The sequence below is a fragment of the Thermococcus henrietii genome (genome assembly GCF_900198835.1).
GTDB classification, from domain to species: domain Archaea; phylum Methanobacteriota_B; class Thermococci; order Thermococcales; family Thermococcaceae; genus Thermococcus; species Thermococcus henrietii.
Genome location: NZ_LT900021.1, coordinates 273,661 through 383,884 on the forward strand (window position 1 = coordinate 273,661; position 110,224 = coordinate 383,884).

The window sequence follows — 110,224 nt, forward strand, 5'->3', positions numbered from 1 at the left end:
AGCTCAGGAAGGCTATACTCGGAGCGCTCAGGAAGGCAGACGAGCTGGGCGTCAAAAGCATAGCATTCCCAGCGATAAGCGCCGGAATTTACGGCTGTCCGCTTGAGGAAGTCGTTAGAACCTTCAAGGAAACCATTGAGGAGTTCTCGAGGGAAGCGAGAAGCGTGAAGAAGGTTTACCTGGTGCTGTACTCAGAGGATGCCTACCAAACCGCTCGAAAGGTTATTGACCTATTCTTCGACGACTGAAAACGATTTAATACGTTGGGCCCAACAATCAACGGTGATACCATGCGAATCGAGGACGTTTACGTCTGGGACATCAACGCCAAGTGGCTCGGGATAACCCCTTACCAGCTCATGGAGAACGCAGGAGCGGGAGTCGCGAGAACGATAGAGGAGCGCTTTGGAAAGGGCCTCAGGATTGCGGTCTTCTCCGGCACGGGAAACAACGGCGGGGACGGCTTCGTCGTTGCGAGGCATTTGAGCTTCGAGAACGATGTTACGGTTTTTTTGGTGGGCGACGAGGCCAAGATAAGGAGCGAGGAAGCTAAGCACAACTGGGAAATCCTGAAGGGCCTCGACTTCGTGAAAATCAAGGTTCTCAAAGATTCCACCTACATAAGGTCCCTCGACCTGAACGGTTACGACGTCATCGTCGATGCCCTCCTCGGAGCGGGCACGAGGGGCGAGCCGAGAGAGCCGGTACGCTCGGCCATCGAGAAAATCAACGAGTACGCCGGAAGGGCAAAGATAGTCAGCGTCGACCTGCCGAGCGGTTATCCATCTGAGGTTCGCGTTAAAGCCGACTTCGCGGTGACTTTCCAGTGGGACAAAGAGGAGTACGAAGGCTTTGAGAGGGTTATAGTTAAGATAGGTTATCCCCGGGAGCTTTACCACCTTGTCGGGCCAGGTGATGCAAAGTTCGCGCTCAGGAAGAGGGGCCAGCACAAGGGCCAGAACGGCAGGCTCTTGGTCATCGGTGGTAGCTCAAGCTATTACGGCGCACCGTACCTCGCCTCCAAGGGGGCGAGCTACATCGTTGACCTCGTTTACCTCGCGATGCCTGCCGAGCCTGCGAGGAGGATAAGCGACCCGGACCTGATTCTGAGGCCCTTCCCGGGCGAGAACTTCTCGACCGAGCACCTTGATGACCTGCTTGAGCTTGCCGAAAAGGCGGACGCCGTTGTCATCGGCCCCGGAATAGGTCTCGCTGAGGAAACTAAGGAGTTCGTGAGGGCCTTTGTGGCGCGCTGTGAGAAGCCGATGGTCATCGATGCTGATGGGTTGAAGGCGATAGCCGGAGATTTGGGCGTTCTCGAAGGCAGGACCTTCGTCCTGACGCCCCACGCAGGTGAGTTTAGCGTTCTCTTCGGAGTCAAGCCCCCCGGGGGATTGATTGAACGGGCCGGGCTGGTGAAGGAAAAGGCCCGGGAAATCGGCGGCGTAATCCTGCTGAAGGGCCCCTACGACGTCATCAGCGACGGAGAAACCTGGAAGTACAACAGAACCGGCAACAGGGGCATGACGACGGGCGGTACTGGAGACGTTCTTGCCGGTCTCGTCGGAGCCCTGCTCGCGCTCGGAAACTCCCCACTGAGGTCTGCTTCGGTCGGTGCCTTTCTCAACGGCCTCTCCGGCGACATGGTGAAAGAAGAGCTCGGAGAAAATTTCACGGCCCTTGAGCTCGCGAAGTGGATTCCGAAGGCAGTAAAATGGGTGGAGGAGTTCTGAGCCAGGGGTGCTGGCGTGGCAGGGTTTAACTGGCGTTCTCTCTTTTATCTTCTCTTCGGTTTTCTCCTTGCGTTCAGCCTGCCGACCGGGGCTTTGGCCATCTTAATTGGCCTCCTCTTCGTGAGAATTGAAACGCGTTATGGGTTATTCTTCTCCCTTGGAAGTTTTGTAATTGGAACCCTCGCAGGAACATTCGCTTGGGGAAAGTCTTGGATTTTTGAGGCCCTGGAGCAGGGCGTTTGGGGCTTTGTTGGAGGGCTTGTGGTTATCCTCGGACTGTCTCTCATCCTGGCACTGCTCCTCTCGCTCCTTAAAGGAAAAGGTGGTGGTGAGCCGTCTTAAGTTTTAAACCTCTATCAGCTTCTTCACTTCGTTTGCTTTTTCACAGAGCTCACAGCTCTGGAGGAAAACGAGCATGTTGAGGAAGTGGAGGAGCTCTATCTCTCCGAGCTCCACGTTTGCCTCGGAAATCTTCTTTATAATCGGCTGTGCGTTAATCTCGATTTCGTTGAGGATGTCCTTCACGAGTCCCCTCAGTCTTTCCCTATCTTTGATTTTTATCCCCGCTTTTTCAAGGACTTCAACGAGTCTCTCCGCCTCAACTTGGAGGTACATCTGGCGGAAGTTCTCAACGCTCTCATGGGGCTCGGCCTTTATGAGGAACAGCCTCGCGGTCCTGCCGTAGAGCTTTTCGTTGCCCTCACTGCCGAGTTCCTCGACAAGACCGGCCTTTTCAAGGGCCTTGATATGCCTGTAAATCGTCGTTCTGTCTTTGCCTATCTCCATGCTAAGCTCCCATACCGTCATTGGTCTCTGCCGGAGAAGTCGAAGGATTTTAAAGCGTGTTTCATCTGAAAGAACCCTTACCTTTTCGGGCTGGGTTATTATGATAACTTCCTTCACTCAATACTCCTCCAGCTTGTCCTGCGGGGTCTCCTCTTCCTCGACGATTCTTCTCCCTGCGGCGACCATATCGATGCTGTGCACCACGCCACCGAATTCCTCGATGGTTCTGACTATCTCGTCATAGTCGAGGTCATCGCCCATTATCGTTATCTTCACGTTCTCCGTCTCCTTGTCAATTTCAACGAGCGTGATGTTGACGCCCTCGACGCCCTCAAGCTCGCTCAGTCCAAGGGCCAGCTCCGTAACTATTGGCTGGTGGGGCTTGAGAACGTCCAGAACGAGGAGCCTTATTCCCTTCGCCATCTTCATCACTTCTTCAGCAACTCACCGAGCTTTTTGAGGAGCTCAATGCTCTCTTCATCCCGGCCCATTCTAGCCATCGCGAGCCAGTCAATGGCGTGGATTATATCCTCGTTTGAGAACTCCTTAAGCCTGTCCTCGTTGGCCTCAATCTCCTCCGAGATTTCCGTTTTAAACTCGTGTTCTTTCTTGAGTAGCTCATCCATGACGTTGAGGAGTTCCTCATCCTTGAAGTCGTAGCCGAGGGCCCTGAAGATGTCGAGCTTCGTCTTGAGCTTCGAGCGGGCGAAGTAGCGAAGCTCCTCGTCGCCGAGATAGAGGTTGATGTAGAACGCGTCGGCGGTTCTTCCGTAGTACTTCTCGACGAGGTTGCCCTTCATTTCGGTCCTCTTAACCTCGACGAGCCCGGCCTCCTTGAGCTTCTCGATGTGGTGATAGACGGTCTGTGGAGTTTTTCCGAGAATTTCGCTGAGCTGTGAAATAGTCATCTCTCTGTTCCTCAATAGAGCTAATATTTTTCTCCTCGTATCTTCAAGCATCAGCTTTATGACCTCTGGGTCTGTTATAACCTTCACCTTAGACATTATGACCACCCAATCTTAACGCTCCAACGTTTCTTTAAACGCTCAGGTGTTTTAACCTTTTCCCTCGGAAGGTTTATATATGTAAAGGGCAACTGCCTTTAAAAAGCTTCATGGATAAAACGTCCAACTTCGGAAGCCTTAAATAACCTCGGCCGAAAAAACTTCGGAGGTGGTCACATGGGGAGTCTTGACTTCCTGTTTTACCCCAAGAGCGTCGCTGTCATAGGAGCCTCCCACGTGCCCGGGAAGGTTGGAAACGCCATAATGCGCTCGATGACGCTCCGCTTTGACGGCAAGGTCTACGCGGTCAACGTCAAGGGCGGTGAAATTGAGGTTAATGGTAAGAAGTTCAAGGTTTATCGGAGCCTCAAGGAGATTCCCGACGAGGTCGACGTCGCTGTTATAGCGGTTCCAGCTAAGTTTGTGCCGGACGTTATAGACGAGTGCGGTGAGAAGGGCGTTAAGGGCGCGATAGTTATCTCCGCCGGCTTCAAAGAGGCCGGAAGGGCCGACCTTGAGGAGGAACTCGTGAAGCGCGCCAAGAAGTGGGGCATTCGTGTCGTCGGTCCGAACTGTCTCGGCGTTACGAACCTTGAGAACGGCTTCGACTGTAACTTCAACCCGCCAGAGAGGCAGGCCAGACCGCCCTTCGGAAAGGTCGCCTTCATGAGCCAGAGCGGGGCCTTCGGTGCCGCAATCCTTGACTGGGCGGCCAGAGAGAAAATCGGAATGAGCAAGTTCATCAGCCTCGGCAACATGGCCGACCTCGATGAGAGCGACTTCATGGACTACCTCGGCGACGACGAGAAGACGGGCGTTATAACCGGCTACCTGGAGGGCGTCAAGGACGGAAGGAAGTTCCTCGAGACCGCAAGAAGGGTTACCCTCAAGAAGCCCGTCGTGATTCTCAAGAGCGGAAGGACTGAAGCAGGGGCCAAAGCGGCCGCTTCTCACACCGGTTCCCTCGCGGGTTCATACGCAATTTACAGGGCGGCCTTTGAGCAGAGCGGTGTTCTGGAAGCGACCACGATGAGACAGCTCTTCAACTACGCGAAGGTCTTGGCAATGCAGAAGCCGGCCAAGGGTGACCGCGTCGCGATAGTCACCAACGGCGGTGGAGCAGGAGTCATGATGAGCGACGGCCTGCTCGAGCGCGGTTTGAAGATGGCGGAGCTTAGCGAGGAGACGCTTAAGAAGTTCGAGGAGGACATCAAGGCCGGAAAGCTCCCGGCTCACATGTCCTACAAGAACCCGATTGACGTCATAGGCGACGCCCCGTCGAGCAGGTACGAGAGGGCCATGCGCTACGCCCTCGAAGACCCGAACGTCGACGTCCTCGTCGTCATCGCGCTCTTCCAGAGCCCGGCCCTCGACGAGGGAATCATTGACGCGGTCGAGAGAATGAAGGCCTACGGCAAGCCGATTGTCTTCGTCGCCCCCGGTGGAGACTTCCCGCACAAGATGGCGAGGAACATCGAGGGGAAGGGCATTCCGGTCTACGAGACCACAGAGGACGCGGTCGATGCCGTCTACGCCCTCGTCAGGTACGGCGAGTGGCTCAGGGAGAACGGAAAGCTCTGAGCCGTTTTCTCTTTTCTCCTGCTAAACTTCAACCCACGTGAAGTCCCTCGCAACCTCGCCCGGAATCCCGGCTTCCCTGACCTTCTTCTCCAGAACTTCATGGGGGTAGTTGCTGTGGCTTATGTGGGCGAAGACAGTGTAGCCTGCCCCAACTTTCTTCGCCAGCTCTATCGCCTCCCTGACTCCAAGATGCGAGCCGGGAATGGCTTCCCTGTGGGTCATCTCGGCTATGAGCAGGTCGGCCCCTTCCATGAGCTTTATTGCTTTCTCGTCCTTCAGAATCTCCGGCCCGGTGTCGCCGGTTATCGCTATCCTCTTCCCCTTCACCTCGATGACGAAGCCACCAGCCGTTATCGTGTGGGTGACGGGAAAGTGAACTACCCTCATCTTCCCGATTCTCGTCTCCTTCCAGAACTCAAGCTCGTGGTAGGTCCACTCATGGCCTTCAGGACTTTCCGAGCCGAAGGCCAGCCTCGCCAAGCTTTTCGCGACTTCGAGTGCCTCATTGTGGGAGTAGAATTCAAGGCGCTTGAAGACCTGAAGGTCCGGTAAGCCGAAGACGTGGTCGAAGTGGCCGTGGGTGATGAGAACCCGCTCCACCTTCCTGTTCAGCCTCTCCAGGTGGTAGTGCAGGTCTGGACTCGGGTCGACGAGCGTTTTATCAAAGTAAAGCGAGAACCGCGTTCTCCTTAAGGCAGGGTTGATTCTGGCCCGCGAGCAGTTCTCGCAGGTGCAGAGGGGCTTCGGCGTCCCGCTGTATGAACCCGAGCCGAGAATCACGACCTTCATTCCCTCACCCCGCTCTCCTCTCTGCTCACCGTTAGGGTTCCAAGGGTTATTAAGGCTAAGCCCGCGAGGTGGTAGGCCGTTGCCCTCTCGCCGAGGAGCGCAATCGAGACGAGAACAGTTAAAGCGGGCGCGGGCGTTAAAATGGCCGTCGCCTTCGAGAGGTTAATCCGCGCTATCGCCAAGTACCAGAGGCTCTGGGTGAGCGCTATTATCAGTCCCTCCGCCAGTGCGAGCTTCGTGAAGGCGAAGCCGGTAATAAAGGCTGGAACGAGGAGGAGAAGCCCGCCGAAGGTGTTCCTCAATGTCGCTATCGTCACCGGGCTGTAATCGGTTCTCTTGGCTATTGCGTGCCCGAGCTGCCAGAAGAGGGGAGTTAAGAGGAGCAGGACGTCGCCCTTCAGGAGCTCCGGCCTCTTTCCCTGCGCAACCACGAGGAAGACGCCAGCGATTAGGGCCAATGCCGAAACTACCGCCCTTCCGGTTATCCTCTCCCTCAGGAGGAGCCACGAGATGAGGAACGAGTAGAAGACCTCGAAGCGCGTGAGTATCGCCGAGTTTACAGCAGTGCTCAGCCTCGTTCCGTAGGAGAAGAGTGAGTAAGCTATTGCCGTCGCGAAAAGGCCCGTTAGAAAGGCCTTCCTCAGCTCGGTCGGTCTTTCCTGGATTTCTTTCACCTGATCGCTGAGCAGTATAACCGGCCAGAGGATTAGCGAGGCTATTAAAGCGGACAGCGAGGCGAAGGCGAATGGATTAATCGGGTTGGCCTTGATTACGGCCGGTTCGAGGCCGAGCAGGACCAGCACGGTGAAGGCTAACAGCGTCCCCTCTGTTTCGCGGTCCATGAATGGATGTGGACGGTAGGGTTTTTATGGGCTTCTCTACCCATCGCGTTCAATCTCCTCGCTTATCTTGTCGATTTCTCTCTTACTCATCATAATATAATGTTATAATGTTCTCTAGTCAGCTCTCGCCCATTGATGCTCAAGCTATCCTTATTTCTCAGCTGTTTCGCTTGTGTTTTCGGTAAAGACCTCATCAAAATCCCTCAGGTCGAAGGCCAGCCCGAGGTTTTCCTTCCCCTCGATTCTCTTTGCGATTAGTCCATAGTGCTTCTCGTAGTCCTCCAATCCAATGAGCTCGGCTTTCTTTTCGAGCTGTCTCAGGACTTTCCCCGCATTTCCCGCCGTCAGGTTGCTCTATTGGGATTTTGGACTCACCCAGTATGTTGGCAAATTCTCTAAGCATGATTATATAAGCGCGATTAGAGTTTTTATCTGGGAACGTTGATTTGGGTATATTTGGGTCCTTCTCCGTAGTACAGCACGGTGGTAAGCTTGGAGAATGTTAAGGGCGAAACCCTCGGGCTCGTACTGGCCGAGCTCCGCAGGATAAGGCGCGAACTCCAGAGGCTTGAGGACCTTTTGATGGAAGAGAGTTCCGAACTGAGCGAAGACGAAATTGACATTCTCCTAAAGGAAGCCAGAGACGAGTCCATTGAGTGGCTCAAACTTGAAGGCCTACCGAAGCAGGTCAAAAGTTAGGGTTCTCCGACTTGAGCAAAAGGGGCTCGGCTTATAAATGAATTTCCTCACTTTCCAAAAACTTTAAATTCTCCTCTCCCCTTTCTCTTCCCATGCTCGGTGGTCGTTTTTGGCTTTGGTGAAGTTCCTCTCTTCTGCACCGCCTTAGCCACGAGTTTCGTTTCCACTGGAAATGGAGGTGCTTTGAATGGACGAGTTTAAGGTTACCCCCTGGGACGTTGAAGGTTTAGTCGACTACGACAAGCTGATAGAGCAGTTCGGAACCAGCCCGCTGACTGACGAGCTGCTTGAGAAGACGGCAATGCTCACGAAGAGCGAACTGCCAATTTACTTCCGCAGGCGCTTCTTCTTCTCCCACAGGGACTACGATAAAATCTTGGCCGACTACGAGAGCGGAAGGGGCTTCTTCCTGTACACGGGAAGGGGCCCGAGCGGACCGATGCACATAGGCCACATAATCCCCTTCTACGCCACCAAGTGGCTCCAGGAGAAGTTTGGCGTCAACCTCTACATACAGATAACCGACGACGAGAAGTTCCTCTTCAAGAACCTCACCCTGGATGAAACCAAGCGCTGGGCCTACGAGAACATACTCGACATCATAGCGGTTGGCTTCGACCCCGACAAGACCTTCATCTTCCAGGACAGCGAGTTCACAAAGATTTACGAGATGGCCCTTCCGATAGCGAAGAAGATAAACTACTCGATGGCCAAAGCGGTCTTCGGCTTCAACGAGCAGAGCAAGATTGGAATGATTTTCTACCCCGCCATACAGGCCGCACCGACCTTCTTCGAGAAGAAGCGCTGTTTAATTCCGGCAGCAATTGACCAGGACCCCTACTGGAGGCTCCAGAGGGACTTCGCCGAGAGCCTCGGCTACTACAAGACCGCCGCTTTGCACTCGAAGTTCGTTCCGCCGCTGACGGGCCTTGAGGGCAAGATGAGCGCCAGCAAACCTGAAACCGCCGTCTATCTCACCGACGACCCCGAGGAGGCTGGAAAGAAAATCTGGAAGTTCGCCTTGACGGGCGGTCAGCCGACGCTCAAAGAGCAGAGGGAGAAGGGCGGAAACCCGGAGAAGTGTGTCGTCTTCAAGTGGCTGGAGATTTTCTTCGAAGAGGACGACAAGAAGCTCATGGAGCGCTATCACGCGTGTAAAGCGGGAGAGCTGACCTGCGGTGAGTGCAAGCGCTACCTAATCAAGAAGGTTCAGGAGTTCCTGAAGGAGCACCAGAAGAAGAGGAAGGAGGCCGAGAAGAAGGTGGAGAAGTTCAAGTACACCGGCGAGCTGGCAAGGGAGCAGTGGGAGAAGGCGATTCCGGAGCCACTCCGCTAGTTCCAGAACCCCCACCCCTCCTCGAACTCACTCCTTTCCCTCTTTTCCACCTTCCTTTCCTTCTTCAGCTCGACTCGAAATTCGGCCCTCTCAACGACGTCCCTCGCGAGCGGAACATCTAAAACCGCCTTGAGCTCAAAGGCCCCGTGGCCGAGAATTGTTGAGTCCTTCCAGAGGGCCTTGACGAGCGACATGGGACTTACGGTCTTGTAGTTGGTGAAGATTACAGTTTTCTCCTCGGGGAGGGGCGAAAACGAGAAGTCAAAGCTCTGCCCTTCGGCTATCCTTTTCCACACCTTCCCGGAGCCGACTTCGATTCTCACCTTCCTCGCCTTCGACAGCTCGGCCTGCACGCTCCCCCTAAGCTCCCTTCCCTCTCCCCGGAACGTCACCGTCGCAACGTCGCCCCCGCTACTCATGGTAAGGCTTCCCGAGCCGGTAACCTCCCCCTCGTCCGTGAGGAAAATTAGAAGGACGTCTTTGTAGGGCCCGCTGAGGATTCTTACTGCTGGAGCCTCTACTCTACCAGTCCCATCGCGGAGCACTTGAACCCTGAAGGGCTCGTTCGGGAACTCCACAAACGCCCCTGTTTTTCTCTCCCGGGCCTCAAAGCTTCTCCTGACGTGGTAGCTCCTGCTCCGCCCGGTGCTCGTCCAGTAGCCCTCAAGGGAAACCCTGCCGGTCTCGTATTCGAGCTCCTCCGGAAGAGTGACCCCGCTCTCCGACACCTCGGAATTTTCGAAGAGGGCCGAGGCCTTTTTATTCCCGGTGAAGATGCTCGTTCCCTTCGCAAGGGCGAGGAGTATGAACAGAACAGGCATGGCTAAAAAGAGGAGTGCGAACCATGTCGGCGCGAAGCTCAGCATTCCGATGGCAATCCAGATGAAAACGACCGCAAACACCACAACCGCGAAGACCGCGAGCGTTCCGCTCTCCCTCACGAGGACCTTTCGCAACACCACCACCGCTCAATCTTTGGCGGTTCCCCTTATTACTTTTGCCTATCGTATGGCAAGGTTTAATTCGCCTCTCGGAAACTCGGAACGGTGATGGCATGGTTCGGTTGCCTTACATGGACGGCTTCTACGAGTTGCGCCCGAGCAAAATAATAGCCCTCGCCAAGAACTACGCCGAGCACGCGAGGGAGATGGAGAGCGACGTTCCCGAGAAGCCGGTCTTCTTCCTCAAGCCCCCGAGTGCGCTCATCGGGCCCGGCGAGCCGATAATTCTGCCCAGGATGAGCAGGCGCGTTGACCACGAGGTCGAGCTGGCGGTGATAATCGGGAAGCGCGCGAAGAGAGTTCCCGCTGAGAAAGCCTTTGATTACGTCCTCGGCTACACGATACTGCTCGACATTACGGCGAGAGACCTCCAGGCCGAGGCGAGGGAAAAGGGCCTTCCTTGGACGATTGCCAAGGGCTTCGACACCTTCGCTCCCGTCGGCCCGAGGGTCGTGGACAAGCGCGAGCTGAAGATAGACGACCTCGAAATCGGCCTGAAGGTGAACGGCGAACTCAGACAGCTCGGAAGAACCAGCGAGATGGTCTTCAAAGTTCCCGAGTTGATAGAGTACATAAGCTCCGTTATGACGCTCGAACCGGGGGACATAATAGCGACCGGAACACCGGCAGGAATCGGCCCGCTGAGGCACGGTGATAAAATTGAAGCGTGGATTGAGGGCATCGGAAAGGTCGAGTTCGATGTTTTAAGCGAGGACTCGATTTTGTGCTGATTTCACTTTTTATCCACCAGCTTAACGGAAATCCACTGCATCCCATTCTCCTCGTTCTTGATGACAAGGAGATAATCCCCATCCGGAATCCTGACGTCGTTGAGCTCGACCGCCTTCACGTGCTCCCAGGCTCTGTAATAGCGGAAGGGCTCGCCCTCTTTGAGCCTCTTGAAGTCCTCTTTCGTCAGGATGTAAACGCTTACCTCACGGTCGGCCTTAATGTAGCCGTTCAGCGTCGAGTCCCCGATGAGCCGGTACTCCCGATAATCATTGAGGTTGGTCTTCCACTCGTAGTTGAAGCTGTAGTGGTTGAAGGAGTAGTATACCACCCCCGCGAGGGCCACCATAAGGACCACGAGGCCAAAAACGAGTGACCTGGCCTTCATCTGACCACCTGAAAAAGTAGGAAAAATCCGCTTAAAAGTTTTACTCAATCACGTAGGTGTGCACCATCAGCCCGCCGTGGCCTATGAGGCGGTAGTGTTTGATTTGGAAGCCGCTCTCCTCTATTGCCCTCTCTATCGCCCTCTTCTCCGTCGTTATGAAGACTCCCCTCTTCTCCAAAACCTTTGCAAGCTCCCCGAAAAAGTCCATGTAGAGCTTCGGAATGGCGCTCTTTCTTCCGATTTTGAGGCCGTAGGGAAGGTTGCTTACCGCAAAGTCCACGCTCTCAACGTGCTCGCTCAGCCTTGTCGCATCGCCGAGTATGAACTCTATCCTATCCAGCACTCCGGCGGAGAGGGCGTTCATCTTAGCTCCGTTCAGGTGCTTCCTGAACTTCTCGAGGCCGATTATCTCTCCTTCGTAACCCCTTAAAGCAAGCTCTATCGGGATCGTACCGCTCCCGCAGAAGGGGTCTATGAACGACCCGCCGTCCGGTTCGGCCAGCTCAACCAGCGCGTTCGCTATGCTGGCCTTCAGGTGAGCCGGGTGGTCGTAAACCCTCCACGGCCTCTTGTGGAGCGAGCTGTCTCCTGTCGTATCAATCCCAAGGAAGAAAACATCACCGATCAGCTCTGCTCTGAAGATTACCGCCGGGTGGTCGAGGTTAACCCTTGGCGTTCCGAAGCGCTCCAAACGCTCGAATATCGCCTTTCCAACGGTTTTCGCGATATCAACGCTCGTAATCTTGTGCTCGCCTTTGCGGAAACTCCTCACCGCGAAGCTCTCGCTGACCTTAACATACCTTTCCACTGGAAGCGAAGCTACAAATTTTTCAATCCTCTTCAAAGCCCTCTCCGGCTCCTCGTCAGTTATTCCCTCGAAGCGCTCGCTCGCTATCTCGACTATAACCCTGTGGAGAAGCCTCGAACGTTCGTTCAGGTAAGTCGAAACGCTCAGCTCTCTCTTCCGTTCCTTCTCGTCGGTGTAAAACGCTTTGTCGACCTCAGCCAGGACCCTCCCCTCGACGCCGAGGGGCTTCTCTTCCACCCGAAACGGAACTCCAAGGTCGGAGAGAAGCCTCTCAACCTCGGCCCTCGCGAAGTCCTCTATTCCCCGAGATGTCGTCAGGATTAGTCTCATGGTTCTGGCTTCCCCCCGGGGTTTAAATGACCTTCGAAACAAAGCTTTTAACCCGTTTCATCTAACTCGCGCTTGTAAGGTGATGACGCGTGATTGAGGTTCGCAACGTTTCCAAGCACTACGACTTCGGAAACGTCACGGCTTTGAAGGGGATAAACCTCACCTTCGAGGACGGGAGGTTCTACGTCATAGCCGGCGCCTCCGGAAGCGGGAAGACGACTCTCTTAAACATTCTGAGCGGAATCGACAGACCGACCGAGGGCGAGGTCATCGTCGATGGGGTTAACGTTCACTCTCTCAAGGAGAAGGAGCTGAGGCGCTACCGCCTCGAGAACTTCGGGATAGTCTTCCAGTTCTTCTACCTCGTGCCCTACCTGACCGGCCTCGAGAACGTTCTCCTTCCAATGAGGTACTCGAAGAAGGTTGAAAACCCCGAGGAGAGGGCGCGGGAGCTTTTGAAACTCGTAAACGCGGAGCATCTGGCGGACAAACTGCCGGAGCACATGAGCGGCGGTGAGATGCAGAGGATAGCGATAGCGAGGGCTTTAGCGAACAGGCCCAGATACCTCTTCGCGGACGAGCCGACTGCAAACCTCGACTGGGAGAACAAGCTTCGAGTCTGGGAGCTTCTGAGGAAGGTGAACCGTGAGGAGGGAGTTACCGTCATAGCGGCAACCCACGAGAGGGAGTTTTTCGAGTTCGCCGACGTCCTGATAGTCCTCAGGGACGGTGAGGTTCATGAGGTTAAGGCTCGCCCTGAATAAACTTAAGCGCGAGAAAAGAAGGGCTGTGACTGTTTTCGTAATCTTCGCCTTCCTCAGCCTCGGGATAAACTTCACGCTCGGCGGAATCGGGAGCTTCATCGGGACGATAAACGACTTCTCTCACATCGGCAACGTCGAGTTCGTCGTTCAGGGCGTGAGCGTTGAGAACCTCACCAGGTTTGGCGAGGTCGTGAACTACCTCTACTTCGACGAGGGCAAAGTGGTCCTCAACGGGAAAACCTATAACGCTCTAATCGGCTACGGCAGGTTCGAGGTTCCTAAAGTCCAGAGCACGCCGAAGGGCGTTTACGTCCTGGCATTCCCCGAGGCGAAGAAGGGCGATAAGCTTGAGGTGAACGGGAAGACCTACACCGTCCTCGGCTCCTACTACTATCAGATGGGGGAGCCAATAGTCCTTACGATGGATAAAGGCGAGAACCTCTACGTTTTCATGCGTTGCAACGACACTAAGGCCCTCTCGGAGTTCCTGATGGCGCACGCTAAAGTTCGCTACTTCATGGTTTACGGGAACGGCCACGTTCCCTACGAGGACGAGCTTAACAACGTCAAGACCTTCGTCATGAGCTTCTTCTACCTAATGCTCGGCGCGGTGCTTCTCGTCAAGGTTCTCGTGACGGTCGCCCACATCAGGGGGAGCATCAGGGAGGTCGGCGTTCTCAAGGCCCTCGGTCTCCCGGACTCGTTCGCATTCACCCTCTTCGTTGGGGACTACCTCATCGCTTCTCTCCTAGGCTACACCGCAGGAATCGTCCCCGGAATCCTGCTCGGGAGTAGGTCGAGCCTCTTCAGCGTCTCGGTCCCACTGAGACCGAACTACACTTACCCGCTCAAGTTCGACGCGGTGATAATACTGGCGATAGTCCTTTTGGTTTCCCTTCCCTACCTCTACGTCTCGAGAATCCGGACGATTGAGGCCCTGCGCTTCGTCCCGAAGAGGAGCTCCCTCCTTAAGTTCCTCACGGTCTTCTTCGTCGTCTTCCTTGCGTCGGGCTCGGCCTACTTCGCTCTGGCCGGCATAGAGAAGCTCGCCAACTTCAGCGCGCCCTTCAACGTCTGGGTCATGGGAAGTCCTGAGAAAATAGCGAAGCTCCCCGGCGAGAAGGCAGGCTATCTGCCCGGTCAGAGCGTCAACGAAATAACCACTGAAGTTTATTTCTTCAACTACACGAGTATCTTCGAGAAGACGCTTTTGGCCGGCAGGTGGTTCCAAAGGCCCGACGAAGCGGTGGTTGAGGTGGGTCTCGCGAGAAAGCTCGGCCTGAAGGTCGGCGACACGATACGGGTGAACCTGCTCGGCGTCGAGAGGACCTACCGCGTTGTCGGGATAAGCGACGCCTCCTTCTACAACTACCGCGCCCTCTTCCTGCCGATGCAGGGCTTTGTTGAGCCCAAGATGGACTTCATGAAGGTGAGAGACCCTGAGGCGGTCAAGGAAAGGCTCGAGGCCCAGGGCCTGAAGGTCTACACGCTCGAAGACCTGAGGAGAATGACAGAGCAAAACCTCGTCCTCTTCAAAACGCCGGTTTACACGGTCATGCTCGTTACGTTCCTCGTCAGTGTCTTCGCGGTATTCACCCTGATTTACCTGGAAATCGGGGGCAACGAGAAGGTCTACGCAACCCTCAAGGCCATCGGAATACCCGACAGCCATGTTGAAAGGGAGTTCCTGCGGAAAACCGTTCCCTCAGCAGTCATCGGCTCGCTCCTAGCGATTCCGCCGGCGCTCAAGGTCGGCTACTACATCGGCAACATCCTTTTGCCCGTAAACATTTCGCTCGACGATGCGTTTAGAGTTCTCCCCTTCTTGCTGGCCCTCTATGTTACCTACGCCCTGCTGACGGTTCTGATTGTCAGGAGGGTGATGGGAAAGCTGGAGGTGGTCAAAGCGCTGAGGGCTTAGTCGAGAATCGCCACCACGCCTTTCCACTTCTTCCCGAAGCACTCGCTCGCGATGGCGCTCTTTCCCGTTAATTCTTCGAGGAACTTCAAAGCCGAGTCGCACTTCTTGAAGCCCGTTGCTATGCCCACCGTTACCCCCTCGATTTCCCTAATTCCGGCCCTCTTCTGGTTGTCGAGCTTTTCCCTCAGCTCATCCCCATAGCGCCAGAGGATTCTCCTCGGGTCGAGGAGGAGTTCCCTCTCAACGCCGTCGAGGACATCTTTGAAGTCCCAGACGAAGTCTCGGCTCTTCTCTTCCTCGCTCGCGAACAGCGTAAACCTTCCCGTCTGCCACTCACGGAGGAGCCACCTCGCCGTTTCTTCCAAATCAACCTCTCCGCCGGCCTTTATGAGGCCCCGCTTTTCCCCTATCTGCCTGAGGATTTCCTCCTCGCTTTCGGCTTCGATGCCGAACTTCTCAGTTATGGCTTCCCTCCTCGTCTCAAGGATTCTGGAGATTAGCTTTAAGGCCGGCCTGACTGGTTCTTCAATCTTGTCCGCCGGGAATCCTCCTTTAATGACCAGCTCGTCGAAGTCGTCTATCGGAACAACTCCAGGGCTGTCGAGGAGCCAGAGCTTCTTGCTGAGCCTTATCAGTTGCTTTCCCTTGGTGTAGCCCGGTATCGGGGCGGTTCCGACGGCCCTTTTTCCCTTCAGGGTGTTGATTATCGTGCTCTTACCGACGTTAGGGTAGCCTATGAGGGCAACCTTAACTTTCTCCTTCTCGTCAAGGAGGGGCTTCGCGAGCTTTTTGAGTTCCCTCCTCAGTATTCCGGTCCCCTTCCTCTCTCTCGCGGATATGAAGACCACCGGTATCTCGCTCTTCCGCTTGTACTCCTCGGCCCACTCCTTCGGCACCAAATCGGCCTTGTTCATCACTATGAGGAGAGGTTTACCAGCTTCCTGAACTAATCTCTCGAGCTTTCTGTTGCGCGTTCCTATGGGGTCCCTTGCATCGACTACCTCGACTATCACGTCGGCCTCGTCTATGACTTCCCTAACGACCTTCCAAGCTTTCCTCTGCTTCATCTCTAACCACCGTTATCTCGAAGATTACAGTTCCACCGTCCGTGTAGGGTGGTCCCGGGTCGAGGCACTGGACGTAGGCTTTCTCTCCCCTTCCGAGGCCTAGCTCGCTCGGTTTAATACCCTTTCGCAGGGCCACTATGTAGGGAAGCAGTGAGGCGAAGGCGTGGGTACATATGGCGTCAGTTTCGTCCAGTTTTACCATTGGGCCTTCTACAACGATTCTATCGCCAACGTTGAATACAGGGCACCTTCCCTTAATCTCCTTGACAACTATTTCCAACCGTTCCACGTTCTCACCGAAACTTAAATAAGGATTAATGCTCAAAAACTATTCGAGACATTAATAACTTAGCGATAACTCTGATGGTGGTGCTTAAAGTGGCAGAGGATATTGAGGCGAAAATTCGTCGTTTGAGGGAGCTCGGGAAGGTAACGGCAGAACCCGAGACTCCCCCCGTTAAACCGCCGACGGCTTCACCAAAGAAGCCACCTCGTAGACCCCGCTCAATCAGTAGTATTCGCGAGAGGGAGAGACGCAAGAGGATTTTAATCGGAGCATCGATTTTAATCATCGTAATCCTGATAATCTCCATAGGTGCCTATTCGTACCTCCAGAGCAGAAGTGCCAACGAACTCAAAAACCTGCGCTCGAAGAAGATTGGTGAGGTGAACTACTACTTCTCGCATTACAACTTCTCAAACAAGGAATGTGCCCAGAAGGCTTTTCAGGTCAGAAGCCTCGTCCTCAGCAAGATTGAGTCTGCCAAAACCGTGGACCAGTTGCGCTCTATAGATGTAAAAATATATTTTGATAAGGCGGTTCAGGTGTACAAGGCATGTGTCGAGGAGCAGCAGAAGGTCGCGTATGAGACACAACTGAACCAGACTAAACAGCAGAAGATTCAGTCAATAGAGATTGCGTTCCAGCCACTCCTGTCAATGCCTCTTCCGGACAGTATCAGGGCAAAGGTCATATCTGCTATGAAGACACTTGAGCAGCAAGTTAAAAGCGCCAAGACAATCGAGGAAGTCAATTCGATAAGCCCTGACTCGTACCTCCTCTCTCTCTGGAGGGACTACTACTTCTGGAAGATTGACAACATTCCGACCAACGACGTCATCCTCGAGAAGAACGGGGTCAAGCAACTCGTCTCCAAGTCTGAGGCGAAGTCAATTCTAAGCGCCGTTACCAGCTACACCGAGTTGCTCCAGTACAAAGTTTACAAGGTCCAGTACGTTGAGATTGCACTCGTTCTGCCCAGGGATAGGATTGCCGGCGGTTTCATTAAGCCCGGGGACGTTGTCATGTTCTTCGCCAAGAACGGTACAAAGGGCCAGTACAAAGAGATAGTTAACCAGGGTTACGTTGAGCTCGTTCTGTTACCAACGAACGTCGGCCAGATTTCGGTCAGTGAGTCGCAGAGCCAGAGCAGTTCAACGAGCTCGTCAACCTCAACGACTTACAACGAGAACCAGGCTTCCACGTACAATCCGGGAGATACTCAGTTCTCGAACGGAACCTCTGTCACCGACACGTACTCCAACTCAGAGAGTGCCAGCCAGAGTTCCTCTGCCAGCTACTCGTACAACGTCAACCTCGCCGAAATACTGAAGGCCATAGCGGCTGGGAAGATACAGGCGAGTGAACAAGTTAAGGAGGAGCTTCAGAACTACGGGTGGAAGGTCATAACCCTCGAGCAGACATCTGACATGCTCGTGCTACCACCGAACACGGAGTTCCTTATAATCGTCAAGGTTCCCTCAATATTCGTGCCCGACATACTCCAAAACCAGCAGTACCTGTACGTAGCGAGAGTAACCACGTGAGGTGATGCCCGTGAGGAAGGTCCTCTCACTTCTTTTCGTTTTCATCCTAACCTTATCCCTTCCTAGCTTCGTAGTTGCGGATGACTACACCCTCCCCGGTTCAATCTCGGGGGGCCTGACCTACAATAACATTGGTCTGCTCGGTGAAATAATGGTGAACCTCAACGTTACCCTTGTCAACACCGCTCCATATCCGAAGTTCATAGTTGTTAATCCAAGGTATGATTTCAAGGTTCTCCGGGGTAACGGCACCGAGTACCTCTACAACAATAGGACACCAAATGGTGACATCGTTGGACACGTCTCCTGGGGGGCCCTCTACCGGTCCGTGAACTACCTCATAGGCTTCTGGATAGCCCCATATGAAACCGTTGTCGTTAACTTCAGAATAAATTCAAACGCGTCCTACGTTGTTCCATTGCTCGATTACAAGGACTCTTGCGGTGGCCTTGGTCGCATAACCCAGCTGACTTACAACGACGGCAACCTGACGAGCATGGTCATCAACAACAAGGGCAACTTACAGGACCTTGTCTGTGGCTCGGTCTATCCTCAGCTCATAAACAGGCCGATTTTCCTCAGCCTCAGAACAATGTTCCCTCTCCTCGACAAGGACATTGAAATTCTCGGATATCGGGGTAAGGTGACTTTTAGGATAACTAACGTCCCCAACCACTACAACAGGGACAAGGTCTTCCATGTGTTCTTTGCCGTGGCGCAACCGGTTATCTTCTTAGGTGCTAAAACCTACGACTACTATCCAAATTACACGATGACGTATCACCAATACATCTCGGAGTTCATATGGAAGTACAGGGGCCTTCAGCCTCCAAAGAGGGAGAACGTTAGTGTCAGCCTTCCCCAAAATGACCTCTTCAAGCTGACGAACTCGCTTTTATCTGGAGTCAAGGTGGGGGCCACACCTAAGGTTGAGAGAAAACCCTATAAAGGTCCGGACTTCCCTGTGTGGATAATATTTATGGGTGACCAGGTCAATCTAACGTACAGTGTGAGCTGGAATAACAACTCCGGACGGTGAGAGTTCGTGTTCGGTGAGAAAAAGAAGAAGGGGGAGGGGTTTTCCTGGATAGACGAGATACTCTCCGGTGGTGAGGACCCCCTTGAGAAGGTACTTAAGAAGAAGGAGGAAGAGCCACCCCTCCCGTTTGCATCTTCTGGGGGTAGCCTTGAAGACATCCTAAGTGGTGCATCCGGAGGAAAATCAGAAGAACCCAAAAAAGCACCGGAACCTTCAAACGAAACTGGCGCTGACTTTTTAAGTTCGATACTCGGTAAGGGGGAAAAACCATCCCCTGCAACGAAATCAGAGCCCTCGGGAGGAGCAGAGACTGGTGCTGACCTCTTGAGCTCCCTTTTGGGGAGTTCTTCGGCGTCTCAACCTTCTAAACCAAAACCTAGTTTTAAATCCGCTGAATCAAAGCCCTCTCGCTCGGTTCCGGCTTCAGAGGATAGGGGCGGTGAGACAGGTGCTGATTTCCTCAGCGAGATTTTGGCCAAGCCCGCGTCTTCCTCTACCACACCTCCAGTAGGAACCCCTTCCGCTCCACCGAAGAGGCCGTCTCCCAACCTTCGGGACATCCTTGGCGCCTCAACTTCCGAGGAAGTCTCTTTTGCCGGCAGGGGGGAGGTCCTCGATGCCTACGGCAACGTCCGTATACTCAAAGTAAAGGGAGAGCCAGTACCAATCTACGAGGTTCGCTTTCCAAAGCTCAGTAGTGATGAGCTGAGACTCTTCAAGCGCATTAAGGAAAGGGCCATCACTGAAATTCAGATAGACCCCACCGCGATACCCAATCCAGAAGAGCGCAGAAAAGTTTTCCTTAACGCGGTAAAGAAGATGATTAAGGAGGAAGCTCCCCAATACTCCGAGGGCAGGATTGAGGTCTTGGCCGACATGATAGTCCAGCAGATGATAGGCTACGGCAAGCTCGACCCGCTCGTCAGGGACGACAACCTTGAGGAAATTATGGTCATAGGGACGGGAAAGCCGGTCTACGTCTGGCACAGGCGCTTCAACATGTGTAAAACCAACATAACGTTTCCCGAGGAGAAGGAGATACTCAACATCATCGAGAGGATAGCGAGGGAAGTCGGCAGGAGAATTGACCAGCAGAGCCCGCTCCTCGACGCCCGTCTCCCGGACGGAAGCCGTGTTAACGCGACGATTCCGCCGATAAGCCTCGACGGTCCGACGATAACCATCCGTAAGTTCAAGAAGGACCCGCTCACCATAATTGACCTCATCAAGTATGGGACTATAAACTCCGAGATAGCAGCCCTGCTCTGGGTCTTCGTCGATGGCCTCGGCGTCAAGCCGGCCAACGTTCTCGTTGCCGGTGGAACGGGTTCCGGAAAGACGACGACCCTCAACTCCCTTGGAATGTTCATCCCACCGAGCGAGCGCGTCATAAGCATAGAGGATACGGCCGAGCTCCAGCTTCCGGTGGAGCACTGGATAAGGCTTGAGACGAGGCCGCCAAACCTCGAGGGCAAGGGAGAGGTCACGATGGACGACCTCGTCAAGAACACCCTCCGTATGCGTCCTGATAGAATCATCGTCGGTGAGGTTCGTGGTCCAGAGGCAAGGACGATGTTCACTGCCATGAACACGGGCCACGATGGCTGTATGGGCACGATTCACGCCAACAGTGCCCGTGAGACGATAGTCAGGCTGGAGAGCCCGCCGATGAACGTTCCGAGGATTATGATTCCTGCCCTCGATATAATCATCATGCAGGTCCGCTTCCACAGCAGAAAGAAGGGAACCATAAGGCGCGTCACGGAGATAGCGGAGGTTTCAGGAATAGAGGGGGAGAGCATACAGCTCAACAAGCTCTACAAGTACGACCCTGCTAAAGATGAGCTCGTTCCGACTGGCGTTCCGAGCAGGACCCTTAACACCCTCGCTCACCATACCGGAATGAGCATGAGGGAGATAGAGCTTGAAATCGAGAAGCGCAAGATAATCCTTGAATGGATGATTGAGAACGGAATCAGAAGCATAGACAAGGTCGGCTATTACATCAGACAGTTCTACATTGATGAGGAGGGCCTCATGAAAAAGATAGCCTCCGAGAGTAGCATGGAAACCAGCAAACAGATTCAAAGAATGATGTGAGGTGTTGACATGGGGTTCATAGAGTTCCTTGAGAGGTTGGGTGGGAAGACGATAGAGATTACCGAAAAGCCAATGCGTCGTGTTCCTAAGGGCAAGTCGATTCAGGAGAGACTCCGCGCTCTCAAGGAGCTTCAAAAGGAGATAGAAGAGGAGAAACGAGAGAGTGAGCAGGAAAAACTCGTTGAGGAGGTCATTGAGTGGCGTAAGGAGGAAATAAGCCAGCCTTTCTCAGAGAGACTCGCCGAGGTGGTACTTAAGTACTTTAAGGGACCCGTTGAAGCGCTGACTAACTCCATTAAGGGGCTTGACAGGGACCTTTACAGGGCCAACATATTCATGCCAAAGGAGAAGTACGTCGCCTACATGCTCGGGGTTGCCATGATGGCAGCGTTCTTTGGTTTCCTTTTTGCTTATCTTCTCTACATGCCCCTGAGTACGTCTCTCCTCATAGGACTCCTCGGGTTCTTTGGTGGATTCTTCTACATGAGACAGTACCCCAAGATGGTGTGGCGCAAGCGCGTGGCAGAAGTTGAGAGAACAATGCCCTATGCCCTAAGGCACATGGCATCCCTCCTCAGTGCCGGCGTTGGTATAGCCGAGGCCATACTCTCAGTTGCCAAAGCTGATTACGGCGTTCTCTCGGAGGAGTTCGAGTTAATCCTTAGGGACATGAGAACTGGTTCATCCTTTGAGGATGCCCTGACCAAGTTCGAGGAGAAAATGGCATCTGAGAACATAAGCAGAGTTACCAAGCAGATTCTGAGGGCCGTTAAATTCGGCGGAAACCTAGCGGAGATACTCTACAAGCTCGCTGAGGACTTCTCCTTTGAGTACAGGATGAAGCTCGTGGAATACGTTCAGAAGGTCAACGGTATAGCTTTTATCTACATGTTCATGACCATAGTCATGCCGACTATGTTCGTCGTTGGTGTCTTGGCAGGTTCTGTTATGGCCCAGCAGCTCATCTTCAACGTTCAAACCCTGGCGGTTATACTAATCCTTGCATTCCCCGCGATGTCGCTGATTATCATCAACATGATTAAGAAGGCTGAGCCGAGGTGAAACCATGGCGAGAAGGGGTGTCACATCACTCTTGGTGTCCCTTGTTGAGAGACTGATACCTGAGAGGCATTTAAAACGCTACGAACTCTACATCTACTCCGCCGGAATCAACTTTCTCGCAACGGAGTACCTGGTGATTTCATTCCTCATGGGTGTCATAGTCGGATTGCTCGTTGCTTTGCTGACTACGGGTCTCTATGGCCTCGTTGCATTCATTGGCGGTTTCATCGGTATGGCTTTTGTGTACCCCTACTGGAGGATATCCAAGAGGATTGAGGACATGGAGAAGAACCTTCCAGACGCGTTCTTCTACCTTGCCAGCTCCCTCAGGGCGGGCATATCCTTTTCAGAAGCTCTCGAAGAGCTAACGACTGCTAAATTCGGGGCCCTCACCGAGGAGTTTAAGAAGACGGTTGCTGAGATAAAGAAGGGTCGTCCCACAGTTGACGCCCTCAGGGCTTTTGCCATAAGGAACAGGAAATCTCAGGTCATCTACCGTTCTATGATGATTATCATTGAGGCCCTCGAAAGGGGGGCCCCGATGAGCGACGTCTTGGTCTTCGTGGGAAACGATGTGCGTGAAATCCTGAGGATAAAGCAGGAGAGAAGGGCATCAACGGGAATGCAGGCGATGTTCTTTATAGTGACGAGCGGGTTCGTCGGTCCGATGATTCTCGGGATAGTCACGAAAGTCATGGCGTCGATGAGCGGCCCGGGTACGGGGGTTCACCTTCCCGTGGCAACAATGACTAATATCCTTTTTGTCTTCATAATAGCTCAAGCGCTTGTCTCGGGCCTTGGAATCGGGGTAATAAGAGAAGGGAGCTACAGCGCCGGCCTAAAGTATGCGGCACTGCTCGTCGCGATGGGTTCAGCTATCTTCAAGGGCGCCGCCCTGCTCAACATCGGCTTCTGACTTCTTTACCTCTATTACCTCAACCTCAAAAACCAGGGTCTTTCCCGCAAGCGGATGGTTGAAGTCGAGGGAAACGAGGTTCTCCTCTATTTTTAGTATCTTGGCTATTCCTGAATCGGTCATGACGTAGAGCCCTTCCTGAGGCTCGAGGCCTGCCTTGGTGAACTCTTCAATGGGGACCTTAATGATTAACTCCGGGTTGGGCATACCATAGGCTTTCTCCGGTGGAACCGTAACTGTTTTCTTCTCCCCCGGCTCCATGCCTACGATGGCCTCGTCGAGGCCCGGAATAATCTCGCCAACCCCGATTCTCGCCCACATTGGGCCGTACTCCCTGTCCTCAACGTAAACCCCGTGTTCCTTTGCGAGCTCCTCTATGCTCGTGTCAAAAACCTCGCCGTTCTCAAACCTTCCAACGTAGTTGAACAGAACGTAATCGCCAGCTTCAACCTTCATTTCCTTCAACTCCAAAATTGCTTCAGTGGGACTTACTTCGGTCCCTTATAACCCTTTTGGTCTCCGTCTTTCCCGTGCGGTAGGTATATAAGGAACCTTGCCCAGTGTTATAATGGTGATTGATATGGGATACCTTTCTGACGTCCTCCGGAACGAGTATGGTAACCTCGAGGTTCGTGAGGTCTACACTTCGAAGCTCGGGGAAACGGACGTGGAGATAGTCGAGGTGAGCTCTGGCGGTGAGAAGTTCATAGCGATGTTCCAGAGTGTCCCAGTTAAGGATGGCCTCTACAAGTGGTCGTTAATCATAACCAGCGCCCACAACACTCGCACAATCAAGGGGATGGACAGACTCGATGCTATAAACCTAGCGCTGAGGTCAAGCATTGACGCGATGATAAAGGGGATAGAGGGCGAGTGATTACTCCTCTGGGAGGATGTAGTAGACGTAGTGCGGTCTGTTCGTTATCTCGTCAATGAAGACCACGGTGCCATTCCTCGGGGGCTTTAAGTAGTGAACCTCTCCCTTTCTCGTTGTTACAGCCGCGAATGCATCGCCCGTTCTAACCCTGTTCCCGACGTTCGCTATCAGCGTTTTGGTGAAGCCTTCAACGGGGAGAAGCATCAGCTCGTCGCCCTTCCTGAGGTAAATCCTCGTTCTGCCGTCTGGAAGGACCAGAACCGCGTCGGCGTTCATCCTGCTGGTGGTTCTGTCCACGTAGAGGTAAAAGCGGTCGTAGACCTCCTTGATTAGGAACTTTGCATTCTTCCCTATGAACTCCGGAACGGTGTCCCCCCTCTTAAGCCATACCTCAACGTTGCCGTCGATTATCACACAGTCCTTTGTGGCCTTTCCTTTCTCAATGCACTCCCCTTCCCTACCCTCGACGTAGAGCTTTGGAACCCTCTCCATACTCCCACCTAAATTTTACTGGCCCGTAAACCTTTTAAACCTCTCCCCTTACTTTGTTCCGTGGCGCAAAATGTCCACTAAGGTCAAGTTCGTTGCGTTGCTGACAATAACGGTCGTTCTCCTTGCTTTTGTGATGAACAGTCATGCGTTTTCAGCCCCCCATCGCAGGTCCACCTCAGAGCTCCCCCTGGATTTTCTAACGGTTGTCGTCCTCGTTGGCATCTCCGCTGGTCTCGTGTTCATAATCATGATGGCCTTCTATTTTCGGGAGTTTAAAGGCTTCAAGATGCGCGTTGATATGGAGGATGGAGCTTCCTCATTGTTGAACTCCATCGTCTCGGCAATCCTCTCCCTGATTTTCATAGCATCCCTCAAGTTGGTCGGGAGACCGGGTCCCCGCCCGTCTCCCATCAACTGCACTCTCCTGAACAACGTTAGTTACACGAGCTCCTTCTCCAAGTGTCCGGTTGTGATGGCGTCTAACCTGTCTAACTCTACTCCAAGTCTTTCGGTGAACTTCTCTGGGATTGGCTCCATCCTGGGGAGCCTAAACACCGGCTTCCGCTGCCCAATCACTAACGTTACTCCTCTCGCCAGCTCTTATGGTACGTCGACGGCGAGGTTCTCAAAGAGTGCGGTGACGTCTCACCTCTGGGTTGTTTTCATGCTCCCGGTGCTCTTCAGCTTCGCTTATGCGGGTTATCACTACTACCGGCTCGGGCGGGAGGAGGTTAAGAGAAAGAAAAAGCTCCAGAAGGCCATTGAGTTCGATGAGAAGCTTGATGAGTTCGGCCTCGAGAGGTTCTCCGACCCCAAGGAAGCAATCGTGGAGATTTACAAGAACGCAGTGCTGTGGCTTGAGGGCCTTGGAATTCCGTACAGGGAGAGCTGGACCCACTGGGAGCACGCGGAGCACGTCAAGTACATGCACGAGGCCTTCGTGAAGCTTGCGAGGCTCTTCGAGAAGGCGAAGTACGCCCCGGAGAGGCTTGAGTGGAAAGACGCTGAAAAGGCCCTTGAGATTTACAACGAGCTGAGGGGGAGGGCCCGTGAGCTTGCGGAGCTTGAGTGAGAAGTTCAAAGGCAGGGTTGTCCTCCTGGGTGTTCTCTTGTTCTTCTCAATCGTACCCGGAGAATACTACATCCGGTGGATTGCCTCGGTGGCCCTGGCGGCGACCCTCGCGCTCATCTTGGTTGGCTACGACGTTAGGATTCCCTACCGCAAGGAGGCGTCCGAAGAGTTTAAGCGTCCTCTGAAGCCCGAGTTTGAGAGGGCCCTTACAATCGTTGAGAGGTCTAAGAAAGGGGGTTCGAGGAAGCTGGTTGAAGAGGACCTGTTGGAGATACTTTACATCCTCTACGATGGGAAGTTCAACTATCAGGAGCTCCGCTCCAATCCGCCCCCGGCTTTGAAGGCGTTCTACTCATCCCCCAATCCTTATGAGGGCCTTAAGGAGGCCCTAAAAATACTGGAGGCTGAGCTGAATGAAGATAGAGGAAGTTCACGAGAAGTCTAACCTCGTCCTGAGGGAAGTTGAAAAGGCGATAGTTGGCAAGGAAAACGTGCTGAAGATGATACTCACGACGATTTTAGCGGATGGCCACATCCTAATAGAGGACCTCCCGGGACTCGCGAAAACGCTGATGGCTAAGAGCTTTGCGAGCGCTCTCGGCCTGCAGTTCAAGCGCGTTCAGTTCACCTCCGACCTCCTTCCGAGCGACATACTCGGCGTCTCGGTCTTCAACCAGAAGACCCTTGAGTTCGAGTTCAGGAAGGGGCCAATTTTCACAAACATCCTCCTCGCGGACGAGATAAACCGCTCGCCGCCGAAGACGCAGAGTGCTCTGCTCGAAGCGATGCAGGAGAGGCAGGTGACGATAGAGGGCAACACCTACGAGCTTCCAAAGCCCTTCATCGTCATAGCGACGCAGAACCCCATAGAGCAGGAGGGAACGTACCCCCTCCCAGAGGCCCAGCTCGACCGCTTCCTCGTCCGCCTCCGTGTTGGATATCCCACCAGGGAGGAGGAGAAGGAAATCCTCAAGAGGAGAATGGAGCGCAAGAAGGAGGAAGTGGACATAACGCCAGTTGTCACGCCGGAGGAAGTCCTTGAGATGCAGAGGGCCATCGAGGACGTCTACATAAGCGAGCCGATAATCGACTACATCGTTGCCGTCGTTGAGGCAACCCGGAGGGACAAGAGGAGCGTTGAGATTGGCGCCTCTCCAAGGGGGAGCCTGGCCCTGATGAAGCTTTCGAGGGCCTATGCCGCAATAGAAGGCAGGGATTACGTAATTCCCGACGACGTTAAGGCCGTTGCCGTCCCAGCCCTGAGCCACAGGCTAATCCTAAAGCGCGAACTCTGGTACACGAAGGTCTCGCAGGAGAGCGTCATGGAGAAGCTCCTCGAGAAGGTTCCCGTTCCCAAGTTCGAGTGAGGGGTCAGCATGTTAGGCTTCGAGGGAATTCCATATCAGCCTTCGGTTATTCCCCTCGAGGAGGAAGGTGAGGAGACAGAAGTTTCTCCGACCTCAAAGCTTGCCCTCTACCTGATTTCGCTCTGGGTCATTCCCCTTGTCTCGTTCCTTCTCCTCAGGTGGGAGATGGTCTACTTGGTGCTACCGTATCTGACGCTCCTTTCAGTCTCGTACCTCTTCTTCAAGCCAACCGGAAACGTTGAGGTTTGGCGCGTCGTTTCCCACAACCGCTTTTTGGAGGGTCAGGAGGCTGAAATCGAGGTTCACGTCAAAACGGACTTCCGCGTTGATTACTTTCGGGTCAGGGACCTCGTTCCCGACCTTGAGGTCGTTGGGAAACCTGAGAAGGTCTTCTCCCTTGGACCCGGAGAGGAGGGCGTTCTTAGGTACCGGGTCAAGGTGAAGCGCGGCATCTACCGGTTTGAGGGCGTTCGGGTCTCCTACCGCGACCCTTTCGGCTTTTTCTCCTCAGACCGCATCGTGGACCACTTCACCGAGATAGTTGGGGTTCCAATCCTTTACGAGGTTCAGACACCCTACTCGACCAAGGGAACTAAGATAACGATAGGTCCGCTCCCATCTCCCCTCATTGGAGGCGGCCTCGAGTTCCACGCGATTAGGGAGTATCAGCCCGGCGACCCGCTCAAGGTCATCAACTGGAAGGCCACCGCGAGAACCGGAAGGATAATGGCCAACGAGTTTGAGAGCGAGAGGAAAGTTGACGTCGTCTTCGTTATCGATGCCTCCAGAATGAACGAGCCGGTCTTTGACTACCTAATCCGCGCCGCTGCATCGCTCATGCTCAACGCCCTGAACGACGGCACGAGCTTCGGCCTCCTCATGGCGGAGAGGATACCCCTGTGGGTCCGCGTTGACTACGGCAAGAGGCACTTCTTCAAGTGCATCGATTTCCTCAGCACCGCGAGGCCCGACGAGAACAACTTCATCGCCTACCAGGTCGAGCACCTCGTCAAAACATCTCTTCCACCCCGGGCCCAGATTATTTATTTCTCACCGCTCGTAACCGAGGAGAGCAGGAAAGCACTGAAAATACTCGCCGAATTTGGCTACAAGGTCGTTGTTATAAGCCCGAACCCGAACAGCCTATACGAACCGAAAACCGAGGATGAGGAGCTCGCGATGAAGCTCGTCCAGCTCAAGAGAAAGGCCATCCTCAACAGCCTCGCGGGCTATGGACTCATAATAGACTGGGACGTCAGAAAACCCCTTAAAGCGGCAATCGCGGAGGTGCTTGGAGTATGATTAGGAAACTCGTTTCACTGGGTACTCTCGCACTTACTTCTCTATTCGTCTACCTTGCCTTTGGGCCGGGACTTGAGGCCCTCGTCGTGCTCGTCCCGGCGCTCCTTACCTTCCTCTGGGAACCCGCGGGTTACCTGTCCCTCTCCGCCCTGGGAATCCTGCTGGTTTACCGCTCCGTTGGCGGTTTCTGGGGGTTAATAACGCTTGTATTCGCAATCGAGTACGTTGAGTCGGTTTACCTTACAAAGAGGAACGCTCCGGCGGAGCACTACTACGTCCTCTTCGCCGGAACGATGCTCGCCGTCCCCATCTACTACCTCGCTTACTTCCTCTCGTTCTACGTTCCGAGCCTCGTGAACACCGTCGTTGCAGCCCTCTTCGCCGTTTTCCTCTACGTTCTGTTCTACATCGTCGTTAAACGCTGATGCTCCAGCTCCCCCTTTTCTTTAGGACTTCCCTCGCTCGCTCAAGGCCCATCCTCACGCACTCATCTAGCTTTTTACCCTTCACGAGTCCGGCAAGAAAGCCACCCGCGAAGGCATCACCCGCTCCAGTTGGGTCTGTCTCCCCCTCAACGGGAAGCGCCGGAAACTCGTGGGAGTCGCCGTCGTAAATCAGGACTCCCCTCTCTCCCCTCGTTATCACAACAAGCTCTGCTCCCCAGGAGTACAGCTCCTCTGCGGATTTTCTAACGTCATCGAGGCCGGTGATTAGTTTCGCCTCCCTCTCATTTGGAAAAACTGCGTAACTCATAGATACGAGCTCCCTCACGAGGTCGGGCTTTCTCCCGTAGTCCTCGTAGTAGGTCGGGTTAAAGTCGAGGCTCACTCTCCTCCTTTCAAGCCTATTGAGGACCTTCACCTGCTCCTCGGGCGGAATCGGAGCTATATGAAAGATTTTTGCCTTGAGATAATCCTCAGGAATCGGCGTCTCGCCCATTCTCTCCGCAACGCCCATCTCAACCGGTGACTCAACGCTTCCGTCGGGTTTGTAGATAACCCAGATGTGAATAGTCTTCCCGGGGAGGATTTGAACTCCCCCAATGTCAACGTATTGAGCCAGTTTTTCAAGCCACTCCCGCGGAAAATCCTCGCCGACTTTCGTGACGAGACCGACCTTAGCGCCGGCCAGAGCGGCTGAAGTCGCCACGGCCGCCGCGGCACCGCCGGGCATCTCGATTTTCCTCCCGTCCGGGAAAACTATCGTGTCTATCGAGACGTGACCGAGGACAACGAGCTCGACCATTCTACCACCCCTGACCTTGATTGGAGTCGTTACGTCGCCTTGGGTTTTAAGCCAAACGGTGGAATTGGATACGTGGTAAGCGGTTACTACCCAATTAAATGGACAAAATATAAAACGTATTGAGTTGTCTATTGGGGTTTAGTGTAACCAAAAGCTTTTTAGGAGCTTTGATTATTTTGTCAATGGCTTGTGTGAAATCCGAGGAGCCACGTGAGATTCGGTGAGGGGCATGTCAAAAGTTATTCCCAACGTGGTCTTGGTAATCTCTGTGCTCTCACTGCTTTTTCTCCCGGCCGTCTCAGCCGATTGCTCGCCGTACAAAATTTATTCCGTGGATTCAATCAGCATTATCGACGGCTGGCTTCTCCTTGGAATCGGAGAGAACACGTACACCTGCGAGATGATAGCTGGGGAGTGGACGCCCGTGCTGATAGGTGTACCAAATGAATATTACCTCCTCACCGACGGGAGCAAGGCCGTCTTTCTTGGGGGCACTGACATCGGCCGGGAAACCTTCCTCGGTTTTGTGAACGGAACGCTCTACGTTCTAACCGTCAACAGGGCTCACGTCCCGTACAAAAACGTGACAATCACAATTGAAGGTGTGTCCCACAACTTCACGCTCCTCAAGAACGTGACCGTGAAAGCGCTCTACCGGTTCACTGGAACATGTTTGGAAAACGTTTCAACGTGTAGAATAGTCTCGTATCCCAATGGGACGAAGATAGACACCTGCAATGGGTCCGTCTGGAACGTCTCCAACTACAAAATCCCCGGCGGTTCCTTAACCGGCGTCCCCGTGAGGATTGAGAATGGAACGGTTCACTTCAGATTGGGAAGAAGTTACTCCCTTGCGCTCCTGGAAGGGGTCAATACTTCGGTTCTGAAGCTGGAAGCGTTTAAGGCAAAGCACGGGGTCATCTTGGTTAACATGGGGGTAATCAAAGTCCTCGCAGGGGAAGGTGTTGAGGACATCCCCGTACTTTTTGTTGCAGATAACAAAACCGTCCGTTCACCTAAATTCATGGATTTGGAAAAGTTTGTCTGCGCCAAAGGTAGTGCGAATACTACCAATTCAACTGCTAACTCCGTGGTTGAGAATAGGGGCAAAAAGAGCATCTGTGGGCCTGCTTTCCTTGTCCTACTTGGGACAACTGCTCTCTTTGCAGAAAAAACAGTGAGGAGAGTGAGAAAATGTCCCGAATAATGATTGGTTTCCTTATTTTCATCCTTTCAATGTCAATAGTTCCATTTCACGGTGTCTCTGCCTCCAGCACTCAAACCTTCCAGGCCTATCAAATCACCATCGAGGGACTTGAACCCCACAGTATTGGAATTTTGCCATACTTCATTATCATGGTGAAACCCTACTGGCAGGTGAACGGCTCTTCCCCCGGCGAGTACCGCCTTCTTTACACCGCGTACCCATCGTTCAATAACATTACCAACTGGACCTTCCAGTACGTGAACCTCACGAACCTCCCCGGAGTAACTCACAGGCTCGGAAACGTAACGCTCCCATGGCCAACGAACAACTTTACCCTCTTCTCTTACGACGGCGCTCCAATCATTCACTGGCAGGCGGAGAACGGCACAACCTACGACTACCTCTGGGTGGGTAAATACGCAGTGCCTGCAGTTATTCACTATAAAGCTCCGAGCTTCCAATTTGCGGGGCAATTGGAGGGAGATTACATAACCTTCAAAGACTTGAACATGACAATTAAACTATCAACAGGAGAACTTCTAAGCTACTATCCAAGACAACTTTTGGGCTACTTGGGAGGGTTGTTGTATTCTGGCAGGATTTACATCTGGAACTCAACGACGGCCTCATACATGGTAATTCACAGAAAAGCCTTCCTAATTTATCCCTTGCGTTTGAGCTACTGGAAAGCCAATGGAAAAGTTTACGTAGGCGTTAACTTCTCGAAGGGCGTCGAGTTAAAGGCCAATCAGTCTATCCCAATCCTCATCTACTCGAAGGGAAAGCTAAAACCCCTCGTGGACGTTTTGAGGCTAATTACTCCCCAGGGAGACCCACTGAGAAACCTGAAAAACCCAGTCATCTCAATGACGCCCCAAAGGTGGATAACACCCATATTAGCACAGGAGTTTTTTGAAAACTTCACCCAGTACTACAAACTCCATTTCTCCATTGTATCAAACGGCACTTCCGCAGTACTTACAATCGAAAGGAACGATACTTTTCTCACGGAGGGCGGGGCGCTTATGGAATTTCCCCCGGCGCCTCATCCTTATCTTGTCGTGAACAGTATTCCAAGGTTTTTCAATCTCTCACCAACCGTTGAGCAGTTCAACCTCTCGGACTGGTGGCTTTACGAGTTCAAGTTCAGCGTCTGGAAGAACCACTACGAGCTCCTCTGGGAGAATTCCCCTCCAGTTATAAACTCCTCAATCGCTTATTATCTCAACGGAACATGCTGGAAGTTAATTAACAACTTCCACAACTCCCCCGGCCTTGTCACCAACGGAACCGTTGAAGGGAACTACATGGTTTTTCACTTTAACAGAACAACCCTAAAAATTCCCCTCACTGAGCTGGCGAAGTATTACCCGCCAAAGGTTTGGGAGTGGAAGCTTGCCGCGGCAAAGGATGGAAAGGGTTATTTAATAATCCCCACCGCAGGATTCGACTACGGTGGACGTTTTACTTTTGGAGGAGTAATCCTTGGTCGGAGTGATGTTCTTCTGCCTGTTGACGATTCCTCCGGTGTTTACGCACTGTATTACGTGAACGGGACTTTAAAGCCGGCTTTTGACCTGCTCAGGCTTATGAGTCTGAAGGGGGATTTGGTTAGGGGCTTACCGAATCCCTTCAATTCGAGCGTGACTTTTGGGTTGTGCAGTGCTGAAACACAAACGCAAGCCAAGCATACTAAAACCCAGGCCGAGACAACTGCCACTTCAAAGTCAAATGAAACCATGACCCAAACGACCGTTCACACAGAGAGCATCGAGAAAACCGCAACTACACTCCCACCATCACCCGCCACAAAAGAAAAAAGCATCTGCGGGCCTGGGCTGATAATGGTTATTGCATTGAGCGCCGCGCTTCTCGCAAGAAGGAGGTGCCATCGAGAATCGGCCAAAGGTTAACGTTAAAAGCCACCCCTCTCTTCTATTTCCGGTGGAAAGAATGCCGATGAGATGCAAGTTCTGTGAGAAACCTGCCTTCATCAAGCTCCACTATCCGAGGATGTACCTCTGCCCGGAGCACTTTAAGGAGTACTTCGAGAGAAAGGTCAGGCGGACGATAGAGCGCTACAAGATGCTCAAACCGGACGAGAGGGTTTTGGTCGTCGTCAGCGGTGGAAAGGACTCGGCCGTTACCGCTTACATCCTCAAGAAGCTCGGCTACAACATCGAGTGCCTCCACATAAACCTTGGCATCGGCGAGTACAGCGAGAAGAGCGAGAGCTACGCTAAAAAGCAGTGCGAGGCCTTAGATGTTCCGCTTCACATCGTCCGCGTTAGGGAACTCCTCGGGAAGGGAATCGGCGAGGTCAGGACGAGAAGGCCGACGTGCTCCTACTGTGGGCTCACCAAGAGGTACATATTCAACAAGTTCGCCTACGACAACGGCTTCGACGCCGTCGCTACCGGCCACAACCTCGACGACGAGGCGAGCTTCATCTTCTCGAACATGATGCACTGGAACACGCAGTACTTGGCGAAGCAGGGGCCGGTGACGCTGAGCCAGTTCAACGGCAAGCTCGTGAAGAAGGTCAAACCGCTGTACGAGGTCACCGAGAGGGAGGTTGTTGCATACGCCCTCGCCAACGGCATCGATTACATGATGGAGGAGTGCCCGCACGCCGTTGGAGCGACGACGATTGAATACAAGGAGATACTCAACGAGATGGAAGAGAAGAGGCCCGGGACGAAAATCAACTTCGTCAAGGGCTTTCTAAGAAAGAGGCACCTCTTCGAGGCAGAGCTCCAGGAAGCGGAGCTGAGGGAGTGCAGAGTCTGCGGAATGCCGTCGAGCGGTGATGTCTGTTCGTTCTGCAGGTTCTGGAGGCTTGAGAAGCCGATAGACTTCAGGGTGAGGCAATGAGAACCGTTGCAACCTTCCCAAAGCTAAGGAGAACCTTCATCACAGTCATGAAAGCGTACACTATCTTCCTCTGGCTGTGTTCAGCTGTCTCTGCGGTGATAACGGGAGTGAAGACTGCGGATGGCCAGTTGGCCCCTGCCCTAATATATCTCACCTCATGGGCTTTCTTTACAACCTCAGCGCTCATGTACTCGGATTTAAAGGGAGAGCTTGGGAAGATGCGATTCACGGCGTACTGGCGGTTCTTCAGTCGTTACTCCCCTCCCCTTGGTGGCTACGCAATGCTCCATATTCTCACGGGGCTGGTCTTCATAACCGCCGACGTCTTAGGGGGAGGCTACGCGTTCCTCGCGGTCATGCTCATCCTGAAGGGCATTTTCGAGCACGCACTTCAGGGATTTGTGGACAACCTGAAGGCGGCCTCATTTCTCTACTCTGAAGTCCTGAACGGAGAGCTCGACAAGCTCGCACTCAAGGACCCCTTCAAGTGAAGCGCCTCGTCTTCTCCCAGTGAAGCCTACCAGCGAGGAGTCTCAACAGGCCGCGCATCGTGTATACAACGCCCGCGATGACAAAGAGGAGGAAGTATAGAGGGTAGGCAACCACAAACCACCACTGGACACCAAAACCCGTTCTCCTCCACTCAAGCCAGTTGGCATAAGCGACGGAGAACCAGAAGACAAGGAACGCGAGAATCGAAACAGAGAGGAAAAGCCGAGGCCTAGCAAGGGTCAGCGGGACGCCTCCGGAGAGGACGAGGTAGCCATTGAGGACAACGGACAGGAACCAGAAAACCGGAACGAGGTAGCTCATCATGTAGAAGTGCTCTATGAAGGCCTCCACAAGGCCAGAACAACTCCTCAGAACCGGCCAGTAGTAGTCGAGCATGACTTGAAGGTGCCCCTGGGCCCAGCGGGAGCGCTGTCTAACGTAGTCCCTGAGCGTTTCGACGGCCTCCTCCCAGCCGACGACGCCGTGGTAGTACCAGAAGCGGTAGCCCTCGATGAGCGCCCTCGCCCAGAGGTCCGTGTCTTCAGTGACGGAGTCCTCGCGGAACTTGCCGAGGCGCAGAAGGTGTGAGAAGCGGAGCAACGCCACAGTTCCTCCGTATTTGCCGTTCTCGTTGAGCTTCATGTCCCCCTCGATGGCCACGTTGAAACCCACCAGCCTCTCGAGGGTTATAAAGCGCGTGATGAAGTTCCTGTTCCAGTTCCTCGGCCTGACGTTGCCCTGAACGCCGATGACGTAGTTCGGTGCTCCCTCCATGATACCGACGAGGGTTCTCAAAGCGCTCGGTCCAATGAGGTAGTCTGCATCGAGAAGAAAAACGTAGTCTGGCCGTTTAAATGCCTTCTCAATGAGTTCGAGAGCGTAGTTAATGGCCCTCGGCTTGCTCCTGCCCCTGTGGGGAGGGACGTTGATGACGAAAACCTTTCCACGCCATGAGGATTCAATCTTTCTCATGACCTCCAGCGTTCCATCGGTGGAGTTGTCGTTTATCAGGAAAACCTTGAAGTTCGAGTAGTCCTGGTTGAGCACGGAGCGGGCCGTTCTCTCTATGACGGCCTCCTCGTTGTGAGCGGGAATAAGCACGTAAACTGTCGGTTCAAAGAAGCCTCGGGGGACGGGTTTTGACTTCATTGGATAACCCCTGCGGGTGGCCAGAACCAGGAGGGTGTAAAAGATAAGGCCGGACGAGACCATCAAAAAGAGGAACAGGAGAACGGCCTCAAGTATGTAGGGAACCGGAACTAACACGGAAAACCCCGCGAGCAGGAGGATGTATAGGTAAAGCACGGATTGGAATTTGAGGGAGGGCTTCATCATAAGAGTTTTAGGTAGGGGTATATAAATAACCACTGGTTAAAATGGCCGGGATAAAAATCGTGGGAGCATCCCACCCGGGCAGGTTCACAAGGGAACTTGCTGGAGAGGGAGCGGTCGAGGGAGAAAGCACGGAGAGGTACTCCGCAGAGTTCACAATAGGGAAGCACAGGTGCAGGGTCGTCCACAACTACTCAACGGGAGAGGTCCTCGTCTGGTTCGAGGATGAGGCGACCGTGGACGTTCTGAGGAGGATTCTAAAGCTCACAAGGTACCTCGGAAGGGCACTCGCCGTTGGCGTTCTGCCTGGGCGAGAGATAAAGGGAGAGGCGTTCATAGAGGTCCCGGGCGGGAGAATAGGGGTGGTCCACGCTGGAGAGGGACTATGGATTGGCTGGGACGGAACAAACTGGTTCTTCTCCGCGACGGTGCAGGGAATAGCTGAGCTCATCGAAATCCTGGGGGCGGAACCGTGAGGAGAGCATACGTCCTGCTCCTACTGACGGTCTCGGTACTTGAGTTCCTACCCCTGTTCCTAGCCCCTGCCCAGCCGGCCCTGAGGGGGGACAACCTCGGGCACCTCTTCAAGGTCCACGAGCTCATGGATGTCGGCTGGAAACCTTGGATAGAGGAGTGGTACGCGGGCTTCCCCTTCCTCAGGTTTTATCCTCCCGCATCTTACCTGACCGCGGCGTTCTTTGGGAAACTTCTCGGGAGCGCCCTCAGGGGCTATGCGGTTACACTGATGCTGAGCGCGTTCCTCGGGGCGCTCGCCCTCCACTTCTACCTCAAGAGGCTCAAGAGAGAACCGTACATGGCACCTCTCGTTTTCCTTCTCTTCCCCTGGCACCTCGGAGTTGCGTACATCGAGGGCAACTTCCCGAGGGCGAACGCCATAAACCTCTCCCCGCTCTTTCTCCTTGGAGTTCTCCTCCTGTCGGAGCACAGGGAGAGGTACCTCATCCTTTCGGCACTCTCCATTTCACTCGTCCTCCTAACGCACCATTCAATTGTGATTCCGCTCCTGATTCTCGCGCTCGCACTTCACTGGGAGAGTCTCGGAGAGCTCCGCGTCATAGGAAACTCCCTGAGGGTCGCCGGCGCGGTGATTTTTCTAACGGCGTTCTGGTACATCCCGTTCTTCTACGACAGAAAATGGGCCGACTTCTGGAGGATGGACATGAGCCCGTGGCTGTTTAAGCACTACAGCCTCAGCCCAAGTTACCTCACGAGGCCAGAAATGGCCATGCCACTCGTCCTAACAATCCTTCTCTGGGGGATGGCTCGGAAGTTAGGGAGGGGCGACATTAGGAAGATGGTCCTCCTTGCAGCCGCCGTTTACCTCAGCCTCGGCTATTACTCCCCAACCCCCTGGCTGTACTCACTCCCGATTGTTTCCCTGATTCCCCCGTACAGGTGGCTCGATGTCACGAACGTCCTCGTTCCCCTCATAGTAGCCGACGCGCTAAGTGGGCTGGAAGTTAGGAAAGCAACGGCCGCGGGGCTAATCACCCTCGTCGTGTTGCTCGTGCCGTTCACAGGGGAGATTCCTTCTATTGGTAGCATTCCCCAAGACACGCTTCAACTTGCGGGATACCTCGCGGAACAACCTGGGAGTAGTTGGCGCTTTCTTGTGAACAACCCCGGGGCGGTTTACAGCTATCTGCCGGCCCTCTCAGGAAAGGACACGCTCAACGGCTGGTACCATGAGGGCAATCCAGCCGACAGGGAGATAGACAGGCTCTGGTACCTGATTGCAACCAATGGTAACGCGAGCCCCTACCTGAAGGCCTACGACGTGAGGTACCTAATCAACGCTAAGGAGCCGGGCTACGTGAAGGTGGCCACGATTGGGAGGTATGGGGTCTATGAAGCCAACGTCAGCTTCGTCCAGCCGGTGTCAGCCTTGATGGTTGGTCATTTCTACGACCTGCCCCTCGACTACGCTTATACGAAGAGACTCCCCCTCAACATCTCGGGGGTGAACGTTATAATATACTCCGGCAACCCAGACAACGAAACGGCGAAGAGACTCCTCAAATTCCTGAAAGGAGGTGGAACCCTCGTATGGGTTCCAAATAAGACCGGTGTGCTCTTTGGGGTCAACGCATCTGTGAGGACGATAAACTCCTCAGAGTTATCATCGGCAGTTTACAACGTCTCACGCTTCGCACAGTTCAGGTATGAAAACTCCCCATGGTACGGACCGGTGTTCACGAACGTCACACCGATAGTGAGGATGGGCAACTGGACGCTCATCGGCGTTAAAAGGGTTGGTAGGGGAACTCTCTACGCCCTCGGCGGCAACTTCCTCTACCACATAGCCTACACGGGCTCGAAGTACGAGCTGGAAATCCTGAGGGACTTAATCCCCCACGAAAAAATCAAGATAGCGAGACTCACCCGCGGTGAGGGTAGCTACTCCTTCGAGGTCACCACCGAAAGGCCGGCTCTCCTCCGCGTTTCGGAGGCGTACTTTCCATACTGGAGGGTCTATGTGAACGGACGTGAAGTTAAGGTCACCCGGGATGACAGAACGGGACTGACGTTAATAAACGTTGGGAAGGGAGCTTCAGAGGTAAGTGCTGTTTTTAAGGACCCTCTTGAGCGACTCCGCTACTATTCAGCACTCGCTTGGGCAATACTGGCTCTCTACGCTCTGATGAAGTTCGCGCCGATGAGGAGACTTTCGGGCCCTGAGCGATGATGAGGGCCACCCTATCCGAGGCCTGACCTCCTCTCCGCTCTAGAGGGGCGAGGCTTTCAAAAGAAAAATGTAAGGGCTTGCAAACGGATTTTCTTTTTTATTTTAGCCCCTTCGGTGGTATTTCGAATCGTTTATATACCCCACTAACATAAAATAACCCAAAGTAACCAAAGGTGACGCCCATGCTGGATGACATCATCTCCGGGCTATGGGAATCCCTCAAGAGGGGAGAGGTCGTCATACTGGAACGCTCCGACGTCAAGGACCAGTACCGGGGGCTGTATCAGCTCATAACGTGGGGACTCTCCAAGGGCTACTCGATACTCGTTGTTGATGTCGTTGATTCCCTCCACCTCCTCAAGGCCAAGGCAAAACTGGCCGGCTTTGACGGGGAGACCTTCGAGAAAGTCAGCGTCATAAAGATAGGAGGAAAAACCAAGGTTGGAAACGTCGTTGCGTGGATAAGCGACCTAAGCGAGCCCGTAATAGTGGCTGGGAAGTTTAGAGAAGCCTACGAGAAGTTCGTCGAGGAGAATGCACCGGTTCTCACGATAGCGCTCGGAGTCGAGAAGCTGTTCGTCGCCTCGGAGGTGCTACCAAAGAACGTTCACCTCGTTCTGAGTCTCGTTTCAAGGTACGTTGGAGATGACAGGAGACTCGCTGTTCACTTCGTAAAGACGGGCCTCCTCGATGAGAGCAGGCGGTTCCTGCTGAACCTCCTGGAAGACATAGCCACGACAGTAATCAGGGTTTCCTCAAACGGCAAGATGACCGAGTTTAAAGTTGTGAAGTCAATAAAGAAGGACATGGAAGGGGTTTCCATAAGAATATAAAACTCAAAGCTCCGAAAAGCGGAGTCCGAACTTCAGCTCCCCGTCGAGCGGGAACAGGAAGGTGTAGCTGACACCCTGCTGAATGAAGTCCCACCCGCTTTCGCTCTTGCTCAGCGTTTTTACCGGGAACTTCCATATTCTCGCTTTTCTATCGAGCTCAACGGTGAACCTCCCGACGGCGTATCTGTCGTTCACCTCAATCCTCAAGCCTTCCAGCTCCCCCGGCGCCTCCATCACGCTGTGGACTGCAACGTTAAGCTCGACCGCGAAGGTCCCCCTTCCCGAGACGGTGTAGTCAACAGTGAAGCCCTTCTCATCCGGCCTGAAGACCTTGACGACCGAGAAGTCCCCCTCATTCCTCCAGAGCCTCAGCCCGTTTCCATCGAGCGAATACCAGTAGGGCTTTCCAGCGAAGTCAGTTAAAGGTTCGTAGCGGTTCAGCCTGAAGTCGTCGAGGGTCGTTTCAGGCTTCAGGAACCGGTCCTGGAGGAGCGCCCTCCTGACTGAATCATAGGCGACCTCTTTCCTAATCTCCTCCGGAACCTCGCCCGAAAGCTCGTGAATGCTCTCGACACCGTCGCCCTCTTCCTCCGGGACGGCGCTTCCGGTGGAGTGGTAGTGCTCGTAGCGCCTTGCCAGGACGTCGGCGTAGTTAACTGCCCGTTCTTTCGAGCTCAGCTCGACGAGAGAACCGCCGAGGCCGGGCTTGAAGGAGTAGTAAAAGTTCTCTCCCTCGATGAAGACCTCCTCGAGGCCGTCGAAGTCAATGTCGCGAACGAACGTTCCAGTGGAAACGTAGCTGTTCGCCCTTATGATGTTCTCCCAGATGGCCCTGCGGAGGTGCGGGAGGTAGATTCCGCCGAAGACGCCGTGCCAGTAGGCGTCGTTGCACTGGGCCTTCAGAAGGAACCGCCTCGCCTCAGGGTTGTTCCTCACGAGTTTACTGACCATCAGCATCCTCTTGTGGGTGTAGTTGCCCTCGGGGTACTTGAAGAAGAAGTTCTTCCAGATTCCGCCCCTTACGAAGACGCGGTAGCGGTCAAAAATCCCCTCGGCCTTCAGCAGGTTCACGAACTCGACGAAGAGCCTCGCCTGCTCCGCCGGTAGGGACCACTCGCTCATCTCGAAGTAGGAAGCTATCGGCAGGTAGACGAGGCCCCTCGGCCTGAATTGCCTCAGGTACTCGGAGTAGAGGAGAACCTCTATCCTCTCGTCGCTCGAAATCCTGTCAAAGAACTCCCTGAGCCAGCCCTTCTCGTGAACCCACTCGTAGGTTCCGGGCCAGACGCCGAACTTCTCGCCGTCGTCGTGGAAGACCGCTACCTTGCTCTCGTCGCCGTCGTCGAGGGAGTGGAGGTAGTCAATCGTCTTCTCCACCGGGCGGAAGGGGATGAGGTACCTGAGCTTCTCGTCAATCGGGAAGACCACCACAGTTTCACCGCCGTCCTCCGTGTAGTAGGGCCAGTAGAGGCTTTCCTTCGGCAGGCCGGCGCTCATGAAGTGGTAGTCGTCAACGACAACGTATTCTATCCCCGCCTTCCGCAAGGTTTTCACGAGTTCGGGCTCCCAGACCCTCTCGGTCAGCCAGAGCCCCCTGGCATCGTAGCCGAGCTTTCCGGCGAATTCCTTGAGGAGGTTAATCTGCTCGACCCGGTCTTCCTCTGGAATTGATGCCAGAACCGGCTCGTAGAAGCCGGCAACGATAATCTCGACCTGACCCCTCCTCACGAGGCTTTTAAGAAGGTCGAGGTGCTCCGGTCTGTTGCCGGCTATCCACTCCAGGAGTGGGCCGGAGTAGTGGACGGCAACCTTCATGTTTGGATACTCTTCGAGCGTCTCAAGGAACGGTTTGTAGGCCCTCTCGTAGGCGCTCTCGAAAACCCAGCCGAAGTTGCCGAGGGGCTGGTGGTTGTGGATTCCGAATATCAGCTTCATGCTCCCACCACACATAATATCACTTTAAGTGATATAATCCTTTCCCCGTCAAAGGAACGAGGCAACGTAGAGCGCGAGCGCAACGGCGAGCTGGTTGGAGAAGTTGTCGTCCGGTGGGAGATTGTAGAACTCCGCTATCATCCCTGCGAGAGAACCCACGAAGGCCGGAACCGGACCCACGAGGGGAGTCAGTAGCACCATTCCGGTAATGAAGTAGGCGAGGCTACCCTCCAAGCTCTTGCCGTTGGAGAAGCGGTGTTTGCCAAAGGTCTTCCCGATTATCGCTGCGAGCGCGTCGCCGAGGGTGGCGAGCCCTATCGCACCTATGGCTATCCTCTTGGGGAAGAAGTAAACGACGATGAAGGAAGCCGCCGCGAAGTAGATGTGTGCCGCGACACGGTTCCTCTCGTGGGAGCGGGTGATGTCGTCTATGTGGTTTTCAATCTGCTCTATCCTGCTCATGACCTCTGGGGGAGCATAGACACCGAGACGCCGCTTTATGGAGTCGCGCCACTCCTCAATTACTCGGAAGGGTTCGAGAACGACGAACGTGAGGAACGATACGCCGATGAAGGATATAGTGAAGTCCCTGCCCAGGAGGAGGTAGAAGGCCGGGATTAGAAGTCCAGTGAGGTGAAGGGCCTTACGCTTGAGCTCTCGCTTGATGCTCACGTTTAATCACCTCCAGGGCTTCAAGAAGGTTCCTCACAATGTAGTCGGCGTTCCTGACCCTCTTCCCGCTGAAGTAACCCCGCCTCACGAGTATACCCACCGCTCCTATGGCCCGTGCACCCGCCATATCGGTCTCGTCGCGGTCGCCAACGACGTATACCTCTTTGTCCGGAAACCTTTCTAGGGCGAGGCGGAAGTTGTGGCTCTCGAACTTGCTGTGGCCGGTTTCACCGCTTATGATTACGTCGTCAAAGTAATCCATTATCCCCAGGACCTCAAGCTTCTTCCTCTGCCAGTTTGTTGAGGAATCGGTTATAAGGACAACCCTCGCACCGAGCTCCTTAATGCCCTCCAAGAAGGGAACGGCATCATCGTAGAGCCTTAGATGCCTGAAAAAATGATTTTCAACGAAGGTGGACAGCTCAACAAGCTCCCTCTCCGTGATTTCAGGGTATATCCTCCCAAAGAGCTCCTCAACGAGCTCGTGAAGGTCAAGGGTATGGAGTCTTTCAGAGTCCTCCAGACCCCGGTACTTAGCTACCAAGAGGTAAAGGAGGGCCCTGAACTTGCCCCGACGAACGAGAAAAGGAACCGCTCGGAGTATTGTCCTTTTTCCAGCTTCCCACGTGTTGCAAAGGGTATCGTCAAGGTCCACGAGCACGAGCATGTTAAAAGTTGGGTTTTGCGCTTTAAACCCTTCCGGTGGGAAAGTTTAAAAAAAGAAGGATTAACTTCACGGCGATGAAGGGAGAGGTATTGATAGGGGCCGGCATCGTGCTGATACTCATAGGCTTTCTGTTGGTCTTCGTGGGAACTCTCGTCTCGGCGTTTGGGAGTGGGGGAGACGTTGAGGGAGGAGGAGTGATAATGATTGGCCCCATCCCGATAGTCTTCGGCACGAACAGAAACGCGGTAACGGTGGCCTCAATAATCGCGCTCGTTCTCATGCTCCTCTGGATAGTCGGTGTTCTCCTCGTCAGGAGGGGATGAAGTGTACCTCGGCTACCTCGCCCTTCTCCTGGTCGTTGCCAAGAGCCTCGAGTGGGCGTTTGAGAGAATTGAAATACACCCCATAATAGCCCACGTCGTCACGGGCATAGTCTTGGGTCCGTTCATCCTCGGAATCGTTCAACCGGGAGAGGAGCTCAAAGTTTTAGCGGAGTTCGGGCTCATAATGATGATGCTCTACATGGGTCTAACCAGCAACTTCTCGGCGATAGCCCAGAACACAGGGAAGGCCGTGCTCGTGGCGTCCCTCGGCGTTGCGTTTTCGTTCCTCTTCGGGTTCATGACGGTCTATTCGTTTGGAAAGGGAACTGCCGCGGCAATCTTCATAGGCGCTGTTCTTGGAAACACGGCCATAGAGGTTACAAGTGGCGTCCTTGTCAGAGAGCGGGTGAAGCGGGAAGTTTCCTCGATTCTAATGGGTGCGGCCTTCGTTGACGACATAATAGCGGTTTACCTCATAGGAATAATCACCGGAATGACCAAGGGAAGCCTCAGCGCGCCCTTCCTCGGCGTTTTAACCGTCAAGATATTCGCCTTCATAGTCTCAGCCCTGCTCGTTTCTGAACTGGTCTTTAAGAGGTCCAAGTGGTTCTACTCCATAGTCAAAAACCTCAACGTTTTTTTCACATTCACCCTCATCCTCACGTTCACTCTGGCCATAATAGCGGAATGGGTTGGCTTAAACCAGATAATCGGGGCCTACCTGGCGGGACTCACCATAAGCAGGCTCCGCGAGAGGAAGGACCCGCTCGTCGTCACGAGGATTAAGCTCAACGAGCTTATTGAGGACCTTCAGGTCGTCCTCACTGAGTTCTTCATACCCCTGTTCTTCATCTACGTTGGCCTCGTCTTCAACCCGCCGGTAAATGCCCTCAGCCCCGCCCTCATAGGCCTCCTCTACGTCTCGGCTGTTCTCGGAAAGCTTATCGGGTGCGGTCTCGGCGCAAAGCTCTCGGGCCTCGATTGGAACGATTCCATCACCGTCGGCATAGGAATGGGCGGAAGGGGAAGCCTTGAGCTCGCGATACTCACTTTCGGCCTCAACGCGGGCATAATCGACCAAGCCCTCTTCGCAAGCGTCGTAACGGTCTCGATGCTGACGGCGCTGACGACACCAATATTCTTTAAGAAGTATATCGAAAAGGTAAAAGCTTAAATTCAACGAACCCTACCGCCCCCAGGTGAGAGCATGTTTCCAGAGAGGGGAGCGGACGAGGATGAAGTGCTCGACGAGCTACGGCTGAAGACTGCCGAAGACCTGACCTTCGACTCCGGGAAGATTCTCGGCTCGATGTGCACGTATCCACATCCCTTCGCGGTTAGAATCATCACGGAGTTCATAGACAGGAACCTCGGCGACCCCGGCCTGCACACGGGGAGCCGTAAAGTCGAGGAAGAGGCCGTCGAGATGCTCTCAAACCTACTCGGCCTCGAAAGGGGCTACGGACACATAGTTTCCGGCGGAACAGAGGCCAACATCCTGGCTGTGAGGGCCTTCCGCAACCTAGCGGAGGTGGAAAAGCCGGAGCTGATTCTTCCGAAAAGCGCCCACTTCTCCTTCATCAAGGCCGGCGAGATGCTCGGAGTTAAACTCGTCTGGGCGGAGCTGAACGATGATTACACCGTCAACGTGAGGGACGTAGAGGAGAAGATTACGGACAACACGATTGGAATCGTCGGAATAGCGGGAACGACGGGCCTCGGGGTGGTTGACGACATACCCGCTTTGAGCGATTTGGCCCTCGACTACGGGCTTCCACTCCACGTCGATGCGGCGTTTGGCGGTTTCGTCATTCCCTTCGCGAAGGCCCTCGGCTACGATATCCCGGACTTTGACTTCCGGCTTAAAGGCGTGAAGAGCGTAACCATAGACCCCCACAAGATGGGCATGGTGCCGATTCCAGCGGGCGGGATAATCTTCCGCGAGAAGAAGTATATAGACACGATAAGCGTTTTGGCCCCTTACTTAGCAGGAGGAAGGATATGGCAGGCCACTATAACGGGAACGAGGCCCGGGGCAAACGCATTAGCGGTCTGGGCGATGATTAAGCACCTCGGCTTCGAGGGCTACAAGGAAATCGTGAGGAAGGCCATGGAGCTGAGCCGGTGGTTCGCGGGGGAGCTGAAGAAGATTCCGGGCGTTTACCTCATCCGCGAGCCGGTTCTCAACATCGTCTCCTTCGGCACTGAGAACCTTGAGTGGGTCGAGGAGGAGCTGAAGAGGAGGGGCTGGGGAATCAGCGCGCACAGGGGCTACATCAGAATTGTCCTGATGCCCCACGTGAGGCGGGAGCATCTGGAGGAGTTTTTGAGGGATTTGGGGGAGGTTGTAAGGGGTAAATGAAAAAGCCACTTCACAGCCTCTCAGCGGAATACCGATACAGAGGGTCGGATATACGGTACACTCCAACCTCGTCCTTTGATACAATAAAAAGCTCGTTCATTAAGGCATCCAAAAGTCTGCTCAGGGTCTCCTTCGACATCGCTGTTTTTCTAAGCAACTCTCCCCAAGTTGCACCGTAGGAGAGCATTTTAAGGGCAGTGCGAGCTTTTGGGGTTCTGCCCGCAATGAAGTTCTCAAGCTCCCTGCGGGCGTCCTTTATCCCCATAGAGAAGACTGAGCCGAGGGCTTCTTCATGCAAATCCCCCAAGCACCTCCTGAGTCCATAAAGGTTCAGCCAGCCGGGAAGGGTTCCGAGTTTCCAGAGAACCATTCCGAGCTCGTTATTCGTGTACCCCACCCCGCATTCCGTCAAACCCTTTCTCAGAAAGTCCAGCGCCGTAAACTCGGGCCACGGGGAAACAGTAATCTGAATTGGAGGTCGCCCATAGGGTTCATCGCGGGGCGAGGTTTCAAAGAGCTTCCTGAGAACGCCAGCGTACGAACCCGTGAAAACCACGAGCAGGGTGTCGTTTTCATTAAAGGCCGTTGCAAGGGCACGCATAAACGGCACAACTCCCTGCACGATGTTCTGGATTCCATCGAGTATCAGGATAGTTCTATCAAGTTCAAAGAGTGCATCTTCAAGGGCGCGGGAAGCTGAAGCGTGCTGTCTCAGTCGTATCGAGCCGGAAAGACCACCAGCTCCCAGGCTAACACCCGAGAGATACTTGGCAACCCTGTTGATAATGGATTCAGGCAGGCGAGAGAGTATCCTTTCCGTAGCCTGACGAGAGGTTGTTGAATTTCTCAAATCGACGAACACAACGTTGTATCCGTTGTTCTTCGAAAACATGTGAGAACTCGCAATTGCGAGACTCGTTTTCCCTGCCAAAGAGCGCTTTCGGGGTCTTTTCTGGGCCTCTAGTCAAAGAATTTGACTCCCCTCACCAATACCCCCCAAACCAGTTTGGGGGGTCCATAAATAAACTTTGCGCTACTTCGTAACCCCCTTTATGTCAACGTGGACAAAGACCCTCTCGACCTCGGGAATCTCCTCTATCCTCTTCTTCACCTCTTCGCTGACGTCGTGGGCTTCTTTCAGGGACAGCCCCGGCGGAACTTCTATGTGGAGCTCAACGTGGAGCTTGTTTCCAACGTAGTGGGCCCTTAAATCGTGGATTCCAAGGACGTTGGGAACATTCAGCGCACGCCTCTTGATTTCCTCACAGATTTCGAAGGATGGAGCTCTTCCGGTCAGGTAGCCCACGTTCTCGAGGATTATCTCAAAGGACACCTTCACGAGGAAGACCGCGACGACGAGACCAGCTAAAGCGTCGCCGTACTGGAAGCCGAACTTCTGGAGGCCGAGACCTACTAAGACGGCAACACTGCTCAAAACGTCGCTCCTGTGGTGGTAGGCGTCGGCAATCAGAATTTGGCTGTTGAGCTTCCTGCCCACGTAGACGGAATAGCGGAACATCAGTTCCTTCGCGAGGATTGACACTACAGTAACTCCGAGCATTATCGAGTTCACAGTTATGTGCTCCCCATGGAGGAGCCTCTCGACCGAGTCCCTGCCGATTTCGTAAGCCACCACTAGCAGGGCCTCACCAATTAGTAGGGCCACGAGGGGCTCAAAGCGGGAGTGACCGAAGGGGTGGTCCTTATCCGGCGGTTTTGACGCCACCTTTATGCCGAAGTAGCCGGCGACGCTCGTGACGACGTCGCTGAGGGAGTGGACGCCGTCGGAGATGAGGGCTATGCTCGAGTAGATGAATCCCACACTGAGCTTCATGATAGCGAGGAGGACGTTGCCGATTATGCTGACCCATATGGGCTTGTAAATCTCCTCCATCGTATCACCTTTTTGTGCATATGCACACAATATTTAAACTTTTCTAATTCCCTTCAGCTTTCTAAGATTATTAGGTTTTCGAATTCAATTAGGCTAATTTAAAAAAAGTGGCGGTCAGTCCGTCACTCCCTCGTCACAGCTCGGACAAGGCTGAACTCATCATCCCGAAAAAAGTTGGAACGGGCGCTTAAAAAGTTAATCAAAGGGAACAAAAACGTTATTTATTCACAATGCAAAACTCCATCGGTGAGAGAATGGGAAAGATAACCGTTGAGCTTAACGTCCCCGATGATGTTCTGAGGAGCATTGACCTCAACAGAATAAGGCGAATGGTGGAGAGGGAGATAGAGATTGAGTACGTGACGAAGAAGCTTCACGGAAAGTTCCAGAGCATGGACCTGAGAAAGCTCCTCAAAGAGGTAGAGGAAGAATGGACAGTTTAGGGGTATTCGTTGACACAAACGTGATTATAGAACATCTGGCAGGCAATATAGACCTCCTGGAAATACGAGAAAAGTTTAACATTTTATACACAAACAGCATCGTTTTCAGCGAGGCCCTCATGGTTTACCTAAGGGCACTGACGGGGAAAGGACGTACACACTCAAGCACAATCCGGAACTCATCAAAGGCCATGAATCCGAACTCAGGGAATTTTTGACGTTCTTCGGGCTTTTCAGGGAGCTTGAGATAAACAGGAGCATTGAAACGCTCGCCGTTGAATACATGGCCAAATACGGGATTCTTCCCAACGATGCGATAATACTGGCCACCTGCAAGTTCTACGGGATTAAGTATCTAATCTCCTTCGACAGCGATTTTGAAGAGGCATACGAAGGAGAGAGGATTGAACTGTTGAAATCCCCTGAGGAAATCCCAAATGCCCTCGAAGAAGGAAAATGAGTGCTCAGCGATCACCTTTCCTTCCTCACCCTTCGGTTCGCCCATCACTCATCATCGCGGAGAACAATAAGAGAAGGGCCTTAAAAAGGTTTCAAAAGCAAAAAGTGAAGGAGGCAGTGGAGTCAGAGGCCCAGTTTGAACTCATTATCGTGCTCGACGACGACCCTCAGGATTCCGTCCTCAAAGCTCTCGTCCACGATTCTGCCCTCAACCGCCTTGACCCGCTCAACGCCCCGCAAAGCGACCTCGCTGGAACCGCTCAAGTGGTTCCTGAAGCGGAGTGTTTTTCCGTCCCCGCCAAGGAGTGTAGCCGTCGCGTAGACCACCTCAACGTCTCCGACCCTAACGCCGAAGGGCAGGAAGAGGGCACCGCGCTTCCCCATCTCGATGCCGTCGAGGAGCTGGGGAACCTCGATTCCCCTGTACCGTACTTTTCCGAAGACCCTGTGGCCGCGCGGATTGAGCAGGACAAGGTAGTTGCCGCGCGGAATCACTATCATGTCCCTGTCCGTGACATCGAAGTCCCTCTTCACGTTCTGCATCTCCAGCAGTTTGTCAACGAACTTCCTGTGGAGGTCATGGTAGCTGTTGTAGTACTGGAGCCTGAAGCCGAGGACGACGGCGCTCCCCTTTTCCCTCCTGACGAGCGTTCCGACGGGCCTGCCGTAGTGGAAGACGAACGGCTCACCGCCTTTAACCTCTCTGATGGTGTTCCTGACGAGCATTCTGTCAATCCCGTCGCTCTCGACGCTCGTGAACTGAATCAGTCTCGGATTGTCCCTCGCCTCGGCCCTCTCAACCTCGACGCCGAGGAACTCGGCGAGGGCGGAGTAGGGCTTCATGTTCTCGTCGAGATATGGAAGCATCGGCAGGATTACGAGGTTTCCGCCCCTCGCAACGAACTCCACGAGCTTGTCCTGGACCTCCCGGGACATGAAGTCGAGGCTGTACACCCAGAGCTGGCCGTAGGAGAGCATCTCCTCAACGCTCGCCTCCTCAAGGTCGAGGACGTCGAAGGGAACGTTGCTCATGGCGAGAAGCGTTAAGAGACCCCTCTCGCCGAGGAGGTATTCGTTGAGGTTCACGCTCTCGGTCAGGCCCTTCCTCAGGCCGAAGGTGGCTATAGCCTCGTAGGGCTCGTAGGTTCCGAAGGCCACCTTCGGCCTCAGCTCGGCGTCGGCGAAGGCAGGGTTGTTGAGCAGGAACTCGCCGAGCCACTTTATCGGCTCAATGTGGGGCCTCTCGCTCCCGTCGAGGCCTATCGGCGAGTAGACATCCCAGGTCACGCCGTTGTGGGACTCGTAGCCCCTCGGGTTCTCACCGCCGACGTAGAGGTAGTAGTTGATGTTGTGAAGTCCGAGCGAGGCTATGAGGGAGTAGAGGTGCTCCGCTTCATCGGGCTCAATGGTGTGGGCCAGGGAAACCTGCGTCTCTATGCTGAGCGGGGGAGTTCCGAGCCTCCTCTGGTAGAAGCGGTAGACCCCGGTCTTGTAGTAGATGTGGCCGAGCCTGTCTTCCTTCAGGTCGAAGGAGCGGTAGAAGGAGTACCAGAACTCTGTCCAGAGGTGGATGTCAAGGTTTCTCTCCTTAACGTAGCGGTAGAAGTGCCTCCAGGCCGCGAGGAGCAGGTAGGGGTCGAGGATGCTTATCGGGACGTCGATGTAGCGCCTGAGGTGGTCGTAGAGGATTTCCACGTAGCGGTTGGTCATCCATATCTTGAAGTGGTGCCAGTCGAGTATCTTTGGCAACGGCTCGTTCTCGCTCGCCGGCGCGTAGACCTCGGAGTAATCACTTATCGGCGTTCCGTAGCGCTCGCTCAGCTCGTCGAGGGAGTAGTTGGAGCGAAGCCACTCCTCCCACAGGCCGTCCGGACGAGTGATGACCTCGTTGTAGTCGGTGAGGAAGGGCTGGAAGATGGTCTCCCAGTAAGACGGCTCGTCGTCTATGGAGACGCTTATTATCGGCCCGCCGTTGGTGTAGAGGTAGTCCCTGATTATCGGGAGAACTTCATCGTACCACTCAGAGACGGCCTTGAGGTATGTAGGGTGGAGGTAGGTAATCGGGGGGTAGTAGATGTCCCTCGGCAGGGGTCCGTTGGGGCCTTTCGCAAGGATTTCCGGGTGTTCCCTTATGAGCCACTCAGGTATTCCGCCGTTCCTCCACTCGCCGCAGATGTAGGGGCCGGGCCTTATGATGACCTTCAGGCCGACTTTATCTGCCAGCTCAAGGAAGCCTATTAAGTCTCTCTGGGGGTGCGTCTCGCCGATGAAGTCGAACTTTCCCTTCTCGGGCTCGTGCCAGTTCCAGGCAACGTAGGTATCTACCGTGTTGAGGCCGTGCCTCTTCATCCTCTCCAGCCTTTCCTTCCAGCTCTCCCTTGGGACTCTGAAGAACTGGAGCGTTCCCCCGTAGACCTGGAAGCGCTCCCCATCCAGTAGGTAAGTCTTACCATCGTGGCCAACTTTCATCACCATCACCACTTGACCACCTTGCTGAGGAACCTCGGGTTGTCCGGATTCAAACCGCGCGACACGGCCTTGTAGTAGGCGAGGAACTGAATTATCGGGAGGTAGAGGACGGGACTTGCAAGCTCGTCCAGTTCTGGGATTTCAATGAAGTAGTCCGCCCCGGTGTCGTGCCTTCCGACGGTGAGAACCCTCGCCCCCTGGCTCTGGAACTCCCCCGTCAGCTTCTCGTGCCAGTCGAAGGGCTCGTTCACGAGGAGGACGACGAGCGTTCCCTCGTCCGCTATGGACTTGAAGCCGTGCCTTACCTCGAACGTGGGATAAGCCTCGCTCCAGAAGAGGGCCATCTCCTTCATCTTGAGCATGGCCTCCAGGGCTATTGGATAGAGTATCCCAGAGCCAAGGAAGATGACGTTCCGGAAGTCGAAGCCCTCCACAATCTCCCTCACGTGGTTCTCGTTCTTGAGCACGTCATCGGTGAGGGAAGATACGTGCCCGGCGTCCAAGGTTTCCCTCCCGTACGAGTGGAGGAGCAGCTGGAGGTAGGCGAAGTAGAAGGCCGGGAAAGAGTGAGTCATTACGACGCTCTCCTCGTGGGCGGGAACGATTAGCGCATAGTCCGCTTCCCTCGAAAGGGTGCTCTCGTAGGCCGTGAGAGCGAACCTGGGGACGTCAAGGGCTTTTAGGGCTTTAATAGCTTCAGTCGTTTCCCCGGAGCGCGAGATTGCCACCAGAAACTCGGGGTTTCCTATGCTGTACCATTCGCGCGAATAAAGAAGTTCGGAGCAGGGGAGGGCCACTCCCCTGCCCCCGAGGCGGGTGGTTGCCATGGCCAGCGGCTGCGACAGGAAGTGTGAACTGCCACAGCCAGTGTAAACTATCTCTCTCGGTAACCGGAAGTCGTGATTTGTCGTGAAATCTTCAAAGGCCTTTTGGGCCTTCATTATTCCCTCCGGAGTCTTCCTAATCTCCCTAATCGTCGAGTGCATCTCACTCACCTCCGTAAAGATGGCAGGCAACCCAGTGATTCTTCTCAACCTCGTGGAGAGCTGGGCGAACCTTGAAGCACTCCTCCTTGGCCTTGGGACATCTCGGGGCGTAGCGACAGCCCTCGATGGAGTAAACGGTCCCCTCCTCCTTTTCGGGCTCGATTCCCTTGAACTCCCACTTGACGTTCAAATCGGGGACGCTCTCAAGGAGCATCTGGGTGTAGGGGTGGAGCGGGTTGTGGAAGACCTTCTCAGTGTCCCCCATCTCCACTATCGTCCCGCGGTACATGATGATGGTCGTGTCGCTGATGTAGTAGCCCAGAGCCAAATCGTGGGTAACGAAGAGAACCGAGGTTCCGTACTTGTCCCTGAAGTCGCCGAGTAGGTTTAGGACGTCAATCCTCGTCGAGGCGTCGAGCATCGAAACCGCCTCGTCCGCTATGAGAAGCTTCGGCTTCAGCAGTAAGGCCCTCGCTATGAGGATTCTCTGGAGCTGGCCGCCGCTGAGCTGGTGCGGGAACTTTCCGCGAATCTGGTCCGGGTTGAGGCCGACCTGGATGAGGGCCTTGTCAATCATCTCATCGCGCTCGCCCTTGCTGACGTCGGGGAGGTAGGAGTCGAATATCAGGTCGAAGGCCCTGTCAATCGGGTGGAGCGGGTTGAAGCTCGCAAAGGGGTCCTGGAAGACGGCTTGAACCTGGCGGTAGTAGTTCTTCTTGAGCTCGTTCTTGCTCATCTTGATTACGTCCTTACCCTCGAAGAGTATCTTTCCGCTGGTTGGCTGGATGAGGCGGAGGATGAGCTTTCCTGTTGTCGTCTTTCCGCTACCGCTCTCCCCAACCAAAGACACGATTTCACCGGTCCTCATGGTGAAGCTGACGTCATCAACCGCCCTAATCTCAAAGCCGCCGATGAGACCGGACGTGAATATCTTTGTGAGGTGTTCAACCCTGAGAAGTTCGCTCATTGGCTTTCACCCCCGAGGAGATGACAGGCCGCGTAGTGCTCTTCGCCGACCTTCACGAGCCTTGGTTCAACGTGCTGGCACTTATCGAGGGCATACGGACAGCGCGTGTAGAAGCGGCAGCCCTTCGGCGGGTTGAGTAAACTAATTGGGTAGCCTGGAATTCCCTTGAGCTTCTGCTTCTTGTACTGCACTCCCATTCTCGGCAGGGAGTTGAGGAGAAGCTGGGTGTAGGGATGGCTCGGTTCGTTGATGACTTCCTCGGTGGGACCAATCTCGGCCACCTTGCCAGCGTACATTATCATTATCCTGTCGGCTATCTTGTCGAGCAGGGCCAAATCGTGGGTGACGAAGATGATTGACTTGACGATTCCCTCCTTCATGAAGTGGTGGAGGAGTTCGATGACGACGCGCTGGGTCGTGACGTCGAGGGCAGAGGTGACCTCGTCCGCGATGAGCAGGTCAGGGTTAAGGAGGGTAGAGACGACCATCGTCGCGCGCTGGCGCATTCCACCGCTCAGCTCGACGGGATACATGTCGGCAACCTTGGGCGAGAGCTTTACCATCTCGAGCCTCTCACGTAGGAGTTTCTCTATCTCCTCCCTGTCGGTGTAGCCGTGCTCTCTAGCCAAGTCCCAGACGATGTCCTTGATTTTCTTCGTTGGGTTGAGGGCGTTCATGGCGTACTGGGGAATAATCGAGAGCTCCGTGTAGCGGATTTTTCTGGATTCCTCCGGCCCCATCGTCATGAGGTCCTTGCCCTTGAAGAGAGCTTTGCCGCCCATGTGCACCATCGGAGGTTTCCTAAGGATTAAGGAGTGGACGAGCGTTGACTTCCCGCAACCGCTCTCACCGGCCACACCGAAGACCTCGCCCTCCCTAACCTCAAAGGAAACCCCGTCAACGGCCTTTACGTGGCCGAGTGGGGTTGAGTAGTAGATTTTAAGGTTTTCAACGGTGAGCATTGCCATCTCACTCCCTCCTGAGGCGCGGGTTGAAGACTTCCTCCATGCCTATGTTGATGAAGAACAACGCCGTGATGATGAGGGTGATAATCAGCCCTGGCGGGATGAACCACCACCACCAGCCGAACTGGAGGGCGTTGTAGGCTATCGCCCTCTGGAGGATGTTTCCAAGGGAAACCATGGTCGTCGGTCCGAGACCGATGAAGTCGAGGGTTGCAGAGGCGAGTATTGCACCGCTGAACTGCAGGATCCCTGCCATGAAGATGTAGGAAATCATGTTGGGCATTACCTCGGTGAAGATAATCTTGAAGTCGCTCAGCCCCGCGAGCTTCGCGAGGTGGACGAACTCCCTGTTCTTGAGCGAGAGGGTCTGACTCCTCACGGCCCTCGCGACCCAAGGCCAGCCGGTGAGACCTATGATGAGCGCCTGGATTCCCGGTGTTCTGGCGGAGAGATAAGCCGCAACGAGCACCAGGAGTACTATGGACGGAATCACCAGCATTATGTTCGTGAACATCATCAGTATCTCATCGACCCAGCCACCCTTGTATCCTGCAACGAGGCCTATGGTTATGCCCAGCGCCGTTCCGAGCAGGGCCGCAAGGAGGGCTATCCACAGGCTGGTCCTGAGACCGTAAACGAGCCTCGCGTAGAGGTCCTGACCATTGATGTTCGTTCCGAGGATGTGGAGGACCTTGACCTGTTTGCCCGTGTAGGTCGTTATGACCTCGTGGCTCATCGGGGGAAGCGTCTTCGTTCCGTAGGAGGCTATTTTAACTCCCCCGACTTTCTCGTAGTAGAGGCCGTCCCACGCGAAGGGCGTGAAGAGCGGGCCGATTAGGGCAAAGATTACAAAGAACATGAGGAGGCCGAAGCCGAACTGGAACTTCCTGTTCTTGAAGGCGATTCTAACCATCTCGAACTTGCTTCTCCTCGCCATCTTCAACCCTCCGTGTAGCTCGCCCTGACGCGCGGGTCAATGAAGGCGTAGATTATGTCAATCAGGAAGTTTGCCGCGAGAACTGAGACGACGACGATGAGGAACGCTCCCTGGAGGAGGAAGTAGTCTTGGCTGAGTGCCGCGTTCATTATGAGAACGCCTATCCCCGGGTAGTTGAAGACTATCTCCGTTGCAATGGCCCCGGCAACCATCATTCCCAGCTGCAGGGCCAGACCCGTTACCTGGGGCAGGATGGCGTTCCTGTAGGCGTGTTTGGTCATGAGCTTCTCGCTGGCTCCGAGGGCCTCAAGGTAGCGGACGTAGTCTGCCTCGAGCTCGTAGATTATCATGTTGCGCATTCCTATCGCCCAGCTACCAATCATGACTATGAACAGGCTCAGGAAAGGCAGAATCCAGTGTGAGAGGAAGCTCTTGATAAAAGCCCAAGAAAGGCTTGGGACGAGGTTCTCGGCGTAGGCCCCCGAGTATGGAAGCCACCCAAGCTTAACCCCCACAACGTAGACGAGAATCATCGCGAACCAGAAGTAGGGCATGCTCGCGAGGAAGTAGAATACCGGCATCGTGTACTTATCATACTTCTTGTTTTTACCCGCGATTGCACCGAGCCAGTTACCAACGAGCCAGCTGAGGACTATCGCGGGGAGGAGGATGGCTATATCATACGGAAGGGCGTGCTTGATTATACTCGAAACGGGGGCGTGGTAAAGCATGCTGTAACCGAGGTTGCCATGGAAGAGGTTAACCCAGAAGTTGAGAAACTGCTTCCACATGGGCTGGTTTAAGCCGTAGAGTTGCTCGTAGAACTTTACGAGCTGAGCGCTGGCAGCACTGCCGCTCCTCGACATCATGGCCTCTATCGGATTGCCAGGCATGAGTCTGGGCAACAGCCAGTTAAGGGTCACGGCAAATATGAACGTAATTCCATACACGAAGATTTTGCGTGCAAGGTACTTCTTGAACCCCATTGCCTACCCTCCGCCGCTTTGGTTTTCAACAAAGTTGAGAGAAAGGAAAGGAGGCATCACCTTCTACGGCGCCTCAACAACAGCGGGACAACGGCAAGGCCAACTATTGCGGCCGGACCGCAGATGCCCTTGCTGCTCTTCGAAGTAGTAGTGCTGCTCGTCGGAGCCTGAGTGCTGGTGGCAGTGTTGGTGCTGGTCTGGCTGCTGGTGTGGGTCACGGTCGCGCTACCTCCGGTCGGCTTGACACCGAGCAACGCTAGAGCCGTTCCCCAGGTTCCGTACTTGGCCCAGAATATTGGGACGCCGTAGGGATTCTTCTCGTTGGGCCAGTTGGTCCAGTACTTGGTGTTGGCCTCGTAGAAGAGCGTTGCCATGTAAACCGGAACGGCCGGAACGTCCTTGAGCCATATCTCACTGAGCTCCTTTATGTACTGGGCCTCCTTGTTCGGGTCGGTGGTCTTGGCGAACTCGTCGAGAATCTGCTGGGCCTTCGGGTTGGTGTAGTTGCCGAAGTTGGCAACACCATCCTTGGCGAGGAGGGCGTTGTAAACCGCGTAGGCGGTCGGCTGGAAGGTTCCAGCCCAGTGGAGGCCAAGGTCGAAGTCACCGTTGTGGTACTTGCTCATCATGGTACCCCAGTTGTACTTGTCGATGACGACCTTGATGCCAAGGGCCCTGAGCTGGTTCTGGATTATCTGAGCGGTTGAAATCCAGTCGGAACAGCCGGCACAGGTGACGAGGTGGAGGACTATCTCCTTACCGTTGTAGGTCCTCCAGCCGTTGGAGTCCTTCTTCATGCCGAGCTGGTCGAGTATCTTGTTGGCCTCGGCGATGTTGCCGTACTGCCAGCCGTACTCCTTGATGAGACTGTCGAGGTCTATCTTGTTGGCCCACTTCTTGAGGAGACCCGTTCCAAATGGTATCTCAGAAGGCATTCCACCTATCGGCCCGTTGGTGATTATCTGCTTCGGGTTGATTGCCATCGCAATAGCGCGCCTGAACTGCGGGTTGTTCATCGGGGGCTTCTTGGTGTTGAAGTAGAGCAGAACAGGGGCAACGGGCGGGAAGTAGGGCGGCTTGTCAAGCCAGCTGACGAGGTACGGGTTCTGCTTCTTAGCCTGGACGATGTCAATGTAGTAGGTTCCAACGTCAAGGTCGCCCTTGATGAAGGCGTTGGCGGCCTGGGCGTTGTCCTTTATGTAAAGCTGGATGATGTACTTCGGGGCGGGCTTGCCGAAGACCTTGTTGCCCCACCAGTCGTCATTCCTTATGAGAATGGCCTTCTGGCCCTGGACGACCTTGTAGAGCTTGTACGGGCCGGAGCCGACGAGGTACTTCATCTCGTCACCGAGGAAGGTCATCTTAGCGACCTTCTTGGGGTCGAGGTTCTTGAAGATGTGCTCGGGAATTATGAGGGCACCCTGTCCCCAGCCGTAGAAGAGCTGGAGCTGCCAGAGCTGGTAGTTCGGAGTTCCTGAGAATATGAAGTCCACGGTCCTGTTGTCAACGACCTTTATCTCCTTGAGACCAAGCTTGGTCCAGTTCCTGAGACCCATCTCCTGATAATACTCGTAGGAGAACTTAACGTCCTCGGCTGTCAACGGCTTGCCGTCCTGCCACTTGAGTCCGGGCCTGAGTTTAACCTCAAAAACGTTTGGTTTGACCCACTTCCAGCTCTCGGCAAGCCAGGGCTTAAGTTGGCCTGTCATGAAGTTCAGCATTGCAAGGGGTTCAAATATAAGACCGTCGAGACCAATGATGTTGCCGCCCGAGAAGGGGTTGGCGTTGGTCGGCGGAGCGCTGTTCGCTGTGTACAGCGTTTCGTTCCTCGGGTACGTCGAAGCGGCGCTAACCGAGGCAAAACCAAAAAGACTCCCGAGCATTATGGCCACAACGGCCACGGCCAGGTACCGTTTCATAGTTCGTCACCTCATTATAAAGGATGTCAATTTTATAACATTCGAGGATTCTATATAAGCTTTTTGGTGGACGCTACTGTCCCCGGATGTATAAACTGTGCGCAAATTACAAGTCTGTGCGGGGGAGCACCTCAAAAACTATAAAAACCATGAAAACCACAAATCAATACAAAGTTATAAAGCAGGGGAGCGGTGAACAGGCATGTCCAATTTCATCTGGGGAGTTGTGCAGTCCGCCTTTCAGTTCGAGATGGGTGACCCCCTCAGGCGGAACATTGACGCGAGGAGCGACTGGTGGCACTGGGTTCGCGACCCCTTCAACATCAAGAATGACCTCGTGAGCGGGGATTTGCCAGAGGAAGGCATAAACAACTACGAGCTCTACGAGATAGACCACCGCCTGGCCAAAGACCTCGGCCTGAACGCCTACCAGCTCACCATCGAGTGGAGCAGAATCTTTCCCTGCCCGACTTGGGGCGTAGAAGTGAAGGTTGAGAGGGACTCCTACGGGCTGATAAAGCGCGTGAAGGTTCCGAAGGAAGCGCTTGAGGAACTCGACAGGCTGGCGAACAGGAGGGAGGTTCTCCACTACCTGGCAGTCCTTAAAAACCTGAAGAAGCTCGGCTTCACGACCTTTGTAACGCTGAACCACCAGACGTTGCCGGTATGGGTTCACGACCCGCTCTGGACGAGGAGCGACTTCGAGGGGAGCAGAGCGAGAGGCTGGGTTGACGAGAGGAACATAATCGAGTTCGTCAAGTTCTCAGCATACTCCGCCTGGAAGTTCGGCGAGCTGGTTGATTTCTGGGCCACCTTCGACGAGCCGATGGTTACGGTTGAGCTCGGTTATCTGGCGCCCTACGTCGGCTGGCCCCCGGGAATCCTTAACCCGAAGGCGGCCAAGAAGGTCATCATCAACCAGATGGTGGCCCACGCGAGGGCCTACGACGCTATAAAGGAGTACACGAAGGCCCCGGTGGGAATAATCCTCAATATAATCCCCGCCTATCCGCTCAACCCCCACGACGCGAGGGACGTTAAGGCAGCCGAGAACTACGACTACTTCCACAACAGGCTCTTCCTTGAGGCCCTGAACAGGGGAAGGGTCGACCTGGAGCTCGACTGGAACCCTGTGAAGATTCCCCACCTTGAGAGGAACGACTGGGTCGGCAACAACTACTACACGAGGGAAGTTGTGAAGTGGACCGAGCCACGCTTCGAGGAGCTTCCAATGGTTACTTTCGTCGGCGTCGAGGGGTACGGCTACTCCGGAAACCCGAACGGCGTTTCCCCGGACAACAACCCGACGAGCGACTTCGGCTGGGAGGTCTATCCGAAAGGTTTATACGACTCCACCGCCGAGGGAGCGGAATACGGGAGGCCGGTTTACATAACCGAGAACGGCGTGGCCGATTCCAAGGACATACTCCGCCCGAGGTACATAATCGAGCACGTGGAGGAAGTGAAGAGACTGCTCGAAAACGGTGTAGACGTCAGGGGCTACTTCCACTGGGCTCTAACGGACAACTACGAGTGGGCGATGGGCTTCAAGATTCGCTTCGGCCTTTACGAGGTCGATATGATAACCAAGGAGCGCATACCGAGGAGGAACAGCGTTGAAACCTACCGTAAGGTTGTGAGGGAGGGAGTGGAATGAAGACGATAGCCGTTGACGAGACCACCTGGAAGAAGATTAAGATGCTCAAGGACAAGTTAGAGGCCCGCTCCTACGACGAAGTCCTCCAGAAGCTCATAGAGACGTGGCACCTCGTCGAGCTCGACAAGAAGGTCGACAACGTCGTCGTTGACGAGGAAGAAGCTGAAACGCTGATTAGCATACTCGAAAAGAAGAAGGGGAGTTAGCCATGCCACTGCCACCGGACATAACCTTCGACAGCATAACGCTCCTCAAGATGCATACCGCCAAGAGGAAGAGACAGCTTGAGATAACCCTCGCCAAGTTCAACGTCTCCCTGTCAATCATCACCGTCTACCGCTACCTCTCGGCCAAGGCCTACCTCAAGAGGAGCGTCGAGAGGGAACTCGAAATCCTCAAGGACATCTACAACATAGTCCCCCTCGATGACAGGATAATAGCGAAGGGGGCCCAGATTGAGGGCCAGCTCCTCCAGAGGGGCGTCATGCTCGACCTTGAGGACGTGCTTACGGCCTCGACGGCGATAGTGACGAACAGCCTACTAATAACAGACAACCCGAAGCGCTACGAGCCGATGAGGCAGTTCGGCCTCGACACGATGCCCCTCGAGAAGTTCCTCGGCGAACTCGAAAGGATAGTGAAGAAAGAACTCAAATGAGCTCTGCGAAGGGAGTTATGTGCAGGAACAGGCCGGGCATGAAGCGTAAGCCTTCCGCATACTTCGTTCCCGCTTTTTTCCCGTAGTAGAGCGCCACCGTCCTGAGGAAGGGCTCCCACTGCTCCCAGATATCGTCGGTGAACTGGCTCTTATGAGCCCTCACGGCCTTCAGTTTGAGCTCCATGACATCGGTAATGTCAACGAAGTAGTTGGGCTTGGCGGTGTAGTAGAAGCCGAAGACCTCGACCTGATATGGTTTTATGCCGAGCTGGACGTCGCTCGGAATAACGTTTGGCAACGGGGAGAACGATACCGCCTCGAGGGCGAGCCTTCCAGCGGTCACGTGGTCGGGGTGGGCTTCATAGGGCAACCAGGGGTCCGGAGCCAGAACGGCGTCCGGTTTCTCCCGCCGGATGACCTTGATTATCTGGTTCCTCGCCTCGACGGTGTAGGGAAGCTCCGTGTCCCTGTAGCCGAGCCAAATGATTTTGTTCACGCCGAGCATTCCCGCGCTATCTTCCTCCTCGCGCTTCCGGATTAACGCCAGCTCGTGGGCGCTCACGTTCTCGTCGGTTGTTCCCATCGAGCCGTCTGTGAGGCAGAGGTAGACCACCTCCTTGCCAGCCTCGGTCAGCTTCCTTATCGTTCCGCCCATTCCTATAACGCAGTCGTCTGGATGAGGCTCGATGCAGAGGATTTTATCCACCTCATCGAAGGGGTTGCTCAGGTCGAACTCGAGAACCTCGTCGAGGAGCCTCCTGAAAGCCGTCTCAAAGTCGTTCACGTCCTCAAACATGTACACCACCTCAATTATAATCATCGCTGGATTTATAATCAATGGTTAGAATATAAAAAGGTTTCAGTCCAAAAAAGCAAAGGGTTTAAAGTCAACGCCCTTAAGGATAGCGGTGGTGCCGATGGAGGAGTTCGTCGAGGTCAAGATTCCGAAGAGCCTCTACGACAGGATAAAGGAGCGCGTCGAGGAAGCCGGGTTCGACAGCGTGGACGAGTACGTTACCTACGTCCTCAGGGAGGTCCTGGCAAGCCTTGAGGAGGAAGAGGAGGAAGTCTTCAGCGAGGAGGAAGAAGAGAAAGTCAAGGAGCGCCTCAGGGCCCTCGGCTACCTTGACTGATTCTCACCATTTTTCAACCCGCAACTGAGGTGATAAAATGGTTTCAAAGCCCCACGGCGGAAAGCTCGTCAGGCGTATCGTCGCCGAGAGAACACGTGAGAGGATTTTGAGCGAGCAGAGTGAATACCCCCGCGTTCAGATTGAGCACGGCCGCGCCATAGACATCGAGAACATCGCCCACGGCGTTTACTCGCCCCTGAAGGGCTTCCTCACGAGCGACGACTTCCAGAGCGTTCTCGACAACATGCGCCTGAGCAACGATTTACCCTGGACGATTCCGATTGTCCTCGATGTTAAGAAGAGGAACTTCGACGAGGGAGATGCAATCCTTCTCTACTACGAGGACCTCCCGGTAGCGAGGATGCACGTCGAGGAAATCTACACCTATGACAAGAAGGAGTTCTCTGTGAAGGTCTTCAAGACCGACGACCCTGCTCACCCCGGCGTTGCAAGGGTCATGAACATGGGCGATTACCTGGTCGGCGGTGAGATTGAGCTCCTCAACGAGCTACCGAATCCGTTCGCGAAGTACACCCTAAGGCCCGTTGAAACGAGGGTTCTCTTCAAGGAGCTCGGCTGGAAGACGATAGTAGCCTTCCAGACGAGGAACGTCCCGCACCTCGGCCACGAGTACGTGCAGAAAGCGGCGTTAACCTTCGTGGACGGCCTGTTCATCAACCCGGTCCTCGGGAGGAAGAAGAAAGGTGATTACAAGGACGAGGTCATAATAAAGGCCTACGAGGCCCTGTTCAAGCACTACTATCCGAAGGACAGCGCAACCCTCGCGACCGTCCGCTACGAGATGCGCTACGCTGGGCCGAGAGAAGCTATACACCATGCCATAATGAGGAAGAACATGGGGGCAACGCACTTCATCGTCGGTCGCGACCACGCGGGCGTTGGCGACTACTACGGCCCCTATGAGGCCTGGGATATGTTCGACAACTTCCCCGACCTCGGAATAACCCCGATGTTCATCAGGGAAGCATTCTACTGCAAGAAGTGTGGCGGAATGGTCAACGCCAAGATATGCCCGCACAGCGAGGAATTCCACGTCCACATAAGCGGAACCAAGCTCAGGAAGATGATAATGGCCGGCGAGCAACCTCCGGAGTATATGATGCGTCCGGAAGTTTACGAGGTCGTCAGGAGCTTCGAGAACCCCTTTGTGGAATGAGGTGAAACGTTATTACCCTTCTCATCCATCTTTTATCGGTGGGACTGATGGAGGAAGTCGAGGTAGTTTATGAGAACGGCGTCTTCAAGCCGTTGAAGAAGGTGAACCTCAAGGAGGGAACTCACGGTAAGGTAATCGTCGAGCTTGGATTGGCGGACATCATTGAGAAATTCAGCGAGAAAGTTGAGAAAGACGCCCTCAAGGAGTTCCTGGAGGAGCGGAGATGATAGTGGTAGATACCTCCGTTTTCATAGACGCCATTTTCGAGTACAACAAGGAAAGAACGACCATTGCACGGGAGCTTTTCAGGAATATCCAGAACACAAAAACCCAAGTTATAGAGCCGGACATTTTCAAAATAGAACTGATAGGCCAACTGGTCAGGCGAATGGACGCTCGAAAGGCTATGAATCTGTATGAACTACTCATTGAAAGACTAGAGATTGTTGATACATCAAAATTAAAGGAAGTAGCATTTGAAATCGCGCTGAAGACCGGGTGCAGGGCAATTGATTCGCTTTACATAAGTGTCGCCCACTCCAGAAACGCTGTTCTCATCTCGAACGATAGATTTCAGGTTGATAGCGCTCTGAAATTTGGAATCAAGGCATTTTACCTGCTCGAGGAATGGCAAGAGTTAAATAAGCTCTTTGAAAAATCAGGGAAGGTGAGTTAGGTGAACCTAATCGTCCACCACTGGGACACGGACGGAATCACTTCAACGGCACTTCTCGTGAAGGCGCTGAACCTTGAGGACTTTACCAACATGACCTCGGAGATAGGCGAGTTCCGCTTCGACGAGAGAATCTGGAGAGCAATCGAGAGGGCCGAGAGGCTCTACGTTCTGGACTTCAACGTTCCGGGCGAGGTCGAGAGGGTTAAAGTCCCCACGCTCTTCATCGACCACCACAGCCAGCCGAGAATAAAAAACCCGCTCGTTGAGCAGGTGAACCCGTCGCTCGAAGGGAGCTATTATCTCTCGTGCTCCCTCGTGGTCTCGGAGCGCTTCAACCTCTTCAACGCGTGGACCGCCCTCGGGGCAATCGGCGACATCGGCGAGAGGGCGTTCGGGCTTGAGTGGGTCGGAAGGCTCCTGGAGGGAGAAGGGCTCTCGAAAGAGGAAGCCCTCAGGCTCGTGGAGCTTATGGATTCGAACTACATAGCCATGGACAGGGAGGGCGTTGAGGAAGCCGTGAAAGTTCTCCTGAACAATCCGCTCAAGGAACTCCTCGACTACGAGCCTTGGGTTAAAAAGGCAGAGGCGATAAGGGAGTCAATCGAGGAAGCCCTTTCCAGCGTTGAGGAGAGAAACGGTTTCGCCTTCGTCCGCTTTGAGAGTCCCTACAACATCATCTCCAAAGTCGCCAGAAGGCTCGTGTGGGAGAGGGGTTACAGGGGAGCAGTTGTCATCAACCGGAACTTCCACGGAAAGGCCCAGCTCTACTTCCGCGTCTCGCCAGAAACGGCCGAAAAGATTGACATGAAGGCCCTGATAGAGCGGGTCAAGGAAACCGGCGCGAACGCGGGAGGAAAGCGGGAAGTTCTCGGTTGCGTCTGCGAGAGGGGAAAGGTTGATGAGGTTTTGAAGCTGATAGAGGAGCAACTGGGGTGGTGAGATGTTCGAGGAGAAGGTTAAGGAGGGTATGGAAAAAGCTAAGAAGCTCTTCGTCATCGGTCTCGACTCGGCTCCGCCTGAGCTACTATTCGGGAAGTTCTACGACGAACTGCCGAACCTGAGGAAGCTCATAGAGCGCTCGATTCACGGGCCGATGAAGACGGGCATTCCGGCGATAACGATTCCTATGTGGATGGTGATGGTCACCGGCAAAACGCCAGGAGAGCTAGGCCTCTACGGCTTCAGGCACAGGAAGGGCCACAGCTACACCGAGTACTGGATTGCCCACAGCAAGAAGGTAAAAGAGCCGACGCTCTGGGACTACCTCGGGGCGAGGGGAAAGAAGTCGATAATCGTCGGAGTCCCGCCAACTTACCCACCGAAGCCGATAAACGGCCACCTCGTCAGCTGTTTCATAACCCCAGATGCGAGCGTGGACTACACCTACCCGAAGGAGCTCAAGGGCGAGATTGAGCGCCTCGTCGGCGAGTACATCTTCGACGTCCCCTTCAGGAAGGAAGCCAAAGACGAGGTCAAGGAAGGCCTCTGGGAGATGACTGAAAAGAGGTTCGAGGTAATCCGCTATCTTTTGAGCGAGAAGGAGTGGGACTACTTCCACTTCGTCGAGATTGGCCTCGACAGGGTTCACCACGCCTTCTGGCGCTACTTCGACCCTAACCATCACCTCTATCCCGGAAAGGGCAACGAGTACGAGAACGTCATTCCCGACTACTGGAAGCTCTTGGATAAGGAAATCGGGAAGACGCTTGAGCTCATAGACCTCGACGAGACGGCCGTGATGATAGTTTCCGACCACGGCATAAAGGCGATGCACGGCAACTTCGCGGTCAACCAGTGGCTGGCAGAGGAGGGCCTCCTCAAGGTCAGAAACCCGGAGGTCCTCCACGACGGGAAAATCAAGCGCTTCGAGCAGATTAAGGTTGACTGGAAGGAAACGGTAGCGTGGGGCTGGGGAGGCTACTACTCGCGCGTTTTCCTCAACGTGAAGGGCAGGGAACTTTTCGGTAAAGTCCCGAAGAGCAGGTTCGACGAGGTCAGGGAAGAAGTGGCCGAGCTTATACGCTCCATACGCGGTCCGAACGGCGAGAAGTGGGACAACCGCGTCTACTTCCCGGAGGACATCTACCCGGTCGCGAGGGGCAACAAGCCCGACATAATGGTCTACTTCGACAACCTCAACTGGCGCGCGGCAGGAACCGTTGGACACCCGAGCAACTACCTGCCAGAGAACGACACCGGGCCGGACGACGCGAACCACTCGGAAATCGGCGTGTTCTCGCTCTACCTTCCGGGCTTCGACGAGGCAAAGCAGACCCAGCTGACAATCTACGACGTGGCCCCAACGGTGCTTACACTCTTCGGCCTGAGGGAGGAAGCCGAGAAGCTCAGGGGAGAGAGCATTCTCCCGTGAGTCCCTTAATTTTTTGAGAGGGTCGGTCAATGGAAATCAGATTCATCCCTCATGCGCTTCAGAGACTCGAGGAGAGGGGGATTCCCAGAGAACTCGTTGAAGAGGCCGTCAAAAATTCCGACGAGGTTAGAGACGGCTACTGCGGGAGGAAGGTTGCCCAGAAGAGACTGAACGGTAGGTTGATAAGGGTCATCTTCGAGGAAGAGGAAGGAGACGTCGTCGTAATAACTGCCTACGTGACGTCCAAGGTTAGGAAATACGGGGGTGAAAGGGCTTGAAGATATCGTACGACCCGAAACACGACGTCATGTATATAAAGTTCTCCGACGGGCGGATAGTCGAGAGCGTTGAGGTTGAGGAGGGCGTGATTATCGACTACGGCGAGAACGGCGAGATTATAGGCATCGAGATTATCAACGCATCCGCGAGAACCCACACTCACCCTCTTAACGAGATAACCGTCAAGATAGAAAGCGCCACAACGTGAGGAGGGAAGGACGTGACCGTTAAGAACCTCGAGAAGGGCTTTACAATCTGGCTCACCGGACCGAGCGGTGCCGGGAAGACGACTTTAGCGGTAAAGCTCGCGAGAAAGCTCAGGGAGATGGGCTACCGCGTTGAGATACTCGATGGAGATACCATAAGGAAAACGCTCTACCCTGAGCTGGGGTTCTCGAAGGAAGCGAGGGAGATGCACAACAGGGTTGTAATCCACATGGCGAAGCTCCTCAGCAGGAACGGGGTCATTGCGATTGTCTCGCTCATCTCGCCGTACAGAGCTGTCAGGGAGTACGCGAGGAAGGAGATTGGCAATTTTATCGAGGTCTACGTCTACGCTCCCCTCGAGGTCAGGATTCAGCGCGACCCGAAGGGTCTCTACGCCAAAGCCCTGAGGGGCGAGATAAAGGGCCTCACCGGCTACGACGGCGTCTACGAGGAGCCTGAAAACCCCGAGGTGAAGGTGGACAGCTCCAAGATGACGCCGGAGGAAGAGGTGGAGGTAGTAATAGCGAAGGCCAGGGAGCTGGGCTACCTTCCGTGAGGTGATTCCATGAACCCCGCCTTCGTCGGTCTCGGCTTCGTTGTGGGATTTCTCATAGGGCTGACCGGCGTGGGTGGGGGTTCGCTCATGACACCCTCTCTGATTTTTCTCGGTGTCGAGCCTTTAACGGCAGTGGGGACCGATTTGCTCTACGCGACCGTGACGAGGGTCTTTGGAGTTCTCTTCCACGGGAAGAGGGGCCACGTGAGGAAGGACATAGCGCTCCGCCTCTTAGCTGGAAGCGTTCCAGCGGTTTTGATTGGCGGTTACGTCGTGAGGCACATCCCCAAGGACGTCCTGAACCAGTACCTGACCCTCGTCCTCGGCGTCATTCTGGTCGTTACTGCCGTTTTGAGCCTGCTCAAGGGCGAGATAAGGCTTCCCCTACGGCCGAGGTGGGCCTACGTCTACTTGCTCGGCTTCATCGTCGGGCTAACGGTCCAGTTTACCTCGGTTGGGGCGGGTGTTATTATCAGCTTCACGCTCATGAACGTCGCCCGGATTAACCCGCGCGAAGTGGTAGGAACGACGATACTCTACGGGCTGGTCCTTTCGGCGATGAGCTTCTTGAGCTACGCCGAGATGGGAAGCGTCGATTACGCGCTGGCCGGAACGCTCATAGCCGGAACCATTCCCGGCGTTTACCTCGGGACGAGCGTGAACGCCAAGGTTGATAAGAAGAGGCTCAAGAGGGTTATCAACGTCATAATCCTGCTAATTGGCATAGTGATACTGATGAAACGTTTGGGAGCAGGGTGAACGGAATGAACATCGAGGGAGTTGTGGCAAGGGTTGGGCCGTTGAAGAGGATGCTCTATCCGATGTACAAGCGAAGAAAGGAGAGCGACTACGAGGCTGCGTTCAAAAAACGCCTCAAAGAACTCGAGTCCCTCAACATTGAGATACGCGACCGCCTTAACGTCCTCGTGGTGGTCGCAGACTGTCTCCGCTTCAAGAACACCAGTTTGAGCGGATACGAGAGGGACACGACCCCGTTTCTCTCATCGCTGAGAAACTCTGGAAAGGCAGCGGCCACGGCGCCCTGGACACATCCCTCGGTTGCATCCATTATGACGGGACTGTACCCTCACAACCACGGTGCGTACATTCACTCAAAAGTCAGAGACTTCAACAACCCTAGGAATATCAAGGGCATACGCCGGAAGCTTTTAACCCTTCCAGAGATAGCGGGTGCGAACGGGTACGGGGTTTACTTTGCAACGTCCATAGACGTTGCGACGTTCCCCATGAGGGGTCGAACTCCGGTCAGGGTTTATCCCGCCGAAACAAGGGGGGATAAGATAATAAACGACTTCCTGAAATGGCTCGAGAGGCTGAGGGAAAGAAACTTCTTCGCGTACCTTCACCTAGGGGACACCCACGAGCCCCTCAATCCACCAAGGGAGTTCAGGGACTACTTTGGGAGGGTAAAGAGAATCAGAAACATTGACAGATGGTCCTTTCAGAGACCGGAGGAGCAGAAGGGAAAGAAATTCGAAGAGTTCAAACGAAACAAGCTTCTCCTGTACGACAACACGATTAGGTACGTCGACTGGCTTTTTGAAAGGCTGTACAGGGAACTCGAACGCCGCGGACTTCTTGAAAGTACGCTTTTGGTATTCACCGCTGACCATGGGGAGGAGTTCTGGGAGCACGCAGAGCTCGAGGCCGGAAACTTCTACGACCCCCGCGGGGTATACGGGGTTGGACACGGGCACAACGTGTTCAACGAGATACTGGAAGTCCCGCTAGCTGTTGAGGGACCTGTGAAGGGCCTGAGGATGGAGAACCGCTCCCTCGTGGATTTAGCGCCGACGATTCTCGAGGCGTGGGGAGTCGAACCACCCTACGAACTTGATGGGCGCTCCCTGAGCAGAAAACCCCGGAAATTCCTCCTCAGTGAGGCCACCGGATACGGCTACGAAAAGAAGGCCCTAACCGTTGGCGGTGTGAAGTTACTGTACGCACCTGAGGACAGCGTTGAGTGGGTGTTCCTGCTGGAGAGGGACCCCGGCGAGACCAAACCGATAACCGACAGGGAGCTCGTTGAAGTTATGAGGAAAAAACTCCTATCAATACTGGCCAGGGACGAGATTAAGCTGAAAAACAGCGCGCGGTGAGAGCATGGCGGATGAGGTCGTGGGAGAGCTCGGACGGGCCGCGAGGGGTGGGGTAATAGCCCTGGTCGGCCTCATGGTCTCTGCTGTCTTTGGTTTTCTCGTGAGAGCCCTCGTGGGAAGGATATACGGACCAAGCCAATACGGAACGTACAACCTCGCGTTCACGGTCTTCAACATCACGCTGATCGTGGTGATGCTCGGATTTCCTATGGGCATTCAGAGGCAGATTTCATACTTTCTCACAAAGAGACCCAAGGACACCGGGATTCTCGTCTCAACAGCGCTCGCGATAATTCTGGGCACGTCCCTGACCGGGCTCATCCTCCTCGAAGCCACGAGAGGCATCATACCTAGGTACATCGGGGGCGGCCCCAGCACCGACAGGCTCCTGCTCTCCCAACTCATAGGGATACTCGCACTCAGTCTACCCCTATCGGCTTCGTTCAACGTTCTAATCTCGGTGAGTCAAGGGTTCAAACGCGTTAGGGAGTACGTGTTCTATGGAAAAATGCTCGTGCCGGTCCTGTACTTCATCTCAGCTGGTCTTGTAGCGGTTGTGTTTAGGGCAGGGATTTCAGAAGTGGTCACTGCGTACGTGCTGGTACAGCTCACGGGACTAATTTTAATCTCTCGTGACCTCCTGAAGGCAGGAATACTGCCCAAACAGCCCGCGTTCTCGGCAAAGATTGGGAGGATTCTAGTCACCTTTTCGGCACCCCTCGTGCTCTCAAACATCGTGTGGTTCATCATGACGTGGACCGACACCCTCATGCTCGGCCACTACTACGGGAGCACCGTGGTCGGGATATACAACGCGGCGTCCCCCCTGGCGAGGTTCATACCCGTGTTCCTTGTAGCATTTACTGTGATATACAGTCCAATAGCAACGATGTTATATGCTCAGGGAAAAAAAGATGAGATCAACAAATTATACTTATCAATAACAAAATGGGTATTTCTGCTAACATTTCCATTGTTTATTTTATTGTTCGCATATCCAGTAGCAGTATTGAGGGAATTATTTGGATTAAAATATGTAGAAGCTCAAGTTTCATTGATAATCTTGTCCGTAGGGTTTATGTTTCATTCATTACTCGGTCCAAACGGATTAACCCTCGTAGCAATAGGCTATCCAAAAAAAGAAATGATAGGAAATATAATAGGAGCATTATTAAATGTAGCTTTAAATATTATTTTAATTCCACAATATGGTATGACAGGGGCATCTATTGCAACCGCGGTATCATATATAATCTCGAGCATGTATAAACAAGTCGTGTTATTTAACATGAATATTAAGCCATTCAACAAGGAATATTACAAAGTAATATGCATCGGTATTGGATTCACAATATTGGGGTTGCTATTCCCAACAGATGATATATTAAAAGCTATTATATACACAATAGGGGTCACAGTAGGATTTTATATAATGTTAATAATCTTTGGCACATTCACTGAAGAGGACATTAGATTATTAAATAGTCTAACAAAAAAAGCAGGAATAGATCTAGAAAGATTAATAGAAATTATCGAAATATTCTCAAAGAAATTAATTAACAAATAAGGGGGATGCCCAATGAAAGTCATTCATTTAATGCTCAATTCGTTAACTCCTTACTTGCCTCATAAAGATCCACTCTACTATGATGGAGATTGGCACGTCAAAGTTGCAAAACAAATAAGGGCAAGGACCAAGAGATATACAATTGAATGCTGGAGAATAGATCAAAAAGAAAGAGTACCCAGAGAGACCGAAAGAGACAACATAAAATATAGGGTCTTTCCTTCGACTCGAATTGCAATTGGTGCTACTATTGAGATATCAAGAGAACTAACCAAAGAACTCATCAAAGAAACAAGACAAAACGATATTCTACTGCATATCCATGGGTTATACAATCCCAACGTGGACCAGTTACTAGTACAATTAAAAAAATATACGAAAAACGTCCCAATAATAATCCAAGCACATGGAAGAACATTTCCATTAGTTCAGTATAAAGAGATAGGTAAGCCCATTGAGTATCCATACTATATATTAAATTATATAATCGAATTTTGGGATTCTTTAAAAAATATAGACAAGTTTTTTGTTCTAAGGGATACTGACAAAGAAATTCTATCAAAACTATTCGGAGAAGATAACGTTAAGATCATGCCAATGGGAATCGACATGAATCTATTCAAACCTACCAACATGAAAAAAGCCCGAGACGCTGTTGGATTTAATAGGTCCAACCAATACATTCTTTATGTCGGAAGGTTTGAAAAAAGAAAAGGCATACATTTATTAGTGTCCATGTTTCGTATTGTACATAAAATTCTTGGAAATGTCAAGTTAGTTCTAGTGGGGGAGGGGCCATATAAACCGATACTTCAAAATATCAGCAGACATGAAAAAGATATAATACTCCTTCCGTGGAAATCCCAAAAAGAACTACCCCTATATTACAACGCTACGGATTTGTTTACTTTCCCTAGCCTCTATGAAAACTGGCCAATCGCACCACTAGAAGCACTAGCGTGTAAAACCCCTGTACTAGCTAGCCCTGTTGGCGCCATACCCAGATGGTACTACAAAGAAAAAATTAAGGGAATCTTCATCAAAAACCCAACAAAACCAGAAGAGTTTGCTTATAAAGCATTAGACATATTGAATGACTCGCGGAGAATAAAAAAGGAAATTCCTCGAAATCAACTCAAAAGATATTCTTGGGAAGTTATTGCAAAAAAAACCATAGATACATATAGAGAGCTGGAAGATAAATATTATTAAAGGAGGAAATGTTATGGTCAAACCACGTAGAGTAACTGTGGTAATCCTCAACTGGAACAACTGGAGGGCCACAGTCGAGGCCGTTGAATCAGTTTACAGGTCCAAGTTTGATAACTATGATGTAATCGTGGTGGACAACAACTCAACAGATGAGTCCATCGAGATGATTAAAAGGTACGCCCTGGGAGAAGTTAAGGTTAGTTCAGAGTACATCAAGGACAACCCCCTCACTAAACCTTTGGTCATCTTCCACCTATCGGAGAGAGAAGCCCTAAGAGGGCGCTTCAACAGGCCATTGTACGAGAAGATAGACCCTGATAGAAGGCTGATTCTGATTGAGAACACGAGAAACTATGGATTTGGTGGCGGCAACAACGTTGGAATAAAATTTGCGCTCACGGTTCTGGATGCCGATTACATCCTTCTCCTTAACAATGATGCCATTGTGATGCCCGAAACTATTCCCAAACTCGTTGAGACTGCGGAAGCATTAAACTCCGGAGCCGTTGCCCCCAAAATCCTGTGGGCAAGAAACCCAGAACTCATCGATAGTGCAGGGGGGGAGTACTCAAAAAATGGATACAGTTTTGACAGGGGAAAATTTCAACCGTTCACTAAGTTCCCAAATCGAGATGAAGTCTCCACCCTCTGCGCTGCCTGTGCCCTGTATTCTTCAAGGGCACTACTTGAAGCCGGTTTATTCAACGGGGACCTGTTTTTCCTCTACTACGAAGACACTGACCTTGCGTCGAGAATTCGATGGGCAGGATTTAAGTTAATCTATGAGCCCTCGGCAAAGGCATACCACTACGGTGGAAAGAGCACTGGTGGCCTTGAGATAAGCGACCTTGCAATTTCACACTCCCTAAAAGGACACCTCGTCTGTGCAGTTCTGAACCTTCCCCTTAAGTACGCCCCACTGTATACCCTCGGAAACTTACTCTACGCAATGTACAATGTGGTTCTCAGGAGAAAAATTAAGTCAGTTGCAAAGGGATACATAATGCTACTTCGTACCCTTCCAATGGTTTTTCGAGAAAGAAGGCGGATAAAGAGACATATCACTGAAAGAGAGTTTTCACAACTCTTAACCCTAAAATGGAAAGTTTCCTAAGAACCTTTTTCTCAAAATAAAATCCGTTAAGGGTAGCGGGGAACCCTCTAGAGGATGCACTTACGCACCGCCCCTTAACTTCCCCGGGTATCTCGGCATCGTCAAAAACGATAACTGGCTTCCCTCTGGCGAGGGCCTCAACAATCGGCAGGCCCCAGCCCTCGTACTTTGATGCATGAACGTAGACGTCGAGCGAGTCGTAGAACTCAACCAGCTCCTCATCGGGTATAAAACCGAGGAGCTTTATCCTCTCGTCACCTTCGGCCAGCTTTTTAACGCGCTCGAACTCCTCCCCGGTTCCAGCCAAGAGGAGCCTCGCGTTCGGGTTGTCCCACTGCTTAAACAGTTCAACGAGGAGGGCATGCCTCTTATGGTAGTCCATCCTCGAGATGTAGCCCACCATGAACTTCCCCTTTTCCCTGAACTTTCCGGCGCGGGGCGGCTCGAGGAGGAAGCGCTCGTCTATCGGCTGGTGAACGACGGTTATCCTATCCTCCGGGATTCCCGCGAAGCGAACCAAGTCAACCTTTGTCAGGTGTGAGACTGCGTAGACCACGTCGCATTTCCTCGCCGAGAACAAGCCGAGGCGGATGAAGAGGCGCTCGAAGATGCCCTTGAACCCCCTCCTCGGGTGCTTTAAGGGGATTAAATCGTGTATCGTGACCCGCTTTTCCGCCTTTGGCTTGAAGAAAAGGAGCGTTATGGCTTCTATAATGCCAACGGCGTGGTAGGCGTCGCATTTCGAACGGACGAGCCAGAGGGGAACCTTGAAGAACTGCCAGAGGAAGTACGAAAACCTCTCGCCGGGCGACAGCTCGACCTCGTGCCCCTCACGCTCGAGGGTCCTGATTAAGTTCCTTGTGTAGACCGCTATTCCCCCAGCTTTGGTGCTCAAACGCCGGACGATTAGGCAGACCTTCATTCAACCACCCCGTAGACCGTGAGAAGCTCCCTAACAATCTCGCCCCAGTCGTAGCGCTCGGCCTTTCTCCCCGCGATTCTCCCCATCCTTGCAGAGTCCTCATGGGCGAGCATCAGCGCCCGGGCGAAGAATTCCTCGCTCAGCGGGACGACGAAGCCGGTTCTGCCGTTCTCGACGAGGTGCATCGAGGCGTTCATCGGGTGCTCAACGGTGACGACCGGAACGCCGGAAGCCATGGCCTCGACGACGACCATGCCGAAGCCCTCCCTCCTGGATGGAAACGCGAAGACCCTCGACGCTTTCATGAGGGCGATGACATCTCTGTAATCCTTCAGAAAGCCCGTGAAGGTGACGTTATCGCCGATTCCAAGTTCCCGCGCGAGGAGCTCAAGCTTTCTCCGCTCGGGGCCGTCGCCGGCTATAATAGCTTTGAAGTCGGGGAACTCTTCCCTCAGCAGAGCAAGTGCACGGAGGAGAAAGTCAACCCCTTTCTCGGGAATCAGCCTGCCGACGAAGAGAAAATCAAATTCCAGCGGCGATGGCTTCACCGAGCGAATAAGAGCAATATCTATGCCGTTGGGGACGAGGTAGACGGACTTTCTGAGGCCAGCGTTTAAGAGGTCAAGCCTCGTCTTCTGGGAGACGGAAACGTGCCTCTCGAAGGAGAACAGGCCCCGCTCAAGGGTTTTCCCTGCCAGACCTGCCCATCCGAGGTAGTCGAGCCAATAATCACCCCAGAACTCGTGCCAAGTTATGAAAACCTCCTCTCCCTTGAGAACCCTGAGCGAATAAGCTGGGAGGTAAGGGCTCGCCTGGCAGTCTACGACGTCGAAGCGCTCGCCCTTAAGAATGGGGACAAGCGAGATGGAATGGAGCAGAGGAGGGAGAATTGAACGCCTCCCGCCGGAGTACAGATTGCCAGTGCGAACGGTTCCGTGATAGTGAATCCCATCGCGCTCGATGTCCTTCGGCCCTCTCCAGTGTTTGTAGCCGTAGACGTGAACCTCATGTTTTCGAGCTAACCTTCTAGCCAGCTCGTAAATCCGCTTCTCGACCCCGCCTTTGACCCATGGGTAGACCACATCGTAGACGAAGGCTATCCTGAGGCTTTCCATCGCCACATGGTTGTCCGCTAACGTTTATAAGACCATCTAATGAAGTTAGCCCAGCGGAAAAAGGGTGTTGAACCATGGCAAGTACTCTCGTCACGGTACTCATTGGCATCACGGCGTTCTGGCTGGTCCTCTACACCCTCTTCGGAAAGAAGGAGGTAGACCCCGAAACAGGAGAGCCCATAGAGAAGGAAGAGGGGCTGAGCGTTGACTTCCTCGTGGCAATGTGGAGAACAAAGAGACTCCTCGGGTTCATAGACCGGCTTTCCGGGGTCAACAGACGTTTTTGGAAGGTGTACAGCGATATTGGAATCGCCCTCGGCTACCTGGGAATGGCCTACGTCTTCTATGCCCTTCTAAAAACTGCCATGGAAACGCTCAGAACCAAGAGCGCTCCGAGCGGAGTCCAGCTCGTCATTCCGGGTGTGACGATTCCCCTGTGGTACGGACTCATCGGTCTCGCCGTCGTCATGATTGTGCATGAGCTCAGTCACGGAGTGGTCGCAAGGGCTGAGGGGCTCCCCCTGAAGTCAGTCGGTCTGGTTCTCCTCGCGGTGATTCCAGGTGCTTTCGTCGAGCCCGACGAGGAGAAGCTTTCGAAGGCACCCCTCCGCTCTAGGCTCCGCGTCTACGGTGCCGGTTCGATGGCAAACGTAACCACCGCGATAATCACCGCCCTAATCCTGAGCTATGCCGTAACCCCCCTTTTAGTTCCCAGCGGGATACAGGTTGGGGATGTCATAAAAGGAGCCCCCGCCGACGGGGTCCTCCACAAGGGGGACGTCATAATCGCGATAAACGGGCAGAGCGTAAAGACCATGGACGAGTTCATAAAGGCTATGAACAAAACAAAGCCGGGAGAAACGATAACGCTCACCGTCCTCAGAAACGGGAAGGAGATGAACCTCAAGCTAACCCTGGGAGAGAACCCGGATAAACCCGGAAAGGGCTTTATAGGAATCCATCCCACCCAGTACGTAAAGTCCAGGGTAGGACACGAGGGACTAATCCTGCCGCTGTTCTTCTCGCTCTACTGGATTTACCTCCTCAACATAGGGATAGGCCTCATGAACCTCTTCCCATTGGTTCCCCTCGATGGAGGAAGGATGCTCGACGACGTGATAAAGGAGTACCTGCCTGAGAGAATCGCAAGACCCATAAGGTATGCAACGATAGGAATCGGTCTGTTCCTCCTGGCCCTAAACGTTCTGCCCGCGGTTCTCAACCTCGCTAAGTAAACGTATTCCCACTCTTCCTTTTTTGAATTTAAAGATTCCAGTCGAAGGCTCGAACTCAGGAAGGAGGGACTTAAGCACAACAAGGTTTTCAACGCCGGGCCTTTCAGTTGGCCTGAACTCGACTATGTGCTCCGCGTACTGGGAAAGCCACGAGAGAAACCTCGAAGAAACCCTATCCCTGTTTATGAGGAAGACGTTGAGGACCTCATCCACATTGGAGCGGGGGTAACTTTCCTTTAGGGCTATGTTCTTCTTTAGAATCCTCATGCCCGCGTCCTCACCAAAGATTTCAACAAAACCGTCCATTGTAACGGTAAGGCCTATCCTCTTAGGTTTGCCAAGGATGAGGCGCTTGTAAAGTGTAAGGATTTTGGGAAGAAACGTGCTTCCATCAACGTAGCCGAGGGAGTAAACGTAAGGCTCCCTGGGTTGTACCCCGTTCACGGAGCCGAAGACATCAATCACGGCAAGGCGACCTTCGGTTCCGAACGTATGAAACCCAAAGCGAACGGCAGTGGAATACTTCATGAGCAACCTATACGGAAGCGAGTAGCTCGTGATGACACCGTACCATCCTCGTTCAATGAACTTTTTAAAAACTTCAACACCAAGGGCCCAACCATAGGAACCCGTGTTGTATACTATTAGAAGGATTCCATCCTCAATTATGCCCCCACCAAGCATCTTGTCAAGGGCATCAATACCCGTCCTAAACACCTTGTACCCCATTTTCATCAACAGAGAGGGTAACACCCAACCTTTTTAAAAGCCTTTTCTTAGGGCAACCCATGCCCGCCACCTGCTCCAAATGTAGTCGTCCAGCGGTCTACCACGCGCGCTACACCGGTCGCTACTACTGCCACAAGCACTTCAATGAGATGGTCGAGAAGAAGTTCAAGGAGACCGTGAAGAAGTACCGCCTCATAGAGAAGGGCGAGCGAATAGCGGTAGGCGTTAGCGGAGGAAAGGACAGCGTCGTTCTCATGCACCTTCTGGCCAAGCTCCGGGAGAGGTTCCCCTTCGAGCTCGTCGCGATAACGATTGACGAGGGCATAGCCGGTTACCGACCTCCAAGCGTTGAGATAGCGAAGAGGAACGCGAAGAAGCTCGGAATAGAGCACCGCGTTTATTCCTTCAAGGAATACATCGGCTTCACCCTCGACGAGACGGTTGAGATAATGGGGAGCTTCGAGAAGAAGGAAAGGGTAGGTGCCTGCTCCTACTGCGGCGTCTGGAGGCGCTGGCTCCTCAACTACGCTTCCAAAGACGTCGGCGCCGACAAGCTGGCCGTAGGCCACAACCTCGACGACGAGGTGCAGATGTTCATAATGAACATTCTGAGGGGAGATATAGCCCGTTTAGGGAGAACGGGCCCCTACTACCAGGAAATCCACCCGGAGCTCGTCCCGAGGATAAAGCCCCTCCGAGAGATTCCCGAGAAGGAGATAGTCCTCTACGCGGTTCTGAACAACATTGAAGTTGACCTGAGCGAGTGCCCCTACGCGGTCGAGGCTTTCCGTGCCGAAATCCGAGACTGGCTCAACGAGATGGAGGAGAGGCACCCGGGAACGAAGTACCAGATTCTCAGGAGCTACGACAAGCTCTTCCCTCTGATAGCGAAGACCTACACGAAGAAAACCAGCGAGCTGAACCGCTGCAAGATATGTGGCCAGCCGACGACGGGCGAGATATGCAAGGCCTGCCAGTTCCGCCTCCAGGTCGAGAGGAAGGCGAGGGAAAGGGGACTGACGTTCAGGGTTGAGTAGCAAGGGTTAAATACAATTGTAGTTAGTTTGTATTGGTGATGGCATGGCCGAGAGGGTGGAGTATCCGATTTCCGTTAGACTGCCGGGTTACGTTGTTCGGAAGATAGACGAACTCGTCGAGAAAAGGGAATTTCGGAGCCGTTCGGATTTCATAAAGTTCGCCGTCACGTTCACACTCGGCCAGATGATGCTCGAAGAGGCGAAAGAGCTGGCAAGGAGCCTCAGCGAGGAGGAAATTAGAGTGGAGGCTGAGAATGCGCGGAAGAAACTCAGAAGGGGGGAATTCAAGGACGAGGAGGAAGAAGTGAAAGAGGTTCTTAGGGAGGTCGAGAGGGAGTACAGGAAACTAATGGGTGCCGAGTAAGGAAAGTTGTCAAAACGTATTAAACAACTATTTATAAAGACCTGTTTAGTATACTAAACAACCTTTATAAAGGTTGAGCGAGTAAAGGCTACCATGAACGAGAACATCGCGCGGGCCCTCGTCGAATGGCAGGAGAACTGGACGCCCGAGCTAATCGAGAGGGACTTCGACCCCTCGCTGATTCCCGAAAAGCCGAGAAAGGTCATCACGTTTGCGGGCTGTCGGAGAACTGGCAAGACCTATCTAATGTTCCAGCTGATAAACAAACTTTCTGAGAAAATTCCACGTGACGATATTTTCTACATCAACTTCGAGGACGAGAGGCTTGAGAAGAAAACCGAAACGCTGACGGAGCTCATACCCACCATTGAAGAGCTGTTCGGGAAGAAGGAGAGGCTCTATCTCTTCCTCGATGAAGTCCAGAACGTCCCCGGATGGGACTCGTGGGTGAGGAGAATACACGACTCAAGGGAAGACGTGAGGCTCTTTCTTAGCGGCTCCTCATCGAAGCTGTCGAGCAGGGAGATACCGACGTCGCTGAGGGGAAGAGCCCTTACCTTCGAGGTCTTTCCCCTGAGCTTTCCCGAGTTCCTCCGCTTCAAGAACTTTGAGGTGCCCGAGAGGGTGGAGTTCAGCGGGAGGAAAAGCGAGCTCCTGAACCTTCTGAGGGAGTACCTCATCTACGGGGGGTTTCCCGAGGTCGTTTTAGCGGAGGACAGGAGAATAAAGGGCATGATAATCAGGGACTACTTCAACACGATTGTAGCCCTGGACGTCGTTGAGCGCTATAAAGTCAGAAATCCCGAGGAGCTGAGGGCGTTCATAAGGCTACTCCTCAACTCGGAGTACTTCAGCCTGAGCAGGGCCGAGAGAACTATGAGAAGCCTCGGCCACTCGGTCAGCAAGGCGACTTTGGCCAACTACCTCCGCTACCTGAACGAGTGCTACTTTGCCTTTCCGGTCGAGGTTTTCTCGCCAAAGGTGAAGCTCAGAATCCAGCACCCGAAGAAGATATACTTCGTTGACACCGCATTTCTGACCTTCCTGAGCGTAAAGTTCAGCGAGGACATCGGCAGGCTAATGGAGAACGCGGCCTTCATCGAACTCCTGAGGAGGGGCAAAGAGGTAAACTACGCCATCGGCGAGAACTGGGAGGTTGATTTCGTCCTGCCTGAAGAGGAAACGCTCATTCAGGTCAGCTACGACGTTTCAAACCCGGAAACGATGGAGCGGGAGCTCAAAGCCTTGAAAAAGGCAAAGAGGACGTTTGGATGGAAGAACGCCAAGTTGATAACGTGGGACGTTGAAAAGAGAATAGACGGAATCGAGGTAGTGCCCCTGTGGAGGTTCCTCCTTGATAGTCGAGACGGCCGTTCCCTTTGATGAGCTTGAGGAGATAAGGCGAAAGAGCGGGGCGGGGGTTAGCTTAACATCCCTCGGAACCATCGAGAGGAGCGGGATAGTCCTCAATCGGGTTCTCGTGGAGGGTCCTCCCGCGGAAATCGAGCGCTTCATGGAGAAGCTCCGCCTGACGAGGGCCGGCGGTTAGTTTGTGCCCCAAACTTCCGGGCGGGTATTTAAGGGGTTCAGGGGACTTTTCTCGGTGGGAGCATGGAGGATATAAATGAAGCGCTCAGGGCGGTGGAGCGGGAGCTGAACCTTGCAAAGAAGGCTTACAACTCGATAATCTACATCTACTGGGCGGTAGCGTTCCCGGCCATCTACATTACCTCGGTGATTCTCTCAGCGTACGCCGGGATTTCAATCGACTCCACAACGGTTCTTCTCTCGGCCCTCGCGATAGTATTCTTCATTTTCGAAGAGCTGAAGGCATTCAAGAAGGTGCAGGAGATAGAGAAGGTTCTCGGGAGAAAAACGCCGCTCAACCCCCGGTACCTCCTCGCCCAGCTCATCGTCTGGCCTGTAATCTTCGTGACCGTGGGGTTGAATGTTAAGGGTACCTGGCTATCCCCGCTCCCTGCGATAGGCTCCGGAATGCTCGCCCTCGCGGTCGTGGATTACGTTTTCCTCAGGAGGGGCTGGGACAAGGCCGTCATCGGGGCAACGATTCTGCTCCTCAGCGTTCCGTACGGGAGGGTTTCCATCACCAAGGGCGCGTACGCAACGCTCGTACTGTCGCTGGCGTTCGGACTCGGCGCTTACCTGGTGCTTATGAAGGCAATGAGGGAGTGATATGCTCGAAAAGCTCGCTGGGCTCTCTAAGTCACCGCTCGGCAACCCCACGAGGCTGGCGATAGCCCTTTACCTGCTGTCGAGGGAGAGGGCAACCTTCTCGAGCCTGAGGGAGGCGCTGAACCTCACCGCTGGGAACCTTGAGTTTCACCTGAAGGCCCTGGAAGATGCCGGAATCGTGAGAACTTACTACGGGTTCGGAAGGAGGCCGAGAAAGTTCGTTGAGCTGACTGAGAAGGGAGTAGAAGAACTCGGCGAGGCCCTCAGGGTCCTGAGGGAGGCGGTTGAAAATGATTGAGTTCCTCAAGGCGCTCCTCATGTGGCTCGCGGCCTTTATTCCGGCCATGGCCATCGGCTCAGCGGTCTCGAGGGGAAACCCCAAGAGAGCGGCCGTTCTGATTCAGGTTTCTATGCTTCTGCTCTCGCTTCCACTCCTATGGGCCGTGAACGGACCGAAAAGCTCGGGACTCCTCCTCAACCTGAGCTACCTGCCGCGGGCATTCCTGGTTGGCTTCACGGTTTCCCTCACGTTGAACGCCATCGGCCCAAGCACCGAGACCGCCGACGAACCGGAGTTCCTCCCCAGGGACTGGAGAAGGTATCCCCTCATTCTCCTCCTGGCGCCGTTGAGTGAGGAACTTCTCCACAGGGGCCTTGTGGAAGGTTACTTACTCAGCTACGGCCACTTCTGGAGCGCGATACTCTTCGCGGCTCTCCTGTTCGCCCTGCCCCACTGGAGGGCCTTTGGAGGGAGCGCTTTGGACAGGATTTCGATTGTTGCCGGGGCCTTCCTCCTCGGAACGCTGGTAGGCTACTTCTTCGCCCTCGGCGGCATAGTTCCGGCCTTTGCGCTACATGCCTCGGCCAATCTAGCCGGACTCGTTGTTCTGCATTTCAGAGAGAGGTGACGGTATAAATAGGGAGACGACCTAATCCCTTTGGTGGGATGAATGGAGGATGTTGAGGAGCTGAAGAGCGTCCTCGAGAGGGTCGAGGGCAAGCTGATAGCGAGCAGAAAAATCTACGGGGCGTTAACCTTCTCCGCATGGTTGACGGCAATGATGGGCTACTACGTCCTCTCTGGGCTGTTCGGTAACGGCTACGTGGAATCACTGGTTTACTGGGCCATCGGAGCAGTCATCGTGAGCTACGCAACCAAAAAGGTCTGGGACAGGTACATTGCAGTACTCGTTTCAGAGACGGGGAAGGAAAGCGGAATTGGACTTGAGATTCTGGCTTCGTGGGCCATAGGAAGTCTAATCGGCTGGGGAATAATCCCACGCCTTGGGCTCACCACGACCCCCGAGGAAACCGTTGCGGTTGCAATACTCAGCTTTCTGGGGATTTCCCTAGCTGGACAGGCGCTTGTAACTGGAGACAGGGAGGAGATACCTTCTTTTCTCGCGCCACTCCTTGGAATACCGCTCGTTCCGGTAGCTGGAAATCAAGCGACCCTCTGGGCGGGATTTGTTGCCGCCTTCGGGTTCAGCCTCACGATAGCCCTCTACCTCCTCTCGGCGTTCAAGGCAATAGAACGGTGATAGAATGGAGTCGCTGAGGGAACTCACGAAGAACCACGTGCTCGGGAATCCGGTGAGGCTAGGAATCATGCTGTACCTCCTGCCGAGGGAGAAAGCCCTGTTCAAGGAGCTTCTCGAGGTCCTTGAGATAACTCCCGGAAACCTCGACTCCCACCTGAGAGCGCTTGAGAAGGCAGGCTACGTAAGGCTCTACAAGGTCTTCGCCGACAGGCCGAGAACGGCGGTGAGGATAACGGAGAGGGGAGCGGTAGAAACGGGAAGGTACTTGAGGACCCTGAAGGAAGTTCTCAATTCCCTCTAAGCTCTTCCTCGGCCTTTCTCTTCAGCTCCTTTATGCGCTCAATCCGGTACTCCTCGACCAGCTTGAGGAACTTCTCCGCCTCCCTCTCCTCGTCCTCCTTCCCCCAGCGCTTCAAAAGCTCCTCGATGGCCCGCTCCAGCGTCTCCCGCTCAACGACCGCGAACTCGTCAACGCGCTTTACGTCGAGCTCTTCACTCGTGAAGAAGGGCACGTGGGCCTCGCGGAGAACCTCCCTCACCGGCCCGGGAAGGGGCTTCTCGGTTATCAAGGCTTTAATCCCCTTCTCAACAAGCTCCTCCGCTATGGCCTTTCCGGCTCCGGCTGGATTGATTACGAAGAGAACGTCGCCCTTCCTAAGTCCGACCTCATGCTCAATCCTCTCAAGCTCCCGCCAGCTGAGGACCCTTAGCACTTTCAGCGGAACCGCGCTACCGCGGATTTCGACCACGTTCATCCTCTTGACCTTGACCAAGTCCCTGCTCAGGCGCTCTATAACTGCCTTCGCCTCCTTCAGCTGTTTCTCAAGGACCTCTATGCGCTTCACCTTCGCCTCAAGCTCCCTCTCGCGGAGGACTTTCCGCCTTACCTCCTCGTCGTAGTCCGCTATTCTGCGCTCAAGCCTCTCGATGGTTCTCCTCTGCTCGCGGATTATACCCCTGAGCTCCTCGTTCTCCCTCTCAAGGAGCGCTATCCTCCCCTCAAGCTCGCGGATTTTCCTCACGTAGGGCCTGACGTCAACGCTCGTCCCTTCCTCTCCCTCCGGTTCCTCCCTCGGCCTCTCGCGCCTCGCAACCTTCTGCATGGCCTCGCCAAGGTTGTAGCCCTGGATTACAAGGGCCTTCACCTCGTCGGCCCTCTTGCTCAATCCCGCCTCGCGGAGCTTCGCTTCGACGTGCTCGAGCTTGGGCTTGAGCCTGAGGTATGCCTTGTAGGCGGCCGTCAAGGCGTCGCGCTGGTGGTCGTCGTCGACCTTGATGCCGAGGTTTCTCAACAGCCCGTTCTTCTCCTCGACGCGGAGGCTCTCCCGCGGGACGAAGAGCTGGGCCTTGAAGGAGCGGGCTATCTTCTCGACGAAGCCCGGGGCCGGGGAAACGTCCGTTGCCACGACAACCGGGTGTCCTATCTCGCTTATGAACCTGAAGACCTCGCCGACCGGCATGTTCCTCTCGCTGTAGAGCGCCACCACGTTGCCGTTGAGGTCTATGACGGCTATTCCCACCGTTATGCCCGGGTCAATGCCAACTATGACGCTCCGCCTCTCCCTTACGGCCTCCTCACCTTTGAGGGGAGCAAAGCCGAGTTCTGCCCTCTCGACCGGGTAAATCCTGACCTCGACGTCGCCACCCCGCATGGGTCTCACGATTCCAGCTAACTCCTCCCTGCTCGCGTAGATTCTGAACTCACCCCTCGCCAGGCCGTAGTCCTTCTCCTCGGTCTCGAGGTCGAAGGGAATGTCAGCCCGCCTCAGCCTGTCCTCGATTTCCCTCACCTTGTCGCGGACGAGGTTGTGAACGCGCTTCCGATAGCGGTCCTGGCTCCAGCCACCTTTCCCGTGGCTCCTGCCCCTTACAACTTTGACTATGACCTCGTCCTCAAAGGCCAGAACCTCATAGCCGACTCCCTTACTCGCGAGCAATGCGGAGAGCTTGGCCTCTTCGTAGGGGTCGAACCTGTCGGTCGTTCTTATCCCGTGCTCCCTCGCGAGGCTCTGGAGGGAGCGTTGTTCGCCGGGCCTTCCCGTTACCTGGACGAGCTTCGTGCCCGGCGGAAGGGCGCGGAGGAACTTCCTAAGGTCCTCTCCCAACTCGGTAACGCTGTCTACCGCCACTATATCTGGCCTCTTCGCTCTGATGAATCGGATTAGCCTGTAGAGTGTGAACTCACCCTTTCGCTCGAGCTTTCCGTTGTACCAGCTCACGACCGCGAAGCGCTTCGGGTTCTCGCCGACGACGTCAAGGCCGATGATGAGAATGAGCACCACCCTCCACCGGGAGTGACGCGGGGGGCTTTTTAATGGTTTGGTCAACAAGTTTTGAACCATAACCAAAACGATTATTTAACCCTTAGGTTATATTCAACCCCGGGGTGATAGGGTGAAGATGCGCCTCGTCTTTGACAAAAAGTACGACATCGTGAGCGGGGAGTACATCGTCAGGGTCAGGGAACTTGACCTAGACGAGGAGCTGAAGGCCATAGTCGACGGCTTTGACCCCAAGGTCAGGATTAGGGGCGAGGAGCTCGGCCTCAACGAGCTGACCGAGAAGGTCTTCAAGGCAGGCACGAGAGAGGACGCGGAGAAGATAATGAGCGAAATAAGGGGAGCCCTCGTCGAGACCTTCAGCTCACTAATCGCCCGCTTCAAGGAGGCCCAGAGCTTCAACGGTTCCGTCGTCTACGAGATTGACTTCAACGAGCTGTTCAAGGAGTAACGAGCATCTCCAGCGCTTTCCTTATCGCCTCGTTTATCGTTTCCTGCGCCATCGACGGCCTCGACTTCTCAAGGGCCTGGGCGTGGCTGAAAGGCACGTGGATGAAGCCCGCTTTCGTTTCCATTCCAGAGACGGCTATCGTGTGCAGGGCCGTGAACATCGCGGTGTTGCAGACGTAGGTTCCGGCAGTGTTGGAAACGCCGGCCGGGATTCCGGCCTTCCTCAGGGCCTTTACAATGGCTTTTATTGGTATCGTGGCGAAGTATGCATCTGGAGCGCCCTCGAATACCGGCTCGTCCTCCGGCTTAAAGCCGTCGTTGTCCGGCATCGTGGAGTCCATCACGTTTATCGCGACCCTCTCGACGGTCACGTTCGGCCTTCCGCCCGCCTGACCTGTCAAGAGGACGATATCGGGCCTCTCCTTAGTGATTAGCCTCGGCAGAATCTCTCTAACCCTCTTGAACGAAACCGGTAGCTGGGCCTTAAGGAGAGTTGCTCCGTTGAGTTCCTCGGGAAGTGCCTTAACGGCCTCCCACGATGGGTTTATCTCCTCACCGCCGAAGGGCTCGAAGCCGGTAACCAGAACCTTCATAGGATCACCGGAAAGGGTAGGTTTTTAGGGTTTAAAAGCTACTCCGGGCGAGGGGTGAGGATGAGGTACGACGTCCTAATCATTGGTGGTGGTCCTGTTGGCAATTATCTCGCTAACCTTCTCGCGAGGGATTACAGCGTCGCCGTCGTCGAGAGGAAGAACTCCTTCGGGGGAAAGGCCTGCACCGGCATAATCGGAGCCGAGAACTACGAGAGGCTCGGACTGCCGAAAAAAGCCGTCCTGAACGAGCTCTACGGGGCAACTTTCTACTCGCGAATCCAGAGCTTTTCGATTGGGAGGAAGAGCCCTCAGGCTTACCTCGTGGACAGGAAGACGCTTGAGCGGGAGCTCGCGAAGAGGGCGATGAAGAGGGGCGCCGATTACCTGATGAGCACGACCTTTAAGGGTTTCAAGAACGGGAAAGCTATTCTTCAGCACCTCGGGGAGACGCTTGAGGTAAAGGCGGACTTCTATGTCGGGGCCGACGGCGTGAACAGCACTGTGGCGAAGGCGATGGGAGCGAAGACGAAGGCAGAGTTCCTCAGTGGTTACGAGGTTGAGGTTCTTGGCGAGTTCGAGAGGAAGAGCGTTGAGGTCTGGGTTAACAAGGAGATAACGCCCGACTTCTTCGCGTGGGTGGCGCCGATAGACGGCGAAACTGCCAGAGTTGGAACCTTCGGGAGCATAGAGGCCCTGAACAGGTTTCTACGGCTCAGAAGGTTAGAACCCACGAGGATTCTCGAGTTCAAGGCCGGAACCGTCGGCTTCGGCTGGAGGAAGCCCTGGGTATGGGGCAACGTGGCACTCGTTGGTGATTCCGCCATTCAGATAAAACCGACGACCGCCGGGGGGATAGTCTACGGAATGCTCTGCGCCGAGGGCCTGAGGAATGCCTTACTCGAGGGCAGGCCCGAGAACTACTGGAACTACTGCTCGTGGGTGAGGAGGCAGATAAGCTTTGGCCTCAGGTTCAGAAAGCTCTTCCTCGGCCTCGACCAGGAGGCGATAGAGAGAATCTTCGAGGTCCTGGGGAGTGAAGAGGCGAGGGAGGTAATTGAGACGCAGGCGGACTTCGACGACCACCTGAGGACGGCCAAGGCGATACTCAAGAGGCCCAAGCTCCTCGCAAAGCTCATAAAGGTCAGCCCGAGCCTGATTAGGGCGTTGCTGTGAGGTGAGAGTATGAGGTGGAAGATGGGCCTTCAGGAGGAGTACTTAAAGGCGATAGCCGAGGGGAAGAAGCGGATTGAAGGCAGATTGTACGACGAGAAGAGGCAGGCCATAAAGCCGGGCGACGAGATAGTCTTCGAGAACAAGCTCGTCTGCGTCGTAAAGGACCTGAGGGTTTATTCCTCCTTCAGAGAGATGCTGGAGAAGGAGGGCCTTGAGAACGTCCTGCCAGGAGTGAAGAGCATTGAAGAGGGCGTCAAGGTCTACAGGCGCTTTTATTCCGAGGAGAAGGAGAGGAAGTACGGCGTGGTCGCGATAGAGGTCGAGCCTGTTGCGTGGATTGGAGAACCGTTAGAATGAGGTAATATCCTGCCCCCATTTCTCGAACTCTTTCTCAATGGCCCTGAGGTTTTCAATTGTCATCTGATATTCCTCCTCGTTCAGGATTCCACGGATTTTCTCAAGCACCCAAGCGTTTCCTTCCATAGACAACACCCTGCAGTTTGAGACTACATGAATAAACCGCAAAAAGCGTTTTAAGGTTACTGCCCAAGATACAAACATGATGATTGACGACAGAATTGAGATAAACCCCAAGAAAATGGGCGGTAAGCCCGTCATCAAGGGGACGAGGATTCCCGTTTACTTCATACTCGAACTCCTCGCAAACGGCTGGAGCTTTGAGGACATACTTGAGAGCTATCCACAGCTGACGAAGGAAGACCTAAACGCTCTTCTCGAAGGTTAAAGGAGTAAATAACACAATAAAGTTTTCTGGAAAAAGTAAACAGAAAAGTTTAAATAAAAGTAAGACACAACTTGTTATAAAGCACTGGAGGTGACGCAAAATGAAGATACATCCAAAAATACTCTCAGATGCTGTTACAGGAAATGTAAAGTCCCTAGAACCATATCGGGTTCCAAAAATGAGTTACCACAACATGGATGAACTAAAAAAAGATGCTGAAAAAACGACAGAAGAACCGATGAAAAATCACAGATACCTCTCCTTCACCCACCTGATGAAGTAGTCCGGGTTCAGCTCCTCGCCGATGGCCTTTCTGAGGAGCTCCTTCGGCGGGTAGATGCTTCCCCAGCGGTGTATCTTCTCCCTCAGCCAGGCCTTGATGGGCTCGAACTCCGCTTTAGCTACCTTGTCCTCGAAGTCCGGGATGTCCTTCTTCATGTGGTAGTAGAGCTGGCTCGCGAGGAGCGTTCCGATGCTGTAGGTCGGGAAGTAGCCTATCGTTCCGTGCGCCCAGTGGATGTCCTGGAGGATTCCCTCCGCGTAGGTCTTAGGCCTTATGCCGAGGAGCTTCTCCATCTCCTCGTTCCAGAGCTCCGGTAAATCCCTGGCCTTAACGCCCTCGTTGAGCATCATCCTCTCGAGCTTGAAGCGTAGGAGTATGTGGAAGTTGTAGGTGACGACGTCGGCTTCAGTCCTGATGAAGTCCGGGCGAACGATGTTGAAGTAGAGATAAACGTCCTCCGGCGTGTACTTGGACATGAAGGGCAGGTTCTCCTTCAGGACGGGGTAGATTAGCCCCGCGAACTCCCTTGAGCGTCCGATGATGTTCTCCCAGAACCTGCTCTGGCTCTCGTGGATTCCAAGGGAGACGCCACCGGCTATGGGGCTGAACATGAAGCGCTCGTCCTGCTGGAGCTCGTAGAGGGCATGTCCGAACTCGTGGACGGTGCTGAGAACGGTTCTCCTGAAGTCGTAGCCCTCGTATCTGGTGGTTATTCTCACGTCCCTGATTCCGAACTCGGTCGTGAACGGGTGGGCGGAGACGTCCAAGCGGGAGCGGACGCCGAGCGGGAAGCCGAACTTCTCGAGAATCCAAAGGTTCACCCTCTCCATCTGCTCCCTCTCATACTTCTCCTTCTCGAGCGGGTGCTCCCTCGGGACCTTGCCTTCCTCCATTATCTTCTCAAGGAGGGGCTTAAGCTCCTTCTCGAGCTTGTCGAACATCCTCGTAACGTCCTTTGTCGTGGTGCCCTCCTCGAACATGTCCAGCAGAGCGTCATAGGGCTCGTCCTCGTAGCCAAGATAGTCAGCGGCACGCTTGGCGAGGTCTATTATCCTGTCGAGCCAGGGCTCGAACTTGGAGTAGTCGTTACTTCTCTTCGCCTCTTCCCAGGCCTTCGTTGCCTGGCTCGTGACTTCGCTCATCTCCCTGAGGAACTCCGGCGGGAAGGCCTTGCTTATCCTTATCGAGCGGTCGAGAACCCGAACGACACCGCGTTCGTACTCGTTAAGGTCCTCCAAACCTTTCGCCTTCTCAACGAGCTCGACAAAGTCCGGCTTGAGGAGGAACTCCTGGCTGAGAACCGAAAGCTCGCCCTGGGCTACGCTCCTCTCAAGGATTCCCTCCCTGGGCATGTTGACCTCCATGTCCCAGCCAAGGACGCTCTGGGCGTGACCTATCGCCCATATCCTCCTGTACTTGGCCAGAATCTCCTTAATCGTCTCGTTCTGGAAGACGCTCTCCATAAACATCACCGGAGAATTTTGGAAGCCGAACTTTTTAACCTTTTTCGATGGACATCTAAACGAAGGTTGGAAGGGACTTACTCACCCCATTTCTGCAGTCGTTTGAGGACAGTCGCGGTAACGGCGAGGATGATGACGAGGCCCGGCCCGCAGATGGTTTTTGTCGTCGTTTCTCCCGAAGCTGTGCTCGTCGCAGTAGTAAAGTTCAAGCAAATCCTCAGCGGAACCGGCTGGGGAGTCACCTTAGCAGGTTTGAACAGGGGGTAGAACTTTCCGTTCACTCCTACGGCAAAGGGAACGTAGGGGAGAACCTTTGAAATTCTCCCGTTTTGAATCTCCAAAGTGCAGTTACAGCCCCAGGAGTAACCCAGGAATCCAGTCGGATAGCGCACCATAATGTTTCCTATCTTCACGGAAGTCCAGATTAATGGATACGTTCGGCACTTCAACGGGACTTACGTTCGGCTTATTAAGAGACGCGGGGTTAAAGGTCGCGTTCTCAACGCTACCGTTCCAGAGGTGGAGCTTAAACCTCCAGAAGCCATCTTCGAACTTCACCACTGGCTCTTCGGGATAGTCACCGAGGAAGTAAGGGCCGTCCTTAGAGACGTAGAAGAGGTAGTAAGAAACCAAGTTCGGGACGAGGGTGTTGTTAAGGGGCTTCCACGGGCGCGTTTTCGGACTGAGAACTTCGTAGTTAACAACGAGGATAACACCCCGCCGTCCCCGGTAAACACCGTCCACACGAAGCGCCGTGATGGGAAATTCAACGTTGGCGCTTCTGCAGACCGTCACGTTTGCAATTTCAACGTTCTTTGGGAACCAGAAGCTCTCTGCGGGACCTGTAAAGTTGTTCCTTGTGATATTCATGTTCAGGTACACCAGGGTTACGTTCCAGACCTGCTTTCCCTTTTTCAGAATGAAGTAAATCGGGAAGAGGCTCGAATTGACGACCTCAGTCGGGCCTGGGGACCACCTAAGTACAGTCTTACTCATAGTTACCCAGAGATCACTGACGTTGGCGTAATCCCAGTTTTCAAAGCTCTTTGATTGAAGCACTATCCTCCAGCCGTCTATCTCGTCCTTGATTTCCCCCGTGGAAAGTTGGAACCAGCTGATGTTTGCCGGCTCGATGCAGAATTTGCTCGGGTTGAAGCGGTAAACACCCGAAACCTCTGCCATTGGCGGATAAAACGTGATGTTGAGGTACCAGCTTCCGTTTATGAAGCGTGCACCGTGAAGGTGAAGGTCCAGAAGTGATGTGTAGTTTGGGTAGAGTGTTGTGAAAGCAGGCGTGAAGTTGAGGAGGTAAAAGTTTGGAGCCGTTGAAATAAAGGAGGTAGCTGCTGCCACCAAGGACTTCTCCCGTCGTGGCATTGTCGCAATCTATTCCCGAGAGGGATGGGCAGTATGGCACGTACGTTAAAATCTCAAGGGGAATAAGCGCGTCGCTTCCGTTGGACATTACGGCGTACTTAACCTCGAAGACTTCTCCCTGGGCGGAGACTAGTGGAAAGAACAGGATAAGTGAAAGCATGGGAAGAAAAAGATATCTCACCAGTTTGGACATTTTTCTCTCACCTCTTCAATGTTTTTCCCACGAGGAGAGCAGTTATCGCGAGTAAAATCATGAAAGCAGGGCCGCAGATGGTCTTTTTGTTCTTTGTTTGGATTGGCGTATTGGTTTTCCTGATCGTTGTTGACTGGTTGAGATGCTTTGTTTCAGCACTGCACAACCCAAAAGTCACGCTCGAATTGAAGTATGGGTTAGGTAAAGCCTTGAAACTGGGAAGGGTCCTAATGTAATCCCCTTGTGGACTCATAAGCCTGAGCAGGTCAAAAGCCAGCTTTAAATTCCCGTTCACGTAATGAAGGGCGTAAACGCCGGAAGAATTGTCAACCGGCAGGAGGTAGTTTCCCGGGCCGAGAATTATTCCAAAACTGGGCCCACAGGCGTAGTAATAGTTCCCGTAGTCAAATCCTGCGGTTGGGATTATTAGGTAGCCGTTCCCGTCTTTCGCCGCGGCTAACTGCCACCCCCAAACCTTTGGCGGGTAATACTTTGCTAATTCTCTGAGTGGAATCCTTAGAGTGGTCCTATTAAACCGGAAAACCATATAGTTTCCTTCAACGGTTCCGTTGGCGACGAAGCCGGGGGAGTTGTGGAAGTTGTTAATTAACTTCCAGCATGTTCCGTTGAGAACGTAAGCAATGGAAGAGTTCAGCACCGGAGGAGACTCCTCCCAGAGGAGCTCGTAGTGACCCCTCCAAACGCCGAACATGAACTTATATCCACCGAGAGTCCATTGTTCTTTTGGGTTCGTCCACGTTGGGGAAAGGTTGAAGAACTTTGGAACACCGTTCACGACAAGATAAGGATAATAATAGGGAATCCACCCGGGCTCTTTCATTGTGGCAATTAAAACCGTTGAGGTTCCATTTGAGACGAGGGAGTAATGGAGCGAGATGTAACGTGAATACCCACCGCCAAAAAACTTGAAGAAAAACTTATGGGCCGGTAGGGGTGTTATCCACCTTTGGGGCGTCATCGTGATTACAGGGTTTTCCAGGTTTCTCAGTGGGTCTCCCTGGGGAGTAATCAGCCTCAAAACGTCCACGAGGGGTTTTAGCTTTCCCTTCGAGTAGAGGAGGATTGGGATTGACTGGTTGGCCCATAACTCGACGCCCCTCGAAAAGTTAACGCCTGCGTAAACTTTTCCGCTGGCTTTCCAGTAGCTCAAACGCAAGGGATAAATTAGGAAGGCTTTTCTGTGAATTACCATGTATGAGGCCGTTGTTGAGTTCCAGATGTAAACCACATCCCTGTAAATGACTCCCCCAAGGTCCTTTAAGAACTGCTCCGGGTAGTATTTTAAGAGTTCCTCCGCTGGAATCTTGAGGGTTGTGTTTGAGCCGTTGAAAACCACGTAGTTCCTCTCTAAGTGTCCAACCATCTGGGAATTCTTGGTGTAGTGAGTGACGACCACGGGTACTGCATAATTACAGGTTAGATAATCGTAGGTTGTGCCGTTTTCCGCCTGCCAGTGAATGATTGGAGCGCCGTCGTAAGAGAAGAGGGTAAAGTTGTTCGTTGGCCATGGGAGCGTTACGTTTCCGAGCCTGTGAGTTACTCCGGGGAGGTTCGTGAGGTTGACGTACTGGAAGGTCCAGTTGGTAATGTTATTGAACGATGGGTACGCGGTGTAAAGAAGGCGGTACTCGCCGGGGGAAGAGCCGTTCACCTGCCAGTAGGGTTTCACCATGATAATGAAGTATGGCAAAATTCCAATACTGTTAAGTTCCTCGACGGTGATTTGATACGCCTGGAAGGTTTGAGTTGTTGAGGCGGAGACCCCATGAGAGGAGATAATGGGAATTAGAAGTAAGAGGGTAAGGAGGGTAAGAAAAAGACGGAGACTAAACATATGGCTCATTAAGTTCCCTCCAGCACTGCTCTTGAAGGGTGTCTATTACTTTGAAATCTGTACTGAAGTAGTATGCCAAGTCCGATGGCTTCCAGTCTATATCCTTTAGTGCTCTAACATAATCTAAGGCGTAGTTGATTGCCTTTTGGGGATGGTAATCTCTGCAGTGTTCATAACAAGTATGAATATTAGAATCACAGTTCATACCTTCTGGACAGTCCCTTGGACTGGTACAGTGAATTCCCAGTACGGTCCTGTCGGCTTCCATTTCTATTGAGACTGTTGTATTCGGGTTGTTAATTTTCTTGGGAAGCTCCTCGCAAATCCAGCGGATTTTCTCCACGAGCTTCTCGTAGGTATAGGGTAAGTGGGGATTCCCTTCTTCATCGACCTTTGAGTACTCGTAGTAGTTTGGCTGGACGAAAACGTAGTCAAAGTAGCCCCCAATCTTAGGAATCCCATCGTAATCCGGGTCATTCAAATAGGACACCCCTCTAGCAGAAGTTCCGCTTCCTGTTGCGGGAATCCAGATGAATTCTTGGCCATGATTGTGGATGTACCTCGACATTTCCCGAATAAACTCCTCAGTAACGTTGGCTTCATCATGGGGAGTTGCTTGGAGACAGCTCTCGTAACTCCAGTAGAAGCCGAGCCTGTTACTGTCAAAGACACTAAGAACGCCATCAATCCAGTCCTTCCAGTAGGAGTTGGCGAAACCCTCGGATGGGTCATCTCTCAGCTTTTTACTCCCGTACCGGGAGAACGGTATCGTGACGTAGTACTTTATTGAGCTGATATGGGACATAATCCAGAGAGCCAGATAGCGACCATCCTCGTACCCATTGCCTGTGTAGCCAATGTTCTCTCCTTGGTTACCAATGAACACGACCCTGTCAAAACCCCTACTCTTAAACCAATGGGCAACCTCATCATAGGAGGTCGGTACCCTGCCTCCAAGAGTCATTCGTGATATGTACACACCATTATCCCACCTAACCCACCACAGACCAAACTTCGACATAATAAATCGCCAACTGTAAGTGGTTAACTAGCCATATAAAAACCTTCCTGTTAAATAAACACGCTTAAACAGAATAAAAAGTTCCAAGACAAATCAAATTCAAACAGTAGTAACCACTTACAATCCCCCTGTTCATGAACTCGGTTTCACCTACTCAAGCGCCTCAATTCTCGCCTTCCAGTTGCCCGGTTTTCTGAAGTCCTTCTCCGTGTAGAGGCCCTCCTTCTTGAGTATCCCGCGAGCGGCGAGCAAGCCGGTAGCGGCCGCGTTGACGATGTCCCTGCTCAAACCGGCTCCGTCGCCAGCGGCGAAGATTCCCTCGATGCTCGTTTCAAGGTTCTCGTCCACCTCGACCTTCATGGCGTAGTACTTGATTTCCGGCGCGTAGAGGAGCGTGTGGTCGCTGGCAACGCCGGGCAGGACCTTATCGAGCTTCTCAAGGCCTTCTATGATGTTGGTAACAACACGGTGCGGTAAGGCCATCGCTATGTCGCCGGGCGTTACGTTCTTCAGCGTCGGCTCGACGTCGCTCCTCTTTATCCTCGCCCACGTGCTCCTCCTTCCCCTCCTCAGGTCGCCGAGGCGCTGAATGAGGGGCTTTCCACCGCCTATCGTTGTCGCCAGCTGAGCTATGCTCTTGCCGTAGGCCGTCGTGTCCTCGACCGGCTCGGTGAGCTCTATCCTGCTCAGGAAGGCGAAGTTGGTGTTGTTGCTCTTTTTCTCGTGCATCGAATGGCCGTTTACGCCGACGTAGCCGTCGTAGCGCTCCTCGACGACGAAGCCGTTCGGGTTGGTGCAGAAGGTCCTCACGAAGTCGTCGTAGGTGTCGGTGTAGATGTGGAACTTGGGGTCGTGGTTTATGCTCGTTATTGGCTCCATGACTATCGCGGGAACCTCGACGCGGACGCCAACGTCAATCGGGCCGTGACGGGCCTTGAGGCCTATCCTCTTCGCGACCTCGTGGAACCAGTCCGCCCCGCCCCTGCCGGGGGCGACGATTATGTACTTCGCCTTAATCTCGAAGACGTCCTTTCCTCTCCTCACCTTCACCCAGCCCTTTCCGAACTCGAGGGCCTTCGTCCAGAGGAGGAACTTCACACCTTTGCCCTCGAGGTGCCTCTTGATGTCGTCTATGACGTCGGGCGTCCGGTCAGAGCCTATGTGCCTCTGGATTATCGGGATGAACTTGACGCCGGCCTGCGCCGCCCTCTGCTCCCAGTACCTCACCTGCTCCGGGTCGCCCTTGTAGAGGTTCCTCGGTGCCTTGTGCCTCAGGAAAATCTGGTCGACCTCCCAGACGAGCTGCCAGGCGTAGTTCTCGTCGTTCGTCAGCTCCCTCAGGTCGCCCCCGATGTCCGGGCGGAGGTTTATCGTGCCGTCGCTCAGGCCGCCGGCGCCGCCGACGCCGCTCATTATGTGGCAGGGCTTGCACTCTATGCAGTAGCCGAGCTCGAACATGGGGCAGACTCTCTGCTTGACGTCGCCGCCTTCGTCGATGACGAGAACGCTCAGGTTGCTCTTTTCAGCCAGCTCGTAGGCCGCGAAAAGCCCGGCCGGGCCGGCTCCGATAATAACAACGTCGTAGAACCTTCCGCTTCCGTTTTCGGATACCATATTTCCCTTACCGAGTTCTATGGCTTGTCCCTTAAAAATCTTTTGGCAAGTTTTTGGTTAATTTTTGGATTATTTTGCCATGATTTTAACATATTCAAGTCCAACCCAGAACCGAAGCGTTTAATACCTCTGGGGAGAACTAACCGGGATGTGGTACCATGGAGCGCCCCCTGCGAGTTAAGGCCAAGAAGGCGAGGGTTCTCCACACGAAGAAGAGGCTCCTAAAGCTCAAGCGCAAGGAGGAGCTGAGCCACAACGTTCGCTACATCGGGAAGGTCCCCGTCGAGATAGTGATGGACCGCGATTTTATCCGGGTCAGGCAGACGGATTCCCTCGCGACCCTCATCTCTCTCCTCCGGGACGATGAAAGCTCCGCCGTCGTCGTGGACGAATCCGGAAAGCTCGTCGGCTTCGTGACGATGAAGGACATACTCCACCTCTTCGCCCCGCCGAGGCATCACTCCGTCGTCGGCCTCTCGCTCCTCAAGCGCTACGCGAGGAACCGCGCCACGCTCGTCGAGGACGTGATGGTGACGAGGCCGATAACGGTCAGGGCAAGCGACACGCTCGGCCACGCGATAGGCGTAATGCTCGAGAGCGGAAAGCACCATCTCCCGGTCGTTGACAATGAGAACCGCGTCGTCGGATTACTTGAGGTCAAGGACATCATACGGCTCATAAGGCTCGTCTCCCTGTGAGGTGTTCGGATGGACCCGTTCCTTGAACTGGCCGTGATACTGATAACTGCCAAGCTCTCCGGTTACTTGAGTTCAAAGGTCGGCCTTCCGGCGGCGATGGGTCAGATACTCGGCGGAATACTGATAGGTGTCAGCTTTCTCGACATCGTGGCCTACGACGAGGGCGTCCGGCTGATATCTGACATCGGCGTCGTGATGTTGCTGTTCCTGGCCGGCCTTGAAACGGACATCGATGAGTTCAAGCGCGTTGGGCTTCCCTCCTTCGTGATAGCGAGCCTCGGCGTTGCCCTGCCCTTTGTTTTCGGCTACGTTCTCGCCCTGAGGTGGGGCTACCCCAACATGGAGGCCCTGTTCCTCGGCGGTGTGATGACGGCCACGAGCGTTAGCTTAACCGCCAACGTGCTCCTTGAGATGAAGCGCCTCCGCTCAAAGGTCGGCTCGACGATTTTGGCGGCCGCCGTCGTCGACGACGTCCTCGGCATAATAATCCTGACGATTCTCGTTGCCATGAGCACGAAGGGAAGCGTTTCTCCCTTTGACGTTGGAGTAATCCTCGCGGAGGTCTCGGCGTTCTTCCTCCTCAGCTACCTCCTCGGCAGGGGCGTTATAAAGCGGGTCCTACGCTCATCCCACAGGATAAACCTCCCCGAGACGGTGACGAGCGTCGCGCTCGTCATAATGCTCCTCTTCGCCTACCTCGCGGAGCGCTTTGAGATAGCGGCCATAACCGGGGCTTACCTGGCCGGCGTTCTCGTCGCCGGGAGCGAGGACGCGAAGAAGATAACCGACAAGATTGTGACCCTCGGCTACTCCCTCTTCATACCCGTGTTCCTCGTTGGAGTCGGGGCCGAGACTGACGTCAGAGTTCTCCTCGTGGCGGGTTCCTTCACGCTCATCTACTCCCTCCTCGCGGTGGTTGGTAAGGTTCTCGGCTGTGGAGCCGGCGCGCTCCTGACCGGCTTCAGGAAGCTTGAGGCACTTCAGATAGGCGTTGGAATGATTCCGAGAATGGAGGTAGGCTTAATAATGGCCAACATAGGCCTCGCCGAGGGAGTTCTGACCCCCGAGAGCTTCTCAATAGCGATAGCGATGGTTCTCGTGACGACCCTTGTGACGCCGCCACTGCTTAAGGTGGTTTTCTCGGCAGGCCGCTGATTCTTTCTATGACATTGGTCATTTATGTTACGTTTTGACCGTTGAAGCTCCGTGTTGGTTACAAACCTTTATAAATTCTTGTTCGATAACTCAGTTATCGGGGGTGGTGGTATGGAGGCGAGACTCGTTGGTGAGCTGTCTCTCGTCATGAGTACTTCAGAGAGGGAGATACTTGAGGCAATCAGAAGGGTGCGGCTTCGGCCTCGCGTGTCCGGTCTGCGGTTCGAGGGAAGTGGTTAGGATAGGCTACGTTGGCAGGGGAAGCTTTAGAGTCCAGCGCTTCCAGTGCAGGCGCTGTGGCAGGACGTTCACTGAACTTGAGGGTACCCCCTTCAAGGGCGTCCACGACCCGAAAGCCCTCGTGGCAGTTGCTTACCTGCGCCTCAGGGCAGGTCTCAGCGAGTTCAGTATAGCCAGGCTCCTTGGGATTCCGTATCCAACCGTGAGGAGACTGTCAAAGCGAGTGATGGAGTACAGAGACTTTATGGAGAGACTGCTGAGGGTGTTACTCAAGGTTCGAGAGGGAAAAACTCCGTAAAAATTCTGTTTACCGTTTTCGTTTTTTCTGTTTTTCTTCGCTTTTGCCCGTTGCGGGTTTTTGATGCGTTTAATGGATATCGCCATGGTTCTCTTTACAGTTTGAACGTTGAAACTCCAACATTTTTTGGAGTGTCGGTTTTGTGGTGTAATTTCAAGATTAAAATGGAATTTTTGTTCTAATTTTATTTAATTTCATGTCTAAAAATGACAATAAAAGCTAAAAAATGTTAACTTAAGTCCGGGAGGGTGAGAACCTTGAGGGAGGGTGGAGTCCTGAGGGTGCTTAGGAGGCTTCTCTCGACGCCTGAGGAGATTATAGTTGCGAGGGCTCTGGAGATTTCCCCGCCGAGGTGCCCCGAGTGCGGCTCCGCGTCGCTCGTGAGAATCGGTGGCATCGTGAAGGCGTGCGGTCTCAGAATCCAGAGGTTCAGGTGCAAGGTCTGTGGGAGAACCTTTACCGAGCTCGAAGGAACTCCACTGAAAGGTCTTCATGACATTAAATTCGCCGTCGTTGTGGCGTACTTGGTTCTTTGCCTTGGGATGGAGCCTAAAACGATAGCGAGGGTTACCGGGCGTCCGTACTCAACCGTGATGCGGCTCTCGAGAAAGGCCAGAGAAAATGAAGCTTTCTTCAGGAAACTTTTCAGGGCCCTGGGTGTTACATCTGTAACGAGGTATCCAAATCAATAACGAATTCTGTTGACTGTCCGCCTTGAATTATTCCTACGGATGGTGAGTGTTTGTGGTGTTTAGGGAAACGTTACGATTCCAGAGCTTTTAGGGTCCTTTGTCGAACCCTTACACACCTTTTGATGCCACCTGCTATTTGTACTGTTTTAGAAATTTTTTATTCAATTACGCGGATAATTGGATGTTTTCTATAACAAATATACGCAAAAATATTTAAAAACGTTACCTAATATCCAACAATATCAAAGATGGAGGGTGATGTGAAGTGGGAATCGCGGAGATAGTGATGAGCCGAAGGACGAGCGCTCTCGTTGAGCACACCTCGGAGGATATAGTGGGTTACGCCCTCGTGAGGTTCCTCCGAGATGTTGCAGAGCGTTACAACGGCTCGATGGACATAATCATAACTGACTTCGTCGATGCCCTTCCTGTGTACCTCTACCAGGCCGAGCTCCTGGGATTGGACACGGAGTTCTTCAGCGATGTCTCAGTCATCAAGGTCGGGGGCAAGATAAACGTCGGAAACGTCCTCTACAAGGTGCCGATATCGCCCTATCCTGTTTACAAGACCCGCTACGAGGATGCGCTCTCAAAGATAGTCGAGAGCAGGGCCGGCAGGGTTCAGCTCAACGTACAGCTCGGCATCGAGATGGTCATGAACCTCTTCGACAGGAAAGAGCTAATCGAGCAGATACACGACATCGGCAGGCAGATAATCCAGAACAAGGACGTAATCAACGTGGTCTTCGTCAACGTCGAGGCCGTTGAGCGGGCCTCCTCCGAGGCCCTGCCCCTCCTGAGGGTCATGTTTCCGATGGTGGTTCAGCTCAGGGGAGGCGGTGAGACGTTTACGGTGAGAAAGAGTGTTTTTCCGAGACTTAGGGGAATAAGCGGGGAGGTGTGACCTATGAACTTCCGGCGGAAGCTCCTCCTCTCCATTGCCTTTCCCCTCGTCCTCGTGCTCCTGAGTGCAATCCTCACCCAGCAGTTCGCCATGAGGGAGCTCACGAAGTCCCTGGCTTCATCGGGGGCCTCTGTGCAGTCCGCCCTCAGCTCTCACGAGCACGTTCTCTGGATGAGTGTGGGGATAATGGCTCTCACGGCCCTCGTCTCGGGAGGGATAGCCTACAGACTCATGAGTTCTGCCCTCGAACCGGTCGTCGAGGTGACGCGCGTCGCCGGTGCAATCTCGGAGGGCCGGCTCAAAGAGGCTGAGAGGATGATAGAGAGAATCCGCTACCACGAGAGGGACGAGATAGGCAGGCTCCTCGATGCCTTCAGAGTTATCTCGAGTGACGTCCTTGAGACTCTTGAGCTCATTGCTGAGAGGATGGAAAAGCTAGCGGAGGGTGACGTCTCGGAGGAGCTGACCGCCCATGCCAAGGGAGATTTCGAGGAAATTCTCAACTCGATGCGCTCTGCCATAGGAAACCTGAAGAACTTGATGTTGACGGTAAAGGAGCTGGCAACGACGTTAGAAAAGCGTGCCGACGAGCTCACGAGGATTACGTCCGAGATAAGCGAGGCTGTAAACCAGGTCGCCGAGGCGATAGGGCAGGTCAGCATTGAAGCCCAGAGACAGCAGGAGAGCATCACGATGGTTATGGACAGTGTAAACCTAACGGCCGACTTAACAAGGAAGACCATGGACGCCGTTGAGGAGTTCAGCGGTGTCGTCAGCGAGGTTCTCAGCATAGCGAGGGAAGGGGAGGAGAAGGGTGACAGGGCGATATCCCAGATTGAGCAGATTCAGAGTTCGATGCGCTCCATAAGCGAGGCCGTTTCGGAGGTCGCCGACAGGAGCAGGCGGATTGACGAGATAATAAATGCAATCAGCGCAATAGCTGAGCAAACCAACCTCCTGGCGCTCAACGCGGCGGTGGAAGCGGCCCGGGCAGGAGAGCTCGGAAAGGGATTTGCGGTCGTTGCAGATGAGATTAGGAAGCTCGCCGAGGAGAGCAAGCAGGCAGCGGAGAGGATAAAGAGCATCGTCAACGAGATTCAGGACAAGGTGGAGAACGCGGTCGTCGAGACCAGAAACGGCTCCAGGGTTATAGACGAGTCGGTGGACTTCCTGAGGGAGACGGTCGGATACCTCGTTAATATCGGCGAGCTCCTGAGGGACGTTGAGGAGCGCTTCTCCGAGCTCAAGTCTGAGATAGAGCGGACGAGCGAGGAGGTTGACGAGGCCAAGAAGGCCCTTGAGAACCTCGCCGCGAGCGCCGAAGAAACCACCGCCAGCGCCCAGCAGGTCAGCGCGAGCGCCCAGGAGCAGGCCTCCGCCCTTGAGGAGGTCAGGAGGAACATCCTCGACCTGAGGAAGATAGTCGGTGAGCTCAGGGGTGCCGTGGACTTCATAAAGGTGGAGGCCTGAGAGCATGGAGCACGTTGTCGGTGTGGACGTGATAAACGAGCTCCTCAGGGGGAGCGTGGAAAACGGCTCCGTGATGTCCATACTCTACGACGCCTATTCCCTAGGCTGGGTACTCGGCTTTGAGGTTTTCAGGGCCCTCCTCGATGAGGGCTTCTTTGGTGTTATCCATAATTATTCCCTTCCCGTCCCAAGGCTCGTCTCCAGGGCTTCCTTTGTGGGTTTAAACATCCCAGAGCTCGCCAAAAAGGATTCTCTGAGAATCGTTGATATCTTTGGTTCCAGGTACGGCATTCCCCCCGCTGACTCGTACGTTATCAAGGTGGACAACCCTAGCGAGGACACGCTGACGCCCAAGATAGAGAAGGTCTACCGGGACGTTGTGTACCCCGTCTCGGGGGGCAGGGGTATAATCAAGCTAATCTACACCCTCGACGGAGCGGTTATAATGTTTGGTGAGCGGCCGACGCTCAGACTCCTTAACTCGGAGGTGGCCTTCCTTGCAAGGGAGTCCCTCAGTCGGCGGATTTCAACTGTGCTCCTCCTCAACACGGACGTCGTCTCCGAGCGTCTCGTAGCATGGGTGTCGAGCATTTCGGACACGATGGTCGCCTTCAGGTCCAGCATAAGGGAAGACACGCTCGTTGAGAGAATGCTCATACTCAAAACACCGAGCCCGAGCTTCGAGCCGACGACCTACGAGTTCCGGCTCTCAACAAGGAACGGCAAGGTTCACCTGCTCCACTTCGAGAGGCTCAACTAGCTCAGCCAACCGAGTGTTCATCACGACTCAGCCAGTGCCGGTCTCGTCATTGCCATCCAGAGTTGGCATAGCTTTTTAAATCGCTTTCCCCAGCTTTCGGTATGAGCGAGCTGTCAACGATACTGAGTTCAGCGTTGCTGATGCTCATCATGATTGACCCGAGCGACAAGATACTCCTCGTCAGCTTCCTGCGCGAGGACTTTCAGATTGACGACATAAAGGCCCTAATCGTGAGGGCCAACCTGATAGGCTTCCTGCTTCTGGCGAGCTTCGCGATAGCGGGCCAGATAATCCTCCAGGAGATTTTCCACATCAACATAAACGCCCTGAAGGTTGCCGGGGGCTTCGTTCTCTTTAAAATCGGCCTTGAGGCCCTTGAAGGCGGTGGAATGTTCACCCTCAAGAGGGAGCGCGACATACTCGCTTTAGCGGCCGTCCCGGTCGCGATGCCCCTCATAGCCGGCCCCGCCGCTATAACCGCGGTAATAACCCTCACGGCAGAATACGGCTACCTTGTCTCACTTTCAGCGACGGCCATAGCGATAGCAATCGTTGCGCTCTCGATGTTCGTGGCGCTCTACATGATGAAATCCGTGAACAAGACCCTTCTGAGCGTCACAATCCGGATAATCGGTCTCTTCATAATGGCTATCGGTGCCCAGATGATGGTCGAGGGCGTCGTCGGGATATACCTCCTCATGACCTCGGCCGGATGAACGTCAAAACCTGCCGGGATAACCTTTTAACTTCTCCCTCCTCTCTTCCGAAAAGGTGAGAGAGATGAAGGTTGAGCGCGTTAAGGGAACGAGGGATTTCCTGCCCGAGGAGATGGCGAAGAGGAGATGGGTCTTCGAGAGGATTCGCGAGGTCTTCGAGCGCTACAACTTCCACGAGGTTCTAACTCCGACCTTCGAGTACACCGAGCTCTTCAAGCTCAGGAGCGGTGAGGAGGTTGTAAAACAGCTCTACGCCTTCCTTGACAAGGGCGGAAGGGACATCTCGCTCCGCCCGGACATGACGTCGAGCGTTGCGAGGCTTTACGTGGCCGGGTTCCAAACGGCCCCGAAGCCAATCAAGTGGTACTACATGGCCAACATGTTCCGCTACGAGGAACCCCAGAGCGGTCGTTACCGCGAGTTCTGGCAGGCCGGGGTTGAGCTCATCGGGAGCGACAAGGTTGAGGCCGATGCGGAGGTTATAGCGCTCTTCACCGAGAGCTACCTCGCGACCGGTTTGGAGGACTTCACCGTCAACATCGGCGACAGGGTTCTGCTCGACGAGTTCGCCAGGATGCTCGGCGTCAAAGACGACATCGGGCTCATGAGGCTCATAGACAAGAAGGACAAGCTTACCAAAGAGGAGTTCGTCAAGGCTTTGAGTGACTTCGGGCTGAGCGATGAAGGCGTTGAGAAGGTCCTCTCGCTGGTTGAAATCAAGGGCGAGCCGAACGAGGTCCTCCCGAAGGCCGAGGAGCTGTTCACAAGCGAGAAAGCTAAAGCCGAGATAAGGCGCCTCTACGAGCTCGTCGATTTGCTTGAAGCATACGGGGTCTCGAAGTGGATTAGGATTGACCTCGGCATAGCGAGGGGCTTCGACTACTACACGAGCGTGGTTTTTGAGGCGATAGCGCCGAACGACCTCGGAATTGGCTCGATTGGCGGTGGCGGTCGTTACGACAACCTCATCGAGGTCTTTGGCGGAAAGCCGACCCCGGCGACGGGCTTCGCGATTGGGGTGGAGAGGCTCATTCCAATCCTCGAGTGGAAGGGTCTGATTCCGGAAATCAAGCTCAGGCCCGACGTTTACGTGATTCCCATTGGCAAGGAAGTCGAGCTCAGAAAGACGGCCGTCGAGGTGGTATCTGCCCTCAGGAGGGCGGGCGTTAGGGCCGACGTCGAGCTGACCGGAAGGAAGCTGAGAAAGGCCCTTGACTACGCGGGCAGGCTTAACGTTCCCTATGTCGTCCTCATCGGGAAGAGGGACCTTGAGAACGGCAACGTCACGATAAGGGACATGGAAACGGGCGAACAGAGGGTCGTGAAGAAAGAAGGCATTGTCGAGGAGCTACTCGGGCTCCTCGGCCTCTGATTTTAATCAACCCAGTGGTGGTCCTCGTAGACGGCAACGTCCGGGCCGTAAACTGGATAAGCAGTCACGACCTCGAAGTAAACGTATCCGTCGTACTCCTCTTCCTGGATTACGGCCTTCATCTCGTCTATTCCGTAGTAGGACGCCTCGTAGCTTGGCAGGTCGTAGGTGAGCACCACCCTGTCCCCGTCGAACTCGGGGTTGCCGTACTCTATCGTCTCCTCGATTAGGTAGACCACGTCGTAGCCGTCCATGGTTTCGGGAAGCTTCCTGCCCGCCACGTACTGGCCGAGCGGGTAGAAGGTCGTTTTCTCCTTGTAGTCCCTCTCGTAGCCGAGGACGTGCCTGTCCCAGATATGCTCCTGCGCCCAGCTCGGGAAGTAGACGGGGTAACCGTAGAAGTCAACGTTGAAGTAGTAGGTCGCCGCGTAGGTGAACTCCTGGTGGTCGGTGGAGATGCTCGTCGCCTGTGCCGGGAGGGCCATGACAGCCAGAAGAACCGTCGCGATTAAAACCGCCAGCTTCCGCAACGACACCACCGCACGCAAATGCTCATCAAAGTTAAAAGGATTGCGTAGGTGCCCTCACTCGAGCCTGAACTCCCGGGCCTTCCTCCTCATCCTCCACTCCTCAAGCCTTCGAACGAAGGGACAGCGGGCGCGCCACCTCTGGAGTGCCCTCCTCAGAAACCCGCACATCTCAACCACCAGAGTTTATAAGAGGCAACCGTTAAAACCCTTTATGCCGTAGGGATGATGACTCTGGAGCCCCCTGATTGGTGACGACGTTTCGCGGGGCTGACCGGCATGAAGAGGCGCCTCTGCCGTGAGTACATAGAGGAGATTGAGAGGCTCGAGCGCTCGATTCGCGAGCTTGAGGAGGAGATAATAGAACTGAGGATGCAGTTGAAGCTCAAGGTCGACGAAGTCAACAGGCTTGCCATCGAGAACGCGAGCCTGAGGCACAAGCTTGAGATGATGGAGAGGCGCGAAAAGAGGCTTGTGGAGTTCCTCAAGAAAATGAAGGTCCCGCTAATTTACATTGATGAAGAGCAGTTCGAGGACGTCGACGTTGACCTCTCCCCGGATTCGAAGGAGTGAGGGAAAGGTTAATTAGGAGCGCCCCTCTTCTTAGGTCAGCTTAAGGGGTGAGGTTAATGAGCATGGATATGACGACTCGCATGTTCAAGGAGGAAGGCTGGATAAGGAAGCGGTGCCCCAAGTGTGGCAAATACTTCTGGACGCTCGACCCTGACAGGGAAACCTGTGGAGACCCGCCCTGTGACGAGTACCAGTTCATAGGAAAGCCCGGCATACCGAAGAAGTACACCCTCGACGAGATGCGCGAGAAGTTCCTGAGCTTCTTCGAAAAGCACGGCCACGGAAGGGTCAAGCGCTACCCGGTTCTTCCGCGCTGGAGGGACGACGTCCTCCTCGTCGGCGCTTCAATCATGGACTTCCAGCCCTGGGTCATCAGCGGTGAGGCCGACCCGCCGGCGAACCCGCTCACGATTTCCCAGCCTTCGATTCGCTTCACCGACATAGACAACGTCGGAATAACCGGCAGGCACTTCACGATTTTCGAGATGATGGCCCACCACGCCTTCAACTACCCGGGCAAGCCGATTTACTGGATGGACGAGACCGTTGAGCTTGCCTTCGAGTTCTTCACAAAGGAACTCAAAATGAAGCCCGAGGACATAACATTCAAGGAAAACCCCTGGGCCGGCGGAGGAAACGCCGGACCGGCGTTCGAGGTTCTCTACCGCGGTCTGGAAGTGGCAACGCTCGTCTTCATGCAGTACAAGAAGGCCCCGGAGAACGCCGACCCGAGCCAGGTGGTCGAGATAAAAGGCGACTACTACGTCCCGATGGAGACCCGCGTTGTGGATACCGGCTACGGCCTTGAGAGGCTCGTCTGGATGAGCCACGGCACGCCTACCGCTTATGACGCCGTTCTCGGCTACGTCACCGAACCGCTCAAGAAGATGGCCGGCGTTGAAAAGATAGACGAGCGCATTTTGATGGAGAACTCTCGCCTCGCCGGAATGTTCGACATCGAGGACATGGGCGACCTGAGATATTTGAGGGAGCAGGTTGCCAAGCGCGTCGGAATAACCGTCGAGGAGCTTGAGAAGGCCGTTAGGCCCTACGAGCTCATCTACGCAATAGCTGACCACACGAAGGCCCTAACCTTCATGCTCGCCGACGGCGTAATCCCGTCCAACGTCAAGGCCGGCTACCTCGCGAGGCTCCTCATCAGGAAGAGCATAAGACACCTCCGCGAGCTCGGCCTTGAGGTTCCGCTCGCTGAAATCGTCGCCATGCACATAAAGGAACTCCACAAAGATTTCCCCGAGTTCAAGGAGATGGAGGACGTTATCCTTGACATAATCAACGTCGAGGAGAAGCGCTACCACGAGACCCTCAAGAGGGGAAGCGACCTGGTGAAGCGCGAGATAGCCAAGCTCAAGAAGAAGGGCATAAACGAGCTTCCGCTCGAAAAGCTCATTCTCTTTTACGAGAGCCACGGTCTAACGCCGGAGATAGTGGCCGAGATTGCCCAGAGGGAAGGCATAAAGGTCGAGATTCCGGACAACTTCTACACGCTCGTAGCTAAACAGGCCGAGAAGACCGAGAAGAAGACGGCCGGAGAATACGTCGTTGACTTCGAACTTGTTAAGGACTTACCTGAGACGAGAACGCTCTACTACGAGGACCCCTTCATGAAGGAGTTCGACGCCGAGGTCGTTAAGGTCATAGATGGCTGGATAATCCTTGACCAGACGGCCTTCTATCCGGAGGGCGGAGGTCAGCCCTGCGACACCGGCGTTTTGAGGGTTAACGGCGAGGAGATTAAGGTCACGGACGTCCAGAAGGTCGGAAAGGTAATCCTCCACCGCGTTGATAAACCTGAGCTCTTCAAGCCGGGCGTTAAGGTTCACGGAAAGCTCGACTGGAACAGGAGAATCCAGCACATGCGCCACCACACGGGAACGCACGTCCTCATGGGCGCGCTCGTCAGGGTTCTTGGAAAGCACGTCTGGCAGGCAGGTTCACAGCTCCACAAGGACTGGGCGAGGCTGGACATCTCCCACTACAAGCGCATAACCGAGGAGGAGCTCAGGGAGATAGAGCGCCTGGCAAACCGCGTCGTCATGGAGAACAGGAAGGTGACCTGGGAGTGGCTTCCGAGGACCGAGGCAGAGATGAAGTACGGCTTCAGGCTTTACCAGGGTGGCGTCGTTCCGGGAAGGGTCATCAGGGTCCTCAAGATAGAGGACTGGGACGTTCAGGCCTGCGGTGGAACTCACCTGCCGAACACCGGCCTAATCGGTCCGATTAAGATTCTCCGCACCGAGAGAATTCAGGACGGTGTTGAGAGGATAATCTTCGCGGCGGGAGAGGCGGCAATCGACTGGATGCAGGAGACAGAGAGGCTCCTCAAGAAGACCGCCGAAATCTTCCGTGTCCCGCCGGAGAAGGTGCCGGAAACCGCTGAAAGGTTCTTCAACGAGTGGAAGGAAGCGAGGAAGGAGGTCGAGAAGCTCAGGAAGGAGCTGGCAAAGCTCCTCGTCTACGAGCTGGAGAACAGGGTCGAGAAGGTTGGCGATGTAGAATTCATCGGCGTCGTGGTTGATGGCACGATGGAGGACCTCCGCGAGGCGGCCAACAGACTCAGGAAGGACAAGAGGGTTGTTGTCCTCATCAGCAGGGAGGGCCACTTCGTGGTTGCAGTCGGCGATGGCCTTGACCTTAAGGCCGGGGAGCTGGCGAAAATAATAACCTCCGTCGCAGGCGGCGGCGGTGGCGGAAGGAAAGAACTCGCGCAGGGCAGGATAAAGAACCCGCTGAAGGCCGAGGAAGCTATTAACGAGGTCAAGAAGAGGCTCGGGTGAGCTTTTCTTTTCTCCCCCCTTGATTCAATCCCTTGAGGTGTCCCCAATCAAGGTCAAAACCCTAACCCGTCAGATAATCGGGCTTGCCGATGAGCTCGGCTTCAGGGCCGTTTCAGAATACCGGACGCCGGACGGCACTAGAATAGACGTTGCAATCCTTGACGGCGAGAAAAAGCTTTTGGCGATAGAGCTTGAGGCATCTTTCAAGTGGTTCCCTCAGAGGGTCCTCTACGACGTCGTTAAGGCCCACCGAGCCGGTTTTCCTGAGCTGTGGGTGGTAACGCCCTTCAATGCGAACCCGGGCTGGGTTCTCAAATACGCGGAAGAAGTCGGGCTCATCCTTAGGATAATGGGAGAAGAGAGGGTTCTTCCAGAGCTCAGGACTTTTCTCCCTTCCGGTACTTGATGTAGATGACGTCTTCAGCGTGCCAGAACGGGGCCTTTTCTCCGATGACCTTTATCTCTGGCGTGGCTTCTCCATTGACAACCTTCACCGCGAGCTCCTTGGGAAGCTGGAACTGTACGTATACTTGACTGGGGAGGCTGTCCTTGTTTACCGTTATTCTGAACGTGGTGGTCCCCCTGTAGTTTTTGTCCCCGTATCTGACCAGATAGCTCGTCCCCTCTGGGAATTTAATCGTCAGCTCAAAGGAGCTTATCTTGGGGTTTATGTGCATCGTAAAGAGGCCAAAGCCATCCTGTGTTACAAACGTAACGCTCTGGTTGTCTATGTAGAACACTTCTTTGTAGTCAATCGTAGCCGGCGGCAGCTGGGCGGTCTTGAAAGCGTACGCCACGAGTGCAATCGTGATAATTGCCATAATAGCGAGGGCCTTGTTCATCTCTGTCACCCGAAAAACTTTGTTTCAGCAGGTTATTAACGCTTTTGTGTAGGTGATTACGCCGAAAAAACGAAATTAAAGACCGGTTGGCTCGTCTATGAAGAAGACGCTGAGCCCGAACTTCTCCCTGATGAGCTCCATAAGGGCCTTAACTCCCAGCGTCTCCGTCTTGTAGTGGCCCGCAACCAGAACGCTCTGGGGCAGGTCGAGGGCCGTCAGATAGTCCGCGTGGCCGAATTCGCCTGTGATGAGGAGGTCTATTCCCTTCCCGTAAGCTTCTTCCAGCGCAAAAGCGCCTGCCCCGCTTATCGCGCCGACAGTTTTAACCTCTCTCCTCCCGAACTCGTAGGTTCTGACGGTCGTGTCGAGCTTCTCCGCTATTATCTGGGCCACCTTCTCAATCGGCTGTGGCTCCTCGAACTCACCGTAGAAGCCTATGCTCAGGCCCCTGTACTCACCGAAAGATCCCCTGGGCTCCAGACCGAGGAGTTTGAGCAGGCCGACGTTGTTGCCGACTCCCGGGTGCGCATCGAGGGGCAGGTGGGCGGCGTAGAGGTTCAGGCCGTTTTCGATTAGCGCCTTCAGGCGCTTGTAGTGGATACCTGTTATATAGTTAAGACCTCCCCAAATCATTCCGTGATGTACTATCAGCATGTCGGCCTTTCCCTTAACGGCTCTCTCGATTGTTCTGAGCGTCGTGTCAACGGCAAACGCTACCCTCTCAACCTCGTCCTTTCCCTCCACCTGCAGTCCGTTGCTCGACTTGTCAGGGTAAGCCGAAACCTGAAGGTACTCGTCGAGGAAAGCGACCAGCTCGTTGCGGTTCATCTTCTCACCTCTATTCACCTGGTGAATTATTCAGTAACTGAATATGTCCCACAAACCCTTTTAAAACCCCGCCCTACATCGAGCGAGAGGTGTCGCTATGGATGAGAGATTCCAAGAGGCAGTTAGAGAGCTTGCGAGACTCGTGATGGAGGGCGAGATTAAGAGCAGGGACGAGCTCAACCGCTGGAAGATTAAGGTGGCGAGAAAGTACCATCTCTCAAAGATTCCGGGCAACTCGGACATCCTGAAGGCAATTCCGGAGGAGAGGCGCGAGGAGTTCAGGGATTTGCTGAAGAGAAAGCCCACGAGGACGATAAGCGGAGTGGCAGTTGTCGCTATGATGACGAAGCCGTTTCCCTGCCCTCATGGCAGGTGTATCTACTGTCCCGGCGGGCCGAGCGTCGGTTCGCCCCAGAGCTACACGGGAAGGGAGCCTTCCGCTTTGAGGGCAATCCAGAGCGCCTACCACCCTTACATCATCATGATGCGCAGATTAAAACAGCTCACCGACATAGGCCACGACGTTGACAAGGTCGAGGTCATAATCCAGGGCGGAACCTTTCCGGCGGTTGATTTGGACTACCAGGAGTGGTTCATAAAAGAGGCCTTCAAGGCGATGAACGATTTTCCACACTTCAAAGAGGTAGAGAACCTTGAAGAGAAGCTGATTAGGCTGATAGTGAAGAAGGACGAGTCCGTTTTTGAGGAGGACCCGAAGTTCCGCGAGGCGTGGCTCAAAACCCACTCCAAACCCTACTACTACCTTGAAGACGAGCAGAGGAAGAACGAGAAAGCTAAGGTCAGAATGGTTGGCCTTACGATAGAGACAAGGCCCGACTGGGCCTTCGAGAGGCAGATTGACAGGATGCTCAAGCTCGGAACGACGCGCGTTGAGCTGGGCGTTCAGACGGTTTTCAACTTCATCCACGAGAGGACCAAGCGCGGTCACGGCGTCGAGGAGATTGTTAAGGCCACACAGCTCCTCCGCGATGCTGGCTTGAAAATCAACTACCACATAATGCCCGGTTTACCGGGGAGCAACTTCGAACGCGACCTATACACCTTCAGAACGATTTTCGAGGACCCCCGCTTCAGGCCCGACATGCTCAAGGTTTACCCGACGCTCGTAACCAAGGACGCCCCCCTCTACCGCTGGTGGAAGGAAGGTAAATACCACCCCTACCGCACGGAAGAAGCCGTTGAGCTCCTCGTTGAGGCTTACAAGCTCTTCCCGAAGTGGGTTAGGGTAATGAGAATCCAGCGCGACATTCCCGTTCAGCTCATCGTTGACGGCGTCAAGCACTCGAACCTCGGTCAGCTGGTCTTCAACGAGCTTATCAAGAGGGGTATAAGGCCGAGGGAGATTCGCTTTAGGGAAGTCGGCCACATGATGGAGAAGTTCGGAATCCAGCCGGAGGTTGAGCATATAAAGCTCCTCCGCGAGGACTACGAGGCATCTGGCGGAAGGGAGATTTTCCTGAGCTTTGAAGATACCAAGAACGACATACTGATAGGCTTCCTGCGCCTCAGGATTCCGAGCGAAAAGGCCCACAGGAAGGAGATAAACTGCTGTCCCTCGGCGATAGTCAGGGAGCTCCACGTTTACGGCCCGCTCGTGCCGATTGGCGGGAAGCCGAGGTACGAGTGGCAGCACAGGGGTTACGGAAGGGAGCTTCTGGTCGAGGCTGAAAGAATCGCCCGCGAGGAGTTCGACGTCAAGAAGATGCTCGTAATCAGCGGCGTCGGCGTGAGGGAGTATTACAGAAAGTTCGGCTACCGGAAGAACGGACCCTACGTCGCGAAGAGGCTCGATAGGGGCTACGCCGAATATAAAAAGAGCAGGGAGTTCGACGCGCACCTGAACACTTAAGCTGGAACCCCGCTTTGTTCGCCTCCTGCCTTCGCCGCCAGCGCTATCGCGATGAAGTTGGCACCGCTCATTATGAGGTCAACGGACACGAACAGTCCAATCGCCCAGAGGCTCGACCAGGGCCACTGGAGCACTATCAAGGCACCGAGGAATATCGTCAGGACTCCAGAAAGTGTCATCAGCGCCCATTGGCTCACATCTCTGTTCTGGAAGGCAACGCCAATCCTTATCGCGCCTATTGCAATCAGCGAGAACCCGAGGACGAGCGTTAGTATTGTCGTCGCAAGAACGGGGTTCTCAAGGGTCGCTATGCCGCCGATGACGTAGATAACGCCCATGAGGATGTGCAGGCCCCTGCTCTTCCAGTCCCTGGCCTTCGCTATTCCCTGCACAATCTGGAGCGCTCCTGCGACGAGCATGAAGGCTCCGAAGATGGCAACGCTCGTTATCGTCACCAGTGGCAGGAGGAGCAGGCCGGCGAATCCAAGGGTTACGAAGATTATTCCAAGGCCCAGCAGCCATGCCCAGTTCTTCTTGAGCTCGCCGTACTCCATTCTACCACCCCCAAGTTTTTTCACAAAAAGTAACTTTAACTGCTTAAAAAGTTTTCTGTGGGGAAGTTACTAAAATCTAGATAAAGAAAAGGAAAGGCTTCAGCGCCTTCCGTACTTCCTGAGGATTACGGCCAGGATTACAAGCGCGGCCAGTATCATGCCGATGCCCAGATAAGTGGCCCCGCTCCCCTTCGTCACGGTGACACGGACCTGCTCCTGAGTTTTCTTCTGGTCGCTCTCGGCGGTGAGGGTGATGAAGTAGTCGCCGGCATCGATGTTTCCAGGGACGTTTATCTTAACCGTGAACGTGACCTCTCCGTTTTTCTCCACGCTGGCCACACGCTCGGGAGTTACCTGCACGTTCCAGCCCTGCGGGGCATCGACTTTGAGTTTTACGTTGGTCAGCGGGCTTGTTCCTGTGTTGTACACTCTGACGCTCAACGTCGTCTCTCCTCCCGCCTTAACCTTTACGCTGTACCTCTCAAGACCAATCGCTATCCCGTAGCTCCCCA

124 protein-coding genes (2 of these 124 running past the window's edge) are annotated in these 110,224 nt (G+C 54.0%); 78 read left to right on the forward strand and 46 right to left on the reverse strand.

Annotated features, from left to right (window positions below; all coding sequences use genetic code 11):
- The 3 genes in view from CS910_RS01565 to CS910_RS01575 are tightly spaced (at most 42 nt apart) and all read left to right on the forward strand, a layout consistent with a single transcriptional unit that may run on beyond the window.
- A protein-coding gene (locus tag CS910_RS01565) for a [protein ADP-ribosylglutamate] hydrolase (RefSeq protein WP_099209417.1) crosses the window boundary here: on the forward strand, positions 1-248 show its 3' end. 307 nt of this gene lie to the left of the window's left edge; 248 of the gene's 555 nt are visible here — the last part of the coding sequence; its start codon lies beyond the left edge, outside the window; the stop codon is at positions 246-248.
- A 42-nt stretch (positions 249-290) separates the two neighbouring features.
- Positions 291-1,733 (forward strand): NAD(P)H-hydrate dehydratase, encoded by a 1,443-nt coding sequence (locus CS910_RS01570; RefSeq protein ID WP_099209418.1) that lies wholly within the window; start codon positions 291-293, stop codon positions 1,731-1,733.
- 15 nt (positions 1,734-1,748) lie between these two features.
- On the forward strand, positions 1,749-2,075 hold the full coding sequence (locus CS910_RS01575; RefSeq protein WP_099209419.1) for a hypothetical protein: 327 nt from the start codon (positions 1,749-1,751) through the stop codon (positions 2,073-2,075).
- Positions 2,076-2,078: 3 nt separating this feature from the next.
- Here the strand turns inward: CS910_RS01575 and CS910_RS01580 are convergent, their stop codons facing one another.
- The 3 genes from CS910_RS01580 to CS910_RS01590 are packed head-to-tail and all read right to left on the reverse strand — an operon-like array spanning position 2,079 to position 3,523.
- On the reverse strand, positions 2,079-2,636 hold the full coding sequence (locus CS910_RS01580; protein WP_099209420.1) for an ArsR/SmtB family transcription factor: 558 nt from the start codon (positions 2,634-2,636) through the stop codon (positions 2,079-2,081).
- On the reverse strand, positions 2,637-2,942 hold the full coding sequence (locus CS910_RS01585) for a DUF211 domain-containing protein (protein ID WP_099212356.1): 306 nt from the start codon (positions 2,940-2,942) through the stop codon (positions 2,637-2,639).
- Positions 2,943-2,947: 5 nt separating this feature from the next.
- The gene (locus tag CS910_RS01590) at positions 2,948-3,523 is read right to left on the reverse strand and encodes a winged helix-turn-helix domain-containing protein (RefSeq protein ID WP_099209421.1); all 576 of its coding nucleotides are present in this window, start codon (positions 3,521-3,523) and stop codon (positions 2,948-2,950) included.
- A gap of 177 nt (positions 3,524-3,700) precedes the next feature.
- Here CS910_RS01590 and CS910_RS01595 point away from each other — a divergent pair, with 177 nt between their 5' ends.
- Positions 3,701-5,104 carry an acetate--CoA ligase family protein gene (locus CS910_RS01595; RefSeq protein WP_099209422.1) on the forward strand — a complete coding sequence of 468 codons (1,404 nt, stop codon included), beginning with the start codon at positions 3,701-3,703 and terminating at the stop codon, positions 5,102-5,104.
- 21 nt (positions 5,105-5,125) lie between these two features.
- Here the strand turns inward: CS910_RS01595 and CS910_RS01600 are convergent, their stop codons facing one another.
- From CS910_RS01600 to CS910_RS12105, 3 genes are all read right to left on the reverse strand, one after another.
- Positions 5,126-5,893 carry an MBL fold metallo-hydrolase gene (locus CS910_RS01600; protein WP_099209423.1) on the reverse strand — a complete coding sequence of 256 codons (768 nt, stop codon included), beginning with the start codon at positions 5,891-5,893 and terminating at the stop codon, positions 5,126-5,128.
- Positions 5,890-6,735, reverse strand: coding sequence for a DMT family transporter (locus CS910_RS01605; protein WP_099209424.1), 846 nt, complete (start codon positions 6,733-6,735; stop codon positions 5,890-5,892). Before CS910_RS01605 ends, CS910_RS01600 begins: the two co-directional genes overlap by 4 nt.
- Positions 6,736-6,885: 150 nt before the next feature.
- A complete protein-coding gene (locus CS910_RS12105; protein ID WP_262926559.1) occupies positions 6,886-7,020 on the reverse strand; it encodes a hypothetical protein in 135 nt (44 codons plus the stop codon).
- Positions 7,021-7,227: 207 nt separating this feature from the next.
- Between CS910_RS12105 and CS910_RS01615 the strand changes: the two genes are divergently transcribed.
- Together CS910_RS01615 and CS910_RS01620 are read left to right on the forward strand one after the other, a co-directional pair.
- Entirely contained in the window at positions 7,228-7,434 is a 207-nt protein-coding gene (locus CS910_RS01615) for a hypothetical protein (protein ID WP_099209425.1), read from the forward strand.
- Positions 7,435-7,621: 187 nt separating this feature from the next.
- A complete protein-coding gene (locus CS910_RS01620; protein ID WP_099209426.1) occupies positions 7,622-8,770 on the forward strand; it encodes a tryptophan--tRNA ligase in 1,149 nt (382 codons plus the stop codon).
- Here CS910_RS01620 and CS910_RS01625 read toward each other — a convergent pair.
- Entirely contained in the window at positions 8,767-9,732 is a 966-nt protein-coding gene (locus CS910_RS01625) for a hypothetical protein (RefSeq protein WP_197704276.1), read from the reverse strand. The genes CS910_RS01620 and CS910_RS01625 overlap by 4 nt on opposite strands.
- Before the next feature lie 92 nt (positions 9,733-9,824).
- Here CS910_RS01625 and CS910_RS01630 point away from each other — a divergent pair, with 92 nt between their 5' ends.
- Positions 9,825-10,502 (forward strand): fumarylacetoacetate hydrolase family protein, encoded by a 678-nt coding sequence (locus CS910_RS01630; protein WP_099209427.1) that lies wholly within the window; start codon positions 9,825-9,827, stop codon positions 10,500-10,502.
- Positions 10,503-10,504: 2 nt separating this feature from the next.
- On the opposite strand, the gene CS910_RS01635 is transcribed toward CS910_RS01630, so the two are convergent.
- Entirely contained in the window at positions 10,505-10,888 is a 384-nt protein-coding gene (locus CS910_RS01635; protein WP_099209428.1) for a hypothetical protein, read from the reverse strand.
- Between the two features lie 40 nt (positions 10,889-10,928).
- On the reverse strand, positions 10,929-12,026 hold the full coding sequence (gene trm14, locus CS910_RS01640) for a tRNA (guanine(6)-N2)-methyltransferase (protein ID WP_099209429.1): 1,098 nt from the start codon (positions 12,024-12,026) through the stop codon (positions 10,929-10,931).
- An 89-nt stretch (positions 12,027-12,115) separates the two neighbouring features.
- Here trm14 and CS910_RS01645 point away from each other — a divergent pair, with 89 nt between their 5' ends.
- The gene (locus CS910_RS01645; protein ID WP_099209430.1) at positions 12,116-12,790 is read left to right on the forward strand and encodes an ABC transporter ATP-binding protein; all 675 of its coding nucleotides are present in this window, start codon (positions 12,116-12,118) and stop codon (positions 12,788-12,790) included.
- The gene (locus tag CS910_RS01650; RefSeq protein ID WP_099209431.1) at positions 12,765-14,711 is read left to right on the forward strand and encodes an ABC transporter permease; all 1,947 of its coding nucleotides are present in this window, start codon (positions 12,765-12,767) and stop codon (positions 14,709-14,711) included. Before CS910_RS01645 ends, CS910_RS01650 begins: the two co-directional genes overlap by 26 nt.
- Here the strand turns inward: CS910_RS01650 and CS910_RS01655 are convergent.
- Positions 14,708-15,778 (reverse strand): GTPase, encoded by a 1,071-nt coding sequence (locus tag CS910_RS01655; RefSeq protein WP_099209432.1) that lies wholly within the window; start codon positions 15,776-15,778, stop codon positions 14,708-14,710. The two genes, CS910_RS01650 and CS910_RS01655, sit on opposite strands and share 4 nt — an antisense overlap.
- Positions 15,747-16,067, reverse strand: coding sequence for a TIGR04076 family protein (locus tag CS910_RS01660; RefSeq protein ID WP_099209433.1), 321 nt, complete (start codon positions 16,065-16,067; stop codon positions 15,747-15,749). The genes CS910_RS01655 and CS910_RS01660 overlap by 32 nt, the downstream gene beginning before the upstream one ends.
- Positions 16,068-16,156: 89 nt before the next feature.
- Between CS910_RS01660 and CS910_RS01665 the strand changes: the two genes are divergently transcribed.
- The 5 genes from CS910_RS01665 to CS910_RS01685 all read left to right on the forward strand — a co-directional run bounded on the left by CS910_RS01665 (position 16,157) and on the right by CS910_RS01685 (position 22,722).
- Positions 16,157-17,605, forward strand: a complete 1,449-nt coding sequence (locus CS910_RS01665; RefSeq protein WP_099209434.1) for a DUF515 domain-containing protein — start codon at positions 16,157-16,159, stop codon at positions 17,603-17,605.
- Between the two features lie 4 nt (positions 17,606-17,609).
- Positions 17,610-18,644, forward strand: coding sequence for a hypothetical protein (locus CS910_RS01670; RefSeq protein ID WP_223211911.1), 1,035 nt, complete (start codon positions 17,610-17,612; stop codon positions 18,642-18,644).
- A gap of 246 nt (positions 18,645-18,890) precedes the next feature.
- A complete protein-coding gene (locus CS910_RS01675) occupies positions 18,891-20,744 on the forward strand; it encodes an ATPase, T2SS/T4P/T4SS family (RefSeq protein WP_449353735.1) in 1,854 nt (617 codons plus the stop codon).
- A gap of 9 nt (positions 20,745-20,753) precedes the next feature.
- Positions 20,754-21,806: a type II secretion system F family protein gene (locus CS910_RS01680; RefSeq protein WP_099209437.1), complete on the forward strand. Its 1,053-nt coding sequence runs from the start codon at positions 20,754-20,756 to the stop codon at positions 21,804-21,806.
- Between the two features lie 4 nt (positions 21,807-21,810).
- Positions 21,811-22,722, forward strand: a complete 912-nt coding sequence (locus CS910_RS01685; RefSeq protein WP_099209438.1) for a type II secretion system F family protein — start codon at positions 21,811-21,813, stop codon at positions 22,720-22,722.
- Here CS910_RS01685 and CS910_RS01690 read toward each other — a convergent pair.
- On the reverse strand, positions 22,678-23,178 hold the full coding sequence (locus CS910_RS01690; RefSeq protein ID WP_099209439.1) for an FKBP-type peptidyl-prolyl cis-trans isomerase: 501 nt from the start codon (positions 23,176-23,178) through the stop codon (positions 22,678-22,680). The genes CS910_RS01685 and CS910_RS01690 overlap by 45 nt on opposite strands.
- Positions 23,179-23,302: 124 nt before the next feature.
- Between CS910_RS01690 and CS910_RS01695 the strand changes: the two genes are divergently transcribed.
- Positions 23,303-23,599 carry a hypothetical protein gene (locus tag CS910_RS01695; protein WP_099209440.1) on the forward strand — a complete coding sequence of 99 codons (297 nt, stop codon included), beginning with the start codon at positions 23,303-23,305 and terminating at the stop codon, positions 23,597-23,599.
- On the opposite strand, the gene CS910_RS01700 is transcribed toward CS910_RS01695, so the two are convergent.
- A complete protein-coding gene (locus CS910_RS01700) occupies positions 23,600-24,091 on the reverse strand; it encodes a DUF2118 family protein (protein WP_099209441.1) in 492 nt (163 codons plus the stop codon).
- Positions 24,092-24,161: 70 nt separating this feature from the next.
- On the opposite strand from CS910_RS01700, the gene CS910_RS01705 reads away from it, so the two are divergent.
- Genes CS910_RS01705 through CS910_RS01725 form a run of 5 tightly spaced genes read left to right on the forward strand, consistent with a single transcriptional unit; the run spans position 24,162 to position 28,257 of the window.
- A complete protein-coding gene (locus CS910_RS01705) occupies positions 24,162-25,163 on the forward strand; it encodes a DUF4129 domain-containing protein (protein ID WP_223211912.1) in 1,002 nt (333 codons plus the stop codon).
- Positions 25,141-25,608, forward strand: coding sequence for a hypothetical protein (locus CS910_RS01710; RefSeq protein WP_099209442.1), 468 nt, complete (start codon positions 25,141-25,143; stop codon positions 25,606-25,608). Before CS910_RS01705 ends, CS910_RS01710 begins: the two co-directional genes overlap by 23 nt.
- Complete coding sequence (locus tag CS910_RS01715) at positions 25,577-26,530, forward strand: AAA family ATPase (protein ID WP_099209443.1); 954 nt, start codon at positions 25,577-25,579, stop codon at positions 26,528-26,530. Before CS910_RS01710 ends, CS910_RS01715 begins: the two co-directional genes overlap by 32 nt.
- A gap of 9 nt (positions 26,531-26,539) precedes the next feature.
- A complete protein-coding gene (locus CS910_RS01720; RefSeq protein ID WP_099209444.1) occupies positions 26,540-27,832 on the forward strand; it encodes a DUF58 domain-containing protein in 1,293 nt (430 codons plus the stop codon).
- A complete protein-coding gene (locus tag CS910_RS01725) occupies positions 27,829-28,257 on the forward strand; it encodes a hypothetical protein (RefSeq protein ID WP_099209445.1) in 429 nt (142 codons plus the stop codon). Before CS910_RS01720 ends, CS910_RS01725 begins: the two co-directional genes overlap by 4 nt.
- Here the strand turns inward: CS910_RS01725 and CS910_RS01730 are convergent.
- The gene (locus CS910_RS01730; RefSeq protein ID WP_099209446.1) at positions 28,247-29,077 is read right to left on the reverse strand and encodes a carbohydrate kinase family protein; all 831 of its coding nucleotides are present in this window, start codon (positions 29,075-29,077) and stop codon (positions 28,247-28,249) included. The two genes, CS910_RS01725 and CS910_RS01730, sit on opposite strands and share 11 nt — an antisense overlap.
- Before the next feature lie 229 nt (positions 29,078-29,306).
- Here CS910_RS01730 and CS910_RS01735 point away from each other — a divergent pair, with 229 nt between their 5' ends.
- Genes CS910_RS01735 through CS910_RS01750 form a run of 4 tightly spaced genes read left to right on the forward strand, consistent with a single transcriptional unit; the run spans position 29,307 to position 33,649 of the window.
- A complete protein-coding gene (locus tag CS910_RS01735; protein ID WP_099209447.1) occupies positions 29,307-30,284 on the forward strand; it encodes a hypothetical protein in 978 nt (325 codons plus the stop codon).
- Positions 30,272-32,197: a hypothetical protein gene (locus CS910_RS01740; protein WP_099209448.1), complete on the forward strand. Its 1,926-nt coding sequence runs from the start codon at positions 30,272-30,274 to the stop codon at positions 32,195-32,197. Before CS910_RS01735 ends, CS910_RS01740 begins: the two co-directional genes overlap by 13 nt.
- A gap of 46 nt (positions 32,198-32,243) precedes the next feature.
- Positions 32,244-33,158, forward strand: a complete 915-nt coding sequence (ttuA, locus tag CS910_RS01745; RefSeq protein WP_099212361.1) for a tRNA-5-methyluridine(54) 2-sulfurtransferase — start codon at positions 32,244-32,246, stop codon at positions 33,156-33,158.
- A complete protein-coding gene (locus CS910_RS01750) occupies positions 33,155-33,649 on the forward strand; it encodes a hypothetical protein (RefSeq protein ID WP_099209449.1) in 495 nt (164 codons plus the stop codon). The genes ttuA and CS910_RS01750 overlap by 4 nt, the downstream gene beginning before the upstream one ends.
- On the opposite strand, the gene CS910_RS01755 is transcribed toward CS910_RS01750, so the two are convergent.
- Positions 33,642-34,916: a glycosyltransferase family 2 protein gene (locus tag CS910_RS01755; protein WP_317450591.1), complete on the reverse strand. Its 1,275-nt coding sequence runs from the start codon at positions 34,914-34,916 to the stop codon at positions 33,642-33,644. The genes CS910_RS01750 and CS910_RS01755 overlap by 8 nt on opposite strands.
- A 110-nt stretch (positions 34,917-35,026) precedes the next feature.
- Between CS910_RS01755 and CS910_RS01760 the strand changes: the two genes are divergently transcribed.
- From CS910_RS01760 to CS910_RS01770, 3 genes are all read left to right on the forward strand, one after another.
- Complete coding sequence (locus tag CS910_RS01760; RefSeq protein WP_099209450.1) at positions 35,027-35,458, forward strand: hypothetical protein; 432 nt, start codon at positions 35,027-35,029, stop codon at positions 35,456-35,458.
- Positions 35,455-37,689: a 6-pyruvoyl-tetrahydropterin synthase-related protein gene (locus CS910_RS01765; protein WP_099209451.1), complete on the forward strand. Its 2,235-nt coding sequence runs from the start codon at positions 35,455-35,457 to the stop codon at positions 37,687-37,689. The genes CS910_RS01760 and CS910_RS01765 overlap by 4 nt, the downstream gene beginning before the upstream one ends.
- Before the next feature lie 182 nt (positions 37,690-37,871).
- Positions 37,872-38,522 (forward strand): DUF257 family protein, encoded by a 651-nt coding sequence (locus CS910_RS01770; RefSeq protein ID WP_099209452.1) that lies wholly within the window; start codon positions 37,872-37,874, stop codon positions 38,520-38,522.
- A 3-nt stretch (positions 38,523-38,525) separates the two neighbouring features.
- Here the strand turns inward: CS910_RS01770 and CS910_RS01775 are convergent, their stop codons facing one another.
- The 3 genes from CS910_RS01775 to CS910_RS01785 are packed head-to-tail and all read right to left on the reverse strand — an operon-like array spanning position 38,526 to position 41,796.
- Positions 38,526-40,457, reverse strand: coding sequence for an alpha-amylase/4-alpha-glucanotransferase domain-containing protein (locus tag CS910_RS01775; RefSeq protein ID WP_099209453.1), 1,932 nt, complete (start codon positions 40,455-40,457; stop codon positions 38,526-38,528).
- A gap of 48 nt (positions 40,458-40,505) precedes the next feature.
- The gene (locus tag CS910_RS01780) at positions 40,506-41,129 is read right to left on the reverse strand and encodes a diacylglycerol/polyprenol kinase family protein (protein ID WP_099209454.1); all 624 of its coding nucleotides are present in this window, start codon (positions 41,127-41,129) and stop codon (positions 40,506-40,508) included.
- The gene (locus CS910_RS01785) at positions 41,101-41,796 is read right to left on the reverse strand and encodes an HAD family hydrolase (protein WP_099209455.1); all 696 of its coding nucleotides are present in this window, start codon (positions 41,794-41,796) and stop codon (positions 41,101-41,103) included. The genes CS910_RS01780 and CS910_RS01785 overlap by 29 nt, the downstream gene beginning before the upstream one ends.
- Positions 41,797-41,870: 74 nt before the next feature.
- On the opposite strand from CS910_RS01785, the gene CS910_RS01790 reads away from it, so the two are divergent.
- From CS910_RS01790 to mfnA, 3 genes are read left to right on the forward strand one after another with little or no spacing between them, the layout of a single operon-like run.
- Positions 41,871-42,119: a TIGR00304 family membrane protein gene (locus CS910_RS01790; protein ID WP_099209456.1), complete on the forward strand. Its 249-nt coding sequence runs from the start codon at positions 41,871-41,873 to the stop codon at positions 42,117-42,119.
- A gap of 1 nt (position 42,120) precedes the next feature.
- Positions 42,121-43,293: a cation:proton antiporter gene (locus CS910_RS01795; RefSeq protein ID WP_099209457.1), complete on the forward strand. Its 1,173-nt coding sequence runs from the start codon at positions 42,121-42,123 to the stop codon at positions 43,291-43,293.
- Positions 43,294-43,326: 33 nt separating this feature from the next.
- Positions 43,327-44,481 carry a tyrosine decarboxylase MfnA gene (gene mfnA / locus CS910_RS01800; protein ID WP_099209458.1) on the forward strand — a complete coding sequence of 385 codons (1,155 nt, stop codon included), beginning with the start codon at positions 43,327-43,329 and terminating at the stop codon, positions 44,479-44,481.
- A 10-nt stretch (positions 44,482-44,491) separates the two neighbouring features.
- Here the strand turns inward: mfnA and CS910_RS01805 are convergent, their stop codons facing one another.
- On the reverse strand, positions 44,492-45,373 hold the full coding sequence (locus tag CS910_RS01805) for an AAA family ATPase (RefSeq protein ID WP_099209459.1): 882 nt from the start codon (positions 45,371-45,373) through the stop codon (positions 44,492-44,494).
- Between the two features lie 141 nt (positions 45,374-45,514).
- The gene (locus CS910_RS01810) at positions 45,515-46,375 is read right to left on the reverse strand and encodes a cation diffusion facilitator family transporter (RefSeq protein WP_099209460.1); all 861 of its coding nucleotides are present in this window, start codon (positions 46,373-46,375) and stop codon (positions 45,515-45,517) included.
- A 254-nt stretch (positions 46,376-46,629) separates the two neighbouring features.
- Between CS910_RS01810 and CS910_RS01815 the strand changes: the two genes are divergently transcribed.
- Genes CS910_RS01815 through CS910_RS12115 form a run of 3 tightly spaced genes read left to right on the forward strand, consistent with a single transcriptional unit; the run spans position 46,630 to position 47,278 of the window.
- Positions 46,630-46,818, forward strand: coding sequence for a hypothetical protein (locus tag CS910_RS01815; protein ID WP_099209461.1), 189 nt, complete (start codon positions 46,630-46,632; stop codon positions 46,816-46,818).
- Positions 46,806-47,036 (forward strand): PIN domain-containing protein, encoded by a 231-nt coding sequence (locus CS910_RS12110; protein ID WP_262926560.1) that lies wholly within the window; start codon positions 46,806-46,808, stop codon positions 47,034-47,036. The genes CS910_RS01815 and CS910_RS12110 overlap by 13 nt, the downstream gene beginning before the upstream one ends.
- Positions 47,033-47,278: a PIN domain-containing protein gene (locus CS910_RS12115; RefSeq protein ID WP_262926561.1), complete on the forward strand. Its 246-nt coding sequence runs from the start codon at positions 47,033-47,035 to the stop codon at positions 47,276-47,278. Before CS910_RS12110 ends, CS910_RS12115 begins: the two co-directional genes overlap by 4 nt.
- Positions 47,279-47,400: 122 nt before the next feature.
- Here the strand turns inward: CS910_RS12115 and glmA are convergent, their stop codons facing one another.
- Genes glmA through CS910_RS01855 form a run of 7 tightly spaced genes read right to left on the reverse strand, consistent with a single transcriptional unit; the run spans position 47,401 to position 56,506 of the window.
- A complete protein-coding gene (gene glmA, locus CS910_RS01825) occupies positions 47,401-49,746 on the reverse strand; it encodes an exo-beta-D-glucosaminidase (protein WP_099209462.1) in 2,346 nt (781 codons plus the stop codon).
- Positions 49,747-49,751: 5 nt separating this feature from the next.
- Positions 49,752-50,732, reverse strand: coding sequence for a glucosamine-6-phosphate deaminase (glmD, locus tag CS910_RS01830; RefSeq protein ID WP_099209463.1), 981 nt, complete (start codon positions 50,730-50,732; stop codon positions 49,752-49,754).
- A gap of 1 nt (position 50,733) precedes the next feature.
- Positions 50,734-51,699, reverse strand: a complete 966-nt coding sequence (locus tag CS910_RS01835) for an ABC transporter ATP-binding protein (RefSeq protein WP_099209464.1) — start codon at positions 51,697-51,699, stop codon at positions 50,734-50,736.
- Complete coding sequence (locus CS910_RS01840; protein WP_099209465.1) at positions 51,696-52,667, reverse strand: ABC transporter ATP-binding protein; 972 nt, start codon at positions 52,665-52,667, stop codon at positions 51,696-51,698. The genes CS910_RS01835 and CS910_RS01840 overlap by 4 nt, the downstream gene beginning before the upstream one ends.
- Before the next feature lies 1 nt (position 52,668).
- A complete protein-coding gene (locus CS910_RS01845; protein WP_099209466.1) occupies positions 52,669-53,601 on the reverse strand; it encodes an ABC transporter permease in 933 nt (310 codons plus the stop codon).
- Positions 53,602-53,603: 2 nt separating this feature from the next.
- A complete protein-coding gene (locus CS910_RS01850; protein ID WP_099209467.1) occupies positions 53,604-54,587 on the reverse strand; it encodes an ABC transporter permease in 984 nt (327 codons plus the stop codon).
- A 56-nt stretch (positions 54,588-54,643) separates the two neighbouring features.
- Positions 54,644-56,506, reverse strand: a complete 1,863-nt coding sequence (locus CS910_RS01855) for an ABC transporter substrate-binding protein (RefSeq protein WP_099209468.1) — start codon at positions 56,504-56,506, stop codon at positions 54,644-54,646.
- A gap of 202 nt (positions 56,507-56,708) precedes the next feature.
- Here CS910_RS01855 and bgaS point away from each other — a divergent pair, with 202 nt between their 5' ends.
- From bgaS to CS910_RS01870, 3 genes are read left to right on the forward strand one after another with little or no spacing between them, the layout of a single operon-like run.
- Positions 56,709-58,163 carry a beta-galactosidase BgaS gene (gene bgaS / locus CS910_RS01860; protein WP_099209469.1) on the forward strand — a complete coding sequence of 485 codons (1,455 nt, stop codon included), beginning with the start codon at positions 56,709-56,711 and terminating at the stop codon, positions 58,161-58,163.
- Entirely contained in the window at positions 58,160-58,369 is a 210-nt protein-coding gene (locus tag CS910_RS01865) for a hypothetical protein (protein ID WP_042691091.1), read from the forward strand. The genes bgaS and CS910_RS01865 overlap by 4 nt, the downstream gene beginning before the upstream one ends.
- A 2-nt stretch (positions 58,370-58,371) precedes the next feature.
- Positions 58,372-58,821 (forward strand): type II toxin-antitoxin system VapC family toxin, encoded by a 450-nt coding sequence (locus tag CS910_RS01870; protein ID WP_099209470.1) that lies wholly within the window; start codon positions 58,372-58,374, stop codon positions 58,819-58,821.
- Here the strand turns inward: CS910_RS01870 and CS910_RS01875 are convergent.
- Positions 58,814-59,617: a PIG-L deacetylase family protein gene (locus tag CS910_RS01875; protein ID WP_099209471.1), complete on the reverse strand. Its 804-nt coding sequence runs from the start codon at positions 59,615-59,617 to the stop codon at positions 58,814-58,816. The genes CS910_RS01870 and CS910_RS01875 overlap by 8 nt on opposite strands.
- 121 nt (positions 59,618-59,738) lie before the next feature.
- Between CS910_RS01875 and CS910_RS01880 the strand changes: the two genes are divergently transcribed.
- From CS910_RS01880 to CS910_RS01945, 14 genes are read left to right on the forward strand one after another with little or no spacing between them, the layout of a single operon-like run.
- Positions 59,739-59,954 (forward strand): CopG family transcriptional regulator, encoded by a 216-nt coding sequence (locus CS910_RS01880; RefSeq protein ID WP_173866261.1) that lies wholly within the window; start codon positions 59,739-59,741, stop codon positions 59,952-59,954.
- A gap of 37 nt (positions 59,955-59,991) precedes the next feature.
- Positions 59,992-61,131, forward strand: coding sequence for a sulfate adenylyltransferase (gene sat / locus CS910_RS01885; protein ID WP_099209473.1), 1,140 nt, complete (start codon positions 59,992-59,994; stop codon positions 61,129-61,131).
- Positions 61,132-61,178: 47 nt separating this feature from the next.
- Positions 61,179-61,358 (forward strand): antitoxin family protein, encoded by a 180-nt coding sequence (locus CS910_RS01890; protein ID WP_099209474.1) that lies wholly within the window; start codon positions 61,179-61,181, stop codon positions 61,356-61,358.
- Complete coding sequence (locus tag CS910_RS01895; protein WP_099209475.1) at positions 61,355-61,807, forward strand: type II toxin-antitoxin system VapC family toxin; 453 nt, start codon at positions 61,355-61,357, stop codon at positions 61,805-61,807. The genes CS910_RS01890 and CS910_RS01895 overlap by 4 nt, the downstream gene beginning before the upstream one ends.
- Positions 61,808-62,746, forward strand: coding sequence for a DHH family phosphoesterase (locus CS910_RS01900; RefSeq protein WP_099209476.1), 939 nt, complete (start codon positions 61,808-61,810; stop codon positions 62,744-62,746).
- Between the two features lies 1 nt (position 62,747).
- Positions 62,748-64,178 (forward strand): alkaline phosphatase family protein, encoded by a 1,431-nt coding sequence (locus CS910_RS01905; RefSeq protein ID WP_099209477.1) that lies wholly within the window; start codon positions 62,748-62,750, stop codon positions 64,176-64,178.
- A gap of 29 nt (positions 64,179-64,207) precedes the next feature.
- Positions 64,208-64,456, forward strand: coding sequence for a DUF4258 domain-containing protein (locus CS910_RS01910; protein WP_099209478.1), 249 nt, complete (start codon positions 64,208-64,210; stop codon positions 64,454-64,456).
- The gene (locus tag CS910_RS01915; protein ID WP_099209479.1) at positions 64,453-64,665 is read left to right on the forward strand and encodes a DUF2283 domain-containing protein; all 213 of its coding nucleotides are present in this window, start codon (positions 64,453-64,455) and stop codon (positions 64,663-64,665) included. Before CS910_RS01910 ends, CS910_RS01915 begins: the two co-directional genes overlap by 4 nt.
- Before the next feature lie 12 nt (positions 64,666-64,677).
- On the forward strand, positions 64,678-65,220 hold the full coding sequence (cysC, locus tag CS910_RS01920; protein WP_099209480.1) for an adenylyl-sulfate kinase: 543 nt from the start codon (positions 64,678-64,680) through the stop codon (positions 65,218-65,220).
- 9 nt (positions 65,221-65,229) lie between these two features.
- Complete coding sequence (locus CS910_RS01925) at positions 65,230-65,979, forward strand: sulfite exporter TauE/SafE family protein (RefSeq protein WP_099209481.1); 750 nt, start codon at positions 65,230-65,232, stop codon at positions 65,977-65,979.
- Between the two features lie 5 nt (positions 65,980-65,984).
- Positions 65,985-67,340: a sulfatase gene (locus tag CS910_RS01930; protein ID WP_099209482.1), complete on the forward strand. Its 1,356-nt coding sequence runs from the start codon at positions 65,985-65,987 to the stop codon at positions 67,338-67,340.
- 4 nt (positions 67,341-67,344) lie between these two features.
- Positions 67,345-68,907, forward strand: a complete 1,563-nt coding sequence (locus CS910_RS01935; RefSeq protein ID WP_099209483.1) for a flippase — start codon at positions 67,345-67,347, stop codon at positions 68,905-68,907.
- A 12-nt stretch (positions 68,908-68,919) separates the two neighbouring features.
- Positions 68,920-70,119: a glycosyltransferase family 4 protein gene (locus CS910_RS01940; protein WP_099209484.1), complete on the forward strand. Its 1,200-nt coding sequence runs from the start codon at positions 68,920-68,922 to the stop codon at positions 70,117-70,119.
- Between the two features lie 37 nt (positions 70,120-70,156).
- Positions 70,157-71,233: a glycosyltransferase family 2 protein gene (locus tag CS910_RS01945; protein WP_158523794.1), complete on the forward strand. Its 1,077-nt coding sequence runs from the start codon at positions 70,157-70,159 to the stop codon at positions 71,231-71,233.
- Here CS910_RS01945 and CS910_RS01950 read toward each other — a convergent pair.
- Positions 71,181-72,155, reverse strand: a complete 975-nt coding sequence (locus tag CS910_RS01950; RefSeq protein WP_099209486.1) for a glycosyltransferase — start codon at positions 72,153-72,155, stop codon at positions 71,181-71,183. The two genes, CS910_RS01945 and CS910_RS01950, sit on opposite strands and share 53 nt — an antisense overlap.
- Complete coding sequence (locus CS910_RS01955; protein WP_099209487.1) at positions 72,152-73,270, reverse strand: glycosyltransferase family 4 protein; 1,119 nt, start codon at positions 73,268-73,270, stop codon at positions 72,152-72,154. The genes CS910_RS01950 and CS910_RS01955 overlap by 4 nt, the downstream gene beginning before the upstream one ends.
- A 74-nt stretch (positions 73,271-73,344) precedes the next feature.
- Here CS910_RS01955 and CS910_RS01960 point away from each other — a divergent pair, with 74 nt between their 5' ends.
- Entirely contained in the window at positions 73,345-74,505 is a 1,161-nt protein-coding gene (locus CS910_RS01960) for a site-2 protease family protein (RefSeq protein ID WP_099209488.1), read from the forward strand.
- Here the strand turns inward: CS910_RS01960 and CS910_RS01965 are convergent.
- Positions 74,467-75,243: a P-loop NTPase family protein gene (locus CS910_RS01965; protein WP_145955328.1), complete on the reverse strand. Its 777-nt coding sequence runs from the start codon at positions 75,241-75,243 to the stop codon at positions 74,467-74,469. The two genes, CS910_RS01960 and CS910_RS01965, sit on opposite strands and share 39 nt — an antisense overlap.
- A gap of 50 nt (positions 75,244-75,293) precedes the next feature.
- On the opposite strand from CS910_RS01965, the gene CS910_RS01970 reads away from it, so the two are divergent.
- From CS910_RS01970 to CS910_RS02010, 9 genes are all read left to right on the forward strand, one after another.
- Positions 75,294-76,271 (forward strand): TIGR00269 family protein, encoded by a 978-nt coding sequence (locus tag CS910_RS01970; protein WP_099209490.1) that lies wholly within the window; start codon positions 75,294-75,296, stop codon positions 76,269-76,271.
- Positions 76,272-76,314: 43 nt separating this feature from the next.
- Positions 76,315-76,635, forward strand: coding sequence for a ribbon-helix-helix domain-containing protein (locus CS910_RS01975; RefSeq protein ID WP_099209491.1), 321 nt, complete (start codon positions 76,315-76,317; stop codon positions 76,633-76,635).
- Between the two features lie 93 nt (positions 76,636-76,728).
- A complete protein-coding gene (locus CS910_RS01980; protein WP_099209492.1) occupies positions 76,729-78,018 on the forward strand; it encodes an ATP-binding protein in 1,290 nt (429 codons plus the stop codon).
- On the forward strand, positions 77,990-78,184 hold the full coding sequence (locus tag CS910_RS01985) for a TIGR04140 family protein (RefSeq protein WP_099209493.1): 195 nt from the start codon (positions 77,990-77,992) through the stop codon (positions 78,182-78,184). The genes CS910_RS01980 and CS910_RS01985 overlap by 29 nt, the downstream gene beginning before the upstream one ends.
- Before the next feature lie 62 nt (positions 78,185-78,246).
- The gene (locus tag CS910_RS01990) at positions 78,247-78,828 is read left to right on the forward strand and encodes a hypothetical protein (protein WP_099209494.1); all 582 of its coding nucleotides are present in this window, start codon (positions 78,247-78,249) and stop codon (positions 78,826-78,828) included.
- A gap of 1 nt (position 78,829) precedes the next feature.
- Positions 78,830-79,126 (forward strand): transcriptional regulator, encoded by a 297-nt coding sequence (locus CS910_RS01995; RefSeq protein WP_099209495.1) that lies wholly within the window; start codon positions 78,830-78,832, stop codon positions 79,124-79,126.
- Positions 79,119-79,736, forward strand: coding sequence for a CPBP family intramembrane glutamic endopeptidase (locus CS910_RS02000; RefSeq protein WP_099209496.1), 618 nt, complete (start codon positions 79,119-79,121; stop codon positions 79,734-79,736). Before CS910_RS01995 ends, CS910_RS02000 begins: the two co-directional genes overlap by 8 nt.
- 42 nt (positions 79,737-79,778) lie before the next feature.
- A complete protein-coding gene (locus tag CS910_RS02005) occupies positions 79,779-80,369 on the forward strand; it encodes a hypothetical protein (RefSeq protein WP_099209497.1) in 591 nt (196 codons plus the stop codon).
- A gap of 4 nt (positions 80,370-80,373) precedes the next feature.
- A complete protein-coding gene (locus tag CS910_RS02010) occupies positions 80,374-80,670 on the forward strand; it encodes a transcriptional regulator (RefSeq protein ID WP_099209498.1) in 297 nt (98 codons plus the stop codon).
- Here the strand turns inward: CS910_RS02010 and CS910_RS02015 are convergent.
- A complete protein-coding gene (locus CS910_RS02015) occupies positions 80,657-82,651 on the reverse strand; it encodes a DUF460 domain-containing protein (protein WP_099209499.1) in 1,995 nt (664 codons plus the stop codon). The genes CS910_RS02010 and CS910_RS02015 overlap by 14 nt on opposite strands.
- 118 nt (positions 82,652-82,769) lie before the next feature.
- Between CS910_RS02015 and CS910_RS02020 the strand changes: the two genes are divergently transcribed.
- Complete coding sequence (locus tag CS910_RS02020) at positions 82,770-83,099, forward strand: hypothetical protein (protein WP_223211968.1); 330 nt, start codon at positions 82,770-82,772, stop codon at positions 83,097-83,099.
- Here CS910_RS02020 and pcp read toward each other — a convergent pair.
- Entirely contained in the window at positions 83,089-83,691 is a 603-nt protein-coding gene (gene pcp / locus CS910_RS02025) for a pyroglutamyl-peptidase I (RefSeq protein ID WP_099209501.1), read from the reverse strand. The two genes, CS910_RS02020 and pcp, sit on opposite strands and share 11 nt — an antisense overlap.
- A 60-nt stretch (positions 83,692-83,751) precedes the next feature.
- On the opposite strand from pcp, the gene CS910_RS02030 reads away from it, so the two are divergent.
- Entirely contained in the window at positions 83,752-84,864 is a 1,113-nt protein-coding gene (locus tag CS910_RS02030) for a geranylgeranyl reductase family protein (protein ID WP_099209502.1), read from the forward strand.
- Positions 84,865-84,873: 9 nt separating this feature from the next.
- Positions 84,874-85,221 (forward strand): ASCH domain-containing protein, encoded by a 348-nt coding sequence (locus CS910_RS02035; RefSeq protein ID WP_042691987.1) that lies wholly within the window; start codon positions 84,874-84,876, stop codon positions 85,219-85,221.
- Here the strand turns inward: CS910_RS02035 and CS910_RS12120 are convergent.
- Positions 85,213-85,347 carry a hypothetical protein gene (locus tag CS910_RS12120; RefSeq protein WP_262926562.1) on the reverse strand — a complete coding sequence of 45 codons (135 nt, stop codon included), beginning with the start codon at positions 85,345-85,347 and terminating at the stop codon, positions 85,213-85,215. The genes CS910_RS02035 and CS910_RS12120 overlap by 9 nt on opposite strands.
- A 76-nt stretch (positions 85,348-85,423) precedes the next feature.
- Between CS910_RS12120 and CS910_RS02040 the strand changes: the two genes are divergently transcribed.
- Both CS910_RS02040 and CS910_RS11785 read left to right on the forward strand, forming a co-directional pair.
- On the forward strand, positions 85,424-85,609 hold the full coding sequence (locus tag CS910_RS02040; protein WP_042691990.1) for a DUF433 domain-containing protein: 186 nt from the start codon (positions 85,424-85,426) through the stop codon (positions 85,607-85,609).
- Positions 85,610-85,709: 100 nt separating this feature from the next.
- A complete protein-coding gene (locus CS910_RS11785; protein WP_145955329.1) occupies positions 85,710-85,892 on the forward strand; it encodes a hypothetical protein in 183 nt (60 codons plus the stop codon).
- Here CS910_RS11785 and CS910_RS02045 read toward each other — a convergent pair.
- The 6 genes from CS910_RS02045 to CS910_RS02065 form a co-directional block, all read right to left on the reverse strand.
- Positions 85,856-87,355 (reverse strand): carboxypeptidase M32, encoded by a 1,500-nt coding sequence (locus CS910_RS02045; protein ID WP_099209503.1) that lies wholly within the window; start codon positions 87,353-87,355, stop codon positions 85,856-85,858. The genes CS910_RS11785 and CS910_RS02045 overlap by 37 nt on opposite strands.
- Before the next feature lie 77 nt (positions 87,356-87,432).
- Positions 87,433-87,750: a CGP-CTERM sorting domain-containing protein gene (locus CS910_RS11790; RefSeq protein ID WP_145955330.1), complete on the reverse strand. Its 318-nt coding sequence runs from the start codon at positions 87,748-87,750 to the stop codon at positions 87,433-87,435.
- Positions 87,704-88,708 carry a hypothetical protein gene (locus CS910_RS02050; RefSeq protein ID WP_158523795.1) on the reverse strand — a complete coding sequence of 335 codons (1,005 nt, stop codon included), beginning with the start codon at positions 88,706-88,708 and terminating at the stop codon, positions 87,704-87,706. Before CS910_RS02050 ends, CS910_RS11790 begins: the two co-directional genes overlap by 47 nt.
- A gap of 224 nt (positions 88,709-88,932) precedes the next feature.
- Positions 88,933-90,618: a hypothetical protein gene (locus CS910_RS02055; protein WP_145955331.1), complete on the reverse strand. Its 1,686-nt coding sequence runs from the start codon at positions 90,616-90,618 to the stop codon at positions 88,933-88,935.
- 154 nt (positions 90,619-90,772) lie between these two features.
- Entirely contained in the window at positions 90,773-91,801 is a 1,029-nt protein-coding gene (locus tag CS910_RS02060; protein ID WP_099209506.1) for a DUF4855 domain-containing protein, read from the reverse strand.
- Between the two features lie 150 nt (positions 91,802-91,951).
- A complete protein-coding gene (locus CS910_RS02065) occupies positions 91,952-93,415 on the reverse strand; it encodes an NAD(P)/FAD-dependent oxidoreductase (RefSeq protein WP_099209507.1) in 1,464 nt (487 codons plus the stop codon).
- 158 nt (positions 93,416-93,573) lie between these two features.
- Between CS910_RS02065 and CS910_RS02070 the strand changes: the two genes are divergently transcribed.
- From CS910_RS02070 to hisS, 9 genes are all read left to right on the forward strand, one after another.
- Positions 93,574-94,113 (forward strand): CBS domain-containing protein, encoded by a 540-nt coding sequence (locus tag CS910_RS02070; RefSeq protein ID WP_099209508.1) that lies wholly within the window; start codon positions 93,574-93,576, stop codon positions 94,111-94,113.
- Positions 94,114-94,122: 9 nt separating this feature from the next.
- Positions 94,123-95,268, forward strand: a complete 1,146-nt coding sequence (locus CS910_RS02075; RefSeq protein ID WP_099209509.1) for a cation:proton antiporter — start codon at positions 94,123-94,125, stop codon at positions 95,266-95,268.
- Between the two features lie 172 nt (positions 95,269-95,440).
- On the forward strand, positions 95,441-95,806 hold the full coding sequence (locus tag CS910_RS02080; RefSeq protein ID WP_145955332.1) for an IS1/IS1595 family N-terminal zinc-binding domain-containing protein: 366 nt from the start codon (positions 95,441-95,443) through the stop codon (positions 95,804-95,806).
- Between the two features lie 248 nt (positions 95,807-96,054).
- Positions 96,055-96,498, forward strand: a complete 444-nt coding sequence (locus tag CS910_RS02085; RefSeq protein ID WP_145955333.1) for an IS1/IS1595 family N-terminal zinc-binding domain-containing protein — start codon at positions 96,055-96,057, stop codon at positions 96,496-96,498.
- Positions 96,499-96,763: 265 nt separating this feature from the next.
- Positions 96,764-97,402, forward strand: coding sequence for a DUF257 family protein (locus tag CS910_RS02090; protein ID WP_223211913.1), 639 nt, complete (start codon positions 96,764-96,766; stop codon positions 97,400-97,402).
- A 3-nt stretch (positions 97,403-97,405) separates the two neighbouring features.
- Positions 97,406-98,872 carry a methyl-accepting chemotaxis protein gene (locus tag CS910_RS02095; RefSeq protein ID WP_099209512.1) on the forward strand — a complete coding sequence of 489 codons (1,467 nt, stop codon included), beginning with the start codon at positions 97,406-97,408 and terminating at the stop codon, positions 98,870-98,872.
- A gap of 4 nt (positions 98,873-98,876) precedes the next feature.
- Positions 98,877-99,632 carry a hypothetical protein gene (locus CS910_RS02100; protein WP_099209513.1) on the forward strand — a complete coding sequence of 252 codons (756 nt, stop codon included), beginning with the start codon at positions 98,877-98,879 and terminating at the stop codon, positions 99,630-99,632.
- 101 nt (positions 99,633-99,733) lie between these two features.
- Positions 99,734-100,348 (forward strand): MarC family protein, encoded by a 615-nt coding sequence (locus CS910_RS02105; RefSeq protein WP_099209514.1) that lies wholly within the window; start codon positions 99,734-99,736, stop codon positions 100,346-100,348.
- Between the two features lie 64 nt (positions 100,349-100,412).
- On the forward strand, positions 100,413-101,720 hold the full coding sequence (gene hisS, locus CS910_RS02110; protein WP_099209515.1) for a histidine--tRNA ligase: 1,308 nt from the start codon (positions 100,413-100,415) through the stop codon (positions 101,718-101,720).
- A 2-nt stretch (positions 101,721-101,722) separates the two neighbouring features.
- Here the strand turns inward: hisS and CS910_RS02115 are convergent, their stop codons facing one another.
- Both CS910_RS02115 and CS910_RS12125 read right to left on the reverse strand, forming a co-directional pair.
- Positions 101,723-102,259 (reverse strand): hypothetical protein, encoded by a 537-nt coding sequence (locus CS910_RS02115; RefSeq protein ID WP_145955334.1) that lies wholly within the window; start codon positions 102,257-102,259, stop codon positions 101,723-101,725.
- A gap of 45 nt (positions 102,260-102,304) precedes the next feature.
- Complete coding sequence (locus tag CS910_RS12125) at positions 102,305-102,427, reverse strand: hypothetical protein (protein ID WP_262926577.1); 123 nt, start codon at positions 102,425-102,427, stop codon at positions 102,305-102,307.
- 99 nt (positions 102,428-102,526) lie between these two features.
- On the opposite strand from CS910_RS12125, the gene CS910_RS02120 reads away from it, so the two are divergent.
- From CS910_RS02120 to CS910_RS02130, 3 genes are read left to right on the forward strand one after another with little or no spacing between them, the layout of a single operon-like run.
- A complete protein-coding gene (locus CS910_RS02120) occupies positions 102,527-102,820 on the forward strand; it encodes a hypothetical protein (RefSeq protein ID WP_099209517.1) in 294 nt (97 codons plus the stop codon).
- A gap of 56 nt (positions 102,821-102,876) precedes the next feature.
- Positions 102,877-105,618: an alanine--tRNA ligase gene (gene alaS / locus CS910_RS02125; RefSeq protein WP_099209518.1), complete on the forward strand. Its 2,742-nt coding sequence runs from the start codon at positions 102,877-102,879 to the stop codon at positions 105,616-105,618.
- 37 nt (positions 105,619-105,655) lie between these two features.
- Complete coding sequence (locus tag CS910_RS02130) at positions 105,656-106,024, forward strand: hypothetical protein (protein WP_099212369.1); 369 nt, start codon at positions 105,656-105,658, stop codon at positions 106,022-106,024.
- Here the strand turns inward: CS910_RS02130 and CS910_RS02135 are convergent.
- Both CS910_RS02135 and CS910_RS02140 read right to left on the reverse strand, forming a co-directional pair.
- A complete protein-coding gene (locus CS910_RS02135; protein ID WP_099209519.1) occupies positions 105,996-106,460 on the reverse strand; it encodes a hypothetical protein in 465 nt (154 codons plus the stop codon). The genes CS910_RS02130 and CS910_RS02135 overlap by 29 nt on opposite strands.
- A gap of 75 nt (positions 106,461-106,535) precedes the next feature.
- A complete protein-coding gene (locus CS910_RS02140) occupies positions 106,536-107,288 on the reverse strand; it encodes a Nif3-like dinuclear metal center hexameric protein (protein ID WP_099209520.1) in 753 nt (250 codons plus the stop codon).
- 97 nt (positions 107,289-107,385) lie between these two features.
- Here CS910_RS02140 and CS910_RS02145 point away from each other — a divergent pair, with 97 nt between their 5' ends.
- Positions 107,386-109,158, forward strand: a complete 1,773-nt coding sequence (locus CS910_RS02145) for a tRNA uridine(34) 5-carboxymethylaminomethyl modification radical SAM/GNAT enzyme Elp3 (protein WP_099209521.1) — start codon at positions 107,386-107,388, stop codon at positions 109,156-109,158.
- Here CS910_RS02145 and CS910_RS02150 read toward each other — a convergent pair.
- Both CS910_RS02150 and CS910_RS02155 read right to left on the reverse strand, forming a co-directional pair.
- Entirely contained in the window at positions 109,155-109,712 is a 558-nt protein-coding gene (locus tag CS910_RS02150) for an HdeD family acid-resistance protein (RefSeq protein ID WP_099209522.1), read from the reverse strand. The two genes, CS910_RS02145 and CS910_RS02150, sit on opposite strands and share 4 nt — an antisense overlap.
- A gap of 99 nt (positions 109,713-109,811) precedes the next feature.
- Positions 109,812-110,224, reverse strand: partial view of a COG1470 family protein gene (locus tag CS910_RS02155; protein ID WP_099209523.1) — the 3' portion only. The gene runs 1,507 nt beyond the window's last position; only the last 413 of its 1,920 coding nucleotides appear in the window; its start codon lies beyond the right edge, outside the window — the gene reads right to left on this strand; the stop codon is at positions 109,812-109,814.

What these genes read in the sequence shown, in the direction of transcription:
- CS910_RS01570 (WP_099209418.1), top strand. Translation starts at nt 291, where the DNA reads ATGCGAATCGAGGACGTTTACGTCTGGGACATCAACGCCAAGTGGCTC.
- CS910_RS01585 (WP_099212356.1), bottom strand. Translation starts at nt 2,942, where the DNA reads ATGGCGAAGGGAATAAGGCTCCTCGTTCTGGACGTTCTCAAGCCCCAC.
- CS910_RS01590 (WP_099209421.1), bottom strand. Translation starts at nt 3,523, where the DNA reads ATGTCTAAGGTGAAGGTTATAACAGACCCAGAGGTCATAAAGCTGATG.
- CS910_RS01595 (WP_099209422.1), top strand. Translation starts at nt 3,701, where the DNA reads ATGGGGAGTCTTGACTTCCTGTTTTACCCCAAGAGCGTCGCTGTCATA.
- CS910_RS01600 (WP_099209423.1), bottom strand. Translation starts at nt 5,893, where the DNA reads ATGAAGGTCGTGATTCTCGGCTCGGGTTCATACAGCGGGACGCCGAAG.
- CS910_RS01605 (WP_099209424.1), bottom strand. Translation starts at nt 6,735, where the DNA reads ATGGACCGCGAAACAGAGGGGACGCTGTTAGCCTTCACCGTGCTGGTC.
- CS910_RS01620 (WP_099209426.1), top strand. Translation starts at nt 7,622, where the DNA reads ATGGACGAGTTTAAGGTTACCCCCTGGGACGTTGAAGGTTTAGTCGAC.
- CS910_RS01630 (WP_099209427.1), top strand. Translation starts at nt 9,825, where the DNA reads ATGGTTCGGTTGCCTTACATGGACGGCTTCTACGAGTTGCGCCCGAGC.
- CS910_RS01635 (WP_099209428.1), bottom strand. Translation starts at nt 10,888, where the DNA reads ATGAAGGCCAGGTCACTCGTTTTTGGCCTCGTGGTCCTTATGGTGGCC.
- trm14 (WP_099209429.1), bottom strand. Translation starts at nt 12,026, where the DNA reads ATGAGACTAATCCTGACGACATCTCGGGGAATAGAGGACTTCGCGAGG.
- CS910_RS01650 (WP_099209431.1), top strand. Translation starts at nt 12,765, where the DNA reads ATGAGGTTAAGGCTCGCCCTGAATAAACTTAAGCGCGAGAAAAGAAGG.
- CS910_RS01655 (WP_099209432.1), bottom strand. Translation starts at nt 15,778, where the DNA reads ATGAAGCAGAGGAAAGCTTGGAAGGTCGTTAGGGAAGTCATAGACGAG.
- CS910_RS01670 (WP_223211911.1), top strand. Translation starts at nt 17,610, where the DNA reads ATGCCCGTGAGGAAGGTCCTCTCACTTCTTTTCGTTTTCATCCTAACC.
- CS910_RS01680 (WP_099209437.1), top strand. Translation starts at nt 20,754, where the DNA reads ATGGGGTTCATAGAGTTCCTTGAGAGGTTGGGTGGGAAGACGATAGAG.
- CS910_RS01685 (WP_099209438.1), top strand. Translation starts at nt 21,811, where the DNA reads ATGGCGAGAAGGGGTGTCACATCACTCTTGGTGTCCCTTGTTGAGAGA.
- CS910_RS01690 (WP_099209439.1), bottom strand. Translation starts at nt 23,178, where the DNA reads ATGAAGGTTGAAGCTGGCGATTACGTTCTGTTCAACTACGTTGGAAGG.
- CS910_RS01695 (WP_099209440.1), top strand. Translation starts at nt 23,303, where the DNA reads ATGGGATACCTTTCTGACGTCCTCCGGAACGAGTATGGTAACCTCGAG.
- CS910_RS01700 (WP_099209441.1), bottom strand. Translation starts at nt 24,091, where the DNA reads ATGGAGAGGGTTCCAAAGCTCTACGTCGAGGGTAGGGAAGGGGAGTGC.
- CS910_RS01705 (WP_223211912.1), top strand. Translation starts at nt 24,162, where the DNA reads ATGTCCACTAAGGTCAAGTTCGTTGCGTTGCTGACAATAACGGTCGTT.
- CS910_RS01715 (WP_099209443.1), top strand. Translation starts at nt 25,577, where the DNA reads ATGAAGATAGAGGAAGTTCACGAGAAGTCTAACCTCGTCCTGAGGGAA.
- CS910_RS01720 (WP_099209444.1), top strand. Translation starts at nt 26,540, where the DNA reads ATGTTAGGCTTCGAGGGAATTCCATATCAGCCTTCGGTTATTCCCCTC.
- CS910_RS01725 (WP_099209445.1), top strand. Translation starts at nt 27,829, where the DNA reads ATGATTAGGAAACTCGTTTCACTGGGTACTCTCGCACTTACTTCTCTA.
- CS910_RS01730 (WP_099209446.1), bottom strand. Translation starts at nt 29,077, where the DNA reads ATGGTCGAGCTCGTTGTCCTCGGTCACGTCTCGATAGACACGATAGTT.
- CS910_RS01735 (WP_099209447.1), top strand. Translation starts at nt 29,307, where the DNA reads ATGTCAAAAGTTATTCCCAACGTGGTCTTGGTAATCTCTGTGCTCTCA.
- CS910_RS01740 (WP_099209448.1), top strand. Translation starts at nt 30,272, where the DNA reads ATGTCCCGAATAATGATTGGTTTCCTTATTTTCATCCTTTCAATGTCA.
- ttuA (WP_099212361.1), top strand. Translation starts at nt 32,244, where the DNA reads ATGAGATGCAAGTTCTGTGAGAAACCTGCCTTCATCAAGCTCCACTAT.
- CS910_RS01750 (WP_099209449.1), top strand. Translation starts at nt 33,155, where the DNA reads ATGAGAACCGTTGCAACCTTCCCAAAGCTAAGGAGAACCTTCATCACA.
- CS910_RS01760 (WP_099209450.1), top strand. Translation starts at nt 35,027, where the DNA reads ATGGCCGGGATAAAAATCGTGGGAGCATCCCACCCGGGCAGGTTCACA.
- CS910_RS01770 (WP_099209452.1), top strand. Translation starts at nt 37,872, where the DNA reads ATGCTGGATGACATCATCTCCGGGCTATGGGAATCCCTCAAGAGGGGA.
- CS910_RS01775 (WP_099209453.1), bottom strand. Translation starts at nt 40,457, where the DNA reads ATGAAGCTGATATTCGGAATCCACAACCACCAGCCCCTCGGCAACTTC.
- CS910_RS01785 (WP_099209455.1), bottom strand. Translation starts at nt 41,796, where the DNA reads ATGCTCGTGCTCGTGGACCTTGACGATACCCTTTGCAACACGTGGGAA.
- CS910_RS01790 (WP_099209456.1), top strand. Translation starts at nt 41,871, where the DNA reads ATGAAGGGAGAGGTATTGATAGGGGCCGGCATCGTGCTGATACTCATA.
- mfnA (WP_099209458.1), top strand. Translation starts at nt 43,327, where the DNA reads ATGTTTCCAGAGAGGGGAGCGGACGAGGATGAAGTGCTCGACGAGCTA.
- CS910_RS01805 (WP_099209459.1), bottom strand. Translation starts at nt 45,373, where the DNA reads ATGTTTTCGAAGAACAACGGATACAACGTTGTGTTCGTCGATTTGAGA.
- CS910_RS01810 (WP_099209460.1), bottom strand. Translation starts at nt 46,375, where the DNA reads ATGGAGGAGATTTACAAGCCCATATGGGTCAGCATAATCGGCAACGTC.
- CS910_RS01815 (WP_099209461.1), top strand. Translation starts at nt 46,630, where the DNA reads ATGGGAAAGATAACCGTTGAGCTTAACGTCCCCGATGATGTTCTGAGG.
- CS910_RS12110 (WP_262926560.1), top strand. Translation starts at nt 46,806, where the DNA reads ATGGACAGTTTAGGGGTATTCGTTGACACAAACGTGATTATAGAACAT.
- glmA (WP_099209462.1), bottom strand. Translation starts at nt 49,746, where the DNA reads ATGAAAGTTGGCCACGATGGTAAGACTTACCTACTGGATGGGGAGCGC.
- glmD (WP_099209463.1), bottom strand. Translation starts at nt 50,732, where the DNA reads ATGCACTCGACGATTAGGGAGATTAGGAAGACTCCGGAGGGAATAATG.
- CS910_RS01835 (WP_099209464.1), bottom strand. Translation starts at nt 51,699, where the DNA reads ATGAGCGAACTTCTCAGGGTTGAACACCTCACAAAGATATTCACGTCC.
- CS910_RS01840 (WP_099209465.1), bottom strand. Translation starts at nt 52,667, where the DNA reads ATGGCAATGCTCACCGTTGAAAACCTTAAAATCTACTACTCAACCCCA.
- CS910_RS01845 (WP_099209466.1), bottom strand. Translation starts at nt 53,601, where the DNA reads ATGGCGAGGAGAAGCAAGTTCGAGATGGTTAGAATCGCCTTCAAGAAC.
- CS910_RS01850 (WP_099209467.1), bottom strand. Translation starts at nt 54,587, where the DNA reads ATGGGGTTCAAGAAGTACCTTGCACGCAAAATCTTCGTGTATGGAATT.
- CS910_RS01855 (WP_099209468.1), bottom strand. Translation starts at nt 56,506, where the DNA reads ATGAAACGGTACCTGGCCGTGGCCGTTGTGGCCATAATGCTCGGGAGT.
- bgaS (WP_099209469.1), top strand. Translation starts at nt 56,709, where the DNA reads ATGTCCAATTTCATCTGGGGAGTTGTGCAGTCCGCCTTTCAGTTCGAG.
- CS910_RS01865 (WP_042691091.1), top strand. Translation starts at nt 58,160, where the DNA reads ATGAAGACGATAGCCGTTGACGAGACCACCTGGAAGAAGATTAAGATG.
- CS910_RS01870 (WP_099209470.1), top strand. Translation starts at nt 58,372, where the DNA reads ATGCCACTGCCACCGGACATAACCTTCGACAGCATAACGCTCCTCAAG.
- CS910_RS01875 (WP_099209471.1), bottom strand. Translation starts at nt 59,617, where the DNA reads ATGTTTGAGGACGTGAACGACTTTGAGACGGCTTTCAGGAGGCTCCTC.
- CS910_RS01880 (WP_173866261.1), top strand. Translation starts at nt 59,739, where the DNA reads ATGGAGGAGTTCGTCGAGGTCAAGATTCCGAAGAGCCTCTACGACAGG.
- sat (WP_099209473.1), top strand. Translation starts at nt 59,992, where the DNA reads ATGGTTTCAAAGCCCCACGGCGGAAAGCTCGTCAGGCGTATCGTCGCC.
- CS910_RS01890 (WP_099209474.1), top strand. Translation starts at nt 61,179, where the DNA reads ATGGAGGAAGTCGAGGTAGTTTATGAGAACGGCGTCTTCAAGCCGTTG.
- CS910_RS01895 (WP_099209475.1), top strand. Translation starts at nt 61,355, where the DNA reads ATGATAGTGGTAGATACCTCCGTTTTCATAGACGCCATTTTCGAGTAC.
- CS910_RS01905 (WP_099209477.1), top strand. Translation starts at nt 62,748, where the DNA reads ATGTTCGAGGAGAAGGTTAAGGAGGGTATGGAAAAAGCTAAGAAGCTC.
- CS910_RS01910 (WP_099209478.1), top strand. Translation starts at nt 64,208, where the DNA reads ATGGAAATCAGATTCATCCCTCATGCGCTTCAGAGACTCGAGGAGAGG.
- CS910_RS01925 (WP_099209481.1), top strand. Translation starts at nt 65,230, where the DNA reads ATGAACCCCGCCTTCGTCGGTCTCGGCTTCGTTGTGGGATTTCTCATA.
- CS910_RS01930 (WP_099209482.1), top strand. Translation starts at nt 65,985, where the DNA reads ATGAACATCGAGGGAGTTGTGGCAAGGGTTGGGCCGTTGAAGAGGATG.
- CS910_RS01935 (WP_099209483.1), top strand. Translation starts at nt 67,345, where the DNA reads ATGGCGGATGAGGTCGTGGGAGAGCTCGGACGGGCCGCGAGGGGTGGG.
- CS910_RS01940 (WP_099209484.1), top strand. Translation starts at nt 68,920, where the DNA reads ATGAAAGTCATTCATTTAATGCTCAATTCGTTAACTCCTTACTTGCCT.
- CS910_RS01950 (WP_099209486.1), bottom strand. Translation starts at nt 72,155, where the DNA reads ATGAAGGTCTGCCTAATCGTCCGGCGTTTGAGCACCAAAGCTGGGGGA.
- CS910_RS01955 (WP_099209487.1), bottom strand. Translation starts at nt 73,270, where the DNA reads ATGGAAAGCCTCAGGATAGCCTTCGTCTACGATGTGGTCTACCCATGG.
- CS910_RS01960 (WP_099209488.1), top strand. Translation starts at nt 73,345, where the DNA reads ATGGCAAGTACTCTCGTCACGGTACTCATTGGCATCACGGCGTTCTGG.
- CS910_RS01970 (WP_099209490.1), top strand. Translation starts at nt 75,294, where the DNA reads ATGCCCGCCACCTGCTCCAAATGTAGTCGTCCAGCGGTCTACCACGCG.
- CS910_RS01975 (WP_099209491.1), top strand. Translation starts at nt 76,315, where the DNA reads ATGGCCGAGAGGGTGGAGTATCCGATTTCCGTTAGACTGCCGGGTTAC.
- CS910_RS01980 (WP_099209492.1), top strand. Translation starts at nt 76,729, where the DNA reads ATGAACGAGAACATCGCGCGGGCCCTCGTCGAATGGCAGGAGAACTGG.
- CS910_RS01990 (WP_099209494.1), top strand. Translation starts at nt 78,247, where the DNA reads ATGGAGGATATAAATGAAGCGCTCAGGGCGGTGGAGCGGGAGCTGAAC.
- CS910_RS01995 (WP_099209495.1), top strand. Translation starts at nt 78,830, where the DNA reads ATGCTCGAAAAGCTCGCTGGGCTCTCTAAGTCACCGCTCGGCAACCCC.
- CS910_RS02000 (WP_099209496.1), top strand. Translation starts at nt 79,119, where the DNA reads ATGATTGAGTTCCTCAAGGCGCTCCTCATGTGGCTCGCGGCCTTTATT.
- CS910_RS02005 (WP_099209497.1), top strand. Translation starts at nt 79,779, where the DNA reads ATGGAGGATGTTGAGGAGCTGAAGAGCGTCCTCGAGAGGGTCGAGGGC.
- CS910_RS02010 (WP_099209498.1), top strand. Translation starts at nt 80,374, where the DNA reads ATGGAGTCGCTGAGGGAACTCACGAAGAACCACGTGCTCGGGAATCCG.
- CS910_RS02020 (WP_223211968.1), top strand. Translation starts at nt 82,770, where the DNA reads ATGCGCCTCGTCTTTGACAAAAAGTACGACATCGTGAGCGGGGAGTAC.
- pcp (WP_099209501.1), bottom strand. Translation starts at nt 83,691, where the DNA reads ATGAAGGTTCTGGTTACCGGCTTCGAGCCCTTCGGCGGTGAGGAGATA.
- CS910_RS02030 (WP_099209502.1), top strand. Translation starts at nt 83,752, where the DNA reads ATGAGGTACGACGTCCTAATCATTGGTGGTGGTCCTGTTGGCAATTAT.
- CS910_RS02035 (WP_042691987.1), top strand. Translation starts at nt 84,874, where the DNA reads ATGAGGTGGAAGATGGGCCTTCAGGAGGAGTACTTAAAGGCGATAGCC.
- CS910_RS12120 (WP_262926562.1), bottom strand. Translation starts at nt 85,347, where the DNA reads ATGGAAGGAAACGCTTGGGTGCTTGAGAAAATCCGTGGAATCCTGAAC.
- CS910_RS02040 (WP_042691990.1), top strand. Translation starts at nt 85,424, where the DNA reads ATGATGATTGACGACAGAATTGAGATAAACCCCAAGAAAATGGGCGGT.
- CS910_RS11785 (WP_145955329.1), top strand. Translation starts at nt 85,710, where the DNA reads ATGAAGATACATCCAAAAATACTCTCAGATGCTGTTACAGGAAATGTA.
- CS910_RS02045 (WP_099209503.1), bottom strand. Translation starts at nt 87,355, where the DNA reads ATGGAGAGCGTCTTCCAGAACGAGACGATTAAGGAGATTCTGGCCAAG.
- CS910_RS11790 (WP_145955330.1), bottom strand. Translation starts at nt 87,750, where the DNA reads ATGGTGCGCTATCCGACTGGATTCCTGGGTTACTCCTGGGGCTGTAAC.
- CS910_RS02055 (WP_145955331.1), bottom strand. Translation starts at nt 90,618, where the DNA reads ATGGTGAAACCCTACTGGCAGGTGAACGGCTCTTCCCCCGGCGAGTAC.
- CS910_RS02060 (WP_099209506.1), bottom strand. Translation starts at nt 91,801, where the DNA reads ATGTCGAAGTTTGGTCTGTGGTGGGTTAGGTGGGATAATGGTGTGTAC.
- CS910_RS02065 (WP_099209507.1), bottom strand. Translation starts at nt 93,415, where the DNA reads ATGGTATCCGAAAACGGAAGCGGAAGGTTCTACGACGTTGTTATTATC.
- CS910_RS02070 (WP_099209508.1), top strand. Translation starts at nt 93,574, where the DNA reads ATGGAGCGCCCCCTGCGAGTTAAGGCCAAGAAGGCGAGGGTTCTCCAC.
- CS910_RS02075 (WP_099209509.1), top strand. Translation starts at nt 94,123, where the DNA reads ATGGACCCGTTCCTTGAACTGGCCGTGATACTGATAACTGCCAAGCTC.
- CS910_RS02095 (WP_099209512.1), top strand. Translation starts at nt 97,406, where the DNA reads ATGAACTTCCGGCGGAAGCTCCTCCTCTCCATTGCCTTTCCCCTCGTC.
- CS910_RS02100 (WP_099209513.1), top strand. Translation starts at nt 98,877, where the DNA reads ATGGAGCACGTTGTCGGTGTGGACGTGATAAACGAGCTCCTCAGGGGG.
- CS910_RS02105 (WP_099209514.1), top strand. Translation starts at nt 99,734, where the DNA reads ATGAGCGAGCTGTCAACGATACTGAGTTCAGCGTTGCTGATGCTCATC.
- hisS (WP_099209515.1), top strand. Translation starts at nt 100,413, where the DNA reads ATGAAGGTTGAGCGCGTTAAGGGAACGAGGGATTTCCTGCCCGAGGAG.
- CS910_RS02120 (WP_099209517.1), top strand. Translation starts at nt 102,527, where the DNA reads ATGAAGAGGCGCCTCTGCCGTGAGTACATAGAGGAGATTGAGAGGCTC.
- alaS (WP_099209518.1), top strand. Translation starts at nt 102,877, where the DNA reads ATGAGCATGGATATGACGACTCGCATGTTCAAGGAGGAAGGCTGGATA.
- CS910_RS02135 (WP_099209519.1), bottom strand. Translation starts at nt 106,460, where the DNA reads ATGAACAAGGCCCTCGCTATTATGGCAATTATCACGATTGCACTCGTG.
- CS910_RS02140 (WP_099209520.1), bottom strand. Translation starts at nt 107,288, where the DNA reads ATGAACCGCAACGAGCTGGTCGCTTTCCTCGACGAGTACCTTCAGGTT.
- CS910_RS02145 (WP_099209521.1), top strand. Translation starts at nt 107,386, where the DNA reads ATGGATGAGAGATTCCAAGAGGCAGTTAGAGAGCTTGCGAGACTCGTG.
- CS910_RS02150 (WP_099209522.1), bottom strand. Translation starts at nt 109,712, where the DNA reads ATGGAGTACGGCGAGCTCAAGAAGAACTGGGCATGGCTGCTGGGCCTT.